Here is a 115,343-nt window from a genome sequence, read left to right on the forward strand (position 1 = left end):
CTTCTAAAGTAATTTGTAATCTCTTGGCGGCGGATGCAGCACCAATTGGATTGTGATCGAAATCGGCGAAAAACTCTCGATCCTTAGTAGCAGTGGGAGGGGTGCGCAATATTGGTATTTCAGGACAATTATTATTTATTGCTTGAAGCTCTTTTGCATACGCGACATCAAGATACTTTCGTAATATTAGGCTATCCTTTGTTTCCCAATACCCACCACCGACTGCATAGGAAAAAAGTAGTGATTCAATATTTCCAAAGCGACGAGCAAAAGCGTTTAATTTTTTCTCGATGATCTGGGCTTCATTAGTGCATTCTATTTGATTTCTTTCGACTATTGGAAAGCTTACTTGTTTTGTTAGAAACATGTTACGAATGAATACTGAAAAATTTGCTGGGAATGATGTATGTGCAGGTTTTATAATCCAGCCTTCATTTATTCCATAACAGGGAAACCATGTTCCTTTGCTTGCTGAGTTTGTTCCTGAAGAGCAATAAAAATAAGGTGCTTTCTCTAAAGATACTGCAGCAATGTTCCTTTCAACTCTTTCATTTCCTTCAATACTCACATATGAAAAAACGTTACCTTTTTCTAATGCTTTTGATTGCATAATTGTTATCCTCTACATTTTGTTAGCTTCAAAAGGTCAAATATTGTCCTTGTGGTATTTTAATTGAACATTAGTTATTGTCCTATTAATTCATCTACGTAAATCATGCAGTTTGATACGAGTTATCTGATTTCAACAGGATTTAGTTAACATTTAAGAGAATGAGTCTTAGGTTTTATGTAGGTAGGAAGAATGCTAGCGTAGCTTGTTTGCTTCCAAAAAATGAGAGACGCACCTTACCTGAAAGGAACAGAGACAACTTGGTAAGATACTTACCTAGATTGATCTAAGCAGCCAACTCAGTCACTAAGTTAAAAAAATTAGGGAACGTATTGGTGCGGATGTTTTGTGATGCGTGCATCTGACGTACTACGACAATATTTTTTTCAGGGATAATAACCAGGTATTGGCCCAGATATCCTTCAGCAAAATACATCGTTGGTCGCATTTTTACCCACCAAAGCAAACCACACATATAATTGATTCCATTGTCTAAGCGGTTTGAGAGTGGTTCAGGATTCATTGATAAGCTAATCCATTCTTTGCTGATAATTCGTTTGTCGTTCCAAATGCCTTTATTAAGTATTAACTCACCAATTTTAAGCAAATCTTCCGCTCTAATTTGCAGTCCTGCCATACCATGTGGATTGCCAGCGGAGTCTTTCATCCAAGCAAAATCAGTAATTCCTAAGGGGTTAAACAATGTTATTTCGATAAAGTGATCCATCGACAAACCTGATATTTTTTTAAATATGCCAGCTAATAAATTGATTGCCTTGTTATTATAGAAAAACACTTCTCCAGGATGGTTACTGAGTTCTGCAGCTAATGCCAGTTGTACAAAATCTGGAGAGGCATAAATCTCTTGAGTTGTTGGGTCAGCCTGAATACCGGAAGTATGCGATAGTAATTGCTGAACTGTGATGAATTTCTTTGCTCCCTGCCTCCATTCTGGGTAAAACCGAAAAATCGGATCATCCAATGAAATCAGTTGCGCATCATATAACATCCCAATGCCCAAGCTAACGATTGACTTGGTAACAGACATGGCCTCAATGGAGCCTACGTGCGGTCTTGAAAAGTACGCTCCTAGAATTTTACCATTTTGCGCAACAATTGCAGCATCAGATTGAGATGATTTAGCCCCACCAATAATATCGACTATGATTTTTTTAGTGTTTTCATCAAGGTGCTCAAGGGAATAGAATTCATTAGATCTATAATCAAAAGACATATTATAAGACATACAACGACACATCAAAGTTACAGCATTGTTTATATAATAGATTATTTTTTGAACATTTTCATAATTTGATGGATTTTTTTGATCTTTTTTGACTCATATCATAAGTTTTTTAAATGAGCCCAGCATATGCCCAGTGCTTGTAGTGAGCGGCTTGCAACAGGATACCTCGTGAGTAGAGAGCAAAAAGAACATTCAAATTCCCTTCGGGTTGACCACAAGAAAGCTCAAAGTGTCTTGTAATTATAATAACAAAATGAGTGCCACTGAGTTTCTTATGATTTCAAATCAAGACTTTATAGGTGGCTCTGGACTCTATGATGACACAACAAGAAAAGAAGATTTTAATAAAAATTAAAAGTATGGGCGCTTGAGAATAAGATTTATTATTAATGATATTTCTCCTAGTCCAAAATAACCAAATATTTATAAGCAAATGGCATTAGCTTTATCTGTTCGAATTAAGGTAATTAGCACCGTTTGCAAGCAAACAGGCTACCCTCCAGAGTTTATATAGCGAACGCAGCTTGTTTGCAAGTATATTGCTTGTCTCGCTAAACAGATCTTTTTTTGCGATTTTCACATCATATTTGCTTAAGATTGATACAACTATAATAAAAACGGTAAATCTTAAGGGAAGGAAAATAATGAAAAGAAAACTAGAATCAGATGGTAAGTCGAGGTTTTTTAAAAAATTAAAAACATCAGATGAATCGAATCAGACTTTGGTTCATAAATTAATTCTTGCTGCTTCTTCTTATGCTGGAAAGCTAAAGCATATTTCAAGTAGTGGGTATTATGTATCCTATTCATTTTTATATACCGCGGCAAATGATTTTGTCTTGAATTTTTGTGACAGCATTGGTGATATACCAGGCCCCATTAAGCAGGCAGTATCAGAAAAATTTACCGCATCAAAAAATAAAATGGTACCGACTGAGCAGGCGAATTGTGACGATCAACCTCATTTAAGCTGTTGGGAATTTTGTTTTTTAGCTCTTAAGGATATCGGATTGGTATCAGAAAAACAGCTTGATGATCTCTGTTATATTGTTTACAAGATTAATGAAAAAAGCCCGACTAAAGAAATCGAAATAACGCTAGCACATGCTCTTTTTAATGCGCCCTTAGAAAACTATAGAAAATTTTCTAAAGATTCTTTGCCTGCACCAGGCGATTTTTTACTTTTCCAGAAAAACCATGCATCACGTCCTTATCATTGCTCCATTTGCATTGACAAAGAAGGAGGATTCATAGGGCTGAATGATGATGAATGTGTTAAACAAGGAAATGTTACAAAGTATAGCACGCTGCAGGAGGATTGTACCTGGGATCCGGAAGAAGATGATGAAATGTGGGCTCCTGAAAGCGTGTATTATGTCCCAGTCAGTGAAATTGCTCGAAACATTCAACATTTTATTGAAACGTATCAAAATATTATCGCACTGAAAAAGACTGAGCCCCGAAAAACCGAAGAGAAGTTACTAGAAGAGCTTGGGGAAACCCAATACGAGCAGTTGGTATCGGATATACGGATATACAGTGGTGTGATTCCATGATTTTATGAATCCATAGATCATTATCCGTAGCCTGTTTGCTTACAAAAAGGGTTGCTTCGTGACTCCTCCACATTCATTCATATGCATTCTTATCCATCTTTTTATCCAATTGGATTATCCCTCTTCACTAAGATGTATGGAGGTCAGCCTAAAGTATATACCGGATCGATCTCATGAGGTCATAGATTTCATTTCAAGCTAAAAAACAACCTGAAAAAGTAACGTTTTTGACTGATCCTGACGAGATTAAAAAGAGATGCCTATACGCTCATCGGGTCTTAAGGTAAGGATTTCATGCCCATTATCAGTTACTAAAATGGTATGCTCCCATTGTGCAGATAATTTATGATCCTTTGTGACAACAGTCCATCCATCACCTAATGTCTTGATTTCCTTACTACCTATATTAATCATCGGTTCAATGGTAAAGGTCATGCCGGCTTGCAATTGTAAACCGGTATTCGGTTTGCCAAAATGCATTACATCGGGCTTTTCCCACATTGTTTTACCAATGCCATGCCCCCCAAATTCACGCACAACAGAATACCGATTGCTCTCGGCATGTTCTTGGATGATGTTTCCTATATCCCCGAGTCGAACTCCCGGACGCACAAGTTCAATTGCTTTATAAAGGCATTCTTGAGTGACTTCTACTAGTTTTTTGGCAAAAGGTTTTACATTGCCAATGAGAAACATTTTACTTGTATCACCGATATACCCATCTTTTTGAACTGTAACGTCAATATTAATAATGTCACCATTCTTAAGTATTTTACTAGAAGGTATTCCATGACATACAACATGATTAATTGAGGTACAAATGCAAGCCGGAAATCCATAGTGATTTAATGTTGAGGGAATTGCTTTTAAATCTTCAATGATATATCTACGACATATTCGCTCAAGCTCAATAGTGCTTGTACCCGCAACAACATGAGGCTCTATCATTTGGAGTACCGATGCAGCCAGATTTCCAGCGATGCGCATTTTTTGTATTTCTTCAGGCGTCTTCACTAACATCGTGTATTTCCCCTAATGATGCTTGATTAACTAAAATCTTGAGAATTTCGGGATAAGTAATAGAAGGATTTTCTTCTGCTAATTTTCCTATTCTCATCCAATATTCAGCTTGTGAATTTATTGATCGGCTCATGGCTCTAGCCATTAATTTAGTAGCTTCATGTAATTCATTGGAAATTTTTACAATACCCACATAGTTCTCCTAAAAAATTGGATGATATAATATATTGATATATATTGCTACATTATATATTTGAAATATAGCTTTTGATGTTATGGAAATATTATTTGTATCAAATTACTTTGTATTAAAAGAAGAAATTGATATGTACTACGCCGTATTATTTGCAATGGAAACTTTGCCATTACTCTTTACACTCGATGAGTCTGATCAAAGACGTAATGGATAAGTATTGAAGACGAACAAGTATGAAAGGGCAGAGGAATGTTTGGCTCATTGTTAGAAGGTCACGTTTTCCGGCGAGTCACCTCGGTTGCGTCCTCTAAAAGTCTATTTATTGCCCACTGCAGTTAACAAGAGCACATGTTTCGCAGTTTCTCGAGTTTTAAGAATATCGCGTAATTCATCATCATAAAATGCGCCTACCGAGCAAGCTCCTAATCCACGTGCCTGAGCAGCGAGATAGGTTGTTTCTCCGCCTATACCAGACTCTAAATTGGCGTACCGGTAATCTCTCTCTCCGTGTAGCAGTCCTATCCGGCTGAGATCAACGCTCCAGGCAATAACAAAGGCCGCTCGTTCCAGAAGCTCTTGAGAAAGTCCTGCTTGATATATTTTTTTTGAGAAATTACCCTCTCTGATCTTTTCTAAAGCGGCTTTTTCAGGAATATACCGGTAGACACCTTGAGCTAAATCTTTTACCCGAGAAACTATTACGAATAGTTCAACGCGACTGCCACCTTCAACATTATATGGATTTCCAAGAGGTGCAAAGGACTGGCGAATTATACCTGCAAAATCGTCGATACTTATCTCTTGATTAGAAAACTGACGAAATGAGCGGCGATTTTTAATAATAGTAAAAGTATCTTCGTCCGCTGCTGAACCAAGTGGTAATTGAATAAGCGCATCTGTAGCGGGAGTATCATCCTGATATTTTGTTACGTCAATTTTGGGAGTTTTCATTGATCCTTTTTTCCATTGTACAGAGGTTAGTTTATAGGAAAGACGGGTCAGTTCGATATCTTGAATCTCCTTCGGTAGGGCTGCTGAGGTGAATTGGGGGATTGTTACTCGTTCACTGAGCTTATTTTTTCCAAGCACCACCATGGATAAAACGCCCTCATTTTGTAGTGATAGACTCAGGACTGTTTTCATTTTTTCATCATCAAAAAAGGATGTACTTACATAAGGGAGTTGTATTGAAAAGGCTGCAACTCCAAGATTAGCCAAAATATGTCCGGCATCGGGCAATATGTAGCGAAAAGAACGCTCCCCATATTTCCAAATAGTACGGTCAAAATTGGCCGTGATAATAATAATGGCTGAGGCATTTTTTTGTATATCAGGATAAGGACTTGCCAGGGAAAGAGAGTGAAGTGATTGCTGGTTGCCGATTTGCGTCAGGTTGTGATTCGCTGGGTGGTAATAATAAATACCGGGCTTAAGTCCCTTCACATTGATGGCAGCAACGTATAAATCATTTGGATATAGTGCTCCTGCTGATGCAGCGGCGCGCAGCAGCAAATACCCTCCAGGATAGTTTAGTCTAGCTGTTACCCCATTTGTATAATAAAGAAGATTCGATAAATTTTGTAAATTCAGAGAAGTTACTGAGTTTGATTGTACTTGGGATAAGCTTTGGCTAAGGGAAGTACCTGAACGTTTACCAGGTGTTGGCAAAGCAGCCACTGGATAATTGGGATAATTTTTAAATTCGTTCGGCTTATCAATATTAAACCTGAGGCCAAAGACAGCACTCCGGGTGAGATCTCCTTGATGGTGTATATAGCTAATGGCATCTACTTTCTTCTCTCCGGTGCTAAACCAGATTCGCTGGCCAATCGATATTTCCGGTTTTTTTTCAATAAGGGGCGTTGTTGCTGGGCTAATAAATTCATAGACGATCAGCGTTATCGCAGAATAAGCGATTATCATTATGATAATTAGAAAGATTTTTTTTACTCTTGGCTTCCATTGGGTGTGTGTTTCATCAAGCAGGGCAGCAGGGCTATTTTTTTTGAGCCAATTACAAACCAGGGGAAGTTGAAACCAAAGATGGACAGAAACTAAAAATAGCAAGCAATAACCAAATAAATAATGTAAATCAAAGGCGGGTAAGTCCATGCGTGCAACCCAGAATAGCCCCAGCCCGGCAGTAATGAGTAAATAAAAAATTAAATAGATGGCCGAGATCATATTTATGTCTCTTCTTTTCATTGGTTTCCCTGTAACAGCGCGTACAAATAAATAGATAATCATCAAAGTAATAGGGAGAGAAAACCAAAAGAATTTTTCCATAATATCTATGAGCTCCGAAATTTAACGACAAGAATAACTTTGCCTCATGTATTTATACTTCATTAAGAGGTAGCTGTCATTGTGAATGTAGTGAAGTATGCCGGCATAAATAGAGCGCGCAGGGCTGCGTGGTTCTGGTTCTTAGGACTCTCGTTATTAGGCAGCGACAGGTCAGCTTGCCAACGGGGTAAAAGTTGCGGATTTTCTGCTCCTATGGAGTATATGCTTCGCAAAAGCTCCATGGAGCCATAACTTTTTCTTAATGTTCAATAATTAAACTCCATCAAGTGATTTTTTTATCACTAAATCAACAGAAAAGCAGTACATGAATATAAAAGATGGAGTCGTAAAATGTCCCAGATAACCGGTCGTGATATTTACTCAATTATTGAATGGCAAACTATTTTGCATTCTTCAAATCCTGATAAAGAGAATAAAATTATAAGTGAACTAACGGATGCAATAACTAAATACCATCAATTGGAAAAGAAAAAAGCAGATAATATCATTCTCCGAAAAGAAGCGTTATCTCACATAGAAAAACTGTGTGAGCTCTATGTTGCAGAACGTGGGGACGCTATAGGTAAAAAAACACCAGGGGTACATAAAAAATTAGAAGACGGTATTGATGCCTGGATTGTGTCATTACAAAAAAAGTCGAGTCATAAGTTAGATTACCTTGGCAAACTAGAATCATTTTTGGCTACTGCTAAGTCGCATCATATTAATCGTAATGAAATGATTGAACATTTAAAAGTGCGTAACAAATCGAATACACCATCGCGGTTAAAATTATTCAGCGGGACATATCTCGAAAAAATTGATCCAGTTCATCGGCAATTTGAATTTAATATGAATAAATTACCTAATAAAAAGTCCGGAATAAATTCTGCATTTTTAGATTGGATAAAAAGCGAAGACCCTACTCCATTTTTTCTATGGCTAGAAAATCATGAGATACTGACTCAAAATCGCCTTTCTAAGGAAAAGCAAGAAATTAATTTGATTGATTATAATTTGGAGGATGCGCATATTGCGACATTTAAAAACATTGATGGCCAAAATTACATTGTTTCAAAGCCCAAAAATAGTGATGAAGAATCTGAGAAATTAAATTCAAGACAAATGAAAAATTATAGTTTTAAAATGGGTACGGCATATGGGTCAGTAGCATTTGTATGGTGCAGGGATAATGAAAATCAGTTTCTTACCTATCCACATCAAACGGGCAAATTCCATCATTCTTCATTGAGTGCAGGTAAAAGTGTACGATGTGCAGGGATGTGGGCAGTAAACAATGGGGTTATTACTCACATAAGCAATAGCAGTGGACATTACAGACCAAGTTCGCTTTCATTTTATTTGTTAATAAAATTTTTAGAAAGTAAGCAAGTGATTAATGATAATACGAAGGTGGCTGATTTGCGCAAACCGGATGAAGTTGTCAATCCTAACCAACCCTTTGGATCCACAAAAAGCCTATATATTTCACGAAGAGAATATCTTGATTGGGCTGAGCAATTACCAGAAATACAGGAATACTTACAAACAGCAAATACAAATGACAACACATCATACGAGAGATGCACTCTCTTTTAAATCAATCTTCAAGCATTCTGAATGAGACTAAAATAGCGGCCTTTATATCGAACAAAGAATGGTAATCGCCGCTCACTCCAGATAGCTCTTTCATGCATTGGCTGATTACCGCAAAGGCTCCAAATTATTGAGCTGCAAAGTAATGGATTTTGTTCAAACAGCACTAAAAGGCCAATAAATCATTTTTCGAACTTATTGATTGATGTCTCATTACCTAATAATACCTTTTAAAATTGAAGCTTGTAATTCGGTAACTTCATAATCTAAATTATCTGAACTATAGAGTGTCTTCGCTAAAACCTGATGCATTTTAAGTGATGGAGTGGAGAAAAATGTTCTGTTTTTTATAAAATCGTCAGCTTCGATAATCCTAAACTTTAATGTTGGTTCCAGCTCACTTACCTTTGTTAAATCTGTTTTGGCGATTGGACCAAGTAAAATATGCGATACGCTACAAGAGTTTGTAAAAGCTTGGTTATCACCATTTTTATCATAACCCAACCATGATTTATACTTTAAATCATCTCTTCCAAGACGTGTTTTATATAAATTAAACTCAGGATTTTCTTTATAAGAAATTAAAATGTGCATTCATCACCTAACCTAAAAACCATTAAAATTAATTCTAAAAAATAACTAAACACAGCTAGTATAGGCTGTTTACTTGCAAACAGGAGGTCTTTCCAAACCGTTGGCATGTCATTTATATATTCATGAGGCCAATTTTAACTATTTTATCATTAATATCAATAATATATGAAAATATTCTCTTAATATCTTATGCCCGTAATATGGAGTTTGTACTTTGCGTGTATGCCCCATTTTTAATGATACTTTTTTTAAAATATAATGATTTCTATTCAGGTCAAAAACTCGCTTATTTGATGCGATTTTTGATTTCCATTATTTTGTCAGGCCCTGGATGCTTGACCGCTGGTGACTATGCCACCGCTTCAACAAGTAAGGTGAAGAAGCTGTCGCAATGAGCGTGTGATTAAGCAACGGTATCAATTATCTTTCTAGAACGAGTACTTAGTGAAAATCATATTGGGACACGATAAACTACTAAAAAAACGCCTGTCATCCCTGGCGTTAATGTTCGCAAAAAAGATGTTGAATAAAAAGGAAGCGAGCATTCATTGTTCTACATGAGGAAACGGAGTTTTTATGGCTGAAAATAGCAAGGAGTATCCTTCTCTTTTTGAAGCCTTCGTGGTTTGGGTGAAAATTGCTGTTTACAGTTTTGGCGGCCCCGCAAATCAAATTGCTGTGATGCATAAATTGATTGTGGAAGAAAAAAAATGGATAGGGGAACAACGGTTTTTACATGCTTTAAATTATTGCATGTTGTTACCAGGCCCCGAAGCCCAACAACTTGCAATTTACCTAGGGTGGTTATTACATCGATATTGGGGAGGTATTATTGCCGGTTCTTTATTTGTTCTTCCTGGATTTATTACCATCCTTCCCTTAAGCATTATTTATGCGAAATACCACTCTTTCGATTTTATTAAAATATTATTTTACGGAATAAAACCCGCTGTTATTGTCATTGTGTTAGAAGCATTATTGCGCATTGGCCAAAAAGCATTAAACATACCTATCAGTTATACGATTGCTCTAGTCGTTTTTATAGGAATATTTTTCTTTAACATTCCATTCCCGATTATTGTCTTTAGTGCTGCAATATTTGGTTATTTTTCTGGTAAATATTGGAAAGGTTTGCTAACTGAAAAGGAAAAAGATAATGAGTCTGATGAAAAAGATCTTGTAGCTTGTAATCAATACATCACTTATCGTTCTACCTGGAAAACTATTCTGACGACTATCATATGGTTAATGATTTGGTTTATTCCTGTTGTATTGATAATAATAATATTTGGCCTAAATAGCGTGTTTTCCCAACAAGGGCTTTTTTTCAGCAAGACTGCGATCATTAGCATTGGTGGTGCTTATGCGGTACTCGCTTATATTGCACAACAAGCAGTACAAAATTATGCGTGGTTACAACCTGGAGAAATGCTTGATGGGCTTGGTTTAGCTGAAACAAAACCTGGGCCTTTAATTCAGGTGGTGCAGTTCGTGGCTTTTCTGGGCGCATATCGTCATCCTGGAACTATGGATCCCTTATACGCTGGCATTTTAGGATCAATTATTACAACCTGGGTTACGTTTGTCCCTTCATTTCTCTGGATTTTTACCGGCGCACCTTATATTGAAAAGTTACGTAAAATTTCTGCACTTCATTCAGCGATGAAGGCAATCACTGCATCAGTTGTTGGGGTGATACTCAACTTATCGATTTGGTTTGCTCTACATACCTTATTCCAAAAAGTTAATGAACGCTATTATTCAATTGTGCGATTGTATCTACCGGATTGGCATACCTTTGATTTAGGTGCTGCGGTGATTATGACGTATGCTGCGATCATCGTTTTTCGTTATAAAGCAGGTTTATTCACCGTTCTGGGTAGCTGTGTTTTATTTGGATTTTTGATTAAAGGAATATCAGCACTATAGTAACATGAAGTGCTGGTATTCATGCAATTGCAGTAGTATATGCTGCAAAACAATTAGGTATCAATGCGAGTTGATATTCCAAAAATTGATCATTCTCGCATTGCTCATTCTGTTTTTAGTACTACATTTTGAGAGGAGATATTTTCATGATGTACTATGATCATGGGCTAGTGTACGGAAAAAATATTCTAGAAGTTTTAAAACCTAGTGCTTTTTGGTATTTTATTAGTTAATTCATAATGTATATTAATGTTAATTGGCTACAGCATTAAAACTGTAGCTCTTTGTTGAAATACTGGCATACAGGTCAAGATAGCAGTTAGAGTGCTATAATTTCAACCATTAACCACAGTCATAAAAACGGGATTATGTATACTGATACTATTTGCTAGTCTTTATGTCCAGGACAGTCTGGTCTCATAGAGGATTCTTTTTGAGAATTACGTTTATTGCTCATTGATTGTGATTCCCTAGAAATCTTTCCTGAACCTGTAGGACCAGAGATGAATGTTGATTTTTTACCCAATTTATTTGATTTAACTTTTTTCATGATTAAACCTCCTTGTTATCTTTAAAAGGCTTAATGTATAAATATATATACTATAGCCCACTTTATAATAGCGCTTAGAACAATTCTTAGATTAATTAATCCTAAGCCACGTAGGTCCTCGATTAGTATCCGAACTACAATTTATCGCAAATTGATTGTCGCATACTTGAAATATTTTTCGACAATTTGCTGCTAAAATACGCCGTAAAATGTTGAACTCAAGTTCATTAATTCCATACCCCTTTTTCTAAATCACGAGAAGCGTCGTTTACCCAATGATAGTCATGCCCTGAGTTATAGGTACGGCTTATGTTATTCTTTTTAAGTGTTACTTTTCCTTTAAAAATCCCATATTCTGGGGGATCTTCCAGTGTAAGTTCATGTTCGTGAACTTCAAAATCATCTGGATTAACTCCGCATTTTTGACATGCCTTTTTAAAATCGTTCATTTCGTTATCTTTAATTGCTTTATAAGTGTTCATGATAGTATCTCCCTAAAAAATTGCACTCTCCATGTCTATTCAATCAGAAGTCATTAACAGATAAAAAATTAAAATGACTATATTTGGGTATAGCACGAGATTATAAAATATCAATGAATACGTTTATAAATTTACTCTATGAGTATGAGCAGGAAAAGAATGGCTTGAGCTGCAGGGACGCATTATCGATTTTGATGTTTTACTGCTGTTAAATTTTTTGAAGTTACATATTTCGTTGAACTTCTTGAGCAATATGATAAGTATTAGCTATCGCTTAAGCCTGTCTCATTATCTTAGCGACGAGTTTAGATAGTAAGGCGTATAAGCTTTTATGCTCTTGTTTTTTTTGGGTTTTTCATGATCAAATGGTTTATAATTTACAATGATGAAATTGGAAATTTTAACCTATGAATGATGAAACTTTTAAAACTCCCACCTGGCCAAGATTGGCTGATTGGAAGAATGCAAAGCCTAGGATATAAAGGAAATCCTGGGGGTATGTGTTTTGGACTTTGCGAAATGGCAAGGCAAGCAGTGCAATTGGGTTTGAAAGAATATTCTTTATTTCAAGAGCGTCTAAAACAAGTAGCTTTGATACCTACAGAAAATTTCCCTGCAGAAATGGAAAGAATAAAAGCGCAAAGATTAGCTTTGTTTCAAAAAGCAAAACAACAGGCGAGAGAAGAACTAGAGGAAAGACACGGAGGTATCGCCATTGATAAACATATGGTTAATGACCTCGCTAATGAAAAATTGATTAGTTTAATGGATGCTTTACCTCTTCAGGATCGAGCTCGTATAAGTATAGATATGTTTATAGATGGAGTTGAATTATATTTTCACCCCGTCGATTACCCTATGCTATTTCAAAGTCAAGTAAAGCATCAAATTTCGAATGCAGCAGCAATCCTGGTAGAGCCCCATCAATTACAACACAAAAAATTGCAGGGTGAATTACCTTCCCCCCTTGTTTTTACCGGATCATATGCTACAGATGATTTATACTCTTATTTGGCAATACTTCAAAAGCAATTAAAAGATTGCAAAAATCCTATTCCTTTACGCTTAAACTCAGAAAACCACGCGCTTTGTTTGATATTTGTGTCTTGAAACCTAAGAATGTGGGTTATTTTTGCTGTCGGTGTGGCATATCTCGTCCAACGCTAAAAAAACAAGTCAGCGCTTTTTGAGCGTACAATACTCAATCCAGTATCGAATTCGCTGCTTTAAGTGAGATTCATTCTGAGGCGAAACACACTTTTTAAAGATTCTATATGGTAGAGGCTTCCTGGCTTAACTTGTGAGAAAGAAGAGCTTTACCTTCATAAATCTTTACTATATGAGTTTACTTGTTGCATCTACCTACAGATAGAACTTAATAATAAGAGTTTTTAGAGTTGATACAATTTATCAAAGTTACTTCGTCTTTGCGAGAAGTGCAGTGACGAAGCAACCCGGGGTTCGTTCAAGAAATACTTAACTACGCTAATTTTTTTTTCTCACGTGGGTCAAAAGGCAGTTAATTTCAGCCACATAATACTTTGGTTTACTTAGTGTTGAGCACATACCTTCATCTTCAGCGATAAGTTTTAATTTGATATCATCTAACCAACTTTCCAATACTTTGATTTTATCTGAATTAGACAAAACCTTATCCTCCATCACTTCATTTGGATGTTTATAAAATTTTATTGGATTCGCAATTTTATTCTGATTCATAAGGTTTCTCCTCTTATTAAAAGAAACAACATTGAATAAATGTTAATTTAATTATTTCGGTTCATAATTAGATTGTAATCATAGAAAAAACTTTTAAGTGACGGTCTGCGTTTTTCGCGTTTTAAAGACTTTATTAAATGATTTGCTGCTAAAACTTCTCTTTTTTTAGCATCCAATTGCTCCTGAAGTAATTCATGCTTTTTGCTGCTGTTATTATGCATTTCTTTTAGCTCTTCACCTAAACGCTTATTTTCATGCAACGTTTGGTTTAATTGTTCTTCCATCTTTTTTTTATCGTCATTTAATTGATTCATATAAGAATAAGTCACCAACAACTTATTTTCGATCTCTTGCAATGTATGAAGAATAATATTACCCAAAGGAGAGTAATTATTGGGAAGATGGTTTAGAACATCACTGCGTATTTCCAATTCTTTAGCCAAGGATTGCAGGGAAATAATAGCATGTTGTAGTTCATTGCCCTCTAGGATTGACCGTGTAGACGGTAAGGAAAACAGCTGTATTCGTGATTCATTTCCTTGATATTGTTCCCACCATTCATATAGCCATTTCAGTGCAGTATGACGATTTATCTTGGCCTTTGAACAAACTAGTTTTACATCCGGTATATCTTTCCTGCCATTTTGCTTAAAAAGCTCATTGATTATTTCAAGAACATGAAATGGCACACATTTATTATTATTTTTCATATCAGACTCCTTCTATTCTAAAATCAGTAGGTTCGTACTGCATTCAAACAATAATTTTTCAGGTGTTAAGCTCCTGAAGGAGAACCCCCAATAACTCCCTCGATCTGAATAATGAGCCATCCTTGGAAGTAAAAACATCTATTTTCCTCATACATTTTCATCATATTGCATCATTGCTGTCAATATAAATTTGACAAATTAATTTTTTACTATGCTAATTAAAAGTCAAAAATATATTGACATTTATACTAAAAAGTACAAGAATGAATTTGTCATTAACAAATAAGGACAATAAAAATGAAAAAATTTAAATTAGCAATTATTGCATCAATTTTAGTGACAGAAATTGCCTCTGCCTCTTCGTCTTGTGAGGGATTTCAAATAAGATTAAAAAATAATCTTGTCGATGACTTATTAGTGACCACAATTAAATTAAATGGGGCAGAAATTCAGCCCGGAACTTTTGAAAAATTAAACCATAAATCAGAGCAAGTATTTACGATTAATCGAACTAATCAAGATTTACCAATGACAGGAGAGTTTACTCTTCATACCATTTCACTACCGAGCAAAACCGTAATAATTCAGTATACTTTAGAAAATAAAGTAGCTTACTGTGAACATACTGATAACTCACCTAAAAGCGATTATGCGGTAGAAAAAAATCGAAAAATGGGTGAAGTTCAATACACTATTAAGAATCAATAGATTTCCTAAGGTCAGGCTTAAATATGCTGACCTCTCTTTTATTGCCCTGACCACATAGAACTCAATCATCTCCGATGTATCTTTTTAGTGTTAAGGAGGTTTCATGAAAGCAAGACAAACACTTATATACACCTTAGGATTAGTATTGTTCATCCTATCCTTTCCCGGAAATACGGATCAATGTTCTTATGAATTGCCGCCTAATGAGCAGGTAATTATCCATGGGAAAGAAACTGAATCAAAAACATTAACATGTAAAGTAGAACAAAATGAGGAAGAAAGCGATTTTCTGATGGATTTTGTATCTGAAACCAATACAAGCATCGTGAATAACTTAATCATGACGGAAGGTACTATAATGAGCTTATCTTTTGCCTCGATAAATAACAATGAGTTAAGACTTGAGTTAAAACCTAATGCTCGATTAGGGATTACCAATGAGTCTACCGAATTTATTCGATTAATATGCCTCAAATTATAAAGATAGAGTCATTATGAATGTGTTAAATTATTAGTAAACTACGGCAAGCGGACTTGGTCCGCTTAATATATTTATAAATTTTCTAGTTATGGAGAAAATCAAAACATGCTAATCACTCAGGAAAAAGAAGATGATAAAATCCAGTTTCGCATTCGAATGCATGCTTCAGTTTTGAAGGAAGTAGAAGATTATTGCCAGTGGGCTAACATACAATATAAAGATTATTTTATCCAGCGTGCATGTGAGTACATTTTCAACCACGACGAGGAATGGATTAATCATAAAAAAAAGCAAAGTGACAATTCCGGTGAGCAAACTTCCTAACTTGGAAAATAAGGCAAGACATTATAATTTGCTGTATTAAATGTTACCAACTGCTGATTAATCGTATAACCATGCCGACTAGAATGGGTCTGTTACGGCTTTGAGGAGTGATTAATTACTCTTCATATGTAATATTAAAAGCCAAAAAAATATAAAAATAGCCGGCATTTAACATCAGATTATTTAACGTTTTTAGTAACATACATTTTAGAATCAGCAAGAGTTAGCATATCGTCAAGTGTCTGATGTTCTTTTTGATCAAATTCGATAATACCCACACTAAATTCGATTGTATAATCTTTGATTTCTGCAGATCTCAATGAGTCTTTTAGACGTTGAATAATTCCAGTTACATTTTTTTGTTCTAATCCAGAACAAAGTACACAAAACTCATCACCACCCAAACGTGCAATTACATCGTAATAACGAAAGTTTTGGATAAGAGAGTTCGCAAAAATTTTTAAAACCTTATCGCCTTCCAAATGTCCGAATTTATCATTAATATGCTTAAACTTGTCCAAATCAAAAAATAATAAAGTAAAAATTTGATTTTCACGTTGGCATTTTTGAAACAAATAACCGGCTAATTTTAAAAAACCTCTGAGGTTCGATAAACCTGTTAATTCATCAGTTATAGAAATTTGTAATTGCTCCAAATCCATTTCCACCATTCGAGCAAGATCATTTACTATATTGTGATCGATTTCAATTTTCGAACGAGGCTTATCATCGATTAAACAAAATACTCCTATGTTATATCCTGTAACTTGTAAAGGACATCCTAAATAAAATCTGAAATTTGGTTTTTTTAGAACAAAAGGATTATCATAAAATCGCTTATCTTTTGTTGTATCTTCAACTACCATTATTTCATCTGAAAGAATAACATGACCACAAAAGGAAGTTTCTCGCGCAGCCTCTTTAATATCAAAGCCTTGAGTGGATTTCATCCATTGACGTTCATCTTCTATAAATGAGATGACAGAGATAGGGACTTCAAAAAGTTTGCATGCAATACGAGTTACTCTATCAAAACGATCTTCTTTCTCCGTGTCGAGGATTTGTAATTTGTAAAGTGTTGCTAAACGTTCCGCTTCATTTTCTGGTTTTTCAGGAGGAATCATTAATATTATCCTTGCGAAGAAATTCAAAACATCAATAAAAATTTTTATATAAAATATTATATATCATTTGCGTGAGGAAAATTTGAGAGTTGTGAAATGTATATGCTCTAATATCATAATGTTCCCAAAAAGGCATCCTATAGTCGTTTTTCCAGGTCAAATATACGATGACAAATTTTTAATCTTTTCGTGCTGGAGTAGGCACATCCATGTTCCATTGGGAAATGAAGAAAGGGTATGGATTTAGGGCAAGTTTTAATTTGTTCACAGTTGTTGGGTCAAAATGACCCAACCTCAGCCTGTCTAGGTGGAATATTATGCCATATTCTTAATTTGGCGAAAAACGTCTTACATCAAAGGTCAGTAATCTAAAATAATCGTATGTCATATAAAACTCACCATTATCCCCTGTGTTACTTCCCCAAGAGTTACGTAAAGTTAATAATCCTGTGTGTTTCTTACCGTAATTATCAACTGCAACAGCATTATCATCATAACCAGTGATGATCATCCCATGTCCCGCTTGGATATTAGGCAAACCAATTAATATATCTGTTGTAATTAACCAAGTATCGTTCTTTGTTTTATAATTTCCAACAGCACCTACGACACCCAGGTCAAGGCGCGGTAGCATGATCGAAAAAACTGATCTGTCGCCTGAGCGAAGGGCTTCTTTCACTTCACTTAATGTCCAGCTGGAACTGATTCTCCAATATATATTAGACCAATTTACTATTGTACCGAAGATTAACTCATTCATTGTACTGTACTCTTGGGGATCTATAAAAGACTCCGGTTTTTTTTTCGAATAAGTTGGGTATTCCGTCAAACCACCACACCCGATGGTTGTTTGTTTCTCTTTATTAACAATTCCGTACTGTTGAATCTGATTTATTACAGAAATAGGATAATTACCATCCCAACCGCTCTGAGCATATCCATGTTTTTCCAGGTAATTGCCTAGCTGTAGATGACAAAGTTGGCTAATGTAATCTCCCTTACCGATCACGGCATCAAGCGCACCAGTTATGGCAAATGTGATGCATGTTCCATGGGCACCTTGATCCAGTACAGGAACATGATTCATGGCTAATTGAACCATTTTAGGAGTTTCAGTATCTAGTAATGAATGCGACGGCTGAGGCTCCTCTGTGAGGATATCTTTCACACGCTTCTCCAGCAATTTTTTAGCCTCATCAGACAGTTCAATTTTAAGCAACTGAATGATCTTTGTGTTATTAAGTCCGCTATAGTTGGAAGAAGAGTCCGCAGTTGGTGGTATTGAATGCTTTATCGAGCCAATAACATGAACATCTCCAGAAATTGCTGCCTTAATTATCAATAAACTTAAAATAGCCCCTTGTATTAAAGGCGTTATAATTCGTACCGGGTTCATAATCGACACTTTGAAAAATTACCAGGAGCCTATTATTTAATTTTATAAATCAATTTGCAACGTGTTTAGAATGCCTTGAAGTCTATCTCTATGGAGTAATTTAACAGTCACCTGATATATTATTGCAGCATTGATAGCCCATAAAGGTTATCAAAAACCGATGACCTGTGAGTTAGGCAACTTTGTGCAATGTTGAAGAGATAGGCTCTTGATCTTTACGTAACGTCAAGGTTTATCCTTGATTTGGTGTAGTAAAAAAACGGTATCGACGATGCAATACACAATTAAGCAGTTAGCTGATTTAACTGGAATTAGTACCAGGGCCTTAAGATATTATGATGAAATTGATTTATTCAAGCCTGCAATTATTGCACAAAATCAATATCGTTATTATGAGAAAAGTCAATTAGTTGATTTACAACAGATTTTATTCTTTAAAGCCCTGGGTTTAAGCCTTGATGATATCAAAAAGATGCTTATTAGTGATGACTATGCACAAATCGATACACTTATTAGTAATAGAAATAAACTGACAGAAAAAATCAAGCACCTTCAAAATTTGATTGAAAATTGTCAGGCCACAATTCAACATTGCAGAGGTAAAATAATCATGCGGGATAAAGAGTTATTTTCAGGATTCGATGCTGAAAAGCAACAGGTTTATGAAGACTTTCTTATTGCCAGAGGAGTAAGCCAGGAGACCATTGATGATTCCTGGAAAAAAGTAACTAATCACACAATACAAGAAAGAGAAGAGCTGCATAAGCAGTGCAATGAGATAACCGCTAAATTGGCAGAATGCTTAAAAAAACAAATGCCAGTTCAAGGTGCTGAGGTTCAGCAACTAATCGCACAGCATTATAAATGGGTATGCGAGTACTGGACCCCTAATAAGGAAACTTACAAAGGTTTAGCTTCAATGTATGGGGAAAATAATGAGTTTTCTACATTTTACCAAGGTTACCACAAAGACATGGTATCGTTTTTACAGCAGGCAATGACATACTACGCTGATACAAAATTGAAGTAGCTCTAATAATATTGACTGCTGGGCATGGTTGGTGCTTAGCAGTTTTAATAGAGATTTTGCTCCCGAAACCCAGATGGGATAGCCGGTTTTTCTATGCTCCTGATGTTTATGTAAGTCGCTAAAATTATCTTATACAACTATTCTGAAAATGCTGCTTTATCTCCTTCAATATTAATTTTTTCGAGGCCGGGAGAAGTTTAAAACAACTTTGTTCACTGATTTGGTAATCTGTAAAAAAAGGGGGGTGTTTCCCCTAAAGATAGAAACAAGGAGATACTTTCTATCAACAAGAATTGGCAGAAAAATGCCTTGAATAGCATTCAGTAGGCTTAGGAATGTTCCATTGGGAAATAAAGAGAACGCGTTTGGAGTTGGAGAAAATTTTAATTTGTTTTGCAGTTGTTGGGTCAAAATGACCCAACATACCTTCTTTTTCACATGTTGTATTTGTAATGTACCGCAACACCAAACCTTCTGAAACTTACTCGACAAATACTCGCAAAAGGCAGAACCAGCAATCCTAGTTTTGGGCTGTTGTAAAAACAATACCATTTGGTCCTGCAGTTTGACCGCCAGAAGGGCCAAACATTGTTGCTTCTGTTACACCTAAAATTGAAGGTAGAAACAATAAAGCGGCAGAAATAAAGACCAGAGCAATTGGCGTTCCAATCGGAATTTGAGTCGGGTTATCTTTGTGCTGTTTAAACTTCATAATAGCCCCTATAGAAAATCCCAAACCAGCTAAATAAGCGCCAGCAGTAATCAATTTAGCAAGATTCGTAAAGGATGTAGTAATTGTTGATGCCATTGCACCTAAAGAACCTACAGGACTTGCTGCTGCACCATGGCTTACTAACATCAGAAATGCAAGACAAGCAATACTGCTTAACCAAGAACTAAAACCAGTTTTATTTATAATGTTACTTCTCACAACTTCTTCTCCAAAATTAACAAAAAATCTGGGTAGGATATTATTTAACAAATATTATTATTTTACAAAATTATTAGATTTTCAATTTACATACTTATATTGAACTAGTAAACCCTGTTTTATCGCCTATATCAAATAAACACATTAATTGTGTCTGCATGCAGACATTATTCTGTGATGCTATATAATTGTATCTGCACGCAGACGCAATTACATCATGGTTTTGCTTCACTCAAACAAATAAGTGAGGCTAATGATAAACCATATGTCTTCTTTTTTTACTAAAAGGACTTAAAATGAATAAAAACTCTTCATCCGGATTAATTAGAGCTCTTGGTCTAGGTGCTTTAATTATATATGGTGTGGGTGATATTCTGGGTGCTGGAATTTATGCTCTGGTAGGGAAAATTGCGGGTCATGCGGGTTCATTAACTTGGCTTTCATTTGCTATTGCAATGGGGATTATTTCACTCACAGCGTTATCTTATAGTGAATTAGGGAGTAGATTTCCTAAAAGTGGTGGAGTATCTATTTATATTCATGAGGCTTTTGGAACTCAGTGGTTTTCGATATTAACAGGGTTGTTACTTTTTTGCGCTACTGTTCTCTCTATGTCAACTTTATCCCATGCATTTGCTGGATACCTGAGAGCTTTAGGATTTAATATCCCCAGAAGCCTTGATGTTTTCGGGTTTTTGCTTATTTTACTCTTAATTAATCTACGCGGTATCAAACAATCATCAACGGCTAATATTATTAGTACTTCAGTTGAGGTAAGTGGTTTAGTTCTAGTGCTTGGTTGTGGATTTTGGTATCTGACAACGCATCATAGTAACTTTATTACTACTCCTGCAGAAACACCTGAAATAGGCGATGTGCTTCAAGGAACAGCTTTAGCTTTTTTTGCATTCACAGGATTTGAAGATATGGCTAATATTGCAGAAGAAGTTAAGGAACCCCAAAAAAATCTACCTCGTGCCATATTATCCTCTCTTGGAATTGCCGGGATTTTGTATTTAGGAGTAAGTTGGATAGCGACAACGATTATTCCAGGGAGTGAACTTAGTTCCTCTGAAGCTCCTTTATTAGACGTGGTGAGCAAATCAGCACCTGCTCTCCCCAAATCGTTGTTTTCAATTATTGCTATTTTCGCAGTTTCCAATTCAGCATTATTAAATTACATTACAGCATCTCGCCTGCTCTATGGGATGTCAAAGGAAAATCTTTTACCGAAATCGTTACAGAGAGTCCACGCCAAATTTCATACCCCTTATAGTGCTATTTTTCTGATCTTTCCAATAGTACTTTGCCTGGTATTAATGAGTAATTTAGGCGATCTGGCAAGTTCTACAAGCGCAATAGTTTTGATAGTATTTTCATTAAGTAACCTCGCACTAATAAAAATTAAACTTAATACCAAAAAAGAGAAAATTAGTACTAAAATATTTAGAATTCCCTTATTGGTACCTTGTTTGGCAATCGGTTTAAATCTGGCTGCCATCTCATTTTTGCCTCTGCACAATATTATCCCTGCTGCAGTATTGATTGTCATATGCGGTTTTATTACATGGGGTATCATGAAGAGTTTGTTATCTAAAAATTGATTAATTTTACCCCACTCTTTTTTTGAGATTCAATACTGCCCGGTGTAATTTTGATGCCATGGTGGTGTTATATGAAATAAGAGCCTTGGATCGTATTAATCTCAAATCACTACTTGAAGAACAAGCGAACTTGGATGAAGTGCAAAAATCAGGATATTTCAATGGTTCTCCATATAAGAGCACTGATATCTACCGCTCGAAACAATATTGAGAGCGTATGAATGAAGAAAACTTAATTGGTATGGCAGAATGTTGCGTAACGTACTCTTCATTTTCATCATCTAGTCTTTTTAAATAATTTTTGATTTTGCTGATTGCCACATGATCAGCAGTTGATATCAACGTATCATTATCTAACAGATTTAGTAATTTTTTTAATGATAAAATGTTCATGATCGACTTCCTTCTATGCATGTAAGGCGATTCGCTCAAGTATTTATCTAATTGATTTTTAAAAACTTTTACCATAAAATTCTGTCAATTTTTCAGCCATTTTGGGATATCACTTACTTTAATGGTCACATGCCTCTTATTAAAGAAATAACAAATATCAGGAAAATAAAAATGCCTAAAGAAAATGGATTCCATCAAAGACAGCAAATTTTATTTGCTAAGTTAAATGATTTAGGTGCCAAAATACCTATTATCATTGCTGCTACTTCGGAAGAGCTTTCTCAGCCGGAAAATCATTTCAATATGACTGAAGAAGAAAAAGAATTCTCCAGACTTCAATTATTTATAAAAAAAGGAAAACTGTTTGGCTTCAATGGCAAACAACCCACCACAAAAATCACCGGATTTGCTAGTAATAGCATTACCCTTTTCGGAAAACCACGACAATTGTCACCTGTATCCATTATGCAAAATGAAACGTTTTTTTCTCTTCTCAAAGAAAAAACAAATACATATTTGGAAAAAGTATTAAAAGCTCCAACTAAAGAGAATAAAGAGAATAACTATTTAAATATAATGGTAAATCGATTATACGAGATAATAAAAAATGCTTGTCCGAGTAATGACGAAGTGATTCATTTAGCCACAATGGAAAGGGATCTATCTGAGCCGGAGTCTGGTAAAAATCGATTAACAGCAGAATTTAGCATGTTGTTGCTTACAGAATTAAGAAAAAAAATTGCCCAGAATAATAATCCTTGGAAAGTGGAATTAGATAGGGTGCTTGCTTTAAAACAGCGAACATCACGTGCAGAATCTTATGGGATCCACCGAATTGCACAACAGGCATTAATTCTATACCAAGCGAGAACTATGGAAGAGAAAATAATTCCACAAGAAAAAGTGATTATGATAGATGATCACCTCCAAGCTGGTTCTGCTATATCTTGTGCAGCTGACGAAATTATTGATAATGGGGCTAATTTGCTTGGCATAGTCTGTCTGACAGCACATAAAAATAATAAGTTTTTTAATATACAGCCGGATGTTAAAGAATTCATCATCAGGTTGTTACCTAAAACTTTAAAAGATATTCCTAGGCTTAACGAAATACTAGGACTTGTCGGGTTGAGCATTGATACTTTGACGAATATTGAAGGGATGATACTCATCTCAATTCTATGTGACTCAAACAATCCAGAGCATCGATCCGCTTTTGAAAGTTTACTTAAAAAATATGATGCATCAGATGACATTAATTATTATCTTTTTGAACATCAAAAAAATAGCTTAATGGAAGAATTTGAAAAACCAAAAGTAGAATTCGCACATTTGGAAAGTGAGTTATTGGTAGCAATTAAAAAAGGCAGATATACCGTCTCATATGAAAAACAAGTTGTGTTATCAGATGAAGAGGGAAGAAATATTAGGAGGGAATTTGACAAAAGGGCTAATCTCCCTTGGTTATTATTTGATTTTGACGATACCTTGCATAACTTGAATAATAGTACTTTTATCATTTTTCAAGATATTATAAAAAAATATTCTGGTGTTGAAGTACCGATTGAAACAATTAAAAAAACACGTCAATCTTTGAAAGAGACTGGAGAATATCAATACGAACAGATGCTATTAGATATCATAAAACAACATAATCCGAACACTCAAATTTCTTGCGAAGAAATCACTAAGGCATATCAAGAGCATAAAAATGCAGAACCATTTTCACCCAAAATGAGTAAAGAAGATTTTTTAGCGCTAAGAAATAAATATAGAATTGGCATCATCACCGATGGTTCAGCTTTCGAGAGTAAAATTCCAAAAATTAAAGAAGTTTATGGAGTTGATATTGATGGATATATTAATCACGATAAAAATTTACCGAAAAAACCAAATCCGGCAATGTTTCATGAGTTTCGCAAAATTTACAATGTAAAAACTAAACCCATCGCTTATGTTGGCGATAGAGATGATTTAGATGGGGAAATGGCAAGAAATGTCAATCTTGATTTTATAAGAGTTGATCCAATGCAATCAACTATTGATATGGAAAAATTTACAAAGGAATTAAATATGATTGAAGAACAACGAAATGCTGCAATAAAGAGATGGAAGGAGTTAAGGAGAAATGCTTTTCTAACAAAAACAACAGAAAAAAATTCCAGAGAAAATTTGCCGCGCCCAGCAAACGGTGAGATTCTCTCTGATCCTCAAACTTATGTGTTAAATTAGTTGTCAGAGGGTATTCGAAAGCAAGCGTAGCCTCGATTACGTATCAAGTCTGCACTTGCTAAATTTTTAATATTGCTTAAGCGTCAAATTATACTTTAGGCATAATGTCTTTGTAGATGACTCCATCCTTCATGATAATGAGAAACTTGTTTACAGGGTCTGCGACAAGGTTTACATCTTGTAACGGATTGCCGTCGACGAGGAGAAGGTCTGCCAATGCCCCTTCCTCGATAACTCCCAATTTTCCTGGATAGGGATTCCGTGCTCCGGAAAGCGCCAGCAATTCTCCATTGGCAGAAGTCGCCATGATAAGTGCTTCTGCGGGCGTAAACCAGCGCGTCAGATCTACAATAGCCTGACCCTGGCGCTTTGCCAGTACCTTTGAGAAGAGAATATCTGTCCCAAAACCAGTCTTGATCTTGAACCTTTTCACGAACCCGTACATGGAATTAGTTCCCTGGATGATTTGATGCTTCTGTGCCTGTTGAGTGGGTGAAAGCATCGCTGCACCGCCAAGGTCTACAAATGGCTGGGTACTCAACCAGATGTTTTTTTGGGCCATAAGGTTGGCTGTTGCTTCATCGATAAGGTGACCATGCTCGATCACTTTGACGCCTGCCCTTATAGAACGTTGAATGGCATTCGATGTATATGCATGCGTAGTTACATAGGTTCCCCAGCCTGCAGCTGCGTCGACAGCAGCTCGCAATTCAGCATCGGTGAAGGTGGTGATATCAAGGGGAGTAAGAGGCGAGGCCACCCCTCCACCCGCAGTCAGTTTGATCTGGGACGCACCTTGCATGAGTTGTTCGCGCGTGCGTTTTCGAACTTCGTCCGGGCTGTCCGCAATGACGCTACCACCAAGCTGCTCCATACGACTCATTGCCTCTGGGGTTCGAGGCAATTCCCAGAGCTCACGGAAATCTCCGTGGCCGCCCGTGACGGTGATAATCGCGCCCGAGGGATAAATGCGCGGGCCGGGGATAATATTTTCGTCAATGGCTCGCTTGAGTGCGAAGACAGGACCGCCCATATCCCTGACTGTTGTAAATCCACGCATCAGCGTGGCGGTGGCTTCAGCACCTGCTAAAAGCGTTGTGTACCCGATGTCACCCGATATCATCTGATTGGGAGTGGGGCGCACAAGCATCGCATGCCAATGCATGTCACTGAGGCCGGGCATCAGCACTCTTCCGCCCCCGGTTATAATACGGGTATTGGCTTGGTCGCTTACTGGAATGGGAGTGCTCGTGATCCTCTGAATGATGTTACCACGAACCAGAACATTCGATGGTCCGGAGAGTTTTGGGGTTTTTCCATCAAAGATACGCACATTTTCAAAAATGGTCACAGCAGGGCGCTCTTGTGCTCTCGCCCCAGTAAAAAAGACAGTGCAAATGGCGAAAAGAATCGCCACGGACTTCACTTTTTTAATCACTAAAAACCTCCTGTCAAAATTGTCCCTACGTAATAAAAACTCTCAGCAGCGGCAGAGTCGAATCTGTTTTCAAGTCTACAAACAGTACAAATAAAGCTGGCTCACTCGCATATTCTGAGTCAGAAAATTTATAGAGGCAACCAAAGCAAAGCAAATTTAAATGATATTGGTAACTAAGATACTTTCGATTTGTTTAGCGAGATTACCGAATTCAACGCCCATAAACTATGTGAGGACAGGTGTATGGTGAGGCTATATAATAGAGAGAAGCTTCATCAAGAACTTGACTCAAGGCATTATGTTTTTATGAGCACCATTATCAGCCGCAAATACTCCTATGGTTACCATTTGAGAGGCCTAATCATTCAAAAAAGGAAGTGCTATGCATATTGTTTTTTGGTTTTTATTCTTAGGGACTACTTTAGTGACCTTCGCTTCTTCACCTAATCTTCCTGACAGTTCACAAGATAGAATTGCATCCTTACCAGGCTTTGGTACGCTTAAGAATGTAGAGTATGCAGGCTATCTTCCTCTCTCGACTTCTCTGTGTTCAAAGCAAAAATGTAATGCTGCACAAGGTAATTTATTCTATTGGTATGTTGAAAATCGAGAGCATTATGCTGATGCTCCTCTGGTGTTATGGCTAAATGGTGGTCCTGGAGCAGCGTCAATGTATGGTTTTTTTATGGAAAATGGGCCTTATGTAATTAATAAAGATGGGACTTTGTTAGAACGTCATTATTCCTGGAGCCAAAAAGCCAATTATTTAGTGATAGATCAACCAGCAGGAGTTGGTTTTTCTTATGGGAAACATAATATTTTCTCAAATGAATCAGAGGCAATGGATCAATTATATGTCGCACTTAAGACTTTTTTTCAGCAGCATCCCGAGCTGGAATCGAAACCATTTTATTTGGCTGGCGAATCTTATGCAGGAAAATATTTGCCTCAATTGGCGATTCGAATTATTTCTGAAACCGGGACGACTCCCAAAATTAATTTAAAGGGACTGTTAATTGGTGATGCCTGGGTTAATCCTCGTCTGCAACAACGTGCTAATGCTGATTTCGCTTATTCACATGGCCTTATTGATCGTCAAGTTCGAGACCAAGTATTAAAACTATACTCTTTATGTACTAAAGAAATAGACAAGACAAAACCATCAAGTCGCAAGGCAAATCAGGTTTGTAATAAAATGCAGGAATTAATTGTGAAAGAAAGTGGCGGACTTAATATGGCTAATATTGCTAAAGGTGCGGAACCTGATGATGCCCTCATGATTAATTATTTAAATAAATCTGAGGTTCGTCACGCTTTACATATAGATAAACGTATTCAAAAGTTTAACAATTTTAGTAAACAAGTGGCAGAACAGCTTGAAATTGGTGAACAGGATTCTGTTGCCGATTTATATCCTAAAATCCTTGCAGCAGATATTCGGGTATTGATTTATAATGGTCTGGAAGATGGAAAGGACTCAAATTTTATGAGCACTGAATTATGGTTATCTGCACTTAAATGGCCATTCAAACATAAATTTGCTCATACGGCTTCCTGCGTATGGCGTACGGATGGCAAAGTGGCTGGTTATGCTAAAACGTCAGGCGGCTTAACCCAAGTTAAGATTCGAAATGCAGGACACCTTGCCCCTATAGATCAACCGGCAAGGTTATTTGACTTATTTAATCACTTTATCAGTAATAAACCGTTATGTTAAATCTTGACTGAACCTCAGGGAAGACGAACTCAAAGAACGCGTTTGAGTTGGGGTAAATTAGTTCACGGGTCTTGGGTAGAAGCTATCACTTGTCAGATAATAATTTTGGTTATCCCGAATAGGGGAGGTTAAGCATCTTAGGTATTCCCTATGGTAAATATTTTCAGAGTTAAAAAAGTATTTTTCAACTATACTACTTGAAACTTGGTGCCCCTTACCATCAATACCAATGTAGCTTCCTTTCTACTACTCCCAAACTCAATTGGTTGCTTTTAGAAGCTACTCAATTCAGTGTTGAAATTTCCGCAGTATTTCATACACTGAATAAGCAGAGTTAAATTAAAATACAGGACGTTAGCAAAGAATTGTTAGTTATTAATAAGGAATGTTATCCCATGAAAAAAAATATAGTTTGCGGAGCATTATTTAATTTAATCTGTATTCTCGCATATGCTGGACAAACCACGGATGCTATTTCTGAAAAAATATCTACGCATGTTAAATCCAATAAGGGGGTAATGCAGGCAGAGACAACTTATCAAAAGTCAAACACGACAACAAAAAATCAATCAATCGAAATTAATTGTGATTACAGAATTTCTCCTGACACTCAAAAAGTCGATAATGCCTTAATTGTAAGCTGGGCAGAATATGCTGTACTTCATTCTTTTAAATTTGACTTGTTGTCCTTTGATGCTCAGTTGAATAATTTAAAAAAATGCTATACAAAAAATGGTTGGACTAGCTACATTAATGCATTAACAGATTCAGGGAATATAAACTCAATAAAAACCCAAAAACTTATGGTGAGCAGCATGTTGGATGGAAAAGTTCAACTTATCGATGCTCAGGAAACTCAATGGAAAATGAATGTGCCCATTAAAGTTTTTTATAAAAACGATAAAGAAGAAATAACACACTTTCTCAATGTTTACTTGATTATCAGTTGGAGGAACGCATTTAAACTCGGAATAGTTCAAATAGTCGCAACACCACGTCGTGCGGCGTTATCTCAAAAAGCTGCCGCAATAAAAGAAGCTCTGGGAGCTGTCTCCTTAAGCGTGACTCATCAAATAAGCAGCGCGGAGAACCTGAAAAAAATGGCAACTTCGTTTCTGACTTCTTTATTCATCGCGACAGGAAGATCGCTTTCAGAGACAGATAGAATTCTAAGTCATCCTGAATTGTGTCTAAAATTAGAATATGATATTACAAGCCAGCTCCAACACCTTGCTGAAGAACAAAAAGCCCTAGGTTATGAGAAAGCTATAAAAACACTAATGGCAAAGTTAACTTCTTACTTTAAAAATGAAATTCAAAACCCTTTAATGGCCAATTCGTTTGAATGGACTAGAAATAAGTTCCTTGCTATTAAATCAGATTTTTATGCTATTAAATTGCCCAAGTTATTCTCCTATTTTAAAGACAAGGAAACAGTTAATTTTTATGCTGCATTACCAAAATTCGATAAAATAAAAGTGCTTGATACCCTAAACACACTCAATGAGCAACAAAATAATAAAATACAATTTGTTCAAAATATTGAACTTTCGAAACCATCGCAAATTCCGAAAATTACTTTTAACAGATCTTCTGAAGAGAGACCTGAGACCATTAATTGCAATTACAAAATTCCTGGCGAGATGAAAACGATTAATGAAGGCTTGGTGATAAAGTGGGCAGAATATGCCGCAACACAGTCTTTTGATTTCAATCCTGTATCTATAGAGTCTCAGTTACAGCAATTGGAGTCTTGTTATACTGCAAAAGGCTGGGCGAATTTTAAGAATGCTTTAGATAAATCAGGTAACATTGAGGCAATTAGATCACAAAATTTTAGTATGAACAGTAGGGTAAATGGTCAAATAAAACTGCTTAGAACTGGAAGCAATCAATGGAATATCGAGTTACCCTTACAAGTTGTCTATCAGAACAAACAAGTCAACGTAACCCAATTTCTAAATGTTAATTTAACTATGGGGCGTAAACCTACAGGCGAGTTTGGAATTATGCGAATTATTGCTAACCTCAAGGAGCCCGTTAACCCCGATACAGTGACGCCTAGCCAGTCTCCAGTGACACCATCTGTGTTACAAAATACGCAACAATCCACAGTGGAACAACCAAAAAAAGCAGCCCTTATCGATTGTGATTATAAAACTCCTGTTGAAATTAAAAATGTCAGTCAAGCCATTATTTTAGCTTGGGCTGAGCATGCTGCAACACAATCTTTTAATTTTGACTCTAAATCCATAGATGAACAATTGCAAAAACTGCAATCTTGCTATACGAAACAAGGATGGGATGAATTTATAAATGCCATTGAAAAATCAGGCAATATTCAAGCGTTTAAGACCCAAAAACTCAGTGCAACAAGCCAAATAGACGGTGTACCTCAACTCATTGAGTCTCGAGATAACAAATGGACACTCACTCTTCCTTTAAAAATAAACTATCAATTTCAAAATAGTAGTGCAATACAATTACTTAAGGTTGATCTAACTATAGGCAGGAAAAGCACTGGTGAGCTAGGGATTATACGACTAAATTCTACATTGCGGGTCGCTTCTAACGAGCAACCGTAGGTTGGGTAACTTTAAATTGTTGGTGTCCAACCTATTTGCTTTGGAGAAACTCTAGGCATTCGAATCTAAAAACTCTTCCAGTGCCGATTGCGTCCTGTTCCCCATGAAATTGTTTTTCATATTGTTTTTAAATGTGACAGGAACACCTCTAATAGCAGTACCACAAACATTTTCAAATTTATCATTTACCATTTGATAGAAAATCCAATCTCTGTATTTTTCTTTATCAGAAACTTGTTGGTAAACTGGTAAAAAAGCCTTGCAGTGTGAGCACCATGATGCATGAACTAATAATACTGTTTTAGGCATTGCTAAAGCAGCACAATCTCTGTTAGTAAATGGTCTTAGAGTTGCAAAAGACAGTGTGGGAATCAGAGTGATTAGAGTTATAGCGAAACATTTTGTTACATTTTTCATTTATTTCTTACTCTGGATTTGATTTCGATGAGAGATAATAAGGTATATGATAATTCAAATCAATTAGAAGGAAATAGCTCTATGCACAGGACAAGGAACTTAGCCCCACATCATATTTAAAAGGAAGTCCTTAATTCTTGTTCTAAGGGTTAGCTTCCACAAATTAAGTCGATATTACCAGGCTATCGCACCACCATCATAACGATGAAGTTTTTCTGCATGACTATTAGTTATTTTTTTCTCTGCTTGTTTTAGAATTCCTGCGACACTGGTTTGTACATCAATTAAAGCACCTGCTCCGCCCATCGATGTTTTTACCCAACCTGGATGAATGAGCATGACATGAATTCCTTTATCTTGCACATCTATGGCGAAGCTACGCATGGCGCAATGAAGAGCTGCTTTACTGGTGCGGTAAGCATACGATTTACCTGTATCATTATCAGAAATACTACCCATTCGTGAGCTAATAACGATAATATTTTTCTCCTGACTTGCCTGGATGTTGGTTAGTAAGGCATCGCTCAATTTCACCACACTGATACAATTTACATTCAAGACTTCAAGAAAGTTTTCTCTGTTAACATTCCCTATTGTTACGCCTTTCTCACCACCAGTACCCGCATTATTTACCAGCAAATCAATTGGTTTGTTATTCAGGGCTTGCTTTAATGATGCTATATCTTTGTCGCTTGTCACATCTAATTGAATTACTTCATCAGCCAACTCATTAAGTTTATTTGCTTTTGATGGGGTACGGCAACATCCTATAACATAATATCCCTTATCTTTAAGTTGGCGTGCAAACTCCAAACCAAGACCCCTATTTGCTCCGGTAATTAGCGCAGTTTTCACATGAATCTCCTTCACATTCTAAATTGTGCACGGGAATTAAAGAACTAAATTGTGTTTAAAATTCTCGATGTTAAATCTAAAAGTATTTTTTTAAATGAATTAGTAAAGTATAGTTTACTACTCTATGAAGAACCTAATATGCTTTGCCATCATGAATTTTAATCCTGCTTTTACCGCGATTACTAAATTACATTGTCGCTATTTATCTGATTATTGCTGGTATTAAGGGCTTGGGATTGTTCCATGAAGCAAACTCATTCATTTCCATAAGTCCACTAATTGGGTTGCAGGTGAAATAATTTTTACCCTCTAAAGTCCAATAACAATACTGGACCATGTTGCATCCTTGCAGCCGCACAAACTTTAGTGTTCTAAAGTTTGTTAACACAAAGAAACAAATTCTTATTGTCAGAAACATGATAAAAAACTCTGTTCATAGATTAAATCACCTTAAATTACATGGAGTTAGTTCTAGAAAATCGATTCTAAATCTAAATGGTTTGGTTTGCGTAATTCTCTTAAGAATTCCGTAATAATTCAGAGATATTCTGCAGGTCTAACTAACTGGAGAAACACCATGCAAAATACACCACAACAAAAAGCTCTCTCTAAAAAGCTGATGGGTGAAATGGAAATTAAAAATGGGAATACTGCTTATAACAATACTACAGGCATCTATGGACTATTCGCTGTAGTGGACAGGATTCAAAGCGTTGTAACTGGTATGGCAGTTACCAATGAAGTAGCACAAATAAGACATGGAGAAAGATTACAAGCAGAGGCTGAAAAAGTACTCTCTTACAAACCTTAATTGAGCTTAAACCGGAAGCCATTAATTTGAGCAACTTGTTGTTCAAATTGTTGGCTCAAAAATGACATGAGGGATCCTCAACTTTTGACTGCCTGAATCCCTTATTTCTACGTCCTGCTTAAGCGACTTCTTCGCAGTGGCGGGACTTATGTATAAAAGTCTAATCATTCAAAAAAGGTGATGCACATCCGCTCAAATGACTATAACCTCCCTTTGTTTATTTACCCCCTTTTTGCATGCCCAACACAATTTTTTTTAAAAGAGCGCTTATTTGTTCATGCTCCTTTTCATCAAGGATTTGGGTAACAGCAGAATTTAGAGATGTCCACATTTTTTCAACTTCTGCTCTTAATTTTTTCCCTGTAGAAGTGAGATTGACCTGCATTACTCTTTTGTCTGTACTGGATGGTGTTCGGGTGATATGCCCTTGAGCTTCCAATCTTTGTACCATTTTAGTGACAGTAGATGCATCCAAGCCTAGTCGGCAAATAAGCTCTATCTGGCTTTGGCCATCTCGATCCCATAATTGCATAAGCAAAAGTTCTTGCCCAGGATAAAGATTAAGGGGTCGTAAAAGTTCGCTTGCCATCCCCCTATGTGTTCTGGCAAGCAGGAAAATTAGATAACTGAGCTCATTACCATTAACTGCATTAGGAAAATGTAAAACATCTTCCTTTTTGCAGTAAATTGTTTCTTTTTCAGCCTTCCCTTCCATATTAACCAATTGAGACTCCTATAAGATTGATGCTTGACAAATACTTTGCCGACCAACTATATTTATAAATAGTTGGTCGGCAAAGTATAGTTTGGTACATAGTCTTAAAATTTGCAATCCAGATATGAAAGGTAATCTATTATGAATAATTTAATGCTTACAGAATCACTCACCAAAGGAAAGCTGGCATTTAAAAATCGGGTTTTTATGGCTCCTATGACTCGTTCACGTGCCATGCAGCAAATACCTACTGCCTTAATCGCTGACTATTATGCTCAAAGAGCATCAGCAGGACTTATTTTTACAGAAGCAACTCAAGTTAGTCCGCAGGGTGTTGGGTATATATATACTCCGGGAATCCATAATCAGGAACAGGTTGAAGGCTGGAAAAAAGTTACACATAAAGTTCATGCGCAAGGAGGTAAAGTTTATTTACAATTGTGGCATGTAGGCAGGGTTTCTCACCCTGACTTTCATGGTGGATCGCTGCCAGTCGCGCCTTCGGCTATCGGTTTTTCAGGTCAATCCTATACTCTTTCTGGACCTAAGGATGTTGTGACCCCAAGGGCTTTGGAACTAGCAGAAATTAAAGAAATTATTGATGATTTTAAAAAATCAGCACAACTGGCCAGAGATGCGGGCTTTGATGGGGTGGAGATTCACGGCGCTAATGGGTATTTACCAGCGCAGTTTCTGGAAGATGGCTCTAATAAAAGGATGGATAAATATGGCGGAAACCTGGTGAATCGAGCACGCTTTATAATTGAGTTAACCCAGGCAGTGATTGACATATGGGGAGCAGATCGAGTCTCTGTCCGAATATCCCCTAATAACCCATTCAATGGCATGAGTGATTCTAATCCAGAAGGGACTTACCTTTACCTTGTTGAGCAGTTGGAAAAGCTGAGTTTGGGGATGTTACACCTCGTTGAGCCCGTAGAACTTCCTGACGGGATAGAACCATTAGCGCCGAAAATCAGAAAATTATTTTCAGGGCTCCTGGTACTTAATGGGGGCTATACTCTGCAAACAGCCGAAGCAGCAATTAATGAAGGGCGAGCCGATGCAATTTCTTTTGGCAGTAAGTTTATTGCCAATCCTGATTTACCTGAGCGTTTTACAAAAGATTTTCCTCTAGCTACTCCCGATCCAACAACCTTCTACGGAGGAGCCGAAAAAGGTTATACAGATTACTCTAAAATGGAATATTGATATATCAGAGATAAAATAAGCGAACTTAACTTATGAAAAACATTACTCAATAGGATAAAACGGCAATAATTTCTCACTTTAAGGAAAAGGGTTATTCTGTCAATGTGTTAACTTTTAATATTTGGAAAGTGAAAATGATACGGTCTCCTTCTGAAACAGTAATCCTCAAGCGCTTTATAGCAATTGGTGCTTTATCAACCATGGTTGCCACAATTTTAGGTGCTTTTGCAGCTCATAGTTTGAATACACAATTAAGTGTGTACCAAATGCATATTTTTCAAACGGGTGTTTTTTATCATTTTATCCATAGCTTGGCCTTATTGTTTCTTGGGGTGATTCTTTGTCACTTTAATGCACGAATCATACGAGTTGCAGGATGGCTATTTTTTACTGGCATTTTTCTTTTTTCAGGGAGCTTATATTTATTAAGTCTGATAAACGTAAAAGCAATTGGCGTCGTTACCCCAGTTGGAGGCTTATGTTTTATTGTTGGCTGGTTATTATTGGCTATTGGAATATACAAGGCCAGTCCATAATAGAATTTTACATCCCTTTGTGGCAGGTTATTTTGCCTGCCGATAGCCTATAGGATCTACTTTTTATGTTGCTGGCTCAAAATGACCTGAGGGATCGTGACCTATTAAAAGATTTGACCTCTATACATTGAGGCCCTGTCCCGCGAACAAGTCGTGGGGGGGCTAGTGATAAGGGATTTAAAGCCCTTTTCAATGTCTTCGAATCATTTATTGAGCATCTGCGGACTTTTCAGATAATATTGTTTTAGAAAATGTTGACAAATTAAAGGTCTAAATAGATATGGAAGTTAAACAGAGTAAACTTGTTCCTTTATGTATTTTTTTTCTATTCTCTTATTCTACAAATGCCAATCAAATCAGTTTTTTTGTTTCGGGAGGTCCGAATTTTTCGACCCTTAAAAACGAAGGTCTGGTGGAAATTAATGAGATTATTACAAGTGCCTACCAAACCAATACCAAAACAAACTGGCAAGGTTTTTGGGGCATAGGAGCAAGTCATACCTTTGAAAAGCCATGGTTTTCATTTTATCAATTATCTTTGGGCGTTTCGGGGTATTTTTACCAGCTGGGCCAAGTAAAGGGAACGGAATTCCCGTTTATCAACGAGGGTCTTTTTGATACCTTGAATTATAATTTTCATGCAAAAAGCGCATCGCTGATGTTTGAGTCCAAAGTAATTTACTCAAAATATACTTGGAAACCTTATGCTTTAGCCGGTATTGGCCGAGGTTGGAACCGTTTTTACGCGTATCATGAGGAGCCGAGCGACTTTTCATTAAGTGCTGCTCCTGCTTTAGCCCGTTTTAACAATCATACAAAACAGACTTTTTCCTATGAGTTAGGCACGGGTCTTGAATATTTGCTGTGGGATGATAAGCAGCATCATGTGCAATATCATGCGTCTGTTGGTTATCAATATTTTAATTTGGACAAAGGTGCTTTAGGAAACTTGCCAGCACAAACTTCCCATGATCGATTGAGAGTTAAAAATCTTTATACACAAGGGATTCTATTTACTCTGGCAATTTCTATTGGTTAACAAGGATGAATGCAGATGAAAAAACATACGTTGTTCAAAACGCACTGCTTATGGTGGATATTGACCCTGACTTCGGCTCAGGCTGCATCTATAGTAGAAATTACACCAAGCAGCTCAAGTCCCATTGTTATTTCTGAAACTGGGTCTACTTATATCACTTACATGGCTAAAAATACTACGACAAAGACATTAAGTAATATTACAATCGACCCTAACTACAGAGCAACAGCAAATACTCTGAAAGTCTCTTTAAGCAGCAATACTTGTACCGTTTTACCTGCAGGAGCTACCTGTTCCTTTATAGTCTCTTTACAGGGAATCAGCAAAAATGCTGAAATCACATTAATGCCGCGAGTCTGCTCCTATAACGGGGCGGTGTGCTCTGTACCCGTATTAAATAATCGCATTAAAGTGACCGCAACAAAAAAACTTCCAAGCAGTCAATTTCCTCTTCCTTATGCTGGTACCTATTACCCAATTTATAATTTTGGTGCAGGACAATGGTTGCCGCCAAATCAAGTTCCTATCCCTCCTTTTAATCGGGTTAGCGCTATTTTTGTAGCTTTTGCTCACACTACTGCATGGCAAAACGGTGCAGTTTTTACCTACGAACAAGGCCAGCCTAATGAACCTGCGCGTTTGGCTTTATTGGTACAATTAGCACGTGCAGGCAATCCGAATATAAAAATATTAATTTCATTGGGATGGGGGAAAAATGATTGGACCTTTATTAATAATGACTACGTGAATCATGCCAATATTTTCGTACCCAGCGTGATTCAGTTTATTCGCAACAATCATCTGGATGGCCTTGATATTGATGATGAAAGCTTAGGAGACTCCAGTGGTTCGATTCCCCAGGCCAATTTCGATGGTGTGATTGCCAATTTAAGAAATGCATTAAATTATGCATCAATGCAAGATGGAAAACCTTATTATCTCACTATCACTCCTGCTGGAAATAATGATGAGCCCGGTGGAATTGAAGCAACACAGGTCGATATATTAAATGCGAAGAGCTTTGATTTAATTAACATTCAAACTTATTTTGCTGACGGTAGCTGGGGTAAAGAGTTCTTTAATGCACTTATTGCGATAGGATATCCTAAAAAGCAAATTGCCAATGGAATTGATGTCCAGGAAACAAACTGTGATCCTGATTATCCCCCATTCATCGGTTTAGCTGGGATATTTAACTGGAATATGACTAAGGACAGTACGTGCAGTAATTATGCAAATACCATCACCATCGCGAATTTGGTGGGGTATTATGGAACCTTGCTTGTTTAAGACAAGCAAGGTCGCATCAAGTTATCCTTGGCAAAATAAGGCTAAAGCTCGCCCCTTTTAATGTTTTTGCTTCATTTATTGCAAGCATACCACCATGCAAACTCAATATGGATTTCGTAATAGATAAACCAAGACCGATATGTTTCCCTTTGGTGTCGCTTGCATTTAATGTTGTAAAAGGCTCGACTATTTTTTCCCTATCGCATTCAGGTACACCTGGACCATCGTCATCGATGCGAATAATTACCGACTCATTTTGATATTCCAAACTGATGAGTATCTCTTTATGTGCATGTTTCAAAGCATTACTAATGAGATTAGTTACCGCGTGATATAAGAGTTTTGGATCAAAATATAGAAATTCATTATTACTTTGTTGGTAATTAAATAACACGTTTATTTCATAGGATTGATGCGTTTTTAATAAACTCTCAAGCCATAGTCGTAGATTAAGCAATTTTTCATTTATTTTAAGCTCGCGTGTCGTACTTTGGGAGTAGAGTAAAAAAGTGTGGATCAACTGATTCAATTCCTGCATGTCCTCTTCAATGCTTTCAATATGTTCTTGCTCTTCACCAGACTGAGCTTTAAGTTTTTTTAATGAATCAAGGGCCAATTGTATGGTGTATAAAGGAGTACGTAGTTCGTGGGCGACAAATCGTGCCATATTTTGTTGTGACTGCATCAGTACATTTATTTTATTACCCATAGCAACCACATTTTCATACACACTTCTTAATGTTGAAATGCGATTTAGTTGCACATCATAGTTAAAATGGCCTTGGCTGTACTCTTGCGTTAGTCTGTATATTTTTGCGCTGTTCCTGCTAAATAACCACGTGAGAACTGCCACGGCAAAAATAGTTAAAAAGGTTATTGTTATCACAAAATATATTTGAATCTCAGATAATCGAAGTGAAAAATAGGGATAGTGTAACGGCCCCACAGTGATTATTTGGTCACTGCCAGGAATTTTAAAGTAAACAGTCGTTATAGGTTTCTCATCTGTAGGGATATCATAAACTACCTCATTATCAATTAAATTGTTTTTTGCTACAGGAGAAATATTCTTATTGTTTATTGAAGTGAGTGTTAAAGGAATTTGATACTGAAGCTGGAGTTTAGCTAATGTTTCCTCCCATTGATTCATCGGGACAGTCTTTAATGCATTTAAAATAAGAGTTCGCATCAAATAGGTCGCACCTTTAACCATATCATTGATCGATGCCCCCATCTGCACTTTTAAAACATAAGAACTCTTGTTAATTTGCTTGTAGGCATAGACATCATGAATACTATACGTCAAAAACATACGATTCTTTGCATCTTTATAAACAATACTACCTGTAAGTAATTGTTCTTTTTCTTTATCTGTAAAGGGAATGGAATTCATATCAATCACTTGCACGGCATCAATGTTTTGCGGAAATAATTTTTTTAATTCCTCATTAGACTTCGAAATAGATCTATTCCATGTGTTTGACTGGAGTACGATGTGCTCGAGTACTGAAAAATTACCTGTCCCTAAAATGTCCTGAGTTTTTTGAGACATTATTCGTATGGAATGAGTAAAGAAAAGATAAAAACCCAAAAGAACAAGAAATAAAATTAATAGTGAAGCGGAAATTGTTTTTAGGTATAATTTTATCATTTATTTTTTCCATGAACCTGATAAAAATAAATATCCTTTTCCGTAAATCGTTTTAATTCGATAAGGATTGTCTATGTCATCACCTAGTATCTTTCTTAACCGTGATATCTTTAGGTCAATACTTCGGTCTACACCATCGTATTCTCTACCGCGTAATGCATAATCAATGTTATCTCTGCTTAAAACAGTATCAGCATTTTTTGCTAACAGGGCGAGTAACTCATACTCACTTGGGCTTAAATCAATGGATTTTCCACAATAACTGACACTTTTTTTTATTAAGTCAATCACCAAATTATCAAATTGAATTTCTTTAGATTCTGTAATTAAGTTGGGTCTTCTTAAAAGCGCAGCAATTCGTGCTTTTAATACCTCTTCTTTAACCGGTTTAGTGACATAGTCATCTGCACCTAGTTTCAGGCTTGTTACCTCGTTTTGCTCTGTATTCAAAGCCGTTAACATCAATATTTTACCGCGATATGCATCACGTACCGTTTCACAAATCTGCTCGCCATTCATCCCGGGCAACATGATGTCAAGGATCACTAAATCGGGCTGTTCTCTTATGATGCGATAAGTAGCACTATCGCCTCGAGACTCGGTAGCAACGTCATACCCTTCATAAGCAAGCATTTTTTTTAAATACTTGACTAACTTGAGGTTATCTTCAACCAATAGTATGTTTATGTTCATCGTGTATATTCTATGCGGTTTAATATTAGTGTAGTCATGTTGGACTATAATTCTCTAATCATAAGTACACATTTCATAAAAAGTATATGATTTTTAAATAGAAATTATTTAAAGATAGCGAGAGATAGCTTATTACACAATCCCTTAATAATGGCCTATGTATGCCCAACATATACAAAACTCATACAATTAGGGCTTTGCATTTCGATAAAATGAATTGATTGAACGGTAATATCATCGGAGTGCATCATGAAAGCAAAAGTTGGCAAATTAGCAGCTTCACTTGTAGAAGATTTACATTCATTGGCCTTTAGGTCTCACACTCCTGAGTCTGATGTAGAAAACAATAGAGAAAATTCCATGATGTTGCAAGGCGAGCCCAAGCCAATTCTACTGCATTAGCTTTACAACAAATTAGGAAGGAAGAATAAAAGAAAGATGCTGCGGCCGAAGCAGCAAAATTACGTTGTCGCCTTTGTTTTAAAGAAATCGCTCCAACTCGCCGTTGTCGCGTCAGGTATTCAATCAATAGAAGCGTTTCACACTCCTTAGCGGTCCCTTCTAAATAGATACAATCCATACAAAGTTTATACAATTGACCCTTTGTTTTTCGATATAATGGATTTAGAAAACGGTAACATCGCAGGAGAACAGCATGAAAGCAAAAGTTATCAAATTAGTGGCTTCACTTATAGAAGATTTAAGTTCACTGACCTTTAGCTCCAACACAGAGTCTGAAGTGGAATGGATTAGAAAGAAAGCCAATATAGAACAAGTAAGCGTGGCTACAGTGATTGGTAATGGCACCCCTGTAATCCATGGCTATGGAGATGTGAATAAAAATACGGTTTTTGGCGCCGCATCACTGAGTAAACCGGTATTTACTTATCTTGTATTAAAGCTTGCAGAAGATGAAAAAATCTCTTTAGATATGAAGAGGCTTAATGACCTTTTGCCTTTTAAGGATTTTTGTCAACAACATGGTTTTAAATGGAAAGAGGGTGAAGAAATTACTGAAGAAGATATAGCACGCATTAATGCGTTGACGCCAGCTATGATTCTTGCTCATAAAACAGGATTTGATTTAAATCGAAAAGATGAAGTGAATCATCAATTTGAACCCGGCCAGGAATATTATAGGTATTCAGGTTTTCCCTTGTTTTATTTGCAAAAAGTGATTGAAAGACTTCACGAACCTAAACTTGCATTAATGCCGGTGCATGATTCTTTTGAAGAAAATAAACTGTATGTTTCAATCAACCCTCCCAATCTAAGATATACAATTTTTGATAGTACAGGGGTTGGAAGATCCGGCACTATAGACTTAACCGCACTCAATTGTAATTTACAAAAGCTCACTGATGTCCAGGAGCTTACTCCCTACTTGCCAAAAATTCTTGAGGAAGTAGCAAAACGTGGTCATACCGCAAATCTTGATGTGCTTGCTAAAAAATATGTGTTTGACCCTTTACATATGAATCACAGCAGTTTTGGAAAAAAACCGTGCGCAGCAAATACCTTAACTACTACTGCAGAGGACTATGCACTATTTGTACAAGCCTGGATGAGCGATGAAACATTGCAGTATACTTTTAATCCTCAAATTTGGATGACGCAGGATCCTTGGGCAAAAGAAACTGTTTCAGATCATAGGGATTTAAAATATGTAGCTGAATGTTTAGGGTTTCAACTTGAAGTAGATAAAAATGGCAAGCCACTCACTGCATTTAAGACAGGTGATATGGGGCCTTGGAGAGGGTGGGTCGCGATCGATTTAACCGGTGATATAAAAGAAAGGAAAGCCACAGTTTATTTTGCAAAAGGTCCAGGTGAGGGAAATGGACACATTCTTGCTGAGACGCTCATCAAACCCTATTTTCAATTGGAGCATGCGATGAGGTGGTTTAAAGAGAAATATGGTTTTGCTACTGGCTGGGAAAAAAACTGGGAGGCTTTGCAAACGGTGCGATGTATGCGCGGAATAAGCTATCAAGAACAATCACCGAAATTGTCTGCATCTAAGGAAGAAGTTACTGCTCCAATTGATAGTACACAAAAAATGATCCAACTTATGCCATCCAAACTAGTACCAAAAACGTTTCAACCTCAAGAACAAGAAGAACTTTCAAATCAATCGATTCAATCTCCAGAACACGAAGAACGTTCAAATCAATTGCTTCAAAAAGTTGAAGAAACAAGAGACGAAGATAAAGTGCAAGAGGAGCGGAAATTTAATCCCACCCCATTTTCCAAACCTTATGGTTCTTACAACTAGGCCATTAAGCTGTAGGGGGAAAATCAAGATTTTCCTAGTCTCAGTTTTCGGAAGATTTTAGACTGAGGCTCTCGAATACGCCGGTTCTGCGCTCTGTGTTTCTCTGGCATTTTGTCTGCAACGTTTTAAAAAGAGTTCTAATGTAAATTAAACTTGGTTTTATCCTATACTTAGCAGGGTTGATCAATAAATTTACACTTGAATTGCTGCGGATTATAACAATAAGGAGATTATAATGGCTAGAAATGATTCAAGTAGTAGTGTAGCAATTGTTGCTATAGTAGTGCTTGTTATTCTTGTCGCCATGGCAGCATATTATTTCTTTAGGGAGCATCTTGGAACTACAACTCCCACAACTCCTGTAGTAATTAAAGAGGCTACGAGTACAACGATGGAGGCACCTAAAACGACTATAGATATGCCAAAAACAACAAGATAGTTAAAGCAACATTAAAAAATGCTTTGCTTTATACCCAAGCACAAGGAAATCCTTCAGATCACGAAGCTATTGATGTGACAATTGAAAATATGAAATAAACACGTAACCAGACGAATTTAAGAAAAGCCCGCTGTTGCAGGCAGATTAAGGTTCACTTGTTCGTGTAATGCTGTTATAAAATCGCTTACCGTATGTACTGTTTTGCCATGCAATAATTTATCTGCCAGGCCTTGTTTTACAAAGACTCTAATCGCGCTGCCTAAATGTCCCTTGCGTAAGGTGGATAAATGCACTAGAAGATTGGTTGGATTATCTTTTAAAGCTTCTTTAAGTGCCGAAACAGCTTCTTTATGTGCCAAATCGCTTTTTTGAGTAGCAAAAAAACCGTAGTTATATTCTTTATTTAATATATTCTCAAGAATGAGAGTGCTATTGACATAAGAAATAATATGTTCATTAATAACTAAATTGGCTTGATGTCCCCTGGTAACAGCCTTTATTAATTGGAGTTTTGCAAAATCGGGGTTGTCTGACTTAAAATTTTTTAATTTATGGAGATCTTTATTTTTATTTATTTGCTCTTCAATCCCCTTTACAGTGACCTGGGTTAAGTCATTGCTGTTTAAGATGAAATCAATACAAAGTTCATATATAGGAGATGCTTCTGCAAAAGAAGCAGGGGCTGCGAGTAGTATTTTTCTTAAAGCATGGCGATATGCACTATTTAGATATTCAATGAGTTCTTTTTCATGAACAAGATCCTCTTGAGTATGATTTTTTTTAATAAATTTTAATGGATCATAATAACCGTCAATAGTATTTAGTCTTGGCATACACGCTACTCCTTAGCAATGCTTCACAATTTTTTCTCGTTCTACTCTGTTAGATTCAGAAACTTTTATGAATTTAAACATATCATACAATATGCTTAAAATATAATAAGAATGCAGTAATTCATTGATGGTTTTTGGGTGGTTATTATGGCTGATAAACTATCCCAAAGAAGATCTGGGCTCAACTATAGGAGCATCCATAATTTTTTTAAATTCCGGGACTAAAGTAAGTGATTCACGAATTTTTTTGAAATTATCCTGTGTAACGTTCTCAAATACATCCAGAATGTTTCGAACATAAGAATTGTCTTCTCTATCTTTGCCATGAGCTTTGATTAATGCTTTAATTTCTTTAATTTTTTCAGAAATATTTTCTGTATTCTCATGATCAATCTGCACTACAATCGCTTTGATATTTTGCACTACAACAGAGGGTGTATTGTCCTTATTGTTAAGTAAGGGACTATTCAATAGATTGAGGACAGCAAGAATATTTTGCTCCCGTTCATTAGCAGGTATTTTTATAATATTCATGTGGCATTTTAGTTCCAATTGTTTTTTATGTTCGGTAGGAGCAGACATGCGTTTAATATGTTCTTCCATACAGTGCACTAAATTTTCCTTATCTCGATTTTTTGCTGCTTCAATAGCGCTTTGATGTCCTACTATAAGATGCGGATCTGCGCCATTTCTTAATAAGCAGTTTAATGCATTTTCATTATTTGCGTCTTCAATTAGTACAAGCAAAGGTGAAATAAAATCCCAACGACTTACTTGAATGATTTGATTAATCAGCTCTTTTTTAAAAACGGTTTTTTCAAATAAGTTGGCTAATTCGGTTTCATTTAAGACAGAATCAAAGTAAGCACTTAAACGAGCAAATTCAAAAGGATCAATTTCAGTGAAATTATTTTCTTCAACTTTTTTATAAAACGCGAGTGCTTTCGCTTCTCCTGCTTTATTTTTAATATCAATATCACTGGGATACTGAGTATAACGCGGGCGCTCCTTCATATCGAGAATATTTACCCTGTCAAAATCAAAAAAAGTATTTATTTCGGGAGGCGCTCTAAAATGAAGTTGTTTATAAATTTCTTTTGCTGCGTCAATTTGTCCACTTGGACTTCTTAAATTGAATTCTCTTGGAATAGTTTCTTTCCCTGCTTGTTTGTCATAATTTGAATCAAATAGATAAAGCGTCCCATTCTTGATCCCAGCAGCAATTACATGTCCAGAGGCATGAAAACTAATTCCTTTTTCTTGATCTGCTATTTGGTCGAGTAAAAAAGCAAGGGAATTGATAGTAAATTGTCCTCGATAATATTTTTCTTGATATAATGTGTCTACATAGGTATGCCAAACATTTTGAGTTCGACCAAAAAAATCAGGCACTTCATCACTTAATAGTTCTGGTAGTTGAACATCGTCAATGGATACTTTCTCGCCAGTCTCGTCCTCTTTTTTTTGACGTATCGCCTCTTTTACCGCCAGTTTTGATTGAGCCCCTTGTTTTTTTTCATGACTGAGTATTTGTCGATCCATTTGATACATCCTAGTTAGCGAAATGGCGACTTCAAATTTTGATTTCAGCTCTTCACTTAAATGTTCAATAGAACCATCCCAATAAATGATGTCAGAGAATAATTCATAATATTTATTCTCTTCATTGTTTAGCCATGACACCAACCAAATTATAGACAGTCCGTTACAATGACCTTCGTCGAGTGCATCAATAATGGCTGTAATATCCTCCTGCTTATACTCCTTGGGTTTAAGCTGATGTTGTATTTTTAAATACACGATAAACTGATTCAGAATATGCGCTTGCTTCCAAGTCGGGCCAAAAGCTCGAGCTGCACTCTCCTTGAATTCAGCGTCTTTTATATCAGCAACACATTGATAAGGCGTTTTACCCTCTTTATTTCTTATAGGATAACTTGCGGCGAAACCTCTTTCATAGGCTTCACTTGCTCTCATGAGCGATAGATTTCCTGACTTTATCAGATGATGAAACAGCGTATTTCCCTCCTCATCAACTAACTTCGGTAATTCTTGGATCTGTTTATTTTTTGCTAAAATATCTCTAACACCATCAACATCTTGTCTTTTAATTAACTCGACAATTTCTTTAAAAAGTTCTTCATGCGCCATAACTCGCCCCATCCAGAAGAATAACACTCGCGAAACATATTTTATCGAATTAATGAGTGTTTTTTGAACACAAACTAATTTAAATATAGACAGGCAAAGCCTCATAAGCAAGTGTTACTATTTATTGAATACCTCAAGAAGGAACAGTCGACTCCTAGGTTAGGAAAGGAACTTTCTCCAGATTCCACAGATAAATTTATTTCGTTCCATTTGGGACATGCGGAAATTTTTATGAATTTAACGTAGCATACGGCGCGTTATATAATATTATAAGGATATGTAATGAAAGTAATACATGATGGGGATGCTGCTTACGAAGATATAATGGCATTATGTTTGTTGCTGCTTAATGCTGATGTAGTTGCCGTCACTGTGGCATATGGAGAATCGACTACTAAAATCGGTGCCGAAAATATGGAACGAGTATGTCGGATGTTAAAACCTACAGTAAAAATCCCTGTTGCATACGGAATTAATTCTGCCTTGGATTATCACGGTACACCTTTTCCCGAATATATTAATCAAGAAGCAAATACTATTTTAAATAATACTGATGTGCCCACCATAACGGACTCTCAAGTTACCGATTCTGCCGTTAAATTAATGTATGACACGTTAATGTTCGGTGAGGAAAAAAAAACTATAGTAGCTACAGGTCCTTTAACTAATGTTGCTCAGCTGATATCCGCTCATCCTGATTGTATCGAAAAAATTGAAAAGTTAGTCATTATGGGAGGCGCTGTAAAAGTAGCGGGAAATATTTCAGATCTGATTCCTAATACCGAAAATACCCTGGCAGAATGGAATATTTACGCTGATCCGAAGGCCGCAGAAATTGTTTTTACTACAAAAAATCTTCCCATAAGTCTTGTTCCAATCGATATTACTCGTCAAATGCCCATGACCCGAGAATTTTATGCACGATTGCATAAGGAAACATTACCCTCATTAAAATTGGTCAAAGATATGTTAACATCCTTATTGAAAGGGATGGGAGAGAAGCTATTTTATGATAAATTGCAATTTTGGGACAGTTTATCAGCCATGATCGCTTTGAATCCGGCCATGGCAACATTCGAAGAACTTTCACTCACAATTGACCTAAGCACAAGCCAGACAAAAATAGATGAGGGGGCAGACACTAAGGTAGCTCTGGTTCAGGTTGCAACCTCGCTCAACAATGTTGAAGCCGCTTATGATGCATTCTTAAAATTAATGAAAACAGGAATGGAACCAGGCATAACGAGTTCACATTATAGCGGAACTTTTTTTGGAGCATCTGAACTGATAGCCCCATCTAAATCGTTGGTTCCAGAAATACAACACACAAATACGCTCACTTGATCGTATAGCCCCGCGGGCTAGCTGACTTTTTCCCAAGTTTTTAGCTTGTGGCTGAGGAACAGTTTTGCATTATTTTCTATGCAAGTTTTTCTTGGACTCTTTTCATGTTGATTGATTTTTGCCATTTTGAAATAATTAATGCAGCAATGGCATTACCAATCATATTGGTTAAGGATCTCCCTGAGGACATAAAGCGATCTACTCCAAGAATTATAACCACTCCAGCAACAGGAATTGTGCCTATAGCTGCCAAGGAACTGGCTAATATAATAAAACCGCTTCCTGTAACACCGGCAGCTCCTTTTGAACTGATAATCATGATAAGCAATAAAAAAATTTGCTGCTCAAGAGTGATATTCGAGTTGGTTGCCTGGGCAATAAATAAAGCAGCAAGGGTAAGATAAATTGCAGTCCCATCCAGGTTAAAAGAATAACCTGTCGGTATCACTAAATCGACCACTGATTTATCACAGCCTAATTCAATTAATTTTTCCAGTAAATTTGGCATAACTGTTTCAGAAGATGATGTCGCAAAAACGATAAAGATTTCAGTTTTGAAATACTTGATGACTTTAAATACATTTAGGCCTAAAACAAAATAAAGTACGCTGCCGAGCAGGATCACTATAAATACAATGCAAGTTAAATAAAAACAAATCAGTAATTCAGTCAATCCGAGTAAGGAATGAGCGCCATATTGACCTACTGTATAGGCCATAGCAGCAAAAGCTGCCATTGGAGCGTAATACATCATCGCATGAATGATATTAAAAAATATTTTTGTCAGATGTTCAAAGCTTTCTAAAATGAATTTCCCTTTGCTTCCATAAGACATCAAGCCCAATGCAAATATGATCGCAACAAACAACACTTGCAAAATTTCCCCATGCACAAATGCGCTAAAAAATGTTTCAGGGACAATATTCAGAACAAAATCCTGAACTGTGTTTATTTGCTCTGTTTTACCAAGATATGATCGTGCTTCGTTTATATTTAAAGTGGATGGGTCTATATTCATCCCGGTGCCAGGCTGAAATATATTCGCAACAACCAACCCCAAAGTTAAGGCACAAATCGTCGTTAGTAAAAAATAAATCAGTGCTCTACCTCCAATCTTTCCCACTGTTTTTAAGTCACTCATTGCTGCAATGCCTGAAACAAGCGTTAAAAAAATGATTGGGGTAATCATCATTTTTATTAGCTTGATAAATAAATCTGCGAACGGCTTAAATGAAATAGCTAACGTTGGAGCAACAATACCCAGAATGATGCCAATAATAATTCCCGCAATAACCTGCACATATAACTGTTTAAAAAATTTCATAATGAACCCGATCAGGACAATGATGTTTTCTCTCAGCATTCAGGCATAGCATAAAAACTGCATTTACAATGATGCGAATGAGGTTGGCAAATTATATCCGGTTTATGGCAAAAAAGGAGAAAATTAGCACGTGTGACGGTCATAGGAAGGAAAACCTGAGTTCTGATCCAGTATGCCCCCAGGTTTTCTGAAATGCTATTAAACAAACTAATTTAATAAAGTTGAAGCTGCTAAGTTTTTTTAGGACCTAAACAATAACGAGATAGTGCTTTTTCCTCTAAATTATCACCATCAATCATATTTTCATATCCTTCTATGGGTTTTCTTGTATATTGTTTACTCATAACCATAACCATAACCATAACCATAACCATAACCATAACCATAACCATAACCATAACCATAGGCACTACCTTATTTATATCCCGTACACCGATGTATAAGATATAATTCGGGGCATTAAGTTCAAATGTTGGATTTATCCAGCATCATGCTATCTCTCGGAGGGTTTACCTTTGCGCTCTACAGTTGAACTCTTCCTGAAATTCATGGTTTTGCGATTTTAATAGTATTTACAATAAAACGATGAACGAGGATCTACGATGAAAGTAAGTAACGATGGTAAAACCCTAATACGGGTTAAGAATAAGGATATCACAAAGGTTTCTTCCAGAATCCTGGTGGGGTTCACCAAAATACCGCTGAAGAATAACGACTTCAAAAAGGGTTCTTATATAATTCCATCAGGGATCACTTCGATTGGTGATCATGCATTTATGGGTTGCACCGCATTACGCTCAATTATCCTGCATAAAGGGATTACCAAGATTGGAAATTATGCATTTAAGGGTTGCACCGAATTACACTCGATTACCCTGCATGAAGGCATTACCGAGATTAGTGTTGGAGTATTTGAAGGTTGCACCGAATTGCACTCGATTGCTCTGCGTGAAGGAATGACCCAGATTGGCTTTATGGCATTTTGGGGTTGCACCTCATTACAGTCCATTACCCTACCTGAAGGAATTACCAAGATTGGCTTTATGGCATTTTATGATTGCACCTCATTACAGTCCATTACCCTGCCTGAAGGTATCACCGAGATTGGTGCTGATGCATTTGAAAATTGCACGTCCTTGGATGCTATAATCATTTCGGGTAGTGATGATAAGAAGAGACAGCATGTTATCGAGTTATTGCCTGATTCTTTAAAAGCCAAAGTCATTCCACTGGACGTAGTAACCCAGGCATTTAACATCCAATACACACAAACTTCCAGATTGGTTAAAGAACCCGAGAGAAATCCTCTTTATCTTTTTTTTAATGATAAGGAAACAAACCGTTATGTTCCAAAGCTTCTTGTAAAGGACCAGAATAACGGCGAATTCACAGAAAAAGAATGCGCCAAGCTTACTAATGATGCTTTGGGTTATATGAACAGATTTTTTAAAGAGAGCCCCATTATGAAGAAAGTTAAGGATCGCATTAATGAGGTACGGTTTCCGAAAAAACAAGACGAACTGGAGGTCTATAAAACCGATCTGGATAAGATAATCAGTGAATGCATCGACAAAGTTAAGATGATGTTATAGTCGATAGGGCACCGTCAAGTTCACTTTGAGGTACATATTATTTAGCGGAAGCACGCAATGTAGGAAAGGAAGCTGAAAGATACCGTTACCCTGCAGGGCTCATCAGCATTGCAGTGTAGAGTTATCACCGCTTTAAAGGCAAGCTACCGAGATGTTTATGGAACGCTTGTTGTATCGTGGCATTACAGTAAGCTATGAGAAATGGATTTCCGCCCGCGGGGATGGTACTCACAGAATAGTGCATGATTCAGGGTCTTGCTCAGGACCAGAGTTCGCATTACTTTCTCCTTTTAATTGCATGTATTTGCTTTTAAAAGATGTGTTATCGACATTAGTGCCGTCATTATTAATCGTATTTTTATTATCTAATGGATTATAGTTTTCGAGCTCAACAGGAAGAGGGTTGAGATCTTTTTTTAATGCTCGAGTTCTAGCTGCTAAATCCAATGCCATGTTATAAAGATTCTTTTCTTCTTTTAAAGCCCCTTTAAAATAGGGGTGCCTTGCCATTTGCCTTATTGAATCAAAATCAACAGAACGTACTGCCTTATATAATCCATCTAAAAATGAATCACGTGCATTATGATCATCCAAGGTTACCAAGCTTTGTATCTTAATTAATATCTCTTCTCTTTGTGATGACAATCCCTCTCTGTATTGATCGTATGTTTCCTGATATTTTGTTTTTAGTGTTCCATTCAAATCCATGTTGGGATCGCCTAATATAAAGCTGATGGCCTTCATATTTTCAATTTGTTCTAGCATTGCCTCATCACTTTGGTAGACTGACTCAGGAATTATAGGAATTACGTCTTCATATTCTCTTTCAGAAAAACAAGTCATTTGTTGTCTGGTAACTGAAATGGACTCCACATCATCCATATCCAGGAGCTTAATCCCTGCAATCTGAATATTATTTTCTTCGCATAATGCCCTTAAATATCGTTCCATACCTAAATAGGGATGATGCTCCAGCCCCTTTTTATTTTTAGGTGTGCCTATCTCAAAATAAATAGGTTGCCCATTAGAAAGGTCTTTTAATTTTAATAGCCATTCTTTATAGGTCGCATTATTCTGATTATCAGGACGGTCAGCAATTGTCTGAAGATGGTAGAGTCCGAACATATTCTCATTTTTTGCGTGAATTGCAGTACATCCACCAAAGTTTGTTGTACGAAGTTCATCATTTGAATCGATTAGACGTACGTCTCCTTCATTCATAGAAACCTCAGGCATAAGCTACCCCCTTTGATGAAGTACCTACGTTTAATTATATATTAATATTCATAAATGATTAAAATTTGAAACTGATTTTTGATTTGTGACTTACATGATTAATAAATTATAATGCCGAACCCGCCGCGTTATTGACGGCGCATTTTGTGGCAAGTAATTAATTAAAAAGACTAAATTAAATTATACTTCAAGCAAGTTTAACGTTATTAATAGAAGAAAAAAATGGATGCAAAAATATTTACTGAACGACCATCGAGAACTATGTAGGTTGCGGGTCAAAATGAAACAGTAAGAAAAACAGCAGTACAAAACGGGTTTCCTGCTACTGTGGGATTAGAAGGATGTGTGGCTATAATTATTGCTGATAAGAAAGGTAATGTCAGTTTAACTCATGTGGATGCCGATACAGAGTTATCGTTTATTAAAGATGAGATTGCTTTTATGGATGGGGAGTGTACGATTGACATAATAAAAAAAAACCGGCAAGGGAGCTCTTGATCTAAAAGTTCTTATGGCTTTGGATGAAATGGGTTTTTCTCAGATTCCTGGCTCGAATAAAAAGAAAGTTCTTGAAAGCAATGAAGGAACAGTGCTTTATAATCATCTGAAAGACGCGCCACAGGTTTTTTCTTTTAATGATTTTAAAGAAATTGCTACCCCAGGCAGCACTCCCAAAGAAACGAATAAGTTGTTTACATTAGGATATAGTGTTGAAACCTGTACAGCTGATCCTCTTAGATTTCAGCTAAGGGTGTACAGTCGCCAATTAAATCAAGCACTATCTTCTAAGTCTACTGCCTTACCGGTATTAGTACATGATTCATCAGGTTGGTTAGAAACAGAAATGAAAATAGACAAGGAAGTAGAATTAATTTTAAATAAGGGAGAGATACAACATCAGTTGTTTTTTCAATCTTCTAAAATGCAATCTTTAAATTATGTGTTACCTCGCCATACCTCACTGGTGAAGCATCTTGAGTCTCAGGAGAAAAAGCTTTCTTCTGAAATTTCATTGTAATATGTTGTGTTAAAATTGCCTGAGATATCGCCACTTTTTCTGAACAGTTTATGGATTTTTAACTGTTCCCGCGTAGGCGGGAATCTCGCTATGATATTAATTCTTTACTTTATTTGTGAGATGGATTCCCGTCTACGCGGTAATGACAGGAGTTTAGAGCAAAATCTATTATTATTAATTATTAAAACTCTTGTGTATAAAAAAACAACGATGCCTCAAGTCATTTTATCCTAACATAACTCCTGGTTTGATAAACCTAAGTACTCTAGTAAGTCTAGCTATCATTCAATTAATATCCCGTACTGATTTTCTATACATTATTTCATCAGTTCAATCTTAAGCCAGTATAATAATGAGTTTGGCATTTTTTGGGTCGAATGACTCAGCCTGCTTCGCTGAAGAGACTAAGATTTAGCGCTTCTTTTCCTTGAGTTATTTGTGAATTTTTTTCTGTTGGGTTTATTGTCAGTTGAAGTTGTTTTCTTACGAGTAGGCGAATGTGGTTTGAACTTTGAAACGCTATTCGTTTGAGGAACATTGTGTTTGGGTTCAAAATCTTCGATTTCGATACGGTTTAACTTGCATTGAATTAGTTTTTCTATAGCGTGTAACTGATTTACCTCATCAGCACTTACTAAAGAAACGGCTAATCCAGATGCTCCAGCACGTCCAGTTCGTCCGATGCGGTGGACGTAATCTTCAGCAACTTGGGGTAAATCAAAATTGACCACACAGGGCAATTGATCAATATCAATTCCTCGTGCAGCGATGTCTGTAGCAACTAAAATATGTAACTCTCCGGACTTAAACTCGGCTAATGCTTTGGTCCGCTGGGACTGCGATTTATTGCCATGGATAGCGGCAGCATGAATTTGAGCTTCGGCTAATTGTTTCACTAATTTATTGGCGCCATGTTTGGTCTTTGAAAAGACTAAAGTCTGGCCCCATTTATTTTTATGAATTAAATGGCTCAGTAATGCTGCTTTTTGACTTTTATCAACTGGATGTACGGTTTGCTTGATTTTAACTACGGTTGTATTTCGAGGGGTAACATCAATTTCTATGGGTTGGTTGAGAATGGTTTTTACAAGATTACGAATTTCATCGGTAAAAGTAGCTGAAAACATAAGATTTTGCCGGTTTTGGGGTAACCATTTAATAATTCGTTTCATGTCATGAATGAAACCCATATCCAGCATCCTGTCCGCTTCATCCAAAACCAACGTATCCACCTCGTCGAATTGTATGGCTCGTTGCTGGTGTAAATCCAATAAACGTCCCGGTGTAGCAACCAGAAGCTCAACCCCAGAACGTAATTTCATCATTTGCGGATTAATTTTTACTCCGCCATAAACCACCGCAGAGCGAAGAGATAGATGACGTCCGTATTGAATGATACTTTCATGTACTTGATTGGCTAATTCACGGGTTGGAGTTAGGATGAGCGTACGAGTTTTATTGCTTTTAGCCCGGGGTTGGGAGTTGAGTTTTTGTAAAACAGGTAATACAAAACTTGCCGTTTTACCTGTCCCTGTTTGTGCTGAAGCAAGAACGTCACGGCCTGATAATATTTTAGGAATGGCTTGAGCTTGAATAGGAGAGGGTTCTTTGTAATTTAATTCGTTAATAGCTTGAAGCAAGGGTTCGATTAAACCTAATGACTTAAAACTCATGCGGTTTCCTTTGTTTGTTGGGGATGGTGAAAGGGGAAATGGTTTTATTTTCATTTCAAATTGTTTATTTTCAGGGCAATTGTATCACAAATGTTAGAGAGTACGGTAGTAAATAACCGCCATTGAGTCCCTAGTCGAAACAGTTGTTTGCCAAAGTAGGGATCAAAATAAGCTTTCTGGAACATTCCAGAAAGCTTTTGATAAGTTAGGCTATATTATAAAGTACAGCTCATTGCTTGCTCATATTTTTGAAAGTATTGATCTTTAGCTTTCTCATCTAATTGATTCCAAAAAGCCTCTGTAGTTCGCATGGGAGCCATATTACGGCGAATACTTTGAGTTTCTTCTGATAAAAAAGACCTGAATTCAGCATCTAATGTGTCATATGTTCTTGATTTTTTATGGAGATAATCTTGGAAAATAACGTCTTTATCTTGTTTTCCCATCATACTCCAATATTCGCTGGTTGGTACGTTGTTAAAAAATCGTACGCGAATTTTGCGTGTTGTTTCAGAAATATAGTTTTTAAATTCAACATCAAGCTCGTCCCATTCATTAGTAAAGAAACTTGAATTGCTTCCTGCAATGGAAGGGCTTTTTTCTGCTTTCTGTATTGCTGAGGGCGCCTCGAGCACTTCGGTGATACCGTTTTGTAAATCTTCTGGAGATTTAACTTGAATTGCTTTAAACCCATGGATTCTTGCTTCTGATACATTGTGGAAGGAGTCATCAAAGAAATATATTTCTTCTTTATTTACATTAAATCGTAAGGCAATTGCTTCTAATCTTGGCACCTTGCTGCCGTCCGTACCTTTTTCTGGACCCATATAATTTTCAGGTGGAATATTTACTCCATAGAGTTTAAAAAAATCCAGAGTACGTTGAATTACCTCTTTATCTAAATCCGCACTATTATTTGTTACTAAAAATATGGGGATGCCTTTTTTTTGCGCACACTGAAGTAACTCTGCAGTTTTTTGTCCTCCGACCATTACTGAATATGCTCCTGGGATAACTTTATTCCCTACACTCATTGGTTGCCCTTGGCCATTGTCATCATGTTTTGAACCTGTTTGTAATGTCTCTGATACATCGAATGCTAATATTTTTGTCATATTGGGTCCCTGATATTCAAAAGCAGGTAATTATAAACCAAATTTATTAAAATTTCCCTTGGATTGATTGATATTTGAATAAAAAGCTCAGTTATTGATCGAGTGGATTCATTTCATTCACAAGGTTATGCTTTGTTTTCCAAAATATATTTGGCAAAGTCTGTTATTTATTTAATTGAAAACACTTCCTTGACACACTCTTATCGCTTTGCTTAAGATGGTTACCATGCTGCCATCTTCAAATGATTTGTATTATTTTATCGAAGTGTGCCAAACATTGAATTTGTCACGCGCTTCCGAACGTCTGGGGATTAGTCAACCATCTTTAAGTAGTGCAGTCAAACGACTTGAAAACGCAATTGGTACCAGTCTCTTTATACGCATAAAAAATGGGGTGAAATTAACTAAGTCAGGGGGGCAATTTTATACCCATGCCAAACAATTGATTCAGTTATGGGAACTCGCTCGTGCTCAAAGTCTGGCAAGTGTTAATGAAATCCAAGGAGATTTTGTTCTTGGTTGTCATCCTTCTGTTGCCCAATATGATTTGCCCTTATTTATGCCCAAATTGCTTGAGCAATATCCTCAAATAAGAATTTCCCTGAAACATGATTTATCACGTAAAATTCTCGAGGGAATTATTAATTTTTCCATTGATATTGGTATTGTCGTTAATCCAGTGAGGCATAGGGACTTGATTCTGCAAAAGCTTTACGATGATGAGGTTGGTTTTTGGCAGCTTAAAGATAAAAATTTCATGGAGGAACAGAAGATTTTAACCTTATTATGTGATGTTGATTTATTGCAAACGCAAAAATTACTCAAAGATTTGGAGGCAATGGACATCAAAGAATATCGTTTATTACCTACCTCAAATCTGGACGTAATTGCCAGTTTGACTGCGGCGGGATGTGGTGTGGGTATTTTACCTCGCACGGTAGTATGTACTCATTATCAGTCATTGCTTTCCCAGGTTCCGAATACACCTGTTTTTCACGATGAAATTTATTTAGTATACCGACCGGAACAAAGGCAAGTTAAAGCGTTACAGGTTATGGTGCAAACCATTCGTGAGTCGTGCAAAAACTTGCAGCACTAAACGGAATTAAGCAAAAAAAACTGTTTGTTTTCTACATGTTCATTAAACCAGAGGATTAAGGTTTCTTCACCTAATTGCTCGTAAATGTAATTCAAAAACAACTCCAATTGGTTGGTGAAATCTTCTTCGGTAAACTTCAATTTTTCCCGCATATTGGGAACATGATGCAAATATTCACCAAAGTAGTGATTGCAGAACTCATGGTAATCTAAGGTAATCAGAATAAATTCATGCCACATATTATCGATAGGTCTCATTTCTTCATGCATCACAGGAATGAATTGCAGTTCCGGGTTACCTGGGTTGGCTTTTAAATCATGTTCATGTTTTACGCTGAGCCATAGATATTTTAGCATGTCGGTAAACAGCTGTTCTGCTGAATCAGAAAAACCAGGAAAATTCTGCTTAAAACGCTCTATAACTAACAGGTTTTTGTATTCCAGTAATAGTCTAAGATCGGGTAGTTTTTTCATAGTCATTCTCGCAAAGTAATCTATGGCTCACAGGATTTTAGGAATAGCGACAGCATTTGCAGCGCATCATGCCTTTAGCTATTTTGGCCTTAACGATTTGTTGCACTAGTTGTTTTTTCATTTTTTTCTCTCCATTGGTAATTGCGTTTTTAGCATAATTTATATGGAGCATTTTAACTATAAAGAAAAAGCTATCGCTGTAATAGTTAATCACTGCGATAGGTCTGTGAAACTCTGGTTTTGATCCTTTATGGTGGCTGTTTCTGCTGTAAATTCGCATTTTATGTTACAAGCACGATTTCATATATAAAATTCGTACCTTTTATTCTACGATTAAAACGAGGAGTACTCATTATGTGTTCATTATGCCTAAGAAAATAAGTGTTGCTGCCATTGATTGGGATGGTTGTTTTAGTCATGCTATTTAGCTTCTCTACCTATAAAAGTGGATTTTTTATTTCATTTTGCACTGGTGCGGCCGGAGAGAATAAATAGATGATGAGCAACATGAGAAAAATAATTAAAGAAAGATAGAATATAATTTTTGCATTATTTGTTAGTGAAGTACCTGCGCCCTTATATCCCATGTATCCTGAAACAATCGCTATAACTAAAAAAATAAATGCTGCTGTTAACATTTTATCTGTCCTTTTTTCAGAGTTAAAGAGTATTTATCTCATTTCATTTAACTTTTATTTAGAGTTTATTTATTTTTAATTATAGATATCTTTTGTAATTTTGTTTTTTCAGCGATGGTTTAAGGTTTATTTTCTTGGCCAAAATGCTGCGATTTTATACGCCCTATATTCACATACTTGATGTATGCTCCTTTTCAGTACTCTAAATCGCAGTATTTTGACACAAGACAGCAATTGTAAAAGACTCTAGTAGAACCGTCATTTTTTCTTGAATTATTTATGATGAATCTGTTTGTTTTTATATCGTTATTATGTTAAAAATCATGTGGTTAAAGTCGCAATAAGCGACGTATCCTTATATCTTATAAAGAGATTTTCATGGACGAAAATAATAATAAATCCCTGGCTCTTCATGTCTGGATAGTCTGTGCGCTGGGTTTGTTCATTGATGGTTATGATTTATACATCGCTTCTGTAGCCGAGCCATTTATTAATGCTTTATATCATCCATCGTCACTTATGATTGGCCTCACGCAAGCTGCAGCACCTCTTGGTGCAGTATTTGGTGCAATCATTGTTGGTCGCTTGGCGGACATGTTAGGCAGGAAAAGCATGCTTATTATAAACCTTGTGTTTTTTGTGCTCATTGCTATTTGTTCTGCTTTTGCCTGGAATATAACTTCTCTTTGTGTTTTTCGATTTTTACTCGGTTTTGGCGTCGGCGCTGATTACCCTATTTGTGCAGCCTATTTAGCTGAAATGATTCCTCCTCATAAAAGTGCCCAATTTATCGCAACTGCTATGTTTATCAATTGTCTTGCCTCACCAATAGGTGTCGTTGTTGCTTGGATTTTATTTAAACTGCATCCTCAGCTCGACGTTTGGCGATGGATATTTGCTTCAGGAGCGATTCCTGCAATTGTAGGGCTGTTATTTAGAGCCAAGCTGCCAGAGAGCTTTTTATGGCAAGTCCATCAACGGTTAAAACCACGTTCAAGACGCGCTGTTTTTACTCATTATCAATTTATATTCTCGCCAAGAATGATAAAAGTTACTGTTTGTCTCTGTTTCTGCTGGTTTTTATTGGATATATCGTATTACGGAATAGGGTTATTCACTCCTTACGTTTTACATGCATTTAATCTTTCGAGTGAGGCAAATTTCCTGAGTGCGCAAACGGAAGTTCTAAAAAGCACTTTAGTGGTAAATATTTTTGTTTCCTTAGGTGCTTTTGCAGTTATTTTTTTTGTAAATCGTGTATCTTTAGTTAAATTGCAGAAAACAGGATTTCTATTTTCGTTTGTGGGCTTGCTCGTTCTTAGCATAAGCTATCTGTTCCCAAGTACCAGCATTATTTTTATCGGATTTACCTTGTTCAATTTTTTTATAAATTTTGGTCCAGGAATTTCAACCTATCTGCTGCCTGCAAAACTTTATAATCCTGAATTTAAAGCAACAGGACATGGGGTGGCAGCAGGATCCGGAAAATTTGGTGCGTTTATTGGAACGGTATTCTTGCCTATCTTCCAGGTTCACTTGGGTATTTATCTGACTTTAGCCATTCTTGCCAGTACTCTTCTGCTGGGTTGGTTGTTAACAAAATGGTTAGAAAGGGAGGAAGGTAAATTAGCGACTCTTTCTGATTCAATTTATGAGAATACACTGCTATCAACGTCTTAAAAGGGGAAATCATGGATTATCAATTAAGTGAAGAGCAAGGAAGTTTTTGGCAAAAACAGGGATTTGTTATTTTGCGAGATTTTCTCTTTAGTGCTCTGAAAGAACATCTGCAAATCTGGTGTGATGAATTAACATCTTGGCCTGAAACACCAGGAAAGTGGATGAAATATTTTGAAAAAAATACTCAGGGCGAACGTCAGCTGTGTCGCATTGAAAATTTTATTGATTATCATAAAGGGATGTATGAGGTAGCTAATGGCGCACGTACCTTAAACTTAGTGTCCTCATTAATGGGAGAGCGGGCTGCTATTTTCAAAGAAAAAATTAATTATAAATTTCCTGGAGGGGGTGGTTTTAAACCTCATCAAGATGCTCCTGCTTTTATTAGCTTTAACCAACGATTTCACATAACCATGATGGTGGCAATCGATGAGTGCACATTAGAAAACGGTTGTTTACAAGTAGTTAAAGGAGGGGCTAATAAGCCTGTAATTCTTCCTCAGGAAGCGGATGGTTCGATTAAAAAGGAAATTGCAGAGGCTCTCCAGTGGACTCCAATTGAATGTAAAACAGGAGACATCATTTTATTTGATTCTTATCTACCCCATTATTCGGAGGCGAACCGCAGCAATAAGCCACGCCGAGCAATTTTTATTACCTTTAGCAAATTTTCTGAAGGGGGTCTGAAGCGGGAGGCTTATTACCAGGATAAACGGGAAAAGTTTCCTCCTGACTGTGAACGAGATCCCAATAAAAACTACTCGGCAGGTGCTGCTATTTATAATGTCGCTAATCCTATTAGTGAAATGATGTAATGAAGACAATGGATCATATCGACAAAAAAATTGATAGGGCTTTTCAGTGTTTGTATCTCTCCAACGGTATGGATTACATTGGCGAGTCTGTTTCGCAATTAGAACATGCGTTACAGAGCGCCTACTTTGCTGAACAAGCAGGACATAGCCAGGAGGTTATTCTCGCGTGCTTATTTCATGATATAGGACATTTTGCCTCGGATACCAAGCAAAATAAGATGGCAGATTTAGGAGTGGTGCATCATGAATGGATTGGTGCGACATTAGCATATACCCTTGGGTTTTCTGCAAAAGTTGCATTGCTCATCGGCCATCATGTGAATGCCAAACGCTATCTGGCAGGAAAGAAAAAAGACTATTTTGAGCGTTTATCCGCAGCAAGCAAGAAAACGCTGCTCTTTCAAGGCGGAGTGATGACTGATGAAGAGATGCGGCACTTTGAGGCAAACACTCATTTTAAAGATATATTACGAGTGCGAGTTAATGATGAAAAGGCCAAAGAAATTGGGATGGAGGTTCCAGACCTTGTTTATTATCGTCCTTATTTATATAAGCATTTTGTAGAAACAGCGAGATCAATAGAACATATATCACTCCCCAATTACGTGGATAATGTATGGGTAGAGCAATTTAAAGCGTCACTTGAGAAGAGACTTCTGGCATAAACCTGCCTCTTGTGCATTAATGCTGCGTTGTAGCCGCTTCTCCGGTGCACATTGGCTTCATGTAAACTCTGCTCCTCGAAGGGTTTACTCTTTGCACTAAAGTTAAGCATGAGGTTTAATGAGTGCAATGAGAATGGATAATTTTGAGCGAGGGATTCCAATGGAGAAAATGGCGGGTCAATCGACTTAAGATTTATCAAGCTCAAAAATAAAATCACTCTAGAAGTAAAAAAAGTTGGAATTATTGGTGAAATAATTGACATTATGATTGCATTTTAATAAAATTTTTCTCTTAAAGTCGGCTCGCCGTTCTACGCTCCCAAGGGCCATGAATATGTACACACAAACAATTCAAGAAAAAAAACAACTCTGGATTATTTTACTAATTGTCTTAATTAGTTTTATTGGTTCATCTATTGCTTACCCCATTCTTCCCCCCTTGTTTTTACAATCTACGAATCAGCCAATTATTTCACCAGAATGGGGTGATACGAGCAGGCGTATTTTATTGGGGCTAACCCTTGCAATTTTTCCTTTGGGACAATTTATTGGTTCTCCTATTCTAGGAAGAAACTCTGATGTATATGGACGCAAAAAAATATTGGTCATCAGTTTGGCGGGAAGCATACTGGGGTATGTGTTGACAGTCATAGCATTTTGGACAAACAGTTTCTGGCTCTTATTATTGAGCCGATTTTTAACAGGATTCATGGAAGGAACTTTTGCTGTTGCCAGGGCATTAGCATCAGAATTAACTGCAATTAACAAGTTTGTAAGCTTTGGTAGAATTAACAGCATGGCAGGCATTGGCTATATTATTGGACCTGTCATTGGTGGGTTATTATCAAATCCAAATATCATTCCCTGGTTTTCATGGTCCTTCCCTTTTACTTTTGCGGCATTCGCTTCAATTATTACGTTGGGTCTTGCCTGGTGGAAATTACCAGAACATAAATCTCTATCCAATCCTGAAAAAAAATCCATATTGGGCCAACTCAATATTATTCGACAATTCAAACTGTTATTTCAAAATCATCCTCATTTAATCCATTTGCTCATTATCAGCACGCTATTTACCTTCGCAGTGGATATGTTTTATGAATTTGGCCCGGTTTATCTGGCTGGAAAATGGTTTATGTCTCCAGGCATGATTGCGACTTATAACGCGGCATTGTCAGCTGCCCTTGCCTTAGGCGCAGTATGGCTTCCACATCATCTTTCAAAACACATGCCCATTCATAGAATGATAATCTTGGCCATGATGACCACTGCTCTGATTTTTGCTGCGATGGTTGCCTTTCAATACCCATCAACCTTATTTTTATTTTTCACACTTATCGGATTTAGTATCACAACAGTTACAACGACTATGACGATTCATATCTCAAATATGTCTCATACCGCAATTCAGGGGGAAGTCATGGGTGCGCAATTAAGCTTACGTACCCTAGGTGATGCTATTATTTGCTTTGTTGGTGGTTTTCTGATTGTTGTGTCAATTATTACCCCTATTGTTTTATGCTGCATTACCGCATTTGTTGCTGGCATTATGTGTATTATGTATTTGAAATCAACAGTCCAGGTGGGATGATGGTTCAACAGACTATTACGTCTGACGGCCAGTGTTTTCCACTGTTGATCGTAGTATATATCACACAAAATAACGGAAGCCATTATCTTTGCGGGCATAATGAGACCTGATTGTTGGTTAACTTATTAATTAATAAGCGATTTATTTATTCTGGATAACCCTATAATTTTTTCGCGATCTTTGTTAAATTAATTCGCTGTTGTTTTTATCAGAAGAAGTATGCTTAAAGCACTTTTTTTCGTGTGGTTATTTTTTAAGGATGAAGAAATTGTTTAAGAGTAAGTATGGATTTGCATTAGCTATTTTGGGATTGACCTCAATTAGTGTTCAACCAAGTATTGCAGCTGCGTCGCCAGCAGTAAAAACGCCCGCCGTTTGGAAAGATCAGATTGAAAAAAAAGTGGATTGGTTTTCAATGAGTTGGCGTCCTTTTGCAACAGTATCATTAGGTGCCGCATTTACTGATGATGCAGGTAAATCGCAATTTATTTCTATTGACGATCCCGTTCAAGACGAGTTTTTTAGGTATGATGCCGACAATACGGATCAATCTAAATTTATATACGGTGTTTCGCTTGGAATAGAAATTCTATTAAATCCGAGTTGGTTTTTGCAAACAGGATTTAGTTATTACCAGCCCATGGAGTTTAATACCCACGGCGTTGTGACACAAGGCGCGTCGGATGTATTAATATTTGATTCATTTTCATATAAATATGATATACAGGCGCACCAAGTATTATTTGAAAATAAACTCTTATATAACTTGATGTATCAATCGCTGACTATTCATCCGTACATTTCAGGAGGTATCGGGGTTAGTTCGAATAATGCAAAAGATTACAGCGTCAATATTGTACCGCAATTTAGTACATTCAGTAATGAGTTTAAGGATGAGACGCGTACCTCTTTCTCTTATAGAGTAGGGGCGGGTGTAGATTATGAAGTAACAAATCATATCCGTGTAGGAATAGGCTATCGATTTTCTGACTTTGGTAAAGTAGAGCTTGGAAATGCTGCGATCGACGGAGTACCAACATTTAATAATTTATCACAATCTCATTTATATACTAATGAAGTATTGGGGCAAATCACTTTTGTGGTTTAAAGGGATATAAAACTTAGCAAGGTTTTATGGAGTTCTCCAAAAAAGTACAAAATTTATTTCGGATGCTTAAAATTCTAGGGACATGATTGGCATTTTGAGTGTGATCTAAATCCTCATTCAAGTGATTTAATCCATTTTCTTACTCAATGATATTGTCTTGAGCCTTAGGCATCTGTACTTGAATTAAAAGATGTGCCTTTTGAGTAGCTTATTTTTAAGGATGAATAATGAAATATAAATATCATGTATGTGCGGTTAGTTTTTTTTGGGTTGTCGCTTCGATGACCAGTTTTGCCTTACCATTTAACATTACTCCCCAAGGTAACTTACCTTCCACTGTTCCTGTGGGGGCAAGTGTGAATGCTGCATATACGGTGACAAATAACACCTTATCAATGCGGTTTAATAATTTTATTAAATGGTTTCCGCCCAATGTAACTCAAGTACTCGAGCCAACAGACCCGACTGTTTGTCCTCTTTTTTTTAATTTAGGACCAAATGGCTCTATTAATCAAAGTTGTACTTTAAAATTGAAAATATCCGGAGCGGTTAATCGTGATGATCCTGATCCACACCATCATTTATTTGCTTGTTTTCCCGGAGGTAAAACCTGTGCCGGACCTACACTTGCTAATTCGTTAAACGTAAATGTAACCAATGCGCCACCTGAAACCCAAATTTCTGTTGCCGTGGGGGGGTATGGAACTTCTAGTGCAGGACACCCGCTCGTTTATACAAGTAACAATAATGGTGCCACCTGGCCTACACCAGTATTACCGCCTACTGTTGGGCTTCCTGGTAATCAAACAGCGCTTATTAGTGTTGCGTGCAATGGAAATCTCTGTACTGCCATTGGTGCGGTTTTCGGAGATGTAGACCAGACGATACCTTTTTCATATTCAAGCTCGGATAGAGGGGCGAGCTGGTCTGCGCCTAGCCTATTCTTACGCACCGGCCCTCTTGCAACAAGTAATGAAGTTTTCCTTGTTTCCGTGAGTTGTGTGGATAACAAGTGTGCGAGTGTAGGAGCATGGGGAGAGAGTGTTTCTGGAAATCGTTATCCGCTTACCTATTCCAGCTCTAATAATGGAGTCACTTGGTCTCAGCCTAATTTTCTTTCAACCGCAGGTCTCCCACCTGGAAATCAAGGAGCTAGACTCGGCTCTGTTAGTTGTGCAGGAACAAATTGTTCCGCTGTTGGTTTTTATAATGACGCTTCAAATGATCGACAACCTGTAAGTTATTTTAGTGCTAATAATGGTGTTACATGGTCCGAAGCAATTATACCAAGTATTGCTAATTTTCCAGTTGGTTATGTAAGTGGTGCGAAGTTGATGAGTGTAAGTTGTGTTGGAACTAATTGCAGTGCTGTAGGTGAAACTCCTGACCCAGCAAATACTAACGTAAACTTACCTCTAAGTTATACCAGTTCAAATGGTGGAGTTACTTGGTCTTTAGTAAGATTTCTTTCAATAAATGCCTTGCCTCCTGGAAATAACGGAGCGTTTCCAAATAGCGTGAGTTGTTCAGGAGTTCGTTGCTCTGCCGTGGGATATTACAGAACAGGTACAGGCCGACAATTACCTGTGAGCTATTTCAGTGCAAACAATGGAGTGACTTGGTCAGAAGCTATATTCCCTCCCATAAGTGGGATTCCTGCCGGATTCGGGAATGCCCAGTTAACCGGGGTTTCATGTAAAAATAATATATGTTCCGCTGTAGGGTATTATGATCTTATGGGCAATACACTTCCTTTGACCTACCAAAGTTTGGATAACGGAATTACCTGGTCTCTCTTTTTACCAAGTATTTCTTCTATCCCCGGTGCTGTCTCAGCGGTTACTTTTAGTGTTGGTGGTTCTGAAAGCGGGCTTTTACAGACCTAGTGTAGAATGAGGCTAACCCAAGACATTTCTTGGGTTAGCAATTTTTCTCCAGTACGTAAATACGAATAATCTTTTATTTTAGAATTTTGACACAATGTAGTGACTTGTTTACAGGCCTCAATTACAGGTGTAAGAGCTTCTTTCCAGTTCGGGAGTGCTGTTATCTTCAACCTTGGAGGATCTTGCCAAAAATCCATAATTGATGATGCCTGATATTGGCCAGTTTAATCGCTGATGCTCAATTACCTTACCATGACATGAGCTTAAAATAAGTTGACCGTTATTATTAAAAATAGAGAAATTTTTGTTATCAGGTAAATTTTGTATGGTCTCCTTAGACAAGGAAGTCATTCTGGGGTTAGTGATGAGTGCTGTATACATATAATCCATACGCTTTTCTAAAGATTCATCAAGCATAGATTCAAAATATTTTTGTGCGCAAAAAGATAATGAGGCTGCGCTGCCTGCAAGTGTTTTTACAAGTCCTTTTTCTCCAGAGGGCTGCCTGCCCTCTTTCATAAGAAAATTACCGCTACTATCTGCCAAATAGAAACTATTTTTCTCTTTACGTATATCCAAACCTCCTAATTTATAGGTTCCATCTTTACAACCTGTGGGGCCTAAGGCATCGGTTACAAGAATAATTTTGTTTTTAATCGTACTCTGGATGAGTGAAATAAATGAGGGGGATAAATGGACACCATCAGTAATAAGCTCCACACCAGGCGGACAATACTCAGGATTTTCGAGTATCCATTGTACTACATGACTTTTTGCGTCACTGAAATTAAGGGGTCGTATTTCTCTGCTACACGATTCTTGACAACCATTACCCAGATGAGTAAATCCACAAGCGCCTGCCGCAATAGCGCGGCTGATGATCTCCTTATCATCTGGATTGCAGTGACCAATGAACACTTTTACAAAAATACCTTCCTGTTCAAGTGTCTTTGTCTGTTTAATGAAATCTTCTGCACCCAACAAATCAGGTGCAATGGTTATTTTCCAGTGTTTAATATGAGGCGCTACGTCAATAATATCCCTAAACTTTTTTATACAGATACTATTTTGTAGCGCCTCTTTAGCATGGGCACCTTTGCAACTTTCTGAGATAAAGGGACCTTCTAAATGTACGCCAAGAATCCGGGTGCGCCCCTGAGTAGGATTTAGTTCTTGTTTCCGAATAAAATCATTAATTTTTATCAGTGATATTTTTAAGGCAGGGATAGGCATGGATACTAGAGTTGCTAATGCATAAGAAAGTCCTGTTTCTCCTAGTGCTGTGACAATACGCTCTAATCCTGCATCACTCATTTCATCGCCTAAATCAGCGAAATCAATACCACCTTGGCCATGAACATGGGAATCTAACATTCCAGGCATGAAGAAATAGCAGCCTTTGGAATCAATTATTTTTTCCTCTTGAAGAGATGATAATGTGTCATCAATATTGAAAATTATCCTTGCCCCATCTTCGGTAATTTGTACGTGTTTTAATTCTTTAATCCCTGCATCGTTATAAACATAAATATTTTTAATTAGCATTTAATATCCTCGTAGGGATGAGTTCCTCAAACAATTGCTGGGAGCTTAATCTATTTTCGGTCAGAGCCCTATATATATATTTTAGAGCGGGACCCCCACAGGAAATGCCCTAGAGTTTCGTTGCTAAATTGGCTAAAATCGCGCGTCGATAAATCAACTTTTTATGATTTTATTGGCATCCTGCACCAGGTTATTGTAACAAAATATGGGAATGAGATGAATGGAGTGTTTAATATTACCTTTTCAATACATATTAATCGCTTTATTCTTAACTCTTATTTATATCGGATATAACACCTCGATTTCTCGGAGAAAATATTTATGTTTAGCCGCATTTTTGTTAGGGAAACATCTGAAGGCATGGCAAGTAAAGCTGCTCGAGCTATTCAAATGAAAATCATGGAAAATAATAAGAAAGAGATACCTACCGTTCTGGGATTGGCAACAGGCAGCACTCCTGAACCTTTATACAAAGAATTAGTTCGTCTGCATAAAGAGGAAAACCTGGATTTTTCATTGGTCATCACGTTTAATTTAGATGAGTATTTAGGGTTGGAACCAACACATATTCAATCTTATCATCACTATATGCATCATCATTTTTTTGATCACGTAAATATCAAACAAGAGAATATTCATATGCTTGATGGAACTGTTCCACTGCAATCAATTGAGCAGCATGCGAAAGAATATGAAGAAAAAATTCAAGAAGTTGGTGGAATAGATATTCAAATTTTAGGTTTAGGTGTGAATGGTCATATTGGTTTTAATGAACCGGGCTCCTCATTTGATTCTAAGACACGATTAATACAGTTAGATGATAAGACTCGCGAAGCGAATAAACGATTTTTTAATTCAAAAGATGAGGTACCAACCCATGCAATAACAATGGGAATTGGAACGATTTTACAATACAGTAAAGAGTGTTATTTGCTTGCCTCAGGCGTCGCTAAGGCAGATATTATTGCGGCTGTTAATCTGGCTTCTGCACCTAATCAAGATATTCCGGCTACAGCCTTATATGATCATAAAAACGTAACAATCCTACTTGATAAAGAAGCAGCATCCAAGTTGGCGTTATCGGCTAAACCAATCAAATCGCCATTACTGTCTCGAAGCATCTATGCTCCCAAAACCTCAGGAGAACCAAAAATTGTTCCTGTTCATGATGGTCTTAATGAGATAAAAATAAATCCAAGCTAATAAGATATCGAAAATAGAGCACCTAAACCCATATTCAGGAAGATGAATATGGGGCCTATTTGTAAGTGCTTGTTTTATTAAACAAAAATAACTTGAAGAAAATAATAGTTTTCTGCTTCTATATCAAAAGTTTGGACATACCCAGGTTACGGTTCATACCTGGCGCCGCAAGTTGACTATTTCTTTTCTAATATAAAGTCTTTACTTCCATTGCAGAACAATTACAGCCGAGGAGATTACTGTTTTATTAAATGAATATCTCACTGAAAGGTCAAAGATTGCTTTGAAATATGGGTAAACCGTTGATAAATTCATTGGTGATGCCATGTTGGTTTTTTGGGGGAGTCCAGACACAATGGGCATTACAGAAGATACTAAAGCATGATGTGAATGGGGATCAATGCTGGATTTTGTCATGTCGGTAATAGCATGAGTGGTGCATAAGTTAATGTTGCCGCACGATTCAATATAGTTCAGAGCCTGGACATCTGTTATGAGTTATGGAACGAATTATTCTGATGACTGTGCAAAAGCCCATAGCGGATGTTGTCATTCCTGCGCAGGCAGGAATCCATCCATGATGGAGTACCGTGCCAACGCGGGATGACAGAGTTACTTGCGAATAAAATACTAAATACTCTTAGCTTGACAGTTATGCTAGCCAAGCGCCAACTTTGTATCTACTTTTTTAGTTAATCGGGATGATCATCTTATTGATAACCAGCCTGGCTATTTTGATAATTTATCAGATTTTTTCTATATTTTGTTTGATAGTTCGGTTGACCATAATTTACTTGGCTATTTTGATAGTTTATCTGACCGTTTCTATATCTTTTTTGATAATGTACCTGGCCCTTATGATATGTTACGTTGCTTTTATAATATTTGTTATTACCATATCCAATGTAGGTATTATTGTTGGAGTAATATCCTCTTGTTCTGGAGTGGCTAGGATGAGCATATGAGTTTCCACCATAATAGCCATCATGCCAGCCAGCCCCATAACTACCTACCCTATAATAATTGGTTGTATATCCTGGAGGAGTATAACCAGAAGAATAGACATAATTAGCGCGGTATCCGGGGGAGTTCCCAGTTGTTGTGGTACATCCACCTAGACCCAATAGAGTTGCAGCGATCCCCACTAGCTTCATTGTTTGATGCATAATGACCTCCTGTCGTTAAAATGCAATTTTATTGTAGTATGATAATATATTTTGATCAAATTGATTTATTTGTGCTCAAAATAAAATAAATCCTGGATAGGAACTCATTACACTATTTGAGTTGTATTTAGGCGTACGTTAATTAATTAGAGAGAGCCTCTATTTTTGTGACTGGATAAAGTCTTTTATTTCAATAAGGCAATAGTGGAGAAATGCCTCATTGAGTTTCATTTTAGAAACCCCTTCTTGATGATCTTTTAAATGAATTATTTCAATCATAGGGATATTTGCATCCGAGTTAAGGCAGTAAATGGTTTCTTTTGTGTCCACTCCATATCGATCTGAATCTAATCTTCCATTTCCATGTAAGAGGCAATTACGAATTTTAGAAATATTGACTAGCATTTTCCAACGTGTGTTATCAAGAGTGTATCCTTGTTCGATCAGAGCAGCTTCAAATCGTAATATGCTTGCATTTTTCTTAATTAACAGTTTGTCACATTCATAATACAAAGCTTCTTCAAGTTTGGCGTAAATTTGCAGGAAGGTTAATTCAACTAGATTCTGCAGGCTTTGTTTATAAAATTCTAGGGTTCGTATTTCATCTATTGTGAGTTCATTAATATTTTTCTTCGATTCGAGTTCTGCGATTTGCTTTTGGATGGATGCGGTCATTAATCTGTATAGTTTTAATTGATATTCAAAATGAATTGTTTTTAGAAATTTAAATTGGTTCATTGCTCATTATCCATGTCAGATTGTTTTCTGCCAAGAAAATAAACTGGGTAGAATAACATTTTGAGACAGTTATGTCTCATCTGAAGATGTTGAGTAGCTAAGAGAACTAATCCTTATCTCTGTCTCTGACGGAGAGTTTATTTCTTTTTCTGCTTTCAAAGCCTTTCTTTTTGTCACATTATCAATGGTGGACGTATTTGGTTGAAATAAAGGATCAAAATTCAAGACATCCTCAGAGTCTTGTTGGAGCTCATCTGAGTCTCGCGGTAATATGCTATAGCTATGTTTTATTCTAAACCCTTCTTTATTTAAACCGAGTGCAGTATAGAGATAATTTATTGTTGCATCAGCAATTTTATAAGCACTTGTTACCGACATAGCTGGTATAAATAATACAGAAACTATGCCAGCGGTTGCTGCAGAACCCACAGCAATTGGTGCAATGAGCAAAAAGAAAAGTATGCCTGTCATTGATAATGAGGTAATTACAGGGCCATTCCCATCATTTGAGGTCATGTTTTTAGGGTGATATAGCCAATTTGTGAATTTTTCAGACAACTTTCCAGCAGACCATAAAGCACCGCCGATAACAAGAACAGGAGAAAGCAGGGCAAGCATAGCCAGTAACAATGCGACTATCACAACACTTGCAGCAGCAGTAAATGGCAATAGGAGTATTGTTAATATACCAGTCAGCGCCTGTTTCATTTTTTATCACATAAACAAAGTGTTTTTTATTTTAACAGTGCGACCTTAAGAAATACTTAACTAAATTTAATAAGAAATAATATATTATGGTGTGTGTTCAATTAGAGAATAGAAAGTGTGTTTTTTGTTTTTCGATCCTTGTGCACGGCATCCCATTCAATCGAGCTTGCATAAAGAACAAAGCATTTTGATTCATACTGTACTTTGATGTGCTCTTATTCTGAACACATTGCGTTCTTAAGCTATACTTTCTGTATGTAACAGAGAATGGAAAAGACACATTATGGCGCTTAGTAGAGAGGAGATTCAACGACGTAAATATGTGGACTCCCAAGCTTTAATGGAAGGCATACGTCAAAATCTTGCAGAATGGCAGAAAACTACAATGCCTCCTCAATACCGTGAGGCACAAAAGGATGTTATACAGGCTGTAAGTGGCGAGCTTGATCGGTTGGATAAAGCTTTAGCTGAGGCAGCTCCTCCTAATAAGGGAAATAACCTCGATGAAATCTATAAATCGCTTCAAGATCTGAGTAAAAAAACTACGACAGCACAATTGCTGAGTAATGCTGTGATTATGACATCCGATCTCAGTCATGAACAACGAGTTGATCCAAAAGCCCTAAAGGAAGTGGGTATAAATTCAGTGAGAGTCGCATGGAATTTGGCCACTAGCTTCGCTTTTGATGATTCAAAGCCTTTAACGGAAAAAATAAAAGGTTTTGCGAAGGCTTGTATGCACGGGACGATTGGAATGTGTCAAGGTGCTTTACAGGGGTTTAATGAAGGTAAGGGTTTTTTTGATACGGTAAGCAAAATGGTAACAGGGAGCTTCGAGCAAGGTATGGGAGGATATAATAAATCACTTGTTACAAGTATGTTGAGTGAGAAGGATAGAGGTAAGCAAATTATATCCGATCTTCGAGCAGAACATGAAAAGGTAGCACGGGAGCTTGAAAATGATCCTGATGACCCCATAAAACAAGCACGAAAAGCAATTATTGACGAGGAAGCCAAATATTTAAACGAACTTGAAGAAGATTTAAATAAAAGTGAAGGTGAAAAACTTTCAAAAACAGTTAGTTCTTTAGAAATATTACAATTAAGCAATGCGGGTACGTCGCTACAAAGTTCAGGCTTGTCACTCCTGCATCGTTTTGTTCTGGGAGATGAAAAAAAATTAAAGAGAGAGACAGTAGAACAATTAGGAAAGGATACGGTTAATATCACCAAAAATATAAACCAAATACTTGATAATTCGTCAAAAAGTTTGCCATCAAAGTTATTTGATATGACTAAAGCTTATATCGGTGCAGCAGGAGATGGGATAACAGCGTTTATAAAAGGCTTCGAAGAGAAGGGCAGTTTGAAAGAAAAATACGTACATGCTGTAGAGAGTGGCTTTTCTATTTTTATGAATAAATTTTCTAAAGCTCTTGATGAAATTAATCCCCAAAAGAAATCAGAAGCCGAGCCAGATTTGCTCCAAATGGGAAGCCCTAAATCAACGCAAAAAACAATACCTCAAGAAACTGCTCTTCCACCAAGTAATGAATTGCTCTCCCCCAGAGAGAAAGAGCCCCCAAAAATAGGGACTGTTAAAGAAGAAAGCGACCTGAGTATAAAACACAGTTGATCTCAACAGCTTTATCCCTGCTCGTTTATTGAATACTTCTTTAGCCATTGAATCGTTATAAATGAGATGAGTCACATCCGAATTAAGGAACTACTGAGCGCATGATGGGATTTTGCAGTGAAATCAGTGTCTCTGTTGATTGAATTCCATCGATAAGTTGAATTTTATTCACCAATAACTGCTGCAACGTATCTATGGATTGGCAGATTACTTTGATAAAAATATTAAAATGATGGCCAATAGTGTAATAAGCCTCGATGACTTCTTCTAAATCTTCCAGTTTTTTTAGGACCGCTTGATAATCTTTTGCGTGATTCAAAGTAATGCCAATGAAACAACAGACATCGTACCCTAAACGTTTGGGATTAATGTGTACATGCACCCCTTCAATAATACCAGCTTGCCGCATTTTTTCTACACGTACATGAATCGTAGCAGGGCTTACGGCACAACTTTTAGCGAGTTCTGCATAAGCAGTACGTGCATTTTTAATTAATGCGCTCAGTATTTTTCGGTCAAGATTATCGATTAAATAATTTTCAAGGTCTTTCATGGTTGTTTTTTAAAATTTATTTAAATAAATGTCTATTTTAATGGATATTGTTTACTTTATATATGTTTATTTTAAATTGATCATAAAAATAAACTAAATATTCAATATAATGTTAAGTTCATTTTATTTTTGAGGTATTGTGATGAAACAGGCATTTATTGAAAAGCAAAGGCAAATAAGTTTTGTTAAAGGGTTCTTTTCCCGTGAGTTGGAGCAAAAACTGGGTCTTATTGAAGTGCAGGGGCCGTTATTGGCGCGTGTTGGGGATGGTGTGCAGGATAACTTGTCTGGGACAGAACAAGCTGTATCTGTAAAGGTCAAGGCTATTCCCGGGCATTCTTTTGAAATTGTTCATTCATTGGCCAAATGGAAAAGAAAATTACTTGGAGAATTTGCTTTTCAAGCAGGGGAAGGCATTTACACTCATATGAGCGCTTTAAGACCCGATGAAGAGGTATTAAGTGCAACGCATTCAGTTTTTGTAGATCAATGGGATTGGGAGCGTGTCATAGACCGTAAAGATCGCTGTTTAAGCTATTTAAAAAAAACGGTTATTGAACTCTATGACGCAATAAAAAAAACAGAACATACCACCAGCGATCTTTATGGTTTGACCCCCTTCCTCCCTCAATATATTCATTTTACTTACACCGAAGAATTACGTGCTTTATATCCTCATCTATCGCCTAAAGAACGAGAGCGTGCAATCACTAAAAAATATGGAGCGGTTTTTTTAATTGGGATTGGCGGTTCGTTAGCTGATGGAAGACCTCATGATTTACGTGCTCCTGATTATGATGATTGGAGTTCAGTGAACGAAGTAGGATTAACTGGATTAAACGGTGATATTTTAGTTTGGAATCCAGTACTTGCAGATGTTTTTGAGATTTCTTCTATGGGAATTAGAGTCAACGAAGCGACATTAAAATATCAATTGGCATTAACAGGTTGTCAGCATCGCTTGGATTTTGATTGGCACCAGAAGTTAATTTCTGGTTCTTTACCTCAAACAATTGGCGGTGGTATTGGTCAATCACGTTTAGTGATGCTGTTGTTGCAAAAAAAACATATTGGCGAAGTTCAGTGTGGTGTTTGGCCCGAAGCCGTAGAAGTTTGACATACTCTACGAAGAAATAGGGCGCAATTCAAAATGGTACACCATACACTTGGATTACGCCCGATATCGCTTATGCCGACTTTGTTCTGATAACTTTAGTCTTGTATTGTTTTAACGAAGCGGTTATCAACTTCTTCAGCGTAGTCAGGCAACTCATTCCACTGTGCCTTGGGGGTGATCAATTGAAGCAATTTTACTTCATTTTGGATGATTTAATTGCTCAGAAAAAGAGGGACAAGTCATTGTGCTTTTGATTAAAAAAATTGGCAATTAAGTACTAAAATTAGAGTATGGAGATAAATGACACATTTGCTTATATGGATATAAATCAAAAACTCGCAAAAAGCTCGGTTGTTTTCAAAGAGTATGTGAACAAGTACGCGTATATAGGATTAAGCATTTCTATTTGTAGTATTTTGATTGCTTCATTTATTGTGTCTTATCAAATAACAGGATTTATCAATCTGAATGGTTTTGTTAAGGCTCAAACAACAAATCCTGCTATTTGGGTTCTTGACCTAAGTCCTTTTCTTTTTGCTTATTGGGGACAGTCATTTTGTCATGGATTGGCCAATACAGCAGAATCCCTTGTAGCAGATAAAACCAAGGCACTTTTATACAAAAGTGGTGATCTCGAATTAAAACTCAAATATGAAAGTGAACATGATTATTTTACGCAGCTGCCCAACGCACTCTTGTTTAGTGAGCAAATCAAACAAGCAATTGTTAAGATTGAGAAACCGAATGAGTTAGCAGTTGTTATCTTAAAATTGAATGATTTTAAGGCCGTTCACAACAATTTCGGTAATTTTAATGCGAATAGTGCGTTAATTCAGTTCGTTAAAAAATTAAAAGGTATGTTGATTCATCCTTTTATGCTGCAAGCTACTATGGGAATAAATAGCATCGCTCGGATAGAAGGCGATGAATTTGCTTTATTGTTACCAAGATTAAATAAAAATATTGATTTGAATACCCTATTAGAAGCTACTGTTGAAGCAACTGCGCTTGATTTGATTGTAGATGGTATTCAGATAAACATCAGTACTACTGCAGGCGCGGCCATATATCCCCATGCGGGAGAGAATGACATTTCATTAGTGAGTCATGCTCGAACTGCGGTTTTTCACGCAAGAAAAAAAAGTGAACCTTTCGCTATTTATAATTCGAATATGGAAGATGTCTTTACTTCAAACCGAATTGTGATGAGTTCGTTAAAAAAATCAATAGAAAACCAAGAAATCAAGATCTATTATCAGCCCACAGTAGAGTTGGCAACTGGTAAAATAATTGGTGCGGAGGCCAAGGTTCGTTTTGTTCATGAAAAATATGGATTAATTAACGCGGAAAAATTTAATCCGCTTCTTGAGGGTTCAAGTTTAATCCAGCAACTAAGCTCATTCATGTTAACCAATGTTATAAAGCAGCTCGTGCTTTGGCATCAAGAGGGGTATAAAATATTTGCTTCAGTCAACTTATCTGTTCAAGATGTTATTGACCGAAAGTTGCCTGATTTTGTAGAGAAACTAATTAATAAAAATAAAATTGCACCTGAGTATTTAATATTAGAATTCAATGAACGTGCCTGCCTTTCTGATCAAGAAAAATCAACTGAGGTATTAAATCAATTAAGCAAATTAGGCGTTAAAATATCGATAGACGACTTCTGTAGTGGTTATTCTTCCTTTACATATCTGGTAAATTTTCCTATCAATGAAATTAAAATTGAAAAATCCCTCATTTTGAATATGCTTAAAGATAAGAAAAAATCTAAAATTGTTGAAGCCATAATAAAGCTGGCACAAACTTTAGAGTTAAAAGTTTTAGCTGATGGGATAGAAAATCAGGAAATCAGAGAACAACTGAAACAGTATGGTTGTATGTATGGACAGGGATTTTATTTTTCACGCCAGGTAAGCCCTTATGAATTTATGGCTCTGTTACATTCAGGTGTAGCAAGATAGCGAAGCAAAAATCAACTTGATTCTTTTTTCTCACTCCCCAAAAAATCTTTCAAACTAAACTATACTAATCATACAAAATGTTTTTTTATTTTACAAACTTGGTGCCGTAATCATTAAGGAGTGATATATGTCAAATATTAAAAAAATTTTTATAGTCTTAATTGTAAGTAGTTTTGCATCTAATTCTTTTGCTGCTTGGGGATATCACAAATCCACCACTGTTTGTAAAGGAGGCACCTGCCACCACACAAATGTTAAAAAAGGTTGTGTTAATGGTCATTGCGGCAAGGTGCGAACTGGAACAACCTGGCATAGATAAGAGTAGAGCGAGATCACTCCATGATGAGATCTCTATATATTGTCATTAATTTTAATAAGCGAACTATTTTCAAGTAACGCTCTGTTTACAGAAGTCTAGATGAATTAATTCAACATAAATCGGCTTTCTCTTTTATCATGCTCTTAAATAAGACTTACTGATTCGATAATGATATAAAAGTAGAGTAATATCATTGCCATATAAAAGCTAAAGGACTACAATAATCCCAGTGCTTTTGTGCCATCCTGCAAAATAACACTCTTCTAAAACTTAAAACTAGTGACTCAATTAATTATTGGGTCTGTCTTTGGATTAATAGTTAAATTAACGATATAGCCATAAAAATATTTTTTGAAAAAAGTGAATAATAAAACTATTGACACAAAAAATCTCTAAGGAATCGAGATTTATAAAAAAAGGAGCTTATTATGTTTCATGTAGACAATAGTGGTGATGGCAATTGTATGTATTATGCATACAGCATTTCTTTAATGTATTTTTTACGGACGAAATATACTCTTCATGTGACAGAAGATATTTTTAATAAGTTAAAACTCAAAGAAGATGATAAGGGCAGCTTGCGAACCCTGTTATCCAAGGAAGTAGAGCAAGAATTTACATCTGATGAGATTAAAACGGTTATTGAACCTATCTTGGGAAGAGCAACTAGAGATTTGGCTGCCGAACATACAAAATATGAATTTAAAATGTCTCCTCAAGATACACCATTATTTTCTGCAGCTAAATACGGTTTAGAATATTGTTTTAAGCTACAGTTTGAGCCCAAGCATACCGAGTTGGCACAACTCATCAATCATGCATTTACCGATGATGATTATACGGAAGCAGAGATATATCAAGTGAGCGGTATAAAAACTGCGATGGATGAGTTTGCCAACGCAAGGTTCCTTCAAGTCAAAGAGGAATTTGACCGCGAGTGGTCCATTAAAGAACAAAGTTTCAAAAAAGGTAAAAGACCAACGGCAACGTCTATTCAATCTCAAAAAACACATCTTCTAGACAATATCCTAAGAAAGGAAACGGTTGCATTTTTTTCAGCAGATAATGACAAACATCTTAATGAATATAAAAATCATCTACAAAAAGAACATACGTGGGGGGCAGAAGAAACCCTGTTTGTCTTACATCGAGCCATTCAGGGTGAACGTATGGAGCGTAATACAAAAGGAACAATTGATACGTTCTATGATCATGATATCGTTTTACACCTTCATAGAGATGGCAGTAGTCCTTTTATTCAATCTGGAAATCCAGTAATGATATTGGATAATCAAGATAATACACATTGGATTTCTAAAATACCTAACTCAATATTTTCAATGAAACAATTCAGTAAAATTACTCAAATGGGTTACCCTGCAGAAATTGCTCTTTTTGTTAAAGAAAACAAGCAGTCAGGTCCAAGAGTAGCAAAAGCACTTAGACAAATGTATAAAAAATGGCTAGAAGGCAATGAATACTACTCCCCGGATCGGTGTAAAGAAATAACCGAACGCTATCTAGATTATGTAAAACATAATAATCGTCGTTTTCTAATCACCGAGGTGGAGCGATTTTTAGAAGAAATGAATAAAATTATTAAGAAGAAAACAGTTATTGATAAACCGACTACATCTGACTTAAGTCCTACATTAGAGACTAAAGAAGTAAATTCCCCGCTGCAGATGACCACAGATAAACTTATGGAAGAGGCAGTACCTGCATTAGAAGCCCAAGAGAGGACATTGGATACTCCAGTTGTAGAAGGATTTACACCGCTCATGCTGCAAGAATATCCCATACCCAATGGTGATGAGCTTACCGACAAAGATAAGAGTACAGCAAATAAGAAAGCCAAACAATTTACACATCCTTACAGTGATGAGGATGTCACTATGTTGTATCAGACAATTTATGATTGGGTCGATAGTTTAACGGACAAATCATTTAGAAATTTAATCAGCTCTTCATTAAAAAAATATGAAGCGAAAATATGGGGAAGTCTTTGGGGGGCCTCCAGAAGAGCAGAGGTAGAGGGTTATTTAAATGGGAATTATAGCTCGAAAGCACTTGCCATGATCCTTATAAATGGACATGAAGAGTCAACATTCAGTGGGTGCTTGTTTGTCAAAATAGTAGAACTAATTAAAAAAGAAATTAATAGCTACCCAGTGATGTTGGAAGAGCCCAAATACCAATTAATTTCTCAATTTAATTTAAAGGAACATGGTGCGTTTTATCTTACGAAAATGAAATCTCATGATGAAACGATTTCAGTTTCGCAGCGTCAACTACAAGATACGTCAACTTTAACATGTTGAATGCTGGGCTTATCTGCCTGAGAGAGTCCCATAAATTGTAAAATTTCAGTCAAATCATAGCGGCCTGTCATCCCTGCCTTCGCAGTGATGACAACTAGACTTAGGTTTTGTTAGTAGTTCTCGGAGGCGATATTTTCTCTTCTTCAGTAGGCCCCGCATTGTTGGAGTTATTTGCGGTATTAAAAACTCCAATTTTTGCCAAAGCATTACTAAAAGTTTGAGGATCTCTAATATTAACTGTATCTTGAGCTAGTGCACTTTGATCTGGGATTGGGACAGCATTATTGTTAAGTTGCTCTTCTGGGGCCGGATAAAATTTAGATAGCTTATCTGATGATGATGTTTTGGTTTGAATAATTGCTCCGGTCAATCCATTTCTATCCGCTAGCTGTATACCCTCTTCCACATACTCTTTATTGGCTGACTCTAAAATTAAATGAACCTCTTTTCCAGAAAAAAAGCGATTTAGCGTGCCATCAAATAAACAATCTGTTGGAGCTTTATTACTAGTACATAGGTTTAAATCACCACGATAAGTTACCTTATTAAAATCTAAACCATGAGTAATCGAGGTTAATAATTCGAGCAACTTATTTTGTATGGCACTTTGGGACGCCTCGGGAAAATCTTCATTTATTCCTTTTAAGTCTTTTAATGATACACCTGCTTTTCTTGCTAATTGAGCAGCATTAGATTTTGACTGAGTCCCTTCATGATAACTTGAAATAATGAGTTCTTTGTCAGGAGTAATCGCATAGGTAATATAAATTTTGGGCATAATAAAAATCTCCTTTATAAAAAAGGAATAATATTTTAAATTATAGACTATTTGAGTTATTATTAGATATCTCCTGGGGTAAACAATCCAGGATCTTCCAGGGAGGCAATCGATTTTTCATAATATCCGATAAAAAAATCTTTGGCTTGTGATGGTAATTCAAAGCCCATGGAATTACTGTATTTAAGACCTATGCCTATACTTGCATTTTGGATGCTGTATTTGCTTTCTTTTAAAATTAATTCTGCATTATCCAATGCTTGTAAAACATGCTTGTATTCAGTTTCTGATTTTGCAATGTCATGATGTTTAAGTAACCAAAAACAGTAACGACCTATCGCATCAGCTAAAACCATATAACCATAACTCCCATAATTGGGGAGCATAAGTTTACTATTCGCGATGAGCTCCTGGTAAAGAGCAGGGGATTCTTCAGAGTTTGCTTGCTCTAATTTATAGTATAAATATTCATTGTAACGTTGGATCGCATGAACGGAACCGTATTGAATTGCCATTCTAACCGATTCAATTTCAGAAAATCCAAATTCTTGCTTTATACTTTTTCGTGCTTCTTGTGACCGGTGATAAAAATAGGCTCCGCGTACTAAATCAAATTGACTTGATTGAGAATGAGAATAAAACATGAGTAAGGGTAAATTTTTTTGCTGAGATAACACTACACCATAGGCGCACCATATTTTTCCCCAATATTCCCTTAATTCAGCACAATTACAAAATGTTTCAACATCCTGGGTGTTATAAGCGATTCGAACAATTGTTTCAATGTTCTGGTTTCTTATAAGTTTAAGCTTATCTTCATCATTTGCCTGATTAAACATATAGATAAATAGCCTGTCTTGCCCTGTTAACTTTAATGACTGATTTAATGTCTTAAAATCAAAGAATTTGTACATGTTTTATACCCTTGTCTCCTAACTCTGTTAGTGCTAACTTCTAATGTACTGATAGTACTTAAATATGTTTTATCCATTCTAATACAAAACTGCTGGTACTAAGACAGATTTTTTAATAAGGGTCAGTTTAGCTTGTTAATCCTTTTTGTTTTTCTAGCTCTTCTGAAGAGGATTCCTCTATTGGCTGTTTTAACGTTGGTATTTCAGGGATATTCTCTCCTGGATTGGATGAATGCGGAGAGGTTAATAATGGACTATCTTCTGTAGAGGTAGGTGGCGGCGTTTGCGATTTTTGAAATGTATCTAAAGTGGGCAGCTTTTCTATCTCTTCTTTGCTTGGTCGCAAAGGACCATCTGTCAACTCTTTATCGCCTCTGAATAACTTCCCATCTTTTGAATAAGCTAAAACTTTATTTGTTTCTTTATCAATCAGAATAAAGTTTTGATTCTCACTCGCTAATTTTTTAGCAAAGTTTAGTGCATCCTCGTCTGATTTAAAGGTTAAAGTAGTCTTATTTCCTTCAATTTGGGGTTCGTGGTTTTTATACCATTCATCATTTTTAAAATGTTCTTTAAAAGCAGAGGCTACAGCATTAACATTTTCAGATTTGGCTGTAACAGTTAGAGGCGGTGGGCTTGGATTCTGCTTCTCATAATGCTTTTTAGCAATATCCATTTCCTTACCATTTTTTTCAAAAATCGCCTTATATTGCTCATAGGCTTCTTTACTGGCATTATCATTTGCTTCTTTAATTTTTACTGCCTTTTCATAGGCTTCCTCATTTGCTTTATCACATTCCTCTTTTATTTTTAAATACTCTTCATGGGTAATTTCTCCTTTTGCTGACCGTTCACCGGCAGCTCGTGATTTAGCATTATTCTCTTCACACGTTTTATCATATTCTTTAAAAGCATCATCAGATTTAGCATTATTAATTTGCTGAGTTCGTTGATAGGTTTGATAAGCAAGTCCGTTGGCTTTCTTAAAAGCATTCATTGCAGATTCATAGTCTTCAATTTTTGGAGGAGTGCCCATGGCTTTAAGTAATGTTTTCTCTGCTAGCTCCTGAGCTTCTTCATATTGTTTACGCTGTTTATCACGGAGCTTTGTTAACCTTTCTATATCAGATGGCATAATAGTCACTCAACTCTATACTCATATATATAAAGTTATAGCATAAAAACTTAAACAATTAGAGCTATGCCAGCACATATTAGGTATGGCCTTAAACTTATCGTTTAGAAGCCGGAAAATACTGGGCTTGTGGTAAAAACCAACGGTGGGGAATCAAAATTTATAAGGGGCTAGCTCGGAGTATTTTATCCCCGAGCTAATGATACTATTTTGCAGGGACTTCTTTCCACCAATTGGTTTTGGTTTCTGTTGCCCAATGCCCTTCGCGCATGCGGGCAACAAATGCCTCAGCTTTTTCAGGAGAGGATGTTTTTTGATTTAACTTAATGCACCAATCCCATTCACCTGTTGTAGACCACATTTTTTCTACGCCTTCCCATTTTGCCATTGCATTCATGTCAGACATCGGTTTGTTACTTTTTACAAAAATTACACTATTCCATGCATCCATTATTACTATCCTTATAAATGTTTAAATGAACTGCTTGAGTACTCAAGCTTATTAAGAATAAAATAATTCGAGTATTCTTTCCATGTATCCTATAATTTTTTATTATCTGTTTTTTTACAGTGATTTTACGGATGGGGTTATTAGGTATTTAGCCGGATTGATTGCAGACTCAATAGATGACAAGTGGCAAGCACTTAGGTTATAAAAGAAATAGAATAGATTTTGAACAATAAAAGCAATAAAAATCTGATTATTTTAAGAAAACAGTCATGCGTTAACAATACCATAAGTTTTATTTGATATCATATTGGTAATTTAATTTATTAGTTTTTTAAAATGCGTGATAAAAAATTTGAGATCCTTTCTTGCTCTATCGATCAAGATCAAGTGAATGTTGCTCAACAATGGGCTAATACCTTTATACATAATTCGAAGGATGATCATGCAGTTAACATGACGCAGTTGCTGCTGGCCTGTTTGGCTTGCGGTGACTTCGGAGTGCATTCTTATTTGTCCAAATCATCTGAATTACAAGCCCCATCGACCCAATTAAGCATTGTTGATTATATATCCCATGCTAGCCGCGTGATTCTTGATTACCAAGGCTTATCAGAAGCGAATAGAAAAGAATTATTAAAGTTTTTTCCTGCTCCAGGTGGGGACAATAAGATTTTTGCCCGCTCAGCGACTCATAATGTGTATCGCGGTGGAGAAGGAGATGTTGTAGAAGGGAAGGGTTTTTTGTTAGGGGTAATAGGACAATTGCCCGAAATGATCAAGTCAGCTCTGGATTTTGGGGTTAACATTGCCATGGGAGGAGATGGGCAAAAGAATTTTTATGGGAAAAAAATATCAACCAATGGCTATAGTGGTCATTTTTATTTTCACCGTAATGACCATGAGAATTTGCTCATGCTTGGACTGGAGCAATCAGCACCAGCAGCATCTCCATTAGCATTTGTTTGGGGGGCTGAAAAGTACCCTGAGGATGTGCAACAAAATCATGATCAATTTGGTCAGGGACATTCATTAACAGGTGCTTCTGATACTTATACTGCAGCAGGGTCTTTATATTTTAGCGATCCGGTTTATCAAGCAAAACTCTTATTGGAAAAAGGGGTTTTCCCTCCGGATAAATACGGGGCAATGCAAGTTAAAGTTACCGATGAAAATTGGCCGAAAATCAAAGAATTTTTAGAGTTACTGAGAGCACAGTCTGATGAAATAAATAAGGAGCAACTATTAGAGTTGTTACTCACCAAGCCGTCTACTGCAAAACCAGCTAAAGATGAGTACAAAAGTTATATCGCACTTGATTTTCAAAGTTATTTGAAACGAGTCTATCAAGTTTTTATTAGTGAAGCGGAATTGGACACAGAAAGTCAATTACGTTTCTTGGCATTACAGACTAACTTATCAGTTACGATTAAAAAATTACAACAAGGTCAAATTGAGAATTATGAGCTTTTTAAGGAACAGATTAAAGAAATGATTGGAATAAAAAATATTCCGCCAGAGTACCGAAAAGCCATTATTCGTATTCAACAATTATTTGAATTGCAAATTGAGATTGATCCTCAGCTTAATCAAACCCATCAAGAGCTCTTGCTAAGAAATCAATATGATGACTTGCAGGAAGAAAGTAAAATTATCCTGGAAAAACTCGCGGAAATTAAAAGACATTTCCGTGAGCAACCTCCTACAAAAGAGCAAATAGAACTACAGGCTTTTCTTTTGCAACTCGATATGCAAATTATGGAGCTAGAAAACCCATTTGCTTCAAAAGAGCCAGTTGATTTAGAATCAAGTTGGGTGATGTGTACTATTCCTATTTCCATTAATACGGAATCTATTGAGAAATTGAGACAAACAATAGAGCGAGCTAAAGAACTTACCAGGCAAAGCCCTTTAAAAGGCAGGGAAGGAGTTTCTTTCCCTCAAGTATTATCAGGCTGGCAAGAAAAGCTTTTACCCTTATCCCAAATCAATCTTATTGATTACACCGAATTAAACTTAAATGATTTGGCGAAGCAATTTAATGAATATATAGTTTTTTTAGCGCAGCAAGCGGAAACCCTTAATCTCTGGGAGCATGATTCTTCTCAAACAACGAATCTCCTTGTTGAATACTCTGATAAAAATTCTAAACTTTATGGTGGCTATGCTTTTGTAGCACAATATCGTGAAAGTACGATCTTAAGAAATTTATTTTCCCTGGACCAGTCAACTCTTGGTACCTTACGTTTTATGCCTTATGAAGCTCCTGCTGCACGCTACAGTGAACAATTTCCTGAGTCTTATTGGAGTAAGGTGACGGCGCTTCTTACAGCAGGCGCCGATGTGATTGCGATGCTCCGAACTTTACAAAACCTGCAAGCACTTAACTCTTCATGGGAAGATATGAGTCGTACCGCAACTTCATTGAAGGAGGCGATGGAGCGATTTGAAAAAGCACGTGAAGCGGTAGCGAAACATCCTGCTAAAATTTCAGAAGAAGCTCCTAAGGTAGTTTTTGAAAGTCCGTTTTTCTATCCCATCAGCGATGAAGCATTAAAAACAATGAATGGTGTACAACTTGCTACTATATGCCTCGAAGAGTTGAATGCAAAAACGCCTAGTATTTTGGTGAAACGCATTACGAGTAATCAAGAATTTTGGCAATGTATGAATCTGGCCTTAGAAACTGAACAAGTGGATTTCAAAAGGCGTAAAGAAAATGTGACGCAAAAAATTGCAGTTTTACATCAAATTCGTCATTTTTGGGAATTAGTTGATCAGTTTAAAGAAAGTTCTGTGCTGCAAACTAAAGAGAGATTTTTGGGGGAAATGCAGCTTTTATCGCAAGAGTGCCCTTTAATTTTTAGTGCTAACGAGGTTATTAAAGAGGCTCAAGCGGAATTCATGCAACTACAAGAATTCTTATTACTGTTGCACAATTTAGTGGAAGAGCCAGATCAGTACAGGGCACTTCAAGTATTGGAACAGGAATATCAGAAGCTTACAGAGAATGAGCGGAAGTCCTATAAACCTCAATTGATTGATGAAAAGAAGCGTGTATGCCAGTTTTATCTTGATAAAATTAATGCATCAGAAACAATGGAGGAGAAGAGGGAGAACTTTGCGCTCTTCAGTCAATTATTTGACAAGCTGCCGGTTCAGTCCAAAGAAATATTCAAGGCTGAGTATGATGTAAAACAAAAAGAAGATAGCCTGTTTGCATTGCATAGCCATTTAGCACAAGCGAGTTCTGTGGCGGCTAAGCAGCAAGTATTCGAAAATAAATCATTTTCTACTATTATAGAGAATTTTTCAGGTTTAAGTAATAAAGTGACTTCTGAGTGTGCCAAAAAAGTTCATAAACAAACAACAAGGACCAAAGCGATTTATGAAACACTTTTAGGTGATAATGCGATTAAGCTGGAGGATCAAAGTGACCGTGTAGACACACTTCTCAAGGAACTGGAAACCGTACTTGATAGCATTATTGATAGTAATCTGCAAAGCCAACTAATAGATGCCTCGCTACACGATGAAACGTTCAAACAAGCGATTCTAAAAAAAGTAGAGGCAAACTCAAAAGAAGAAGCACATACAAAATTTACCTCTGAATTGATTCAAGATTTGTTAAGTTTAAAAAAATTCCGAGATCAAAAAATTAACCTCAGCAAAGAGAAAAATTACGATAGCGACTATGATCAATCAGTAAATCAATTTTATGGCAAAGCCTTGGATATACGTTTATCAAGCGATCCATTACAAAAGCAAGTTAAAGATATACTTGACACTGCAAACACCGAATTTAGTCATCGCAATGACAGGCTTCGCTTCGTTGCTGATGTCGCTATGGTCGTTAGCGCTTTCGCTCTTGTAGGGATTTTTATAGGGCTAGGGCGTTTAGCTTTAGGCAAGACCTTATTTTTCAGTGATGCAAAAACTGATAGAGAAGAAGAATTAAAAGATAAGTGGATTGTTAAAGATTTACCAAAGGATGAGAGTGACGTTTGCATAATAACTGCTCCTGCTGCTTAAGCAAGAGCAGTCGAATACAAGATTTAAAAATAGCAATTCAGCGCAAGGGCCCCAGTCACGAATTTGGCTGCGTGGGGTCCTGTTACAGAAAACCAAACACCGCCAATAAGACCGAGATTGGAATTAAAATTATATTCGAGGGCGGGAGCCAGTGAAACTTGCTCGTTTGCCTTCCCTCCTATACCTGCAAGAGCTCCACCTGGAGTAAGTCCTGGATTACCATCAAACTGACTTCCCGGACTATGTACATATAGAGCTTCAAAAACGGGAACCCAGTGTTGCGTTAGCGTGTACTCAAATGCCAAGTCAGCAGAGTAACTATTATCAAGTTTTACTATACCTCTGGTTCCGGTGGCGCCGCCAAAAACGTTCACGTTATCTACGGTAATCTCACTAAATCTTGCACCAACCAAGCTCAAACGTGTTCGTAAGTAACGTCCATTATGAAACTGAATCAATTTTTGAAAGTTAAAACCAAGGTAGGTTTGGTAAGCGCCTAAACCCGTTTGATCGGTACCCAATCTTTGTGGATCCAGGTTTTCGAAGCGTCCGGTGGGAAAAACCTCCTGCACAACCACACGGAGATCAGGAAGCCATGAATTCTCTTTTTGCCGCAGAATTTGAACCCCTAAGGCCAAGCTATAATCGCCAATGCCATTTCCATGTTGTCTATCGTCCCAACTGACGTCATAAGGCAGAGAAGTTTGTAAATCTACAAAACTAAGCATCCCTATGCTTAAAATAGGAAGAACTTCAAAATTTCTAAAGCCTTTGGGATAGCCGCTATAAAATGCATAAGGTTCAAAATTTATATGACCTGCTGGAATTGTTTTTCCTGCTGGAGCGAGCAGAGGTCCTGTGAACCATGGACTTGCAAGCGCAGCATGAGCAAAAAATGATAATAAAAAAAGCAATCTTAGATGCATGGTGAAATGTTCTTATTATGAATGGAAAATAGAATTTAAAACTTTTTTCAGATTAATGGAATCTATTTTTACTCACTTCTTAAACTTTTTTTGCTATCAATAACTTATTCATAAAAAAAATTTTCACGGTCTGCAGTTTTAGAATACCAAGCAGTTTCCTAATCAGTCAATGTCGCTCATGATAATTCATTTATTTCAGCAGATGGCTCATTAGAGGGAGAAGCAGAACATTGAAAAGACCCGATAAAATCATGACCATGCTCGCAATCGTTCCTTCAACATGGCCTATTTTATAGGCTTGCGCAGTTCCTGCAGCATGCGCTCCAGCACCCAAAAGCGCTCCTCGAGCCAGGGGTGAATGAAACGATAAGTGCTTCAGAATGGATTCCCCAATAATAGCTCCCAATATACCGGTAATAATCACAAATATAGCTGTCAACTCAGGGATGCCTCCAATACTTTGCGATACTTCCAGGGCGAAGGGTGTGCTAATCGACCGGGATAGCAAGCTTAATCGGATATTTTCATCAAGGCCCACAAGTAGTGCTAATGACCAACTCGATAATATTGCAGTGAAGCTTCCGGCAATTACCCCAATTATAAGTATTCGCCAATGTTGGCAAATGAGTGCACGTTGTGCATAAATGGGAATTGCGAAAGCGACCGTTGTTGGTCCAATTAATTGAACTAACCATTTTGTTCCATGAGCATAATCTTGATAACTTACATGCAGCAAAAGAACAAGGCCCGCAATAATTACGGGTGTTAAAACAAGTGGCATTAACCACCAAAATGACCATCGGCTATATAATTTTTTGGTGATGAAATATAGGCCTATGGTTATGAAGGACCAGAAAAGTGCTGCTAATGATTTAAAGAGAATGGGACTTAGCACGATTAGTTCTCCGATAAGAATAATCCACAACAATCGCAGTGACAAGCATCACACATAATGTACTGAGCAAAATTACAAAGAGAATTTTAAGCCCCAAAAGACCGATCAGCTCATGATGCTCAAGTAGCGCAAGTACGGCTGGAATAAAAAAAAGTAACATATCTCTAAGGATTAGTTCTGCTCCATTTTTTATGAGATTCAGCGTTAAGCGTTTTGAAGCTAAAAGCAGCAAAACCATTCCTAGGCCAAAGAATCCACCGGAAAAAGGAAGTTTTAGAAAATGAACAATAAGTTCACTAGAAAGCCAAAATAGACACACCAAACCCACTTGGAGTATCGAATTGTGCTGTATTTTTAATGTTAAATATCTAGTCATATTGTTCATTTCCTGTTTCCGTGTATTTTACACTTTTCTATAATATGAATAAAATGAATTTATAGACTAATGATCATTCTTGAATGGAATAATTATGGAATTTAAATTACTCCGATCTTTCATTGAGGTTGTGCGCCAAGGCAGTTTTTCCAAGGCTGCGGAAACTCTTTTTGCTACTCAGTCAACAGTGAGCAAAGCGATAAAGCAGCTTGAAGATGAGCTGGGCGTTCCTCTTATTGATCGATTTAAGAAACGTAATGTACCGACTGCTGCGGGGGAAATTGTTTATCGCCGAGGCGTTAAGCTGCTTGCTGATCGAGACGATCTGATCAAAGAGCTTGCTGCAATCCGCGGGTTGAAGCAAGGGCATCTGCGTTTGGGTATTGCTCCGGTTGGGAGTAGTACTTTATTTGCCCCTCTTTTTGCTGAATATAATCAACGCTATCCAGGCATTGAGGTGGAACTTATTGAGCATGGAAGTATTAAGCTTGCAGAATGTTTACGCGCAGGTGAAATCGATTTTGCTGGAACATTATTATCTGTTGCTGAAGAGTTTGATTGTCAACTAATCCGTAGTGAACCTCTTGTGGCACTGTTGGCATCAGTTCATCCATTGGCAAACCGACACACAATTTCTTTTCTAGAACTTAAAGAGACACCGTTTATCTTGTTTAGTCGAGATTTTGCCTTATATCGCATGATACTGGATGCGGGTCATCGAGCAGGTTTCGAGCCCAAAGTAGTTGCTCAAACCAGTCAGATTGATTTTATGGTAGAACTAGTTAGCGCAGGCCTTGGCGTTGCATTTTTACCACGAATGATTGCCTATGAACGATTAAACCCTCAAGTTCGTTTTGCATTACTTGAAGGAGATGAGTTTCAGTGGGATATGGCCATGACGTGGCGCCATGATGCTTATCTTTCTGATGCTGCTAAAGCATGGTTGGCTTTAGTACGTGAAGTACATGGTGAACCTCAAAAGTCTATGCAAAATCAACTTGATGCTGGACCCAAATGACCTGAGGGATTTTCAGTTTACTACTTCCCGCGGCTTGCGGAAAGCAGGGATATAAGGATAATTAAAAACGGACGATCACTCAGGTCAAATTCAACATCTCTATTGCTTTTTATAGAGAATGCAAGCGCTCCAGTTCTGATAAAGATTGATCAAGTGTTTCCAGAATGAAATTAACGTGTTCTCGATTAATTGTCAGCGGTGGCGCTATTCGGAAAACGTTTCCAAACTGACCGCCTTTGCCAACTAACAATCCTTTTTCCTTGCACAGATCCATTAATTGAAATGCTTCATCAGACGCCGGTGTTTTTGTTTTGAGGTCTTTGACGAGTTCAATCCCTAAAAGCAAACCACGACCGCGAACATCTCCAATGATGGGGTATTTCTTTTGCAGTTGTAGGAATCCATCTTTTAACAGGTCGCCCATAATTTGCGCGTTTTCAACCAGCTGTTCTTCTTTAATAATTTCCAATGTGATCCTGGATTGGATCATTTGTAAAGGGTCGCCAGCAAAGGTATTAAAATATGTTTTGCCAGTCATTGTTTCAGCCACCTCAGTTTTCATAAGTACTGCCCCTACCGGAGCTCCATTACCTAGTCCTTTAGCCATGGTCACCATATCGGCATCGATATCTAGGGTTTTGGTAAGTAAAAGATCACCACCACCGCGGCCAGCTCCAGTTTGGACTTCATCACTAATGTATTTGCCTCCGTAATTGTGCACGATACGGGCAACCTCGCTAAAATATTCATCAGGAGGAGTAATAAAACCACCTACCCCCATCACAGGTTCCAGTATAAACGCAGCGATCTTTCCATGAGTTGAATTCTGAATGGTTGTTTCAACATTTTTTGCACATGATAAATCGCAGCTGTCTGGCTTTTGGTTAAACGGACACCGATAACAATAAGGTTCAAGGGCAGAGGTGACGCCGGTAACTGGCTGTGCCTTGAATCTCCAGATTGAATGGCCACATGAGGCAAGTGCAGCTGATGTTCCTCCATGATAAGAGTGTCGTACATTCACTACCATTGTTTCTCCAGTTGCATGGCGCGCTGCCATTATGGCCAATTCATTAGCTTCTGAACCCGAGTTAGTAAAAGATACTCTGTCCATACCATCAGGAGCTTCTTCAAGTAAACGTTCTGCCATTTCGACGGGGGCCTTGTTTAGATAAAGAAGGGTTGTGTGTTGAATTTCATCATTTTCTATCGCATCAATAAGTGCTTTTTTGATTTTGGGATGATTATGTCCTGCTGAAATGCAAACAATTCCACCTATGGCATCAAGGTAACGCTTTCCTTCAGAGTCCCATACATAAGTATCTTGTGCTTTGACAAGTTGAATTGGTTCTTTATGGTAAAAAGCAGCGGTAGGTAAAAAGTGATTTTTTCTGAAATTAATGAGCTCTTCGTTTGAGCGTTGTTGCTTTTGATTATTACTCTCATTCATGAGGGTTGTTTCCTTTTATGTTTGTAAAGACTTGAACTTGTAAATAAAAAGCTTTTGTAAACTCCCTTTACTTCAAATTTTTGTTGATTTATTTTGAGATTTACATCTTTTTCCAGTATTTTTTGCACACTATATTCCTTGGGATTCATTTCTTTATCATTCTCCTATTTTGTTATTTATTATTAAAAATTTTGTGCGCGTGCGCTAAAAATAATGAGGACATCTTAACGTGACGAGGTCAAGTTCTTCAAGAGACTTCAAGCATGGCAGCCTAGTTGCTCTTATAGAATCTGGCTGCAAGCAGCCAGACTATGTTTCTCAATTTCGCAATTAAATCTGTTATACGTGCCGATAATCCAGCAATGTGCTCATCATCAATGAATTTCTTCCTGCTCAAGTTGCTCAACTTGAAATAAAAAATAGAATAACTTAGTGAATGATAGCAAGCAGATCATTCATTTAACTTTTGAATATCCGGAAAATTGCAACGCTGGCGCAGCCCTGTCCATAGATTTATCGTGTTTATCAAAAAAAGTAAGAGTACCTGATGTTGCCATTGTTTCACGACGGCTATGTGATAAATCAGCACTGGATTTTGAGGCAGTTTGGGAACTATAAGGCACGAGAACATTCAATGCTGCCTGATTATCGTGTTTCTTTGCAATATCAAGGGCTGTTTCATCATCGGCATTAGTAAGGCTCACATTGGCTTTGGCTGCTAAAAGCAACTTGAATAACGCAGGATTTTTTTGTGTATAAGATGATTTACAGGCCAGCATTAAGGGTGTCATGCCTTTGGAATTTTGTTTATTCACATTAATATTTGCATCGCGAAGCAACAATTGTACAATACTTTCACTGCCATACCTGCAAGCCACTCCCAGCGGAGAGTCATCATGGCTACAAGGACTGTTGATATCGATTTTTGGCATATTTATTAGTTGATTCATAATACTCGACCGATTGCAGGCCGCCGCATAAAAGAATGCATTTTCTAATTCGGATTCGCTGATAACCGGTGATTGATTGTGTAATCGTAGTATTCTCCATACCGTACTTCTATCATCATTTTGAACTGCCAGAGCAAGCGCGCCATAGCCGCGACAATTGTTGATTTGGATGTTCTCTGAATCGACTGGATATAAATCATCAATCGCGCGGATTTTTTTTGCTAAGTTCCGTATTCCTGATGTTGCAATGAAAGAGCAGTGAAATACCAAGCTCCTACTCGATTCAAAGAGAGATTTATAAAGTATAGGACAGAGTTCCTCGCTGGTTAATAATTGATAAGGGAATTCTTCACTTTGTTCATATAAGTGATTGATATCCATGAATAACCATGTATTGTCCTTATGCTTTTTAAAACCAACGGTATGTTCTTCACTACTACAAACTACCACAACATGATTTTTAATCGGTAAGATAATATACAGTTGCTGTAAAAATTCTTTGACGCTTTGAGGAGACGCCAAACTTAGTGTTTTACTAAACAGGCTCTTGACGGTGTTTTGATTCCTACAGAGATTAAGTTTAATCATCTTATAAATCATATCAATATTAGACTGTTGAATCACTTGAGCATAAATCTCATGATAATCATCGGGGGATTGAGCCAGACAAATGGCTTCAAGAAAAGGTCTGATTTCATTGCGCTTTTGTTCTTTTCTGGACAAGGTCTGACTGGATCTTATTTTCTCGCTGATGACTTGTAGCGTATCGGGTAGTGTCCTTTTTTCTCGCTTAATCAGATTGAGCCGGTTATAAAATTGATATTCTAATCCAAGTGCTGTTTCTTGCGCCCAGGTTAAGGTAAAGCCATGACAAATGCCGTCTTCATGTTTGTAATTAAATTTATCAAAAAGAGTTAATAAATCTTCATGTTCTAAAGCATTCTGTTTTGATGAATCAGGGATTAAGCGATTCAATGAGATGAACTCAAGTTGGTACATTACTACAATCAGCAGCGAGACTAAAAGCAGTAAATAGACGAAGTATTCCATTTTATGAATCAGTTAATTCCTTTACCAAAATCAAATCATAATCCGCAAACGAAAGCAACTTCGGGCTTTGCATAAAGGCTTGCTCAACATTTTTTAATGTTAATGCGTACTCACATTAAAATCCTGATTTCCAGCTTGTATTTCCAAGGAATTATAATGCACATGGCAAAGTTCATGAGTTGAACAGCATAATCCTTGTAAAGCACCAACAAGTGCATAAAAAATGGTATTTTATCTCTGCAGGTAATTTTCACGCCCCCTCTATCCATGCAATCTTTACCCAAAACATGATTAAAATTTTTTTAAAATATAGACAAAAAAATGGAAAAAATGATAAGTCCTTCTACAATTAACGTATCTGAGGCCTCATGGTTAAGTAGCTTAATACGATTTATTCTGATTAAGAGCAGCTTCAAATGAGGAAAAGAGTCATGGAGGACATAAATGAGAATTTGGCAATCAGTCGTAGTTGCAACCCTCTTGTTGTTTCCCTTAAGTCATGCAAATTCATTTACGAATAAGATCACCGATTTTCCTCAACTCGTACAAGCTGTTGAGAGCGGTAGTGATGTCCGTGCAATTATTCATTTTGATGACTGTCAGGTCACAGGTCCTGAACTATCCACTCAAGTAAAAAGAAGATTAAATGGAGCCACAACTCGTTTTAATTTTACTCATTTTTTCCATGGTAAAGAGGATATTGATGATCAATTTATTGATACCGTGACTACGTCCATGAAAATTTTTATAAAGAAACCCACAGGAGAGTTCTTGACTTTCTCTGGTCGTTTAAGTGTTTTTGAAGATAACACTGCAACACTGCATGTGGATTTCGTTGATCCCGTTTTGCAGAAGAAAAAATTGGTTGTTGATTGGTTTTGCAGGATTAGCAACGGTAGCGATAATAATGGTTTAGTGTTATTCAATTTTTCTTAGCAAGGCAAGGGTCTATTCCCGTCAAGCTAAGAGTATTTAGTGTTTCATTTTACTCAATTTGCAAGTAACTCTGTCATCCGCGCGCAGGCGGGGATCCATTGTTATATTGACAATGCGCTGAACCTTGGATGGATTCCTGGCCTACTCAGGAATGACAATGTTCGCATTAACTATGCTTTACGGCCAGGAGTAGGATTCAACATTTCTAGATACTTTTCAGTACTATTAAGTGTTATTTATTATTACAAGTTGTTTAAAAATAAGATAGAATTTTCGCCTTTTTTGAATTGTTAAAAGAATACTAAAAAATGAAACCACTAAAGAAATTTTTTGCACTGGCAATATCAGGCCCGCTGGTAGGGATGTATTATTTACTGTCGAGACATTGGATTCTTAATGCTGCTGCTGGCGTTGCATTAGCCCTCAGTTTGCCTTTTGCTACGTCCATCACTTTACCTGTTCTCGGTGTAGCATTTCTTGCTGGTTTTGCACTCTCTGCTGTGGGTATTGGTATATTTCAACAAATTACTTCGTTTATTTACAATGTCAAAATAAATCAATGCGAGATGATGGCAGCTCCAATGGTTCCGGAAATTAGTTATGCTGCATATAGAGGTATTGTCCATGCAAACCAACAAATAGCCCATATTGATGAGTTTGAAAAGGATAAAGAACACTATGAAGCTTTTTATGGTCGACGAACAGCAGATGTTTTATTTTTTACCGCCGGACATTTTTCATGTATTGGGCGATGTATTCCTATGACATGGGAGATGAAAGTTGAATCAGAGGAAACTCATTGTTTTTCAATTTAATACATGCCTTTAGCAATAGAGGCGTTAAGAAATTTTTTGTTGTACCAAAATTGGCAGAAAAATACCTTGATTTTTAATCAGATAGTTGGCTTTTACCGTTATTTTTTGCCATATTAATCTGTAATACTCTATTTTTTCAGGGACATTGGCATGATATGGAGATGTTTCTTCTTTCTAATCGGATTTTTTCTATCCTATACCTCCTTAGCTGCTACATTGAATGTGGAACTAAGTGAAACAAGCCCGGCATCACCTGCAGTATTACATCAAGATGAAGCGCTCTATGTTCTTATTCGTTATAAAAGCGAGCAGCCCTTGCGTTTCCAGGCTATGGGAGCCTATCTGGGAAAAGAGCTCAAGAACAATATCCGCATGAATCCTTCCCAAGCATACCCGGCGGGAGAAGGGCAAGCTATTGCTTGGGTATCTTATTATAAAGCAACAAAAATCGATTCAGTGATAGTCACTGTATATAATGCCAACTGGCGGGTTTTAGAAACTAAATCCCTTTCGCTTTCAGTAACTTGGCAGGAAGACCGCAGCAATGTGACTCAACCAAAAGCTCCTTGGGTCAATGAGTTAAATCAACAGCAACAAGCTAGTGTGACAGCAACCCAGCAACCTCTTTCAACCAGGGATATTTTATTCATACAACTTCTTTATTGGTCTGTTCCTATCTACTGGATTTTGCAACTTATCATATTATGGAAATGGTCTGGTACATGGCGGAAAATCGCCTGTATCCCTTTATTCATAAGCATCCCTTTATTGATTTACACTCTTTTTGCCCTATTTGTAGGGTCTAATTTGTGGCCGTTAATGATGCTTTTTATTACACCAGTTATTCTGTTGATCCTGTTGGTTATTGTGGTTATAAAAAAAATGGGCTCATCATAGAAAAATCAAAAAATGCTCGGATCTTTACCCACCCCAATTCCGTGGTTTAGTCCGCGGAATTTCTAGTCGTTACATTGGCAAATAGTCTCGAAGAAAATTAGATAATTTTTTGCCCTGTTGAATGAGTCATGTCATTTTTCATTTTATGAGTTATCAAATTATTGTTATTTTTTCTGTGTGCTGTAATAAAGTCTTTATTCATATTATAGGTTCTGCACGTACTTGTATTTCTGGTCTGAATCCATCTTGTATGTTGATTAAATTTCATCACGATACTGTTATTATGAGAGCGTCAATAAATATGTGTAACTAAATCGATGCAAGGGTTTCTGCTCTCTTCTTTTCTTTCAAATGAGCATCAAGCTTTGGTGAAAATTCATTTTTTAGTGCGTATTTTTTTAACAGATACAATACAATTCCATCTATTTGTTGGTCAACCTCTTCAAACAACGGCTCTATGTTTTTATTATCCATAATAACTCCGTTCGTAGATTGCTCCGATGCATTCATCGCACCATGTAAAAAAGGCCTTAATCCTTTAATCAGGAGTTGGCAATTTTAATTTCGCTATGCTTTTTTTAACAATCGTGGTCTTACTTATAAAAACTAAGGAAAACAAGGATGCGTTGATTGGCGATTACCAAACGGAACAGCCCTTAACTCACTGCTCCCCTAATGCCTATGACAACAGAGTTTCTATCCAGTTTGGCAGTTTTCACTTTCATATACATCCCTGCTTCAAAATGACCTGGGATATTACAGGCGAATACAACATCATGCTTTGGATTTGCTTTAAACTGCCAAGTCAGTGTTTTAGTTTCACCAGGATTAATCGTGATGGTATTACCATCTGCATGAACCATACCTGGCATGGTACGCATCATTTTTTGATGTTCTTTTTGTTCTTTTTCATCGCCTATAGAAAATTCATGAACTACTTTGCCTATATTAGTCACTTCAAATCTTATGATTTCACCATCATGAACTATGGGGGTATGTAAAAAATTAAAACGCATATCATCTGAAGCAGTCACTTTAATTGTTTTGGTGGCCTTTGTAGAATTTACTGGATTTCCTATAGCACTTGATTCATGGTGAGAATGTGCAAATGATGTATTGATAAAAATTCCTGAAAAAAAGCTGGTGAAAATAATAGTTCGTGTCAAAGTGGTTATCATATATGAAATCCTATTTTATATTTTAATAGTAGAGCAAACTTAAACATGAGGTAATCGTATTGGTGATTTTAAATGATCTTATTGTTTCGTCACACCTTGTTGCTTTCGTAAAGTACAAATAAACCAAATGGCCTATGAGAGCATGTTTTTGGACATTAAGCGTAACCCCATGAGATTTAAAGAAAATTCTACAAATAGTACGCCTCAAAATCAGTTTCATTGAGCTTTGGTGGTAAAGTAAGAATTTAAAATTTTATCTTTATGCATCAAATTTATGTTTCTAAAAACTTCGATCATACACAATCAAACAGATTCATTCTGTAGAATCAATGGATCCAGTATAAATTAGATTAATCTTTATAAGCTCAGCTAACGATTTTGCCTCCATTTTTCTCATGACATTAGCACGATGAACTTCAACTGTTGATATAGATATATTAAGATCATAAGCGATCTGTTTATTTAATTTACCATCAACAACCGAATCCATGACCAGTTTTTCACGTTTGGTCAAACTATTCATTCGTTCATGAAAATTCGCCTGTGATACTGTATTATTATTATTTTTTTTAAGGCATTTTTGTGTGGTTTCTAATAAAATTTGATGATTAACAGGCTTAAGGATGAAATCTTCAGCCCCAGCCTTCATTGCTCGTATTGCCATTGAAATATCACCATAACCTGTGATCACGATTACTGGTAATTTATTTTGCGATGAATTGAGATGCTCCAATAATTCCAAGCCACTCATTATAGGCATCCGTACATCAATTATTAAACATCCCGGTTGATTATTGTAACTATCAAGAAATTTTTTAGCATTTTCATAGGTTTGAACTTGAAGATTGATTGACTCAAATAACCACCGGAATGATTGACATATATCGGGATCATCATCAACAACAAAAACAATTTTATCAGAAGACATATCCATTATCCTTGTTGGAACGCTGTAAGTTGAAAGCTCATACTCCTGGCAAATAATTCAGCTAATAAGGCACCGCTACTTCTATTAAGAAAGCTATGACAATAAGAGAGCTCTTTTTCAAAATCCTCCTCATTTATCAAAAAATTACTTTTGATTATAATTTTCACCGTTTTTTTATCCATTCTTGTTTGAATGTCTAATTGGGCCGCGTGAATCTTATTTTTTTGTATGGTGTGAATACATTGTTTCAAGATACGAAATAAAACATGTTTGATCTGAATTTCATTAATACGGAAATTAGAAAAAAGTCTCTGAAAATCTAGGATTAAGTTAATATCATGATGTTTTATTTCATAGGAATACAGTGAAACTATCTCTATAATCAAATTATGGATATCGGTAGGTTTTTCTATGAATTTTTCTTGAGCTGCATGCTCATACATCCAATCAATCTTATTTCTCAACAAATCAGTCTGTTCATTAATTTTTTGCAATGCGTTAAGTATTTGTTTCGGGCTTGAATTGTTTTTTTGTATTCTGAGTTCACAGCCCCCTAAATAAGCTTTAATTGTTGTTATCGGTTGCTTTAATTGGTGAATTATTTCCGTAATAGATTGAACTTGCGGCTCATCTTCCCTTATTGTTTTCATTTCTTCTTATGCCTAACAATTTATATACTCAGGAACATACCCCCATGTTGGGATAACACCTAATCCATTATATTTTATAGCACAGATTCCTATTAATTCCTATGATTCCTCTGGTTCACCTTAGGAGGAAACTGGGGTATGTATTATTGGTAAAAATCGGAAATAGATGATACAGGATTTATGTTTATGTCAGTGGTAGTATAAAACGAAAGTGAATCGGGTTACACTTTGAAAAGTATCATGGAACAGTTATAGGTAAGGAATGCGTTATATTGGTTTCATCATTGTTTTATTGATGAGCTTCATGAGTGATGAGGCGCTAGCAGCTGCCCCCTTTACTTTTAAAGAGGCATTAGAGATTGCCTATCGTAATAATCCTGATCTGCAAGCGGAAATGGATAAAGCACAAGCAATTCGTGGTTATTTTATCCAAAGCGGACTCTACCCCAATCCCCAACTGATGTTAACTGCTGAAAATTTTGGTGGTTCAGGCAGCTACTCTAGTTATGAGGCTGCAGAAACCACGGCGTCTATAACTCAGCCTATCCCTTTAGGGCATCGTCTTTCCTATTTGAAAAAAGCAACTTATGCAGATTATCTGGCAGCTTTGGCTCAGATTAAAGTTCAAAAAGCAGTACTTTATGTATCAGTTGGTGTGGCCTATGTTGATGCTTTGTATGCAGGCCAATGGCATCAAGTGACTAAAAAATTAATTCGCCTGAATGAAGAGATAGTTACAGCCATTGAACGAAGGGTAAAAGCTGGAGTGGGTACGGAATTGGATTTAAGATTAGCTCAAGGACGTTTAGGTGAGGCACGTATTCAAGAACAAAAAGCGATGCGCGATGCGCTTTCTCAACGAGCAAAGCTTGCTCGTTTATTAGGTGATGGATTAAGAATCGACAGGTCATTGGTGGATAAAGGATTACCCGATGTAGTATTAGATTTGTCATTACTCTTGAAAAAATTGCCTCAAAGTCCGCAATTAATGCAAATGCAACTGCAACTTCGAGCAAAGCGTGCAACGATTACTGCGGTTAAAAAATCAGTTTGGCCTGATTTAAATATTCAACTAGGCGGGCGTCATTTTTCCGATGACGGAAGCAATGCAGCTGTACTTTCTGCTTTTGCTCAAGCCCCTGTTTTTGATCGAAATCAAGGAAAGATACTGACTGCAGAGGCACAATTTACGCAAACGGCGCATGCATATCAAGGAGCACGGCTTGATGTACGACAAAATGTCTATAATGTTTTTTTACAGGCACAACAAAGCGAATACGAAGCGAATTTAGTTACTGAGTCACTTTTACCTTTAGCCCGTAAATCAATAAAACTTGCTGAAGAGGGGTACCAAATGGGGCGATACACTTACATTGAATTATCTCTTGCTTTAAATACATTATATGAAGAAGAACGGCACTATCAACAAGCCCACGCGGATTATCATAAGGCATTAATTCAGCTTACGGGACTTTTAGGACTTCGTCCCACAAAGGAGAGTAAATGAAGTTTCCACGGTCATGGTTTTTTTTTCTATTATTGTTTATTTTCTTACTGAGTTTAAGTTTGATTTTCTCGACGAGTAAGAATACGCGTGCGACTGACGATAGAGGTTTCCAAGAGACTCTGCAAAAAGGTCCCCACGGAGGCCGTTTATTTAAGAAAGGGGATCTAAGTCTTGAGCTTTTAATATTTGAGCGTGCCATGCCCCCTCATTTCCGAGCTTATTTTTATGCGAATGGTAAGATTATTGCTCCGGATAAAGCGCGTTTAACTCTTTTATTAACACGATTTAATGGCAAAAAGGAGACGGTTACTTTTATTCCTGCCAATCATTTTTTAGAAAGCAATGAAGTGATTAAAGAGCCTCATTCTTTTGATGCCACAGTTCAATTAGAGTTCTTGGGAAAGCAGATGATGTGGCATTATGCATCATACGAAGGGCGAGTTAAGATTAGCCCGACAGTCCTTAATGCTGCAAAGATACACACGGCAATAGCACGAAGTCATGAGATCAAAACGGAATTAAACGTGGTAGGAAAAATTCTTCCTAATCGCGATACATTGGCGCCTATCTATGCACGTTATCCTGGCATTATCAAATCCATGATTAAAAATCTTGGCGATGAAGTCACGAAAGGAGAAACATTAGCCACAGTAGAAAGTAATGAAAGTTTACAAAACTACACGATTACAGCACCGATTAACGGTACTATTGTGCAAAAGAATGCTACGAATGGTGAGTTGACGCAAAATACCAAACCAATTTACGAAGTAGCAAATTTAGCTAATGTATGGGCAGATTTTACTTTGTACCGTAAAAATGCCCCTCTTGTAAAGCAGGGAATGGAAGTTATCGTAACAGGAGATGAAGGAAGACCTAAGTGCTGGAGTACCATTTCTTATATATCCCCTTTGGGCATTGAAGACAGTCAGACTAACTTAGCCCGTGCTATTCTGCCTAATGAAGAACGCTCCTGGTTGCCAGGTATGTACATTAATGGAGCAATCATTATCAATAAGAAAACGGTTCCCGTCGCTGTTCCTCTTTCCGCAATCCAGAAAATGAATGAAAAAGATGTGGTTTTTGTTCAACAAGGTGATTATTTTGAGGCAACCCCAGTAATTTTAGGAGAACAGGACGAGCAATGGGCCGAGGTGACTTCGGGACTTGATGCGGGACAACGCTACGTCAGTGAAAATAGTTTTTATATCAAAGCGGAACTAGGGAAGGAAGGCGCAAGCCATGAGGATTAAGGATAAAGATGCTTGAAAACATTATACACTTTTCTTTAAAACATCGTTGGTTCGTCCTTTTATTCACACTGATTATTGCAGGGCTTGGTGTATATAATTTTCAGCGCCTCCCAATTGATGCAGTACCGGATATCACGAATGTCCAAGTACAAATTAATACCGAAGCCTCAGGTTATTCACCTTTTGAAGTGGAGCAGCGCATCACTTTTCCTGTCGAATTGGCGATGAGTGGCTTACCGAATTTAGATTACACACGTTCTTTATCACGTTATGGGTTGTCTCAGGTTACTGTAGTGTTTAAAGATGGAACGAATATTTATTTTGCACGTCAATTGATTAATGAGCGTTTACAAGAGGTTAAAGATAAACTTCCTGCAGAAGCAGAAACAACATTAGGGCCTATTTCTACAGGTCTTGGTGAGATATTCATGTACGTTGTGAAGAACAAACCTAATGCCCCTGTCACACAGCATCATAATGCTACAGAACTTCGTACCCTCCAAGATTGGATCATTAAACCGCAATTACGTAATGTGGAGGGGGTAGCAGAGGTCAATACAATTGGTGGTTATGAAAAACAATTTCATATTACTCCTGAACCGAGCAAACTGGTGCGATATAGTTTGAGTTTAAATAGTGTGGTGGAGGCTTTACAACGCAATAATGCGAATGTGGGGGCAGGATATATCGAACGCAATGGAGAGCAGAACCTCATTCGAATTCCTGGACAAGTACAAAACATAGCGGATATTGAAAATATTGTTATAGCCAGTTTTGAGGGTACTCCGGTGCGAATCAGAGATGTAGCGGATGTTGTTTTAGGTAAAGAGTTACGTACTGGAGCTGCTACTGAAAATAGCAAGGAAGTAGTTTTAGGTACTGTGTTTATGTTGATGGGGGAAAATAGTCGCACTGTATCTAAACGTGTCGCTGCTAAAATGAAGGAAATTAATAAATCTCTTCCTGAGGGGGTTGAGGCTGTTACGGTTTATAACAGAACCGCCCTCGTTAATGCCACGATTAACACCGTTAAGAACAATTTACTTGAAGGTGCTTTGCTCGTATGCGTTATTTTATTTTTATTTTTGGGAAACATCCGTGCCGCACTGATCACTGCTACGGTTATTCCTTTATCGATGCTACTGACCATCACGGGGATGGTCAGCAATCAAATCAGCGCCAATCTGATGAGTTTAGGGGCGCTTGATTTTGGTTTAATTGTCGATGGCGCGGTAATTATTGTTGAAAATTGCATGAAACATTTGGGTCAGCAGCAGCATGAATTACAGCGTATTTTAACGCATGAAGAACGTTTAAAAGTTATTACTTCTGCTACCACTGAAGTCATCAGACCCAGTATTTTTGGCGTATTCATTATTACTGTGGTTTACCTTCCGATTTTAACATTAACCGGTGTAGAAGGAAAAATGTTTTTACCTATGGCGGAAACAGTGATTATTGCCCTGATGTCCTCGATGTTATTTGCTTTAACTTTTGTGCCAGCTGCAGTGGCTATTTTTCTACGAGGCCGCATTCAAGAGAAAGATAATCGCTTGGTGCACGGTATTTCATTAGTATATGCGCGAGTTTTGCGGCATAGTTTTCATGCTCGATATGGGGTGATTGGCGCTGCGATAGTTTTGGTTCTGATTAGCCTTCTCATTGCTTTTCAATTAGGTGGTGAGTTTATTCCAAGCCTTGATGAGGGCGATATTGCTATGCATGCCATGCGTATTCCAGGTACCAGTTTAACGCAGGCGATTGCCATGCAAGATTTGGTCGAACAAAGAATCAGACAGTTTCCTGAAGTGAGCGTTGTTTTTTCCAAACTAGGTACAGCTGAAGTGGCTACTGATCCTATGCCGCCAAATGTGGCTGATACGTTTATTATGTTAAAACCACGAAAAGAATGGCCTAATCCTAAAAAAACCAAACCAGCGCTCATGCAAGAAATCGAACAGGCTGTAACAAAAATTCCAGGAAATAATTATGAATTTACCCAACCAATTCAAATGCGGTTTAATGAATTAATTTCAGGCGTACGCAGTGATGTAGCCGTAAAGGTATTTGGAGATGATATGAATACCTTAAGAGAAATTGCTGAATCAATCAGCACGCAACTTAAAGATGTGCCAGGTGCTGCTGATGTGAAGGTAGAGCAGGTGAGCGGCTTGCCTCTGCTTACCATTGAAATAAATCGAGATACTCTTGCTCGTTATGGTTTGCAAGCAGGTACAGTGCAAGATGCGATTGTTATTGCAACAGGAGGTAAGAAAGGCGGAGAGCTTTTTGAAGGAGATAAACGATTTGATTTAATTGTGCGCTTGCCAGAATCTTTGCGTTCAAGCCCTGATGTATTAAGAAATGTTTTTGTTCCCTTACCGCCGGCAAAGGATGGAGATCTCCATTTCATTCCATTGAGTGAAGTAGCTAAAACGATACGTAGTGAAAGTCCGAACCAAATTAGTCGTGAAAGTGGTAAGCGTCGTGTGGTGGTTACAGCAAATGTGAGGAATCGAGATTTAAGTTCATTTGTTAACGAAGCCAAAGAACGCATCGAGCAAAATGTTAAATTACCGAGTGGCTATTGGATTACTTGGGGAGGTCAGTTTGAACAATTGCAATCTGCATCCCAACGCTTACAAATTGTGGTACCCGTTACCTTATTAGGCATTTTTTTATTACTTTTTATGAGTCTGGGTAATATCCGTGATGCACTTTTAGTTTTTTCAGGTATTCCTCTTGCGCTAACCGGGGGCGTATTTGCTTTGTATTTGCGTGATATCCCTTTGTCTATTTCTGCAGGAGTGGGGTTTATCGCTTTATCCGGGGTGGCGGTTTTAAATGGTCTGGTTATGATTACTTTTATCAATAAATTATACGAACAGAAAAAATTCTATTTGAAAGATGCCGTGTTGAAAGGCTCATTGACAAGACTTAGGCCAGTGCTAATGACCGCACTGGTTGCTTCTTTGGGGTTTGTGCCTATGGCATTGGCAACAGGTACTGGTTCTGAGGTACAAAGACCTTTAGCAACCGTAGTCATTGGCGGAATTATTTCTTCTACTTTTTTAACGTTACTGGTTTTACCGGGTTTGTACTATATAGTTCATCAAAGACGTACAAAAAGAACACCAAATCCAACCCTGTAAATTTTTAGAGTTGATCATGAATTGTGTTTGCTCTTTTTTTCAGGTAATTTGATCTATAAAACAGATTCTTACATGGATAATATTATGGACGACATGATTGTTTTGGCGATTCGTAATTTTACATTGACCTGTTTTATTTTAGGCCTGTTGTTTTCTTTTATTGAATTGTTGATACACTCCAAACCAATAAAAATAGCTAATATCATTGAAATTATATTTTCCTGGTTTTTATTATTTAATATTGGCTTGGCCTATTTGTTTAATTTTGTAATGCATGTCTTCTTCGGTGATTTTACAGCACAATTTATTGGCTGGCCGCAAAGCCCGTTTCAAATGGAGGTTGGCTTTGCAAGCTTGGGAATTGCTGTGAATGGGGTAATCAGCTTTAAAAGTAAAATTGCTTTTCGTGCGGCAACGATTATCGTTCCTGCGATGTTCTTATGGGGAGCTGCTGGTGTCCATCTTTATCAAATGATCACGACCCATAATTTTGAACCCGGCAACGCGGGTACCATATTTTGGACTGATATTCTAATGCCTGCTATCGCGTTTCTGTTACTCTGGCTTCATTATCGAAACCAGCTTGCCCGATAGGTGAGTGACTTCAGATACACCACCTCATTCCTTGGTATTCATTTCTTTTTTCATGCGATGCTTCGTTTGACAAAGTTGACTTTTATTACCAAAATTAATAGATAACCATCGAGTTATGGAGGTGAATCATGAGCAAAGTAACTCAATTCAAGAAAGGATCTCCTTCTAAAGGATCTTCCATTCAAATTAATCGTACGCAAAATCCTTTTTTAAGTCTGCAACATGAAATAGATAGATTATTTAGAGACTTTAATGAGTTTTTACCTACATCTAAATTCAATTTGGGACAATTTGAAAGGCTGGATATTTCTCCTTCAATGGACGTTGTTGAGGACAAAGAGCATTTTTGTGTTCAGTTAGAAATGCCTGGCATGGATGAAAAAGACGTTAAAGTGTCTATAACTGACAATGTACTCACTATTAGCGGTGAAAAGTCCAGTTCAAAAAAAAATGAAGGTAAAAAATTTATTGCTCGAGAAATTAGCTATGGAAAATATGAGCGTTCCATTTCGTTACCTGCAACCGTTGATCTTGCTAAAGCAAAAGCAACCTTTAAAAAAGGAATGCTTTGGGTTGATTTACCTAAAAAAACAGAGTCCAAAGCGGGTGTGCGATCAATAAAAGTTGAACAAGCCAAATAGATCTAAATAGCCTCATAGTTAAAACTATGAGGCATTATCTCAGCGCAAATCATTCAGGCCTTTACCCAAAAAATACGCACTAAAACGTACAAAATGGTCATTCCTAAAACAGGAATAACAATAAAGGCAAGAAAGTTATAAAATCCGATTCTATTTTCTGGCGAAGCATTGTAAAACGCTTTAAATTTTTTCCAGAAGGTCATTAGGGTTGATCTCCAATTTTTTCTTATGCGTTATTGAATAAGATTATAGGTTCTAGAGAAGTCTAATGGTACCCTTTTAGACCACTCGATTACAGGTTCGATACGAAGTCAAGTATGTGGCTTACTCGTTATGAGGATGTAAAATGTTACTTTTTAGTGCTGCGTTATTTAAACATAAATTGAATTTTAAACCACTATCAGAAGGTATGGAGAATTTATCGCTGGCTGCAACTTGGGCAGAAGGAGAATGGGGATATATTCGTAATAAAGGAGTTGAATTTCGTAAGGAAGTGCTCAATGACATGAAGGAGCATGTATATATAGGTCTGTTAAATGATCAACCTGTCGCATTGTTTGCTTTGTTTCCAAAAGAAATAGCTCTCGAATTTAATGAAAAAAAGTTTAAGGTACCTGCTGTGAGTGAATTAATGTATGTGTATGTGGACAAACCTTATCGTGGATTGGGTTTTGGCAAACAAATCATTGAGCAGGCTAAGGAGATTGCAAAATCACAAAAAGTGGAATTTATCATGTTAGATACCTTAAAACCTTCATTAAATCGATTTTATGAAAATGCCGGGGCTGACGTTATTGCAGAGAATCAGTTGTTTTCTCATCCTACAGATGTTTTAACCATTAGGTTGTAGCAGAGACTTCAATCCTGAGTTATAGGAAAACCTGCCAACAAGTCCTGAGAGTTACTTACAGAGATTGAAACAGGAAAGTACGCATTCTACAGTGATATCTAAAAAGCGGACCTCCCTGTCTGCGCAGGGAGGAAAACATCCGTTTTCTGCTTAGCTTGAAGGCCATGGTCTTCACTAGGCCAGGTGATTAAAACGTTTTTATAACGCAACGAGACGAGATTTAACGTTTAAAAAGTCGAAATCGCCCAGATCCGCATCGAATTTTGCGCTTGCTTGTACCAAAGTATCTGTAATAACCCCTTCTATAATGTCAATAAGAGGCGTTTCTTTATAGCGTCTCATGGATTTGACCTGTTTTTCCAAATTCTGTCCAGCAACTGTTTGAGGATTAGTACGATTCAATTGAAACTGCCCTAGTCCGATTTCGCTGGTTACTTTATCCAGTGCCTGCTGATATGAAGCGGCTATACCGGATTTGATTGCTTGTGCTACTGAGTCAACGGGAGTCCCTTGTTTCAGTAACTGAGCGCAAATTTCCGCCAATTGATTGATTTCATTGATATAGCCTTGTTGATTGCGTAACATTAATATTTTCATGGCTGAGGCAGCTGTGGAACTGACTTGGGGAATATCTGCGGTTAGTTCCTTTTTAAATAGAGCATCTAAAGAAAACACAGGTTCAGGGTGATTGGTGGTTATATCAATTTTTTTTTGCACAGTAGACTCCAAAAATAGAATTAGCTGGATAAATCGCTCACGTTTTAGCAAAATAAAAAACATTATGAAATAAATTTGATCAATTGTAAAGGCTTTTTAAAAGTTAAAGAGGAGTGAACACCACTGAAATATTCTTCACTCAATGTGGTATAATAAGACTATTTTTATTGTTTTTCGAGCGAGTAGTTAAATTGATTTCCAATCATATCGATCTTCGTTCTTATCATACCGAAAGTTGTAGTCATGCTCATGATTTTGCGCAATTGGTTTTACCTCTCTCAGGCTCCATGGAGTTAGAGTCAGGTCTTTATTCTGGTGTTGTGGATACGCATGTAGGTGCATTTATTGCGCCTAATGAACGGCATTGTTTTGCAGGAAGTCAGAACAATCTTTTTTTAGTGGTTGATGTGACTGCTCAAAATCATCTATTTGAAGATAGGAGATCGCATCCGTTTCATTTAACTGCGAGCATTAAAAAACTGTTACATTTTACACAACATTATTTGGCAGCTAAAGAAGGAGATTTCTTTACTGATTCTTTGATTAATCAATTACTTATTCATTTTGCTACACAATCTTTTTCACTGGAGTTGGATGCAATAGCGATTAAGGCAAAAAACTGGATTGATTTGAATTTTGCCGATACTGTTGATGTAAGTAAAGTCGCACAGCACTGTCATTTGAGCGTAAGTCAATTACAACGTCGGTTCAAACATGCTTTGGGGTCCAGCATGGCCGAGTATTGGCGATTTAAAAAATTACACCACGCAAAGCACATGTTGTCTTCAAAAAATCTGTCTATTGAAGCCATCGCTTTTGCAGTGGGTTATGAAAATTTATCTGCATTTAGTCGACGATTCAGTAAAGTATTTGGTGAGTCGCCTTCTCAATGGAGAACAAAAGCGTTATCAGCAAATAAAATGCGTGAACCAGATAACTCATACTCATTTTGAAATTGATAAACTACGGATTCGTTTTTCAATTTAAAGAAGTGATTTATAATGATAAAATCCAACGGTTATTTTCTGCAAGGCATGCTCTTCCTTATTTTGGCTCAAATTATGGTAGGCGTGAATATTGTTTTTTCCAAGTATGTGCTTTCCTCAATTCCTGTCCTGTTTCTATTATCGCTACGGTTTACTTTGGCAGCACTCATTTTATTACCCTTACATTGGCTCACACCTGCCAAAAGCAGACCGGTTAGTTATTATTTTTCGCAACTAAAGCAAAAAGATTGGATTTTTATTAGTGCTCAGGCAATCTCTGCCGGAGTGTTGTTTAATTTCCTTATGCTATGGGGATTAAATTATACTGATGCCAATGTGGCAGGCATTATTACCAGTGCTTTACCTGCCATTATCGCGATGATGTCCTGGTTTATTCTTGGGGAAAAATTTTCAGGTAAAAAAGCTGTTTGTGTAGGCTTTGCTACCCTGGGATTAATTGTTATCGCATGCGATAGACTGGGTGGCTCACAAGTAAACCATTCATTTGTGGGGGATGTGCTTGTTTTAATCGCTCTTTTACCCGAAGCAACTTATTATATTTTAAGTAAAATGCATAAAAATTCGCTTCCAGTATTTCTTATTTCCTCTTTGCTCAATGCAATTAATGCTATTTTATTATTAATTAGTCTGAGCTTTAGTACCTGGAAAGGTTTAAGCACTTCGCCTCTAGAATGGCTCATTTTGATCATTCTAGGTCTGAGTTCAGGTCTTTTTTATGTCTTTTGGAATTTTGGATGTCAGAAAGTCGATGGTGTAATGGCTTCATTATCAACTGCTGTGATGCCATTAGCTACAGTGCTCATAGCCTGGATGCTGCTTGGTGAGCGTTTAACACTCGGACAGACTCTAGGAATGGGCATGGTTATTTTCTCTATTGCTGTATATGCAAGGGCGGTTAAATAGATGACTTTTTAAGAAACTATCTGATTTATTCAATAGGTTTTTAGCTCAAGGGATTCTGGATAAGTTATTAAGAGTAAGGACTTATTTATAACAATTTGTCATTTTAATATCCCATTATTCAAGTATAATCCCCTTTTCTCTAATTCACTCGATTTGTGAAAAGCGTGCACGAAAAACTCGAATTATTTGATGAATTACCCTCAGAAATCCGAAGGGAAATAGTACAAGGCATATCAACTTCTGATTTAGTAAATCTAGCTATGGCTTCAAAGAAGCATTTGGTCTTATTTAAACCTATACTGAATATCCGTAAATTATTACATCATATTGTGCTCAGTGAGTATGATGCGGTCCAGTCGATATTAAAAAACGATATGAGTTTAATTTTTAAAAGAGGCAAAGTGACTGATTGTTCTGGTCGAATCTTTGAGAATATTAGTGCTTTTGAATACGCACTTTGGGCCCTGGATAAGCACATGTGGACAATGTTGCTTGACTGCTTACCCCCAAACAAAGAGGGTAAAAAGATATTAGCAATATTACTTACTCAATATCATAACGTAAATGCAAAGGGGGTAACTTACAGACTTAATGGAGAAACAATCATAGAGAGTCATTTTGATTTTAAGAATACCATTATTAAAGAACTGCAAACCCAAGCCGATTCCATACATGCCCCGCTTGGGTATAAAGATTGGAATGCCATAGATAAGCAATGGAGAGAAGGAGTAGGCTGTGCACAAAAGAAGCTCCCTATGCATGTGGTTTATGAATATTGCTCTGATGTGCCTTTTTATCCCGTTCCGGATTTTAGCACCCAGCCAAAAACATCAAAGAATCTTTATAACTGGATAACTAAAAAGATGGAAAATTGGTTTGAGTGTAATTCTAAATTAGGTGGTGATTTTGCAATATATAAGGCGCATGCGGTGCGTGTGTCGGGCAGCGCATGGGGGCGAGTGCCCGTTCCTGCTGCTGGGATGCTGAGTGTATTCGTAGTCGACCAAGATTTAGCTGCCATAAAGGCATTGTGTGAAGTAAGAACAAAAGAGTTGATTAATCTTGAATCACAAATTGAAGAACAGATGACAGTTGATAACCAACACAAAGCACGTCAAAATTTCCCAAACTCATAGAAGCAAATCTTGGTATTGTCTTATTCTTTATTTAATCCAGGGTCATTCTCCAATATTTAAGAAGGAATCTAATTGAGTACACAAAAAAAATGGGGGCATTTCCCTCATGAGTCAGATATTGGGGTGAGAGGATACGGGTCAACGTTAGCGGAGGCCTTTGCAACCGGGGCTTTGGCTCTGACTAATGTAATTACCGATTCACAATCAATCCAACCCTATAAGATGCTTCATGTAACTTGTGAGGCACCGAATGAGGAGATTTTATTTGTCGACTGGTTAAATGCCATTATTTATAACATGGCAATTTACAAGATGCTTTTTAGCCAGTTCGAAGTCGCCATAAAGGGGAGGACGTTAACTGCTATAATTGCAGGAGAGCAAGTGGATATTAAACGGCATCAACCTGCAGTAGAGGTGAAAGGTGCTACGTTCACCGAATTAAAAGTTTACCAAGACAACGGTATTTGGATAGCACAATGCGTGGTCGATGTATAATAAACCTCTAGGGAGAAGGCGAAAAGTCAATGGATTTAAACCGGTTAGAAAAAATTAGTGATTTTGAATGGCGAATCCCAAAACATGGGAAAATGCGTGTACCTGGGATTATTTTTGCTTCAGAGGAATTAATACTCAATATGGATATGAAAGTCTATGAGCAAGTCACTAATGTGGCAACTTTGCCCGGAATTGTTCAAGGTTCATTTGCCATGCCTGATGCACATTGGGGGTATGGATTTCCTATCGGCGGTGTTGCGGCATTTGATCCTGACAATGAAGGAGTTGTCTCTGCTGGCGGTGTTGGTTTTGATATTTCATGCGGGGTAAGGCTCTTATCAACGGGGCTTAAGCGTGAAGAATTTGAACCTTATAAGGAACAACTTGCAGATGCTTTGTTTCTTCATATTCCAGCAGGTGTAGGCAGCAAAAGTCGTATTAACCTGACCATGAAGCAAATGGATGATATGCTGCGAGGCGGCGCCGTCTGGGCTGTAAAACAAGGATATGGTGAACGGGAAGATTTAGAGCGAATTGAAGATAATGGTCGTGTAGAAGGTGCTTTACCTGAGCATGTTTCAGAACATGCAAAAAAACGACAAAAAAATGAAATGGGTACTTTAGGCTCGGGTAATCATTATTTGGAAATCCAGGAGGTACGCCAGATATATTGTGAAAAAACTGCTGCTGCGTTTGGTTTAGCGGAGGGGGATGTAGTTGTGAGCATCCATTGCGGTTCGCGTGGTCTAGGCCATCAAATAGGAACAGATTTTTTACGGTCTATGCTGATTGATGCTCAGCAGCATGGTATTCAACTTGTTGATCGTGAATTAGCTTGTGCGCCTATTCGTTCACTAATGGGCGAAAGCTATTTAGGTGCTATGCGTTCGGGAATAAATTGTGCTCTGGCAAATCGTGAAATCATTGCCCATTTTATGCGTGAAGTGTTTCAGAATGAAATACCAGGAACCCAAATAAAACTCATTTATGATGTATCTCATAATACCTGTAAAGAAGAAACACATCAGGTAAATGGTAAGACAATGCGATTATTTGTTCATCGTAAAGGGGCAACACGAGCTTTTGGCCCGGGGCACCCTCAATTAACAAAAGACTTTAGACAGGTAGGTCAACCAGTGATTATTGGCGGCAGTATGGGTACTGCGTCTTATATTCTGGTAGGCGCGCCGAGTACTGAAAATAAATCATTTGGTTCTGCTTGCCATGGTGCGGGACGTGCCATGAGTCGACATCAAGCAACCCAAAAATGGCGTGGTAGTGAAATTATTAAGCAACTAGCGCAACAAGGGATTCTCATTCGCAGCAGTTCCTACCGAGGTGTAGCAGAAGAAGCTCCTGGGGCCTACAAGAATGTCGATTTCGTTGTGGATGCCGCACAAGCATCAGGGTTAACCCAAAAGGTTGCCAGGTTAGCACCTATTGTTTGTATAAAAGGGTAGGGCGAGCCTGTTTACAATTCTACTTTCTTGGCCAAAATGCTGCGATTTTCTACGCTTCGATACTCACATAATTCATGTACGTTCCGTTTCGGTGTGCTAAAATTGCAGCATATTAGCTCAAGATAGTGAAGTGTAAACACCCTATGTATTGGCTCCAATAAACCGAAAAATCAAATTACTGCATCGCGTTCCTATAATCAAAAATTATCATTTTAACGAATTTAATCGAGACAACAGCTGTATAAAAATAAACCGGCTATAATAAAAATATTGTTTTAAAATTTTAAGAGATATTGTTGTATGCCTTTGAATGCAAGATCCTATAACGGTCGAATTAAGAAACTAAGTGGTTCTTCTAATCATGGTCGCTATAATACCCAGTTTGATAGTGTCGATATAGTTGCATTTGATAGAGAAGGAGAGGAATGGGGGATTTTTTCTAACTACGCAGAAATTCCTATTAAGATGCAAACCCCTTTTGGAGAAAAAACGTTCCCCACGGTGGAGCATTATTTTCAATATCAAAAAGATCCCAATGATAAAGCTTATCTAGAGAGAATTCTTCAGGGAGATGCGCAGAATGCAAGAGATTTAGGACAAAAAAAACGATGGAGTGATTTTAAATTAGCTGACGAAGCAATGCAAAGAGCAATTCAGGAAAAACTAAAAAACACTTTAGTGCGACAAGCGTTGAAAGATACAGGAAATGCTTGTCTCATTGAAGATACAGGAAGTAGAAGTTCGCAAAATCAGGATGGTAATTGGGGGTGGAGAACAGGGGGAAGCATAGAACCACATGCTACAACAGGTAATAAGCTCGGCATTTTGTTGATGGAGGAACGTAATCGTTTGCATCGACAAGAAGGTAATTTTTCTATGATTGTGCAAAACCCCCTAGATTTGTCTGAACGAGCCCGTGGCATTATGACGCGAAATTACAGTACCAAGAATCTCATTCATCTCAGCTTGCCCGTTGTTTCGACTTCACCAACACAAGCTAGCTATCCTTCTTCTCGAATGAAAGATTCTTTGAATCAGACTAAAAAGCATACAACTCAAGAGTCACATCAGGAAGTGAGTCAAATGATTCGTACCATGATGACCACCTCTTCTCCAAGTTTGGATATCCCATTTGTGGGCAAAGGTCAGATGAACGGTACATTCAAAATAGCTTTTGATAATCCTAAAGATGCTGCTGCTTTTCAAGACATGTTAGCAAAGCAAGGTTTTAAAACCTCTTACTTCGGGGATGGTGAACGTTATCCGATGGAACATTCAGGGAAAAAATTGAATCATATTGTTCGCTTTGAGAATGCAGGTACAAAAACAGAAATTCCTGAAAAAGCCTTACAGTTTCTCAAAGAAAATTTTAAGGATGATGCAAAAGTTGCTAATATAGTTGAAAACATGGGGTTTGAACGGCCCAAAATGGGGGTATCAATGCATATGTAATTGTCTGCCTATTTGATTAGGAATGTTTATTAGCGCGCATACTTCATCAGTTTGAGGCAATTGTCCTATGGTTTCTTTAAACTCCAAAATTGATTCGTCACCGTTATTGATAATAATGTTAGATAGCAAATCAGGTCATTATGAAAAAGTAGCCATGTTTTTCCATATCAATAAGTTAATGTACTCCTCTTCAGTTGAAATTATAGCTTTATTTGCCTAGTGTATTAAAAAGATTAAGTATTATTGCTTCTTTCTTCCACTATGAGTAAGACTACTTAATGAAGGACTAGGTTAATCGTGACATGAAGACTACTTTTACCTTACATCCTATGGCTCCATTCCAGCTGGACTATACAGTTCTTGCTTTGCGTCGAAGAAGCAAAAATAATGTTGATCTTTGGGATGGACGCCGGTATACACGATTATTGCTCATAGAAGATGCACCTGTTAAAGTCATTGCTGAGCAAAGTAAAAAGCTTAATGAACCAGAGTTACTTCTATCCATTGAAAGCCAAAAAGACGTATCTCAAAGTCAGCTTACATCTCAAATAGAGAAAATGTTGGGCTTAAAATGGGACCTACGCGATTTCTATCATCTCACACAACACGAAGCTCAATTAAACCCACTGGTTGTACAATTTAAGGGGGTTAAACCGCCGCGATTCCCTTCTATTTTTGAAGCACTGGTTAATGCAGTTTCATGCCAGCAAATATCACTTGATGCAGGATTGCAAATTCAAAGTCGATTGGCTGAATTCCTGAGTATCAGAGTTAAGGAAAAGGAGCATATTTTCTACGCATTCCCAAGGCCCGAAGAGGTTGCTCATTGCACTGTTTCTGATTTGAAGAAAATAGGTTACAGTGCCTATAAAAGTGAAACACTGATCCGCTTAGCAACTGCAATCCTTGAAGAAAAACCAAGTTTTGGATCTTTGGAGCACAAAACAAATGATGAGGTAATTGATTTTTTATGTTGTTTTAAGGGAATAGGGCGTTGGACTGCGGAATATGTTTTATTGCGTGGTTTGGGAAGGATTGATACTTTTCCTGGTGATGATACTGGTGCACAAAATAATTTATATCAATTGCTGCATCTTGATAAGAAACCTGATTATAAGAAAATAGCGGAAATTACAGCCAAATGGCATCCCTACGCAGGATTAGTTTATTTCCATTTATTATTACAGAGCTTGTATGAAAAAAGAATCCTAAAATAAATCACTTAAATTTTGTTTTAAAATAATTTTTTTTATAAAATTACCAGTCCAGTGATGAGCAAATTAAAAAATCGCATAAGGAATGTGTGCATGGATAATACCCATCAAAGCTCAATTGTTGAGCCTATAGCCGTTGATAAAGTATCTAATGTCTTAAAATGGATTCTTTTAATTACAGCAATTATCTGTTTCATAGTGCTGATTTGGGGTACCTATAAAACCTATCAGCTTGCTCCACCTTTACCGCAGCAATTTCAATCTCCTTCTGGGCAAACTGTGATAACAGCAGAGGATATTGTGGCTGGTAAAGCGGGTTTTCAACGCGCTGACCTTATGGATTATGGAAGTCTTTATGGAATGGGCTCTTATTTTGGAGAGGATTATACTGCAAAATATTTAGTCAGTCTTGGCAGAATTATAGAAGATAAAATAGCGCAACAACGTTTCGGTAAACCCTTTATAAATCTGGGGGTAGGGGAACAATACACTGTACGCCAAGGAATGCAACAGGATCTGCAGCACATTGATCTAAGTAAGCAAATCAGCATTTTGTCCCAGCCAGTTGCTGATGCAATCATGCAACTGCGCCAGCAAATCTCACAAAATCTACTAAATCATGATCCAGAAACAGGTTGGACCAAGGCCTATAGCTTAAATGAGCAAAGTGCCTTACAAACGGCTGATTTTCTTATTTATTCCTCACTCACTACGATTGCACATAGACCAGGGCAAAATAGTTCCTATACCAACAATTGGCCTTATGAACCCACTATGGGAAATACGCCAACAGCAAATACCTTTTACTGGACATGGGTATCATTTTGTTTTGTATTTCTGGGTTTTGGTGTCGTACTTTATATTTATCATCGATATTTAAGTGTGCCTGATGATGCATTGAGAACCCCCGTATTGTTGGGATTTGAGTCTTTGACACCAAGTCAGCGCAAGGTAGGGCAATATTTTGTTGTTGTTGCGCTTGTTTTGCTGATCCAGATTGCTGTAGGTGCGATTATGGCGCATTACTATACAGAACGAACGGGGTTTTATGGAATTAATATTAATAATTATTTACCTTTTAATTTCTTACGCGATGTACACATTCAAACGCCAATTGTCTGGATCGCTCTTTCATGGGTCAGCGCCGCTGTTTTCATGGCTCCTCTCATTAGTAAAAAAGAAGCGAAAAGGCAGGGTTTTTTGGTTGATCTCTTGTTTTGGGTCACCTTGTTTATTGTTGGCGGAGCACTTGTTGGTAATTATATGGGGATTATGGGATATGTGGATGAACACTGGTTTTGGGTGGGCAATCAGGGCCTGTCCTATCTGCAACTTGGTCGCTTATGGCAAATTGGATTTTGTTTAGGACTTTTCCTTTGGAGTTTTATTATTTTTCGCGGCATGTGGCCTACCTGGAGTGGCTTAAAAACTGCTGCTGTTGAGTTTTGGACTGGGCGCATTCGTTTAGAACATTTGTTTTGGGCAAGCACGATAAATATTGCAGTATTGTATTGCTTTGGGATGATCCCTTTAACTGGAATTGAAAAATCATTCACAATCACTGATTTTTGGCGCTGGTGGGTCGTTCATCTTTGGGTAGAGCAGTCATTTGAGTTTTTTGCTGCGTGCTCTACTGCTTATCTTTTAATGGGAACAGGATTGGTTTCGCGAGCTTTAGCAGAGCGTGC

General features: G+C 37.1%; 104 protein-coding genes and 1 pseudogene (1 of these 105 cut by a window edge). 57 read left to right on the forward strand and 48 right to left on the reverse strand.

Annotated features, from left to right (window positions below; translation table 11 throughout):
* Positions 1 to 610 (reverse strand): annotated as a pseudogene (locus tag Lpar_RS17720) (hypothetical protein); the annotation flags it as partial.
* A 286-nt stretch (positions 611 to 896) separates the two neighbouring features.
* On the reverse strand, positions 897 to 1,856 hold the full coding sequence (locus tag Lpar_RS17725; RefSeq protein WP_058519083.1) for a serine hydrolase domain-containing protein: 960 nt from the start codon (positions 1,854 to 1,856) through the stop codon (positions 897 to 899).
* Between the two features lie 644 nt (positions 1,857 to 2,500).
* Between Lpar_RS17725 and Lpar_RS17730 the strand changes: the two genes are divergently transcribed.
* Positions 2,501 to 3,412, forward strand: coding sequence for a hypothetical protein (locus Lpar_RS17730; RefSeq protein ID WP_058519084.1), 912 nt, complete (start codon positions 2,501 to 2,503; stop codon positions 3,410 to 3,412).
* Positions 3,413 to 3,658: 246 nt separating this feature from the next.
* Here the strand turns inward: Lpar_RS17730 and map are convergent, their stop codons facing one another.
* From map to Lpar_RS17745, 3 genes are all read right to left on the reverse strand, one after another.
* Entirely contained in the window at positions 3,659 to 4,432 is a 774-nt protein-coding gene (gene map, locus Lpar_RS17735) for a type I methionyl aminopeptidase (RefSeq protein WP_058519085.1), read from the reverse strand.
* On the reverse strand, positions 4,413 to 4,625 hold the full coding sequence (locus Lpar_RS17740; protein WP_058519086.1) for a ParD-like family protein: 213 nt from the start codon (positions 4,623 to 4,625) through the stop codon (positions 4,413 to 4,415). The genes map and Lpar_RS17740 overlap by 20 nt, the downstream gene beginning before the upstream one ends.
* 318 nt (positions 4,626 to 4,943) lie before the next feature.
* Positions 4,944 to 6,833, reverse strand: a complete 1,890-nt coding sequence (locus Lpar_RS17745) for a SagB/ThcOx family dehydrogenase (protein WP_162264353.1) — start codon at positions 6,831 to 6,833, stop codon at positions 4,944 to 4,946.
* Positions 6,834 to 7,265: 432 nt separating this feature from the next.
* On the opposite strand from Lpar_RS17745, the gene Lpar_RS17750 reads away from it, so the two are divergent.
* Entirely contained in the window at positions 7,266 to 8,513 is a 1,248-nt protein-coding gene (locus Lpar_RS17750) for a hypothetical protein (protein ID WP_058519088.1), read from the forward strand.
* A gap of 210 nt (positions 8,514 to 8,723) precedes the next feature.
* On the opposite strand, the gene Lpar_RS17755 is transcribed toward Lpar_RS17750, so the two are convergent.
* Positions 8,724 to 9,104, reverse strand: a complete 381-nt coding sequence (locus Lpar_RS17755; RefSeq protein WP_058519089.1) for a hypothetical protein — start codon at positions 9,102 to 9,104, stop codon at positions 8,724 to 8,726.
* A gap of 576 nt (positions 9,105 to 9,680) precedes the next feature.
* Here Lpar_RS17755 and chrA point away from each other — a divergent pair.
* Positions 9,681 to 11,033 carry a chromate efflux transporter gene (gene chrA, locus Lpar_RS17760; protein WP_058519090.1) on the forward strand — a complete coding sequence of 451 codons (1,353 nt, stop codon included), beginning with the start codon at positions 9,681 to 9,683 and terminating at the stop codon, positions 11,031 to 11,033.
* 388 nt (positions 11,034 to 11,421) lie between these two features.
* On the opposite strand, the gene Lpar_RS18980 is transcribed toward chrA, so the two are convergent.
* Positions 11,422 to 11,583, reverse strand: a complete 162-nt coding sequence (locus Lpar_RS18980; protein WP_156416219.1) for a hypothetical protein — start codon at positions 11,581 to 11,583, stop codon at positions 11,422 to 11,424.
* A 227-nt stretch (positions 11,584 to 11,810) separates the two neighbouring features.
* Positions 11,811 to 12,065, reverse strand: coding sequence for a hypothetical protein (locus Lpar_RS17765; protein ID WP_058519091.1), 255 nt, complete (start codon positions 12,063 to 12,065; stop codon positions 11,811 to 11,813).
* Positions 12,066 to 12,476: 411 nt separating this feature from the next.
* Here Lpar_RS17765 and Lpar_RS17770 point away from each other — a divergent pair, with 411 nt between their 5' ends.
* Positions 12,477 to 13,175 (forward strand): hypothetical protein, encoded by a 699-nt coding sequence (locus tag Lpar_RS17770; RefSeq protein WP_058519092.1) that lies wholly within the window; start codon positions 12,477 to 12,479, stop codon positions 13,173 to 13,175.
* Positions 13,176 to 13,550: 375 nt separating this feature from the next.
* Here Lpar_RS17770 and Lpar_RS17775 read toward each other — a convergent pair whose 3' ends face one another.
* Together Lpar_RS17775 and Lpar_RS17780 are read right to left on the reverse strand one after the other, a co-directional pair.
* A complete protein-coding gene (locus tag Lpar_RS17775) occupies positions 13,551 to 13,784 on the reverse strand; it encodes a hypothetical protein (RefSeq protein WP_058519093.1) in 234 nt (77 codons plus the stop codon).
* 47 nt (positions 13,785 to 13,831) lie between these two features.
* Positions 13,832 to 14,494, reverse strand: coding sequence for a hypothetical protein (locus tag Lpar_RS17780; protein WP_058519094.1), 663 nt, complete (start codon positions 14,492 to 14,494; stop codon positions 13,832 to 13,834).
* A 297-nt stretch (positions 14,495 to 14,791) separates the two neighbouring features.
* Here Lpar_RS17780 and Lpar_RS17785 point away from each other — a divergent pair, with 297 nt between their 5' ends.
* From Lpar_RS17785 to Lpar_RS17795, 3 genes are all read left to right on the forward strand, one after another.
* Positions 14,792 to 15,202, forward strand: a complete 411-nt coding sequence (locus Lpar_RS17785) for a hypothetical protein (RefSeq protein WP_058519095.1) — start codon at positions 14,792 to 14,794, stop codon at positions 15,200 to 15,202.
* Positions 15,203 to 15,305: 103 nt separating this feature from the next.
* Entirely contained in the window at positions 15,306 to 15,683 is a 378-nt protein-coding gene (locus Lpar_RS17790; RefSeq protein ID WP_058519096.1) for a hypothetical protein, read from the forward strand.
* Positions 15,684 to 15,788: 105 nt separating this feature from the next.
* Positions 15,789 to 16,007: a hypothetical protein gene (locus tag Lpar_RS17795; protein ID WP_058519097.1), complete on the forward strand. Its 219-nt coding sequence runs from the start codon at positions 15,789 to 15,791 to the stop codon at positions 16,005 to 16,007.
* A gap of 179 nt (positions 16,008 to 16,186) precedes the next feature.
* Here the strand turns inward: Lpar_RS17795 and Lpar_RS17800 are convergent, their stop codons facing one another.
* Complete coding sequence (locus Lpar_RS17800) at positions 16,187 to 17,131, reverse strand: sensor domain-containing diguanylate cyclase (RefSeq protein ID WP_058519098.1); 945 nt, start codon at positions 17,129 to 17,131, stop codon at positions 16,187 to 16,189.
* A gap of 328 nt (positions 17,132 to 17,459) precedes the next feature.
* Positions 17,460 to 18,527, reverse strand: a complete 1,068-nt coding sequence (locus Lpar_RS17805) for a C1 family peptidase (protein ID WP_058519099.1) — start codon at positions 18,525 to 18,527, stop codon at positions 17,460 to 17,462.
* Between the two features lie 271 nt (positions 18,528 to 18,798).
* Between Lpar_RS17805 and Lpar_RS17810 the strand changes: the two genes are divergently transcribed.
* Entirely contained in the window at positions 18,799 to 19,557 is a 759-nt protein-coding gene (locus Lpar_RS17810) for a MerR family transcriptional regulator (RefSeq protein ID WP_058519100.1), read from the forward strand.
* A 520-nt stretch (positions 19,558 to 20,077) separates the two neighbouring features.
* On the opposite strand, the gene Lpar_RS17820 is transcribed toward Lpar_RS17810, so the two are convergent.
* On the reverse strand, positions 20,078 to 20,488 hold the full coding sequence (locus tag Lpar_RS17820; protein ID WP_058519102.1) for a hypothetical protein: 411 nt from the start codon (positions 20,486 to 20,488) through the stop codon (positions 20,078 to 20,080).
* A 296-nt stretch (positions 20,489 to 20,784) separates the two neighbouring features.
* On the opposite strand from Lpar_RS17820, the gene Lpar_RS17825 reads away from it, so the two are divergent.
* On the forward strand, positions 20,785 to 22,092 hold the full coding sequence (locus Lpar_RS17825; RefSeq protein ID WP_058519103.1) for an APC family permease: 1,308 nt from the start codon (positions 20,785 to 20,787) through the stop codon (positions 22,090 to 22,092).
* 189 nt (positions 22,093 to 22,281) lie between these two features.
* Here the strand turns inward: Lpar_RS17825 and Lpar_RS17830 are convergent, their stop codons facing one another.
* Complete coding sequence (locus Lpar_RS17830; protein ID WP_058519104.1) at positions 22,282 to 22,485, reverse strand: hypothetical protein; 204 nt, start codon at positions 22,483 to 22,485, stop codon at positions 22,282 to 22,284.
* Between the two features lie 171 nt (positions 22,486 to 22,656).
* On the opposite strand from Lpar_RS17830, the gene Lpar_RS17835 reads away from it, so the two are divergent.
* Positions 22,657 to 24,717, forward strand: a complete 2,061-nt coding sequence (locus tag Lpar_RS17835; protein ID WP_058519105.1) for an HAD family hydrolase — start codon at positions 22,657 to 22,659, stop codon at positions 24,715 to 24,717.
* Between the two features lie 88 nt (positions 24,718 to 24,805).
* On the opposite strand, the gene Lpar_RS17840 is transcribed toward Lpar_RS17835, so the two are convergent.
* Positions 24,806 to 26,155, reverse strand: a complete 1,350-nt coding sequence (locus tag Lpar_RS17840) for a metal-dependent hydrolase family protein (RefSeq protein WP_082650415.1) — start codon at positions 26,153 to 26,155, stop codon at positions 24,806 to 24,808.
* A gap of 382 nt (positions 26,156 to 26,537) precedes the next feature.
* Here Lpar_RS17840 and Lpar_RS17845 point away from each other — a divergent pair, with 382 nt between their 5' ends.
* Both Lpar_RS17845 and Lpar_RS17850 read left to right on the forward strand, forming a co-directional pair.
* Positions 26,538 to 27,872, forward strand: a complete 1,335-nt coding sequence (locus Lpar_RS17845; protein WP_082650416.1) for a S10 family peptidase — start codon at positions 26,538 to 26,540, stop codon at positions 27,870 to 27,872.
* 395 nt (positions 27,873 to 28,267) lie between these two features.
* Positions 28,268 to 30,457 (forward strand): DotI/IcmL family type IV secretion protein, encoded by a 2,190-nt coding sequence (locus Lpar_RS17850; protein ID WP_058519106.1) that lies wholly within the window; start codon positions 28,268 to 28,270, stop codon positions 30,455 to 30,457.
* 51 nt (positions 30,458 to 30,508) lie between these two features.
* Here Lpar_RS17850 and Lpar_RS17855 read toward each other — a convergent pair whose 3' ends face one another.
* The gene (locus tag Lpar_RS17855; protein ID WP_058519107.1) at positions 30,509 to 30,874 is read right to left on the reverse strand and encodes a thioredoxin domain-containing protein; all 366 of its coding nucleotides are present in this window, start codon (positions 30,872 to 30,874) and stop codon (positions 30,509 to 30,511) included.
* A gap of 174 nt (positions 30,875 to 31,048) precedes the next feature.
* Positions 31,049 to 31,729, reverse strand: a complete 681-nt coding sequence (locus Lpar_RS17860; RefSeq protein WP_058519108.1) for an SDR family oxidoreductase — start codon at positions 31,727 to 31,729, stop codon at positions 31,049 to 31,051.
* Between the two features lie 164 nt (positions 31,730 to 31,893).
* Here Lpar_RS17860 and Lpar_RS18670 point away from each other — a divergent pair, with 164 nt between their 5' ends.
* Entirely contained in the window at positions 31,894 to 32,028 is a 135-nt protein-coding gene (locus Lpar_RS18670; protein ID WP_272947107.1) for a DUF3096 domain-containing protein, read from the forward strand.
* 278 nt (positions 32,029 to 32,306) lie between these two features.
* Complete coding sequence (locus Lpar_RS17865) at positions 32,307 to 32,540, forward strand: hypothetical protein (protein ID WP_058519109.1); 234 nt, start codon at positions 32,307 to 32,309, stop codon at positions 32,538 to 32,540.
* A 217-nt stretch (positions 32,541 to 32,757) separates the two neighbouring features.
* Here the strand turns inward: Lpar_RS17865 and Lpar_RS17870 are convergent, their stop codons facing one another.
* Entirely contained in the window at positions 32,758 to 33,255 is a 498-nt protein-coding gene (locus tag Lpar_RS17870; RefSeq protein WP_058519110.1) for a MarR family winged helix-turn-helix transcriptional regulator, read from the reverse strand.
* Between the two features lie 141 nt (positions 33,256 to 33,396).
* Between Lpar_RS17870 and Lpar_RS17875 the strand changes: the two genes are divergently transcribed.
* The 4 genes from Lpar_RS17875 to Lpar_RS17890 all read left to right on the forward strand — a co-directional run bounded on the left by Lpar_RS17875 (position 33,397) and on the right by Lpar_RS17890 (position 37,332).
* A complete protein-coding gene (locus tag Lpar_RS17875; protein WP_058519111.1) occupies positions 33,397 to 34,467 on the forward strand; it encodes an alkene reductase in 1,071 nt (356 codons plus the stop codon).
* Between the two features lie 134 nt (positions 34,468 to 34,601).
* The gene (locus tag Lpar_RS17880) at positions 34,602 to 35,003 is read left to right on the forward strand and encodes a DUF423 domain-containing protein (RefSeq protein WP_058519112.1); all 402 of its coding nucleotides are present in this window, start codon (positions 34,602 to 34,604) and stop codon (positions 35,001 to 35,003) included.
* Positions 35,004 to 35,283: 280 nt separating this feature from the next.
* Positions 35,284 to 36,042, forward strand: coding sequence for an outer membrane beta-barrel protein (locus Lpar_RS17885; RefSeq protein ID WP_058519113.1), 759 nt, complete (start codon positions 35,284 to 35,286; stop codon positions 36,040 to 36,042).
* A 15-nt stretch (positions 36,043 to 36,057) separates the two neighbouring features.
* A complete protein-coding gene (locus tag Lpar_RS17890) occupies positions 36,058 to 37,332 on the forward strand; it encodes a glycoside hydrolase family 18 protein (protein ID WP_058519114.1) in 1,275 nt (424 codons plus the stop codon).
* A gap of 16 nt (positions 37,333 to 37,348) precedes the next feature.
* Here Lpar_RS17890 and Lpar_RS17895 read toward each other — a convergent pair whose 3' ends face one another.
* Positions 37,349 to 38,983, reverse strand: a complete 1,635-nt coding sequence (locus Lpar_RS17895; protein ID WP_058519115.1) for an ATP-binding protein — start codon at positions 38,981 to 38,983, stop codon at positions 37,349 to 37,351.
* Entirely contained in the window at positions 38,984 to 39,676 is a 693-nt protein-coding gene (locus tag Lpar_RS17900) for a response regulator (RefSeq protein ID WP_058519116.1), read from the reverse strand.
* Positions 39,677 to 39,925: 249 nt separating this feature from the next.
* Here Lpar_RS17900 and Lpar_RS18985 point away from each other — a divergent pair, with 249 nt between their 5' ends.
* From Lpar_RS18985 to Lpar_RS17910, 3 genes are all read left to right on the forward strand, one after another.
* Positions 39,926 to 40,078 (forward strand): hypothetical protein, encoded by a 153-nt coding sequence (locus tag Lpar_RS18985; protein WP_156416220.1) that lies wholly within the window; start codon positions 39,926 to 39,928, stop codon positions 40,076 to 40,078.
* Between the two features lie 253 nt (positions 40,079 to 40,331).
* Positions 40,332 to 41,951 (forward strand): serine hydrolase, encoded by a 1,620-nt coding sequence (locus Lpar_RS17905; RefSeq protein ID WP_058519117.1) that lies wholly within the window; start codon positions 40,332 to 40,334, stop codon positions 41,949 to 41,951.
* A 235-nt stretch (positions 41,952 to 42,186) separates the two neighbouring features.
* Entirely contained in the window at positions 42,187 to 42,390 is a 204-nt protein-coding gene (locus Lpar_RS17910; protein ID WP_058519118.1) for a hypothetical protein, read from the forward strand.
* 116 nt (positions 42,391 to 42,506) lie between these two features.
* On the opposite strand, the gene Lpar_RS17915 is transcribed toward Lpar_RS17910, so the two are convergent.
* Entirely contained in the window at positions 42,507 to 43,223 is a 717-nt protein-coding gene (locus tag Lpar_RS17915; protein ID WP_058519119.1) for a hypothetical protein, read from the reverse strand.
* A 159-nt stretch (positions 43,224 to 43,382) separates the two neighbouring features.
* The gene (locus Lpar_RS17920) at positions 43,383 to 45,374 is read right to left on the reverse strand and encodes a hypothetical protein (RefSeq protein WP_058519120.1); all 1,992 of its coding nucleotides are present in this window, start codon (positions 45,372 to 45,374) and stop codon (positions 43,383 to 43,385) included.
* A gap of 282 nt (positions 45,375 to 45,656) precedes the next feature.
* Between Lpar_RS17920 and Lpar_RS17925 the strand changes: the two genes are divergently transcribed.
* Positions 45,657 to 46,718 (forward strand): nucleoside hydrolase, encoded by a 1,062-nt coding sequence (locus Lpar_RS17925; RefSeq protein ID WP_058519121.1) that lies wholly within the window; start codon positions 45,657 to 45,659, stop codon positions 46,716 to 46,718.
* 76 nt (positions 46,719 to 46,794) lie between these two features.
* Here the strand turns inward: Lpar_RS17925 and dctA are convergent, their stop codons facing one another.
* Both dctA and Lpar_RS19050 read right to left on the reverse strand, forming a co-directional pair.
* A complete protein-coding gene (dctA, locus tag Lpar_RS17930; protein WP_058519122.1) occupies positions 46,795 to 48,042 on the reverse strand; it encodes a C4-dicarboxylate transporter DctA in 1,248 nt (415 codons plus the stop codon).
* Positions 48,043 to 48,272: 230 nt separating this feature from the next.
* The gene (locus Lpar_RS19050) at positions 48,273 to 48,446 is read right to left on the reverse strand and encodes a hypothetical protein (RefSeq protein ID WP_162264354.1); all 174 of its coding nucleotides are present in this window, start codon (positions 48,444 to 48,446) and stop codon (positions 48,273 to 48,275) included.
* Positions 48,447 to 48,644: 198 nt separating this feature from the next.
* Here Lpar_RS19050 and Lpar_RS17935 point away from each other — a divergent pair, with 198 nt between their 5' ends.
* Entirely contained in the window at positions 48,645 to 49,634 is a 990-nt protein-coding gene (locus Lpar_RS17935; protein ID WP_058519123.1) for a leucine-rich repeat domain-containing protein, read from the forward strand.
* A 228-nt stretch (positions 49,635 to 49,862) separates the two neighbouring features.
* Here the strand turns inward: Lpar_RS17935 and Lpar_RS17940 are convergent, their stop codons facing one another.
* Positions 49,863 to 50,870, reverse strand: a complete 1,008-nt coding sequence (locus tag Lpar_RS17940; RefSeq protein ID WP_058519124.1) for a hypothetical protein — start codon at positions 50,868 to 50,870, stop codon at positions 49,863 to 49,865.
* Between the two features lie 345 nt (positions 50,871 to 51,215).
* Here Lpar_RS17940 and Lpar_RS19490 point away from each other — a divergent pair, with 345 nt between their 5' ends.
* Positions 51,216 to 51,368 (forward strand): hypothetical protein, encoded by a 153-nt coding sequence (locus Lpar_RS19490; protein WP_237759443.1) that lies wholly within the window; start codon positions 51,216 to 51,218, stop codon positions 51,366 to 51,368.
* A gap of 13 nt (positions 51,369 to 51,381) precedes the next feature.
* Complete coding sequence (locus tag Lpar_RS19495; RefSeq protein ID WP_058519125.1) at positions 51,382 to 51,888, forward strand: hypothetical protein; 507 nt, start codon at positions 51,382 to 51,384, stop codon at positions 51,886 to 51,888.
* A gap of 404 nt (positions 51,889 to 52,292) precedes the next feature.
* Here the strand turns inward: Lpar_RS19495 and Lpar_RS17950 are convergent, their stop codons facing one another.
* Together Lpar_RS17950 and Lpar_RS17955 are read right to left on the reverse strand one after the other, a co-directional pair.
* Entirely contained in the window at positions 52,293 to 53,561 is a 1,269-nt protein-coding gene (locus Lpar_RS17950; RefSeq protein WP_058519126.1) for a DEAD/DEAH box helicase, read from the reverse strand.
* Between the two features lie 215 nt (positions 53,562 to 53,776).
* Positions 53,777 to 54,676 (reverse strand): HAD family hydrolase, encoded by a 900-nt coding sequence (locus Lpar_RS17955; RefSeq protein WP_058519127.1) that lies wholly within the window; start codon positions 54,674 to 54,676, stop codon positions 53,777 to 53,779.
* Positions 54,677 to 54,902: 226 nt separating this feature from the next.
* Between Lpar_RS17955 and Lpar_RS17960 the strand changes: the two genes are divergently transcribed.
* A complete protein-coding gene (locus tag Lpar_RS17960) occupies positions 54,903 to 55,775 on the forward strand; it encodes a LysR family transcriptional regulator (protein WP_058519128.1) in 873 nt (290 codons plus the stop codon).
* Here Lpar_RS17960 and Lpar_RS17965 read toward each other — a convergent pair.
* Both Lpar_RS17965 and Lpar_RS17970 read right to left on the reverse strand, forming a co-directional pair.
* The gene (locus Lpar_RS17965) at positions 55,772 to 56,248 is read right to left on the reverse strand and encodes a glycine-rich domain-containing protein (protein WP_058519129.1); all 477 of its coding nucleotides are present in this window, start codon (positions 56,246 to 56,248) and stop codon (positions 55,772 to 55,774) included. The genes Lpar_RS17960 and Lpar_RS17965 overlap by 4 nt on opposite strands.
* Before the next feature lie 437 nt (positions 56,249 to 56,685).
* Positions 56,686 to 56,886: a DUF1328 family protein gene (locus tag Lpar_RS17970; protein ID WP_058519130.1), complete on the reverse strand. Its 201-nt coding sequence runs from the start codon at positions 56,884 to 56,886 to the stop codon at positions 56,686 to 56,688.
* Positions 56,887 to 57,264: 378 nt separating this feature from the next.
* On the opposite strand from Lpar_RS17970, the gene Lpar_RS17975 reads away from it, so the two are divergent.
* The 6 genes from Lpar_RS17975 to Lpar_RS18000 all read left to right on the forward strand — a co-directional run bounded on the left by Lpar_RS17975 (position 57,265) and on the right by Lpar_RS18000 (position 64,631).
* A complete protein-coding gene (locus Lpar_RS17975; RefSeq protein ID WP_058519131.1) occupies positions 57,265 to 58,566 on the forward strand; it encodes an MFS transporter in 1,302 nt (433 codons plus the stop codon).
* A gap of 11 nt (positions 58,567 to 58,577) precedes the next feature.
* Positions 58,578 to 59,381, forward strand: a complete 804-nt coding sequence (locus Lpar_RS17980) for a phytanoyl-CoA dioxygenase family protein (RefSeq protein WP_058519132.1) — start codon at positions 58,578 to 58,580, stop codon at positions 59,379 to 59,381.
* Positions 59,382 to 59,389: 8 nt separating this feature from the next.
* Positions 59,390 to 60,046, forward strand: a complete 657-nt coding sequence (locus Lpar_RS17985) for an HD domain-containing protein (RefSeq protein WP_082650419.1) — start codon at positions 59,390 to 59,392, stop codon at positions 60,044 to 60,046.
* Between the two features lie 334 nt (positions 60,047 to 60,380).
* A complete protein-coding gene (locus Lpar_RS17990) occupies positions 60,381 to 61,637 on the forward strand; it encodes an MFS transporter (RefSeq protein WP_058519134.1) in 1,257 nt (418 codons plus the stop codon).
* 259 nt (positions 61,638 to 61,896) lie between these two features.
* Positions 61,897 to 62,745, forward strand: coding sequence for an outer membrane beta-barrel protein (locus Lpar_RS17995; RefSeq protein WP_058519135.1), 849 nt, complete (start codon positions 61,897 to 61,899; stop codon positions 62,743 to 62,745).
* 227 nt (positions 62,746 to 62,972) lie between these two features.
* Positions 62,973 to 64,631, forward strand: coding sequence for a sialidase family protein (locus Lpar_RS18000; RefSeq protein ID WP_058519136.1), 1,659 nt, complete (start codon positions 62,973 to 62,975; stop codon positions 64,629 to 64,631).
* Positions 64,632 to 64,748: 117 nt separating this feature from the next.
* On the opposite strand, the gene Lpar_RS18005 is transcribed toward Lpar_RS18000, so the two are convergent.
* Entirely contained in the window at positions 64,749 to 66,176 is a 1,428-nt protein-coding gene (locus tag Lpar_RS18005) for an N-acetylglucosamine-6-phosphate deacetylase (RefSeq protein ID WP_058519137.1), read from the reverse strand.
* A gap of 321 nt (positions 66,177 to 66,497) precedes the next feature.
* On the opposite strand from Lpar_RS18005, the gene nagB reads away from it, so the two are divergent.
* Positions 66,498 to 67,379, forward strand: a complete 882-nt coding sequence (gene nagB / locus Lpar_RS18010) for a glucosamine-6-phosphate deaminase (protein WP_058519138.1) — start codon at positions 66,498 to 66,500, stop codon at positions 67,377 to 67,379.
* A 710-nt stretch (positions 67,380 to 68,089) separates the two neighbouring features.
* Here nagB and Lpar_RS18015 read toward each other — a convergent pair.
* From Lpar_RS18015 to Lpar_RS18025, 3 genes are all read right to left on the reverse strand, one after another.
* Complete coding sequence (locus tag Lpar_RS18015; RefSeq protein ID WP_058519139.1) at positions 68,090 to 68,545, reverse strand: hypothetical protein; 456 nt, start codon at positions 68,543 to 68,545, stop codon at positions 68,090 to 68,092.
* 159 nt (positions 68,546 to 68,704) lie between these two features.
* Positions 68,705 to 69,283, reverse strand: coding sequence for a hypothetical protein (locus tag Lpar_RS18020; RefSeq protein WP_058519140.1), 579 nt, complete (start codon positions 69,281 to 69,283; stop codon positions 68,705 to 68,707).
* 69 nt (positions 69,284 to 69,352) lie between these two features.
* Positions 69,353 to 69,991, reverse strand: a complete 639-nt coding sequence (locus Lpar_RS18025) for a hypothetical protein (RefSeq protein ID WP_058519141.1) — start codon at positions 69,989 to 69,991, stop codon at positions 69,353 to 69,355.
* Positions 69,992 to 70,274: 283 nt separating this feature from the next.
* Here Lpar_RS18025 and Lpar_RS18030 point away from each other — a divergent pair, with 283 nt between their 5' ends.
* On the forward strand, positions 70,275 to 71,627 hold the full coding sequence (locus tag Lpar_RS18030; RefSeq protein WP_058519142.1) for a hypothetical protein: 1,353 nt from the start codon (positions 70,275 to 70,277) through the stop codon (positions 71,625 to 71,627).
* Between the two features lie 82 nt (positions 71,628 to 71,709).
* Here the strand turns inward: Lpar_RS18030 and asnC are convergent, their stop codons facing one another.
* Positions 71,710 to 72,180 (reverse strand): transcriptional regulator AsnC, encoded by a 471-nt coding sequence (asnC, locus tag Lpar_RS18035; RefSeq protein ID WP_058519143.1) that lies wholly within the window; start codon positions 72,178 to 72,180, stop codon positions 71,710 to 71,712.
* Positions 72,181 to 72,322: 142 nt separating this feature from the next.
* Here asnC and asnA point away from each other — a divergent pair, with 142 nt between their 5' ends.
* From asnA to Lpar_RS19500, 4 genes are all read left to right on the forward strand, one after another.
* Positions 72,323 to 73,297, forward strand: coding sequence for an aspartate--ammonia ligase (asnA, locus tag Lpar_RS18040; protein ID WP_058519144.1), 975 nt, complete (start codon positions 72,323 to 72,325; stop codon positions 73,295 to 73,297).
* A gap of 317 nt (positions 73,298 to 73,614) precedes the next feature.
* Positions 73,615 to 75,261, forward strand: a complete 1,647-nt coding sequence (locus Lpar_RS18045) for a putative bifunctional diguanylate cyclase/phosphodiesterase (protein WP_058519145.1) — start codon at positions 73,615 to 73,617, stop codon at positions 75,259 to 75,261.
* Between the two features lie 127 nt (positions 75,262 to 75,388).
* On the forward strand, positions 75,389 to 75,580 hold the full coding sequence (locus Lpar_RS18050; RefSeq protein ID WP_058519146.1) for a hypothetical protein: 192 nt from the start codon (positions 75,389 to 75,391) through the stop codon (positions 75,578 to 75,580).
* 428 nt (positions 75,581 to 76,008) lie between these two features.
* Entirely contained in the window at positions 76,009 to 77,901 is a 1,893-nt protein-coding gene (locus Lpar_RS19500; RefSeq protein ID WP_058519147.1) for a hypothetical protein, read from the forward strand.
* A 100-nt stretch (positions 77,902 to 78,001) separates the two neighbouring features.
* Here Lpar_RS19500 and Lpar_RS18060 read toward each other — a convergent pair whose 3' ends face one another.
* The 4 genes from Lpar_RS18060 to Lpar_RS18075 all read right to left on the reverse strand — a co-directional run bounded on the left by Lpar_RS18060 (position 78,002) and on the right by Lpar_RS18075 (position 81,179).
* Entirely contained in the window at positions 78,002 to 78,679 is a 678-nt protein-coding gene (locus Lpar_RS18060; RefSeq protein WP_058519148.1) for a hypothetical protein, read from the reverse strand.
* A gap of 62 nt (positions 78,680 to 78,741) precedes the next feature.
* Positions 78,742 to 79,593, reverse strand: a complete 852-nt coding sequence (locus Lpar_RS18065; protein WP_058519149.1) for a DUF5630 domain-containing protein — start codon at positions 79,591 to 79,593, stop codon at positions 78,742 to 78,744.
* A gap of 127 nt (positions 79,594 to 79,720) precedes the next feature.
* Positions 79,721 to 80,728 (reverse strand): SHOCT domain-containing protein, encoded by a 1,008-nt coding sequence (locus tag Lpar_RS18070; protein WP_058519150.1) that lies wholly within the window; start codon positions 80,726 to 80,728, stop codon positions 79,721 to 79,723.
* 205 nt (positions 80,729 to 80,933) lie between these two features.
* On the reverse strand, positions 80,934 to 81,179 hold the full coding sequence (locus tag Lpar_RS18075) for a hypothetical protein (RefSeq protein ID WP_058519151.1): 246 nt from the start codon (positions 81,177 to 81,179) through the stop codon (positions 80,934 to 80,936).
* Positions 81,180 to 81,515: 336 nt separating this feature from the next.
* Between Lpar_RS18075 and Lpar_RS18080 the strand changes: the two genes are divergently transcribed.
* The gene (locus Lpar_RS18080; protein ID WP_058519152.1) at positions 81,516 to 85,208 is read left to right on the forward strand and encodes a LepB GTPase-activating domain-containing protein; all 3,693 of its coding nucleotides are present in this window, start codon (positions 81,516 to 81,518) and stop codon (positions 85,206 to 85,208) included.
* A gap of 23 nt (positions 85,209 to 85,231) precedes the next feature.
* Here Lpar_RS18080 and Lpar_RS18085 read toward each other — a convergent pair whose 3' ends face one another.
* The 3 genes from Lpar_RS18085 to Lpar_RS18095 all read right to left on the reverse strand — a co-directional run bounded on the left by Lpar_RS18085 (position 85,232) and on the right by Lpar_RS18095 (position 87,405).
* Positions 85,232 to 86,134, reverse strand: coding sequence for a transporter family protein (locus Lpar_RS18085; RefSeq protein ID WP_058519153.1), 903 nt, complete (start codon positions 86,132 to 86,134; stop codon positions 85,232 to 85,234).
* 190 nt (positions 86,135 to 86,324) lie between these two features.
* Positions 86,325 to 87,029: an LrgB family protein gene (locus Lpar_RS18090; protein WP_058519154.1), complete on the reverse strand. Its 705-nt coding sequence runs from the start codon at positions 87,027 to 87,029 to the stop codon at positions 86,325 to 86,327.
* The gene (locus Lpar_RS18095; RefSeq protein ID WP_082650420.1) at positions 87,007 to 87,405 is read right to left on the reverse strand and encodes a CidA/LrgA family protein; all 399 of its coding nucleotides are present in this window, start codon (positions 87,403 to 87,405) and stop codon (positions 87,007 to 87,009) included. Before Lpar_RS18095 ends, Lpar_RS18090 begins: the two co-directional genes overlap by 23 nt.
* A gap of 94 nt (positions 87,406 to 87,499) precedes the next feature.
* On the opposite strand from Lpar_RS18095, the gene Lpar_RS18100 reads away from it, so the two are divergent.
* Positions 87,500 to 88,423: a LysR family transcriptional regulator gene (locus tag Lpar_RS18100; protein WP_058519156.1), complete on the forward strand. Its 924-nt coding sequence runs from the start codon at positions 87,500 to 87,502 to the stop codon at positions 88,421 to 88,423.
* A 109-nt stretch (positions 88,424 to 88,532) separates the two neighbouring features.
* Here the strand turns inward: Lpar_RS18100 and Lpar_RS18105 are convergent, their stop codons facing one another.
* The gene (locus Lpar_RS18105; RefSeq protein WP_058519157.1) at positions 88,533 to 89,873 is read right to left on the reverse strand and encodes an aspartate aminotransferase family protein; all 1,341 of its coding nucleotides are present in this window, start codon (positions 89,871 to 89,873) and stop codon (positions 88,533 to 88,535) included.
* 455 nt (positions 89,874 to 90,328) lie between these two features.
* Positions 90,329 to 91,873 (reverse strand): Dot/Icm T4SS effector AnkG/AnkZ/LegA7, encoded by a 1,545-nt coding sequence (gene ankG, locus Lpar_RS18110; RefSeq protein WP_058519158.1) that lies wholly within the window; start codon positions 91,871 to 91,873, stop codon positions 90,329 to 90,331.
* 444 nt (positions 91,874 to 92,317) lie between these two features.
* On the opposite strand from ankG, the gene Lpar_RS18115 reads away from it, so the two are divergent.
* The 3 genes from Lpar_RS18115 (at position 92,318) to Lpar_RS18125 (ending at position 94,521) form a co-directional block, all read left to right on the forward strand.
* Complete coding sequence (locus tag Lpar_RS18115) at positions 92,318 to 92,809, forward strand: hypothetical protein (RefSeq protein ID WP_058519159.1); 492 nt, start codon at positions 92,318 to 92,320, stop codon at positions 92,807 to 92,809.
* 308 nt (positions 92,810 to 93,117) lie between these two features.
* Positions 93,118 to 93,624, forward strand: coding sequence for a hypothetical protein (locus Lpar_RS18120; protein ID WP_058519160.1), 507 nt, complete (start codon positions 93,118 to 93,120; stop codon positions 93,622 to 93,624).
* Positions 93,625 to 93,774: 150 nt separating this feature from the next.
* Entirely contained in the window at positions 93,775 to 94,521 is a 747-nt protein-coding gene (locus Lpar_RS18125) for a hypothetical protein (protein WP_082650421.1), read from the forward strand.
* 309 nt (positions 94,522 to 94,830) lie between these two features.
* Here the strand turns inward: Lpar_RS18125 and Lpar_RS19180 are convergent, their stop codons facing one another.
* The 4 genes from Lpar_RS19180 to Lpar_RS18145 form a co-directional block, all read right to left on the reverse strand.
* Positions 94,831 to 94,995: a hypothetical protein gene (locus Lpar_RS19180; protein ID WP_165482432.1), complete on the reverse strand. Its 165-nt coding sequence runs from the start codon at positions 94,993 to 94,995 to the stop codon at positions 94,831 to 94,833.
* Positions 94,996 to 95,177: 182 nt separating this feature from the next.
* A complete protein-coding gene (locus Lpar_RS18135) occupies positions 95,178 to 95,699 on the reverse strand; it encodes a cupredoxin domain-containing protein (RefSeq protein ID WP_058519163.1) in 522 nt (173 codons plus the stop codon).
* 313 nt (positions 95,700 to 96,012) lie between these two features.
* Complete coding sequence (locus Lpar_RS18140) at positions 96,013 to 96,627, reverse strand: response regulator transcription factor (protein WP_172465762.1); 615 nt, start codon at positions 96,625 to 96,627, stop codon at positions 96,013 to 96,015.
* Between the two features lie 5 nt (positions 96,628 to 96,632).
* Positions 96,633 to 97,277 (reverse strand): sensor histidine kinase, encoded by a 645-nt coding sequence (locus Lpar_RS18145; protein WP_058519165.1) that lies wholly within the window; start codon positions 97,275 to 97,277, stop codon positions 96,633 to 96,635.
* A 304-nt stretch (positions 97,278 to 97,581) separates the two neighbouring features.
* Here Lpar_RS18145 and Lpar_RS18150 point away from each other — a divergent pair, with 304 nt between their 5' ends.
* The 6 genes from Lpar_RS18150 (at position 97,582) to Lpar_RS18175 (ending at position 105,271) form a co-directional block, all read left to right on the forward strand.
* Positions 97,582 to 98,784, forward strand: coding sequence for a TolC family protein (locus Lpar_RS18150; protein ID WP_420324269.1), 1,203 nt, complete (start codon positions 97,582 to 97,584; stop codon positions 98,782 to 98,784).
* A complete protein-coding gene (locus Lpar_RS18155) occupies positions 98,781 to 100,034 on the forward strand; it encodes an efflux RND transporter periplasmic adaptor subunit (protein WP_058519167.1) in 1,254 nt (417 codons plus the stop codon). Before Lpar_RS18150 ends, Lpar_RS18155 begins: the two co-directional genes overlap by 4 nt.
* A gap of 8 nt (positions 100,035 to 100,042) precedes the next feature.
* A complete protein-coding gene (locus tag Lpar_RS18160) occupies positions 100,043 to 103,186 on the forward strand; it encodes a CusA/CzcA family heavy metal efflux RND transporter (RefSeq protein ID WP_058519168.1) in 3,144 nt (1,047 codons plus the stop codon).
* Positions 103,187 to 103,270: 84 nt separating this feature from the next.
* Positions 103,271 to 103,780 carry a DUF6790 family protein gene (locus Lpar_RS18165; RefSeq protein ID WP_058519169.1) on the forward strand — a complete coding sequence of 170 codons (510 nt, stop codon included), beginning with the start codon at positions 103,271 to 103,273 and terminating at the stop codon, positions 103,778 to 103,780.
* A 128-nt stretch (positions 103,781 to 103,908) separates the two neighbouring features.
* Positions 103,909 to 104,421, forward strand: a complete 513-nt coding sequence (locus tag Lpar_RS18170) for an Hsp20/alpha crystallin family protein (RefSeq protein ID WP_058519170.1) — start codon at positions 103,909 to 103,911, stop codon at positions 104,419 to 104,421.
* Between the two features lie 346 nt (positions 104,422 to 104,767).
* The gene (locus tag Lpar_RS18175; protein ID WP_058519171.1) at positions 104,768 to 105,271 is read left to right on the forward strand and encodes a GNAT family N-acetyltransferase; all 504 of its coding nucleotides are present in this window, start codon (positions 104,768 to 104,770) and stop codon (positions 105,269 to 105,271) included.
* A gap of 198 nt (positions 105,272 to 105,469) precedes the next feature.
* Here Lpar_RS18175 and Lpar_RS18180 read toward each other — a convergent pair whose 3' ends face one another.
* Positions 105,470 to 105,988, reverse strand: coding sequence for a hypothetical protein (locus Lpar_RS18180; protein WP_065236099.1), 519 nt, complete (start codon positions 105,986 to 105,988; stop codon positions 105,470 to 105,472).
* A 191-nt stretch (positions 105,989 to 106,179) separates the two neighbouring features.
* Here Lpar_RS18180 and Lpar_RS18185 point away from each other — a divergent pair, with 191 nt between their 5' ends.
* The 8 genes from Lpar_RS18185 to Lpar_RS18220 form a co-directional block, all read left to right on the forward strand.
* Positions 106,180 to 106,941, forward strand: a complete 762-nt coding sequence (locus Lpar_RS18185; RefSeq protein WP_058519324.1) for an AraC family transcriptional regulator — start codon at positions 106,180 to 106,182, stop codon at positions 106,939 to 106,941.
* A gap of 48 nt (positions 106,942 to 106,989) precedes the next feature.
* A complete protein-coding gene (locus Lpar_RS18190; RefSeq protein ID WP_058519173.1) occupies positions 106,990 to 107,898 on the forward strand; it encodes a DMT family transporter in 909 nt (302 codons plus the stop codon).
* A gap of 164 nt (positions 107,899 to 108,062) precedes the next feature.
* A complete protein-coding gene (locus Lpar_RS18195; protein WP_058519174.1) occupies positions 108,063 to 109,034 on the forward strand; it encodes a hypothetical protein in 972 nt (323 codons plus the stop codon).
* Between the two features lie 72 nt (positions 109,035 to 109,106).
* Entirely contained in the window at positions 109,107 to 109,529 is a 423-nt protein-coding gene (locus Lpar_RS18200; RefSeq protein WP_058519175.1) for an archease, read from the forward strand.
* 29 nt (positions 109,530 to 109,558) lie between these two features.
* Positions 109,559 to 110,989, forward strand: a complete 1,431-nt coding sequence (locus Lpar_RS18205) for an RtcB family protein (RefSeq protein WP_058519176.1) — start codon at positions 109,559 to 109,561, stop codon at positions 110,987 to 110,989.
* 300 nt (positions 110,990 to 111,289) lie between these two features.
* Entirely contained in the window at positions 111,290 to 112,441 is a 1,152-nt protein-coding gene (locus tag Lpar_RS18210; protein WP_058519177.1) for an NADAR family protein, read from the forward strand.
* Positions 112,442 to 112,743: 302 nt separating this feature from the next.
* Positions 112,744 to 113,658, forward strand: a complete 915-nt coding sequence (locus Lpar_RS18215) for a DNA-3-methyladenine glycosylase family protein (protein ID WP_058519178.1) — start codon at positions 112,744 to 112,746, stop codon at positions 113,656 to 113,658.
* Between the two features lie 90 nt (positions 113,659 to 113,748).
* A protein-coding gene (locus Lpar_RS18220) for a nitric-oxide reductase large subunit (RefSeq protein ID WP_058519179.1) crosses the window boundary here: on the forward strand, positions 113,749 to 115,343 show its 5' portion. Its footprint extends 733 nt past the window's final position; the window shows 1,595 of its 2,328 coding nt (coding positions 1-1,595); the start codon lies at positions 113,749 to 113,751; its stop codon lies beyond the right edge, outside the window.

The sequence above is a fragment of the Legionella parisiensis genome (assembly GCF_001467945.1).
Taxonomy (GTDB): domain Bacteria; phylum Pseudomonadota; class Gammaproteobacteria; order Legionellales; family Legionellaceae; genus Legionella; species Legionella parisiensis.

Coding starts and splice junctions, on each gene's coding strand:
- Lpar_RS17725 (WP_058519083.1), bottom strand. CDS start 1,856: ATGTCTTATAATATGTCTTTTGATTATAGATCTAATGAATTCTATTCC.
- Lpar_RS17730 (WP_058519084.1), top strand. CDS start 2,501: ATGAAAAGAAAACTAGAATCAGATGGTAAGTCGAGGTTTTTTAAAAAA.
- map (WP_058519085.1), bottom strand. CDS start 4,432: ATGTTAGTGAAGACGCCTGAAGAAATACAAAAAATGCGCATCGCTGGA.
- Lpar_RS17745 (WP_162264353.1), bottom strand. CDS start 6,833: ATGAAAAGAAGAGACATAAATATGATCTCGGCCATCTATTTAATTTTT.
- Lpar_RS17750 (WP_058519088.1), top strand. CDS start 7,266: ATGTCCCAGATAACCGGTCGTGATATTTACTCAATTATTGAATGGCAA.
- Lpar_RS17755 (WP_058519089.1), bottom strand. CDS start 9,104: ATGCACATTTTAATTTCTTATAAAGAAAATCCTGAGTTTAATTTATAT.
- chrA (WP_058519090.1), top strand. CDS start 9,681: ATGGCTGAAAATAGCAAGGAGTATCCTTCTCTTTTTGAAGCCTTCGTG.
- Lpar_RS18980 (WP_156416219.1), bottom strand. CDS start 11,583: ATGAAAAAAGTTAAATCAAATAAATTGGGTAAAAAATCAACATTCATC.
- Lpar_RS17765 (WP_058519091.1), bottom strand. CDS start 12,065: ATGAACACTTATAAAGCAATTAAAGATAACGAAATGAACGATTTTAAA.
- Lpar_RS17770 (WP_058519092.1), top strand. CDS start 12,477: ATGATGAAACTTTTAAAACTCCCACCTGGCCAAGATTGGCTGATTGGA.
- Lpar_RS17775 (WP_058519093.1), bottom strand. CDS start 13,784: ATGAATCAGAATAAAATTGCGAATCCAATAAAATTTTATAAACATCCA.
- Lpar_RS17780 (WP_058519094.1), bottom strand. CDS start 14,494: ATGAAAAATAATAATAAATGTGTGCCATTTCATGTTCTTGAAATAATC.
- Lpar_RS17785 (WP_058519095.1), top strand. CDS start 14,792: ATGAAAAAATTTAAATTAGCAATTATTGCATCAATTTTAGTGACAGAA.
- Lpar_RS17790 (WP_058519096.1), top strand. CDS start 15,306: ATGAAAGCAAGACAAACACTTATATACACCTTAGGATTAGTATTGTTC.
- Lpar_RS17795 (WP_058519097.1), top strand. CDS start 15,789: ATGCTAATCACTCAGGAAAAAGAAGATGATAAAATCCAGTTTCGCATT.
- Lpar_RS17800 (WP_058519098.1), bottom strand. CDS start 17,131: ATGATTCCTCCTGAAAAACCAGAAAATGAAGCGGAACGTTTAGCAACA.
- Lpar_RS17805 (WP_058519099.1), bottom strand. CDS start 18,527: ATGAACCCGGTACGAATTATAACGCCTTTAATACAAGGGGCTATTTTA.
- Lpar_RS17810 (WP_058519100.1), top strand. CDS start 18,799: ATGCAATACACAATTAAGCAGTTAGCTGATTTAACTGGAATTAGTACC.
- Lpar_RS17825 (WP_058519103.1), top strand. CDS start 20,785: ATGAATAAAAACTCTTCATCCGGATTAATTAGAGCTCTTGGTCTAGGT.
- Lpar_RS17830 (WP_058519104.1), bottom strand. CDS start 22,485: ATGAACATTTTATCATTAAAAAAATTACTAAATCTGTTAGATAATGAT.
- Lpar_RS17835 (WP_058519105.1), top strand. CDS start 22,657: ATGCCTAAAGAAAATGGATTCCATCAAAGACAGCAAATTTTATTTGCT.
- Lpar_RS17845 (WP_082650416.1), top strand. CDS start 26,538: ATGCATATTGTTTTTTGGTTTTTATTCTTAGGGACTACTTTAGTGACC.
- Lpar_RS17850 (WP_058519106.1), top strand. CDS start 28,268: ATGAAAAAAAATATAGTTTGCGGAGCATTATTTAATTTAATCTGTATT.
- Lpar_RS17855 (WP_058519107.1), bottom strand. CDS start 30,874: ATGAAAAATGTAACAAAATGTTTCGCTATAACTCTAATCACTCTGATT.
- Lpar_RS17865 (WP_058519109.1), top strand. CDS start 32,307: ATGCAAAATACACCACAACAAAAAGCTCTCTCTAAAAAGCTGATGGGT.
- Lpar_RS17870 (WP_058519110.1), bottom strand. CDS start 33,255: ATGGAAGGGAAGGCTGAAAAAGAAACAATTTACTGCAAAAAGGAAGAT.
- Lpar_RS17875 (WP_058519111.1), top strand. CDS start 33,397: ATGAATAATTTAATGCTTACAGAATCACTCACCAAAGGAAAGCTGGCA.
- Lpar_RS17880 (WP_058519112.1), top strand. CDS start 34,602: ATGATACGGTCTCCTTCTGAAACAGTAATCCTCAAGCGCTTTATAGCA.
- Lpar_RS17885 (WP_058519113.1), top strand. CDS start 35,284: ATGGAAGTTAAACAGAGTAAACTTGTTCCTTTATGTATTTTTTTTCTA.
- Lpar_RS17890 (WP_058519114.1), top strand. CDS start 36,058: ATGAAAAAACATACGTTGTTCAAAACGCACTGCTTATGGTGGATATTG.
- Lpar_RS17895 (WP_058519115.1), bottom strand. CDS start 38,983: ATGATAAAATTATACCTAAAAACAATTTCCGCTTCACTATTAATTTTA.
- Lpar_RS17900 (WP_058519116.1), bottom strand. CDS start 39,676: ATGAACATAAACATACTATTGGTTGAAGATAACCTCAAGTTAGTCAAG.
- Lpar_RS18985 (WP_156416220.1), top strand. CDS start 39,926: ATGAAAGCAAAAGTTGGCAAATTAGCAGCTTCACTTGTAGAAGATTTA.
- Lpar_RS17905 (WP_058519117.1), top strand. CDS start 40,332: ATGAAAGCAAAAGTTATCAAATTAGTGGCTTCACTTATAGAAGATTTA.
- Lpar_RS17910 (WP_058519118.1), top strand. CDS start 42,187: ATGGCTAGAAATGATTCAAGTAGTAGTGTAGCAATTGTTGCTATAGTA.
- Lpar_RS17915 (WP_058519119.1), bottom strand. CDS start 43,223: ATGCCAAGACTAAATACTATTGACGGTTATTATGATCCATTAAAATTT.
- Lpar_RS17920 (WP_058519120.1), bottom strand. CDS start 45,374: ATGGCGCATGAAGAACTTTTTAAAGAAATTGTCGAGTTAATTAAAAGA.
- Lpar_RS17925 (WP_058519121.1), top strand. CDS start 45,657: ATGAAAGTAATACATGATGGGGATGCTGCTTACGAAGATATAATGGCA.
- dctA (WP_058519122.1), bottom strand. CDS start 48,042: ATGAAATTTTTTAAACAGTTATATGTGCAGGTTATTGCGGGAATTATT.
- Lpar_RS19050 (WP_162264354.1), bottom strand. CDS start 48,446: ATGGTTATGGTTATGGTTATGGTTATGGTTATGGTTATGGTTATGGTT.
- Lpar_RS17935 (WP_058519123.1), top strand. CDS start 48,645: ATGAAAGTAAGTAACGATGGTAAAACCCTAATACGGGTTAAGAATAAG.
- Lpar_RS17940 (WP_058519124.1), bottom strand. CDS start 50,870: ATGCCTGAGGTTTCTATGAATGAAGGAGACGTACGTCTAATCGATTCA.
- Lpar_RS19495 (WP_058519125.1), top strand. CDS start 51,382: ATGGCTTTGGATGAAATGGGTTTTTCTCAGATTCCTGGCTCGAATAAA.
- Lpar_RS17950 (WP_058519126.1), bottom strand. CDS start 53,561: ATGAGTTTTAAGTCATTAGGTTTAATCGAACCCTTGCTTCAAGCTATT.
- Lpar_RS17955 (WP_058519127.1), bottom strand. CDS start 54,676: ATGACAAAAATATTAGCATTCGATGTATCAGAGACATTACAAACAGGT.
- Lpar_RS17960 (WP_058519128.1), top strand. CDS start 54,903: ATGCTGCCATCTTCAAATGATTTGTATTATTTTATCGAAGTGTGCCAA.
- Lpar_RS17965 (WP_058519129.1), bottom strand. CDS start 56,248: ATGAAAAAACTACCCGATCTTAGACTATTACTGGAATACAAAAACCTG.
- Lpar_RS17970 (WP_058519130.1), bottom strand. CDS start 56,886: ATGTTAACAGCAGCATTTATTTTTTTAGTTATAGCGATTGTTTCAGGA.
- Lpar_RS17975 (WP_058519131.1), top strand. CDS start 57,265: ATGGACGAAAATAATAATAAATCCCTGGCTCTTCATGTCTGGATAGTC.
- Lpar_RS17980 (WP_058519132.1), top strand. CDS start 58,578: ATGGATTATCAATTAAGTGAAGAGCAAGGAAGTTTTTGGCAAAAACAG.
- Lpar_RS17985 (WP_082650419.1), top strand. CDS start 59,390: ATGGATCATATCGACAAAAAAATTGATAGGGCTTTTCAGTGTTTGTAT.
- Lpar_RS17990 (WP_058519134.1), top strand. CDS start 60,381: ATGTACACACAAACAATTCAAGAAAAAAAACAACTCTGGATTATTTTA.
- Lpar_RS17995 (WP_058519135.1), top strand. CDS start 61,897: ATGAAGAAATTGTTTAAGAGTAAGTATGGATTTGCATTAGCTATTTTG.
- Lpar_RS18000 (WP_058519136.1), top strand. CDS start 62,973: ATGAAATATAAATATCATGTATGTGCGGTTAGTTTTTTTTGGGTTGTC.
- Lpar_RS18005 (WP_058519137.1), bottom strand. CDS start 66,176: ATGCTAATTAAAAATATTTATGTTTATAACGATGCAGGGATTAAAGAA.
- nagB (WP_058519138.1), top strand. CDS start 66,498: ATGTTTAGCCGCATTTTTGTTAGGGAAACATCTGAAGGCATGGCAAGT.
- Lpar_RS18015 (WP_058519139.1), bottom strand. CDS start 68,545: ATGCATCAAACAATGAAGCTAGTGGGGATCGCTGCAACTCTATTGGGT.
- Lpar_RS18020 (WP_058519140.1), bottom strand. CDS start 69,283: ATGAACCAATTTAAATTTCTAAAAACAATTCATTTTGAATATCAATTA.
- Lpar_RS18025 (WP_058519141.1), bottom strand. CDS start 69,991: ATGAAACAGGCGCTGACTGGTATATTAACAATACTCCTATTGCCATTT.
- Lpar_RS18030 (WP_058519142.1), top strand. CDS start 70,275: ATGGCGCTTAGTAGAGAGGAGATTCAACGACGTAAATATGTGGACTCC.
- asnC (WP_058519143.1), bottom strand. CDS start 72,180: ATGAAAGACCTTGAAAATTATTTAATCGATAATCTTGACCGAAAAATA.
- asnA (WP_058519144.1), top strand. CDS start 72,323: ATGAAACAGGCATTTATTGAAAAGCAAAGGCAAATAAGTTTTGTTAAA.
- Lpar_RS18045 (WP_058519145.1), top strand. CDS start 73,615: ATGGATATAAATCAAAAACTCGCAAAAAGCTCGGTTGTTTTCAAAGAG.
- Lpar_RS18050 (WP_058519146.1), top strand. CDS start 75,389: ATGTCAAATATTAAAAAAATTTTTATAGTCTTAATTGTAAGTAGTTTT.
- Lpar_RS19500 (WP_058519147.1), top strand. CDS start 76,009: ATGTTTCATGTAGACAATAGTGGTGATGGCAATTGTATGTATTATGCA.
- Lpar_RS18060 (WP_058519148.1), bottom strand. CDS start 78,679: ATGCCCAAAATTTATATTACCTATGCGATTACTCCTGACAAAGAACTC.
- Lpar_RS18065 (WP_058519149.1), bottom strand. CDS start 79,593: ATGTACAAATTCTTTGATTTTAAGACATTAAATCAGTCATTAAAGTTA.
- Lpar_RS18070 (WP_058519150.1), bottom strand. CDS start 80,728: ATGCCATCTGATATAGAAAGGTTAACAAAGCTCCGTGATAAACAGCGT.
- Lpar_RS18075 (WP_058519151.1), bottom strand. CDS start 81,179: ATGGATGCATGGAATAGTGTAATTTTTGTAAAAAGTAACAAACCGATG.
- Lpar_RS18080 (WP_058519152.1), top strand. CDS start 81,516: ATGCGTGATAAAAAATTTGAGATCCTTTCTTGCTCTATCGATCAAGAT.
- Lpar_RS18085 (WP_058519153.1), bottom strand. CDS start 86,134: ATGCATCTAAGATTGCTTTTTTTATTATCATTTTTTGCTCATGCTGCG.
- Lpar_RS18095 (WP_082650420.1), bottom strand. CDS start 87,405: ATGACTAGATATTTAACATTAAAAATACAGCACAATTCGATACTCCAA.
- Lpar_RS18100 (WP_058519156.1), top strand. CDS start 87,500: ATGGAATTTAAATTACTCCGATCTTTCATTGAGGTTGTGCGCCAAGGC.
- Lpar_RS18105 (WP_058519157.1), bottom strand. CDS start 89,873: ATGAATGAGAGTAATAATCAAAAGCAACAACGCTCAAACGAAGAGCTC.
- ankG (WP_058519158.1), bottom strand. CDS start 91,873: ATGGAATACTTCGTCTATTTACTGCTTTTAGTCTCGCTGCTGATTGTA.
- Lpar_RS18115 (WP_058519159.1), top strand. CDS start 92,318: ATGAGAATTTGGCAATCAGTCGTAGTTGCAACCCTCTTGTTGTTTCCC.
- Lpar_RS18120 (WP_058519160.1), top strand. CDS start 93,118: ATGAAACCACTAAAGAAATTTTTTGCACTGGCAATATCAGGCCCGCTG.
- Lpar_RS18125 (WP_082650421.1), top strand. CDS start 93,775: ATGATATGGAGATGTTTCTTCTTTCTAATCGGATTTTTTCTATCCTAT.
- Lpar_RS19180 (WP_165482432.1), bottom strand. CDS start 94,995: ATGGATAATAAAAACATAGAGCCGTTGTTTGAAGAGGTTGACCAACAA.
- Lpar_RS18135 (WP_058519163.1), bottom strand. CDS start 95,699: ATGATAACCACTTTGACACGAACTATTATTTTCACCAGCTTTTTTTCA.
- Lpar_RS18140 (WP_172465762.1), bottom strand. CDS start 96,627: ATGTCTTCTGATAAAATTGTTTTTGTTGTTGATGATGATCCCGATATA.
- Lpar_RS18145 (WP_058519165.1), bottom strand. CDS start 97,277: ATGAAAACAATAAGGGAAGATGAGCCGCAAGTTCAATCTATTACGGAA.
- Lpar_RS18150 (WP_420324269.1), top strand. CDS start 97,582: ATGAGTGATGAGGCGCTAGCAGCTGCCCCCTTTACTTTTAAAGAGGCA.
- Lpar_RS18155 (WP_058519167.1), top strand. CDS start 98,781: ATGAAGTTTCCACGGTCATGGTTTTTTTTTCTATTATTGTTTATTTTC.
- Lpar_RS18160 (WP_058519168.1), top strand. CDS start 100,043: ATGCTTGAAAACATTATACACTTTTCTTTAAAACATCGTTGGTTCGTC.
- Lpar_RS18165 (WP_058519169.1), top strand. CDS start 103,271: ATGGACGACATGATTGTTTTGGCGATTCGTAATTTTACATTGACCTGT.
- Lpar_RS18170 (WP_058519170.1), top strand. CDS start 103,909: ATGAGCAAAGTAACTCAATTCAAGAAAGGATCTCCTTCTAAAGGATCT.
- Lpar_RS18175 (WP_058519171.1), top strand. CDS start 104,768: ATGTTACTTTTTAGTGCTGCGTTATTTAAACATAAATTGAATTTTAAA.
- Lpar_RS18190 (WP_058519173.1), top strand. CDS start 106,990: ATGATAAAATCCAACGGTTATTTTCTGCAAGGCATGCTCTTCCTTATT.
- Lpar_RS18205 (WP_058519176.1), top strand. CDS start 109,559: ATGGATTTAAACCGGTTAGAAAAAATTAGTGATTTTGAATGGCGAATC.
- Lpar_RS18210 (WP_058519177.1), top strand. CDS start 111,290: ATGCCTTTGAATGCAAGATCCTATAACGGTCGAATTAAGAAACTAAGT.
- Lpar_RS18215 (WP_058519178.1), top strand. CDS start 112,744: ATGAAGACTACTTTTACCTTACATCCTATGGCTCCATTCCAGCTGGAC.